Below are 112,426 nucleotides of genomic sequence, written 5' to 3' on the forward strand. Positions count from 1 at the left end.
CCGCCGACGATCGGCTGGAACCGCTCGTGGTGGAGCCGGTCGACGTCGCCGTGGCTCTTCCAGTGCGCCTGCAGGGAATCCAGGAGCTCGCCGGGCCCGCAGCCGTAGGTTTCCCGCTCGCGCCAGTCCGGGCACAGCGTGTCGAGCTCGGCGGGGGAGAACCGGCCGTCCAGGCTGGTGATGCGCAATTCGAGCCGGAAGCCGTCGTGCCGGTTCTCCAGCGCGGCCAGCTCTTCGCCGAAGGTGACCCCGTCGGCGTCCCGCGCCGAGTGCACGTGGACGACGTCCCGCAGGCCAGGGCCCGGGTCGAGGTGCCGCAGCATGCTCATGACCGGCGTGATGCCGCTGCCCGCGGTGACGAACAGCAGCCCGCGGTCGAGGCGCTCCGGCAGGGTGAAGGAGCCTTCGACCTCACCGAGCCGCACGACCTCGCCGGGGTGCGCCCGCTCGACCAGGTACGGCGAGACGACACCGCCGTCGACCTTCTTGGGGGTGACGGAGATGAGCCCGTCCGCGCGGTCCGGGCTCGACGTCAGCGAGTACGCGCGCCAGTGGTGGACGCCGTTGATGACCACGCCGAGCCGCACGTACTGCCCGGGCTCGTGCCCGACCCAGTCGAACCCGGGGCGGATCAGCACGGTCGCCGCGCCGCCGCGTTCGGGCCGGACGTGCTCGATCCGCCCGCGCAGCTCCCGGGTCGACCACAGGGGGTTGATCAGTTCCAGGTAGTCGTCCGGCCGCAACGGCGTGAACAGCCAGCGCAGCGCGCGCAGGGCCCGCCGCCGCAGCGGCGACGCCGGCGGCCGCATCCCCACTTCGGCCATCAGGCGTCACCCCGTCCGGGACGGGTGGTCACGACCTCAGTGTGCACCATGCTTGTTGAGTGTACATGCGTGCACTCAATCCGCAGTGCGAGTCAGCGGGCGGGTGGGCCGGCCGTGCACCTGCTTGCACCAGTGAGCCGCGCGCGACGACCTGCGAAGCTTCCCGCTGGGGGCGTTCGCTGCCACAGGCCGGCGAAGGAGAGAATCGTGCTCGGTCTCGGCATCGTCACCGCTTTGACCCTGGCCGCGGCGCCCGCCGTCGCGGTCCCGGTGCTCCACCTGCCCGAGCCGACCGGTCGCCATGCGGTCGGAAGTGCGTTCCTGTACCTGAAGGACACCACGCGCCCGGACCCGTGGGTGCCCTCGGTGCCCTACCGGGAACTGATGGTCTCGCTCTTCTACCCGGCAGTCCCTTCGAACGGGCCGAAGACGCAGTACGTGACCCCGGCGGAGTCGGCCGCGCTGCTCGCGACCAGCGGTCTCACCGGCCCGCCCGACCTGTTCGCGACCACCCGGACGAACTCCGTGGCCGGCGCGCGGCCCGCCGGTCGCCCGCGCGGCCTGCCGTTGATCGTCCTTTCCCCGGGCTACACCAAACCGCGGGCCACCCTGACCGCGCTGGCCGAAGACCTGGCCAGCCACGGCGACGTCGTCGCGCTGGTCGGTCACACCTACGAAGACGTCGCCACCGGCTTCCCCGACGGCCGCCTCGTCGGGTGCGTCTCCTGCGGCGGCGAGCGGCCCGAAGGGTTCGAAGAGAAGCAGATGCGCAGCCGCGCCGCCGACGTGTCGTTCGTCCTGGACGCGCTGACCGGACCACAGCCGCGGTGGCGTGGCGCCGGCCTCATCGACCCGGCGCGGATCGGCATGGCGGGGCACTCGGTCGGCGGCGCGGCCACGATCGCCGCGATGGCCGCCGACCCGCGGATCAAGGCCGGGATCAACATCGACGGCGCGACGGCGGTTCCGCTGCCCGCACCGGGGTTGTCCCGGCCGTTCCTGTTCGTCAGCCATCAGCTCGACCCCGCGACCCGGTGCGCGCCGCTGCGCGCGGACTGGGAGCGGGACTGGGCCCGGATGACCGGCCCGAAACGCTGGGTCGAGGTCGCGGGCACGGTGCACCCGTCGTTCACCGACGTCGCGCTGTTCGCCGACCAGCTCGGCGTCGGCCTCCCCGCAACCACCACCGCGGAACGCGCCCAGGCCATCACCCGGGCCTACGTCGGGGCGTTCTTCGACCGGCACCTGCGCGGAAAGCCGTCGCCGCTGCCGGACCGGCCGTCGGCGCGGTACCCGGAGGTCGCGATCTGTCACTGAGGCGGCCGGTCGCGGCCTTCGGGAGCCGCCGGTGTTTTGTCCGGTATCGCCGGCCGTTCCCGAGGAAAACCACGCCGATCCACGCCCCGTTCAGCCGGCGGCTCTGTGCGTGTCATCTCGAGTTAGAACGGCGCTGATTGACTTCTCAGCACTCCAGATCTTTCTCGCGACGAGGACAAATTGACACAGTCAGTGCCCCCCGGCGGCGGTGACGGCGACCCGCTGGCCGCGTTCAACGCCGAGCTCGAGCAGATTCAGGCCAAGGCCGCGGCGGCCCAGGAACGACTCCAGTCCGCCGTCGCCACCGTGCAGGCGCCGGACGGGGCGGTCCAGGTGACCGTCGGCCCGAGCGGGGTCCTGCAGGACCTCCGGTTCGGCCCCCGCGCGTACGAGCGGTCCCCGCAAGCCCTGTCCGGCCTGGTGATGCAGCTGATCGGCCGCGCGCAGCAGAAGGTCTCGGCCCAGGTCGCCGACGCGTTCGACGGCATGGTCGGCGAGAGCTCCGCGGCGCGCGAGCTGCTGTCGGAGTTCCTGCCGGCGCCCGAGCCGGACGAGGGAACACCGCCGGACGCCAACGCCAAGTTCATGCCGGAGGGCGGCGACCGCCCGCCCCCGCCCGCGCGCCCGCAGCCGCCGAGCCCACCGCAACCGCAGCGTGGTCAGCCGCGCCGCCGTCCCCGGCCCGAGCCGGAGGACGACGGCGAGAGCAACCCCTGGTAGGAGGAGGAGAACCAGTGGTTTCCGGAGACGGTTTCACGGTCGACCCGAACGAGCTGCAGAAGTTCAGCCAGTTCCTGTCGGGCACCACACAGCCGGCGGTGCAGGAGGCCGCGAACCGGATGCAGGCGGCGAACGGGTTCGACAACGCCGCGTTCGGCATCCTGCTCGCGCAGGTGCTCGCCGTGCCCTCGCGCATCACCATGGGTGTGATCGCCGGGGAGATCGGCAAGCTCGTCGGGGACATCGGCAAGTCCGCCGACGACGTCAAGAAGGCCGCCGACACGTACGCGACCCACGACTCGAACACCGCCAAGGGTTTGAGCACCTTCGAGACGGAGCTGGGCAAGTGACCGTTCCCATCACGGCATCGAACTCGACGACCGGCGCCGGCGTCTTCGACAGCTGGAAGCAGGTCGGCGACTCGATCGGCAAGGTCCAGACCGAACACGGTGGTGACCTCGCGGCCGTCAGCGTCGAGCTCGGCATCAACGTCATCAGCGCCGTGCTCGACACCGTCGCGTTCGCCATGGACCCCCTGGCCAAGCTGATCGCGGCCGGGCTGGGCTGGCTGATCGAGCACGTCTCGTTCCTGAAGTGGCCGCTGGACCAGGTCGCGGGCAACCCGGCCGAGGTCACGAAGGTCGCCAACGAGCTGCACAAGATCGGCGAGTCGCTGCGCCACACCGGCACCGAGCTCGACGAGACCCTCAAGGCGACGATCACGCAGTGGCAGGGCAAGGGCTACGACAGCTTCCTGAAGTCGATCAACGACCGGAAGGGCTGGATCGACGCCAACGCCAAGGCGGCCGACGTCGCCGGCTACATGGTCGAGACCACCGGGGCCCTGATCGGCGCGGTCCGCTCGCTGCTGCGCGACATCATCACGACCATCCTCGGCGACATCATCTCCACGATGCTGATCGCCCTCGCGCTCGCGATCCCGACGTTCGGCGCGTCGATCGCGGTCGGCGTGACCAAGTGCGTCGCGACGGTCTCGGTGCAGGTCGCGGCGATGATGGCGAAGCTCGCCAAGGTCATCTCCTACGCCGGTCGCACGCTGGCCCGGCTCACCGGGCTGTCGAAGCTGGTCAAGGGGAAGCCGGGCTCCTCCGGCGCGGGTCACGAGATGACGCCGATGCCGCCGCCGGGCACCGCGATCACCCACAACGGCCCGCCGACCACCGGCGGCGCGACGCCCAGCACCCGGCCCCCGGGTGACGGCACGACCCCGAACTTCTCGCGGCCGCTGCCGCCGCCGGGCACCGCGGTCACGCACGACGGCCCCCCGGCCACCGGCGGCGGCACGCCGAGCACCCGGCCGCCGGGTGACGGCACCACGCCGAACTTCTCGCGGCCGCTGCCGAAGCCGCCGGAGCCCCCCAAGCCGACGCCGCCGAAGTCGCACCTGAGCGACCACGACGTCTCGACGATCAAGAAGCACGAGGACTGGCTGAAGACGAAGTTCGGCGACAGCTACAAGAAGATGAAGTTCGTCGACGACTGGCTGAAGGCCAAGCACCCGGACTACTACCCGATGCTGAAGTCCCTCTCCGACGCCAAGAGCTCGAAGAACTTCGTCGGCTGGGCGGGCAAGGACATCGTCCAGGTCGACCGCGGGCTCACCGACATCCAGATGCAGGCCGAGGCGGCGTGGGCCGAAGAGGACAAGAAGGAACAGCAGCAACAGCCGCACTAGCACCGCGCGGCCGGTCCGGTGGGCGGCGCCCGCCGGACCGGCGACGCGGGGTCAGCCGCTGGGGTTCTCGGCGTAGTTCACCGTGATGTTCTTGAACCCGAGGGACTGCAGCAGCCCGGTGAGCATCGTCTTCGTGTTCCGCTCGGCGTCGGCCACCAGCGTGCTCTTCGCGGCCGCGCCCTGGATCTGCTTCTGGGCGAGCTCGTACAGCGCCTGCTGGGAGTTCGGGTTCCCGCTGAGGAAGTCGTTGATCTTGGTGAACAGGCCCTGCCGCTCCGCGTACACGTGCGACTGGTGGACGTCCAGGGTGGCCGGCTCCAGCTGCGCGTGGCCCAGGGTGACCGTGGCGGACTGGCGGTCGTCGGAAACCTTGACCGCGTCACCCTTCAGCTTGGAGAAGTCGACAAAGGCGTTGTCCGTGCCGACGCCGATGAACAGCGTGTCGCTGCCCACCAGGAAGCTGGGCAGGACCGAGCTGGTCGAGATGTCGACAACCACCTGGAACGAACCGCTCGCCGCCTCGTAGCGGGAGAGCTCCACGATCGACTGCAGCAGCACCGGTCCTGAGTGCTCCTCGGTCTTCTCGGCGAACGGGTTGCGCAGCTGGGGCAACAGGTGCACGGCCGAGGCGACGAGTGCCGCCGCCGCCAGGACCACCACCGCCACAGCCAGAACGACGAGCCGCTTGCCCCAAGTTCCCATACCGGGAGGAATACCCACGCCGCCGCCGGGCTAAGCGGCTCCGTAGGCGGGCGGCCGGTTGCGCCGGACGGCCTAACGCCGGGAAACCCGTTGGCCTGCGGCGAAAGTCGTCCACAGAGGACGCCCGTGCGGGTGGGCGGGGGAGCGCTCCGGGCTCCGACCGGCCAGAATGGCCGCATGGGAGACTTCGGGATCGGCCGCGTCGGGGTGGTGGCGCACCCGCGGAAGCCGGTGCGGGATTCGGTCGAGGTGCTGGTCTCGTTCGCCGAACGGCACGGGGTCGGGCTGCTGGCGCGGGAAACCGACGCCGCGCAGGTCGGAGCCGGCGTGCCGGTGGTGTCCGACGCCGAGTTCGCGGCCGGGGTGGACGCCGTGGTCAGCCTCGGCGGGGACGGCACGATGCTCGGCGCGATGCGGCTGGCCGTCGAGCGGCCGGTGCCGGTGCTCGGGGTGAACTACGGCAACGTCGGCTTCCTCGTCGAGATCACGCCCCCGGAGCTCGCCGGGGCGCTGGAGCGGGTGCACGCCGGGGACTTCGAAGTCGAGCCGCACAGCTGCATCGTGCTGGCGGAAGGGGACGCGACGGCGGTCGCGTTCAACGACGTGGTCGTCGGCGGGGCCACGCCCGGCGCGACGGTCGAGGTCGACCTGCTCGTCGACGGGGCCCAGTTCGGCTACTACCGCTGCGACGCGCTGATCCTGAGCACCCCGACCGGCTCCACGGCGTACAACTACGCGGCCGGCGGGCCGGTGATCTCCCCGGCGGCCGAGGTGCTCGCGGTGACCCCGGTCGCGTCGATGTCCGGGGTCAGCCGTTCGATCGTGCTGCCCGCCCGCGACGTCGTCACGCTGCGCGGGGTGGCCCGCAGCGCCGCGCCGATGCTGCGCGTCGACGGGAACGCGTGGCGGCCGCTCGAAGCCGCCACCCCGCTGACGGCGACGCTGCGCCCGGACGCGGCCCAGGTGGTGCGCCTGGACCCCGGCCGGCACGCGCAGCGCAGCCGCGTCAAGCTCAGCCTGCTCGACCTGCCGCTGCGGCCCGAGCAGATGGCCGAGCTCCTGCCCACGGACATGCGTGAGGACCTCGCCCGCCTGCGCGAACGCCGTCAGCTACCGGAACGCCGGGGTTAGGGTCACCGGGTGGTCAAGTCACGCAGTGTCCTTTTCGCCGTGCCGGGGCTCCTGCTCGCGGCTTTCGGCGCGGTCCACCCCGGGGTGCTCGACGCGGCCACCGCGCCCTGGTGGATGACGCTGCACGTCATCCTGCTCCCGGTCTTCCCGCTCCTGGCGGTGGCGCAATGGGTCCTGCTGGCTCCGGCGCCCCGGTGGCTCCGGTGGCCCGGCCGCCTGGCGGCGTACGGGTACGCGGCGTTCTACGGCGCGCTCGACGCGGTCGCGGGCATCGCGGCGGGCACGGTGGTCCACGCCCAGCACGGCGCGACCCCGGTCGTCGGCGCCCTGTTCGAGATCGGCGACCTGCTCGGTCTCATCGGGGCGGGGTGTTTTCTCGTCGCCAATGGGTTCGTCGTGGCCGCGGTCGTCGTGCGCGCGGGGTGGTGGGCGGCGGTGCCGGGTGGCGTTGTTCTCCTGGTCGCGAGTGTGTCCTTTCTCGACAGTCACATCTTCTGGCCGCGGGGCGTGCTCACGATGATCGGTGTGGCGCTGGGGATGTCCTTGTCGGCGCTGGCCGGGTCGACCGCAAGGGATCTGTAACTGTGCTGCGCCAACTTCCCGAAGAACCGCGCGACATGCCCGGTGACCAGATGACCGCGAAACGCGTCAACACCGGTGTCGGGGATCTCCGGGGTGAACCGACCCTCACTCACGGGACCGTCACCACGGTTCCGGGCAACACCAGCCGCACCTTGATCTCCGGGGCGAGGCGGGCCACCGCGTCCGCGTAGTGGCGTGGGTCCTGGTCCGCCTTCGTGAGCATCCGGTCGCCCAGCCGTCCACTGTGGAACGCGTAGTGGTGCGGCACCGCCAGCGCCGGCTTCAGCGCGGCCGTCAAACCCGCTGCTTCCTCGGCGTCCATGACCACCTGACGCAGGTCCAGCGGCCGGACGCACAGGCCGTTGGTGGGCAGGATGGCCAGGTCGACCGGCCCGAACCGGTCGGGGATCGTGTCCAGCTCGGGCACCCGCAGCGAGTCGCCGCCGAAGAAGACCGTGCGGTCGTGGGCCTGGATGACGAACGTGACCTCGTGGACGCCGTGCTTGCCCGGCGCCGCCGTCACGGTCAGGTCGCCGACCGTCGTGGCCTCCCACGCTTCGATGGCGCGGACGTCGCGAAAGCCCTTGTCCCGTGCGATGGCCGCGACCGTGCCCGGCCCGACCAGGGGCGTGCCGAGGTCGAAGCCGCCGGCGACGAGCGCGTCGAGGTCGCAGTGGTCGTAGTGCTCGTGGCTGACCACGACCGCGTCGACAGCACCGAGGGATTCGACACTCGAGGCCACCGGCTCGCCCTGGTGGTAGGTGGCGGTCTCGGTGAACCACGGGTCGGTCAGGACGCGGATCCCGCCGACGTCGATCAGCTGGCAGGCGTGCCCGATCCGGGTCACGCTCAAGGGAGTGCTCACGGGGTTCTCCTTCGGGAAAGGATCAGAGGTCGAGCAGCGCGCCGAGCAGCTCTTCGGGTGTCTCCACCTGCGGCAGGTGGCCGGTGCGGGGCAGCAGCGTGAACTTCGCCAGCGGGATGGCGTCGGCGAAGGCCCGGCCGTACCCCGGGCCGGCGATGCCGTCGCTTTCGCCCCACAGCACGTGGACCGGGATGTCGATGTCGCCGAGCCGCTTGGCGAGCGTCGGGTCGGCCATCGCCGGTCCGGTGTAGCCGATCAGCGCGCGCACGTCCGGGCTCGGGCCGGTGCCCCCACCCGGCGGGACCGGCGCCTTGCTCGGGTCGTGGAAGGAGAACGCCCGGAGCTCGGCCGGGGAAAGGCCGCTGACGTCGGTGATCGGCTGGCCCTCGACCTCGATGCCGATGCCGTCGACGAGGACCGCGCCGCTCACCCGCGGGCTCTTCCGCAGGGCGATTTCGGCGGCCAGCCAGCCGCCGAAGGAGTTGCCGAGCACGGTCACGTCGGTGAGGTCGAGCCGCTCCAGCAGGTCGACGTACACCCCGGCCAGGTCGGCGACGCTGTTCAGGCCGTCCGGCTTCGGGGTGCCGCCGAACCCGGGGTGGGTGGGCAGCAGCACGCGGGAGTGGGTGCGCTCGGCGAGCAGGTCGGCGAAGCCGGCCATCGTCGCGACGCCGCCACCGCCGTGCAGGAGCAGGAACGGGCGGGTGCGGTCGCGGTCCTGGACGGTCACCTCGACCGGGCCGAGGGTGTGGGTTTCGGTGCGGGTGGGCCGGAGCGAGCCGGCGGCGGGGAGGGTCGTCATGGTTCCTTCTCGGGATCGGCGGGGACTTACCTAAGGAACCTTATATAAGCTTCTTTAGATAAGCAACCTGTCTTCGATGAGCTAGGCTGGGCCGCATGAAGTACCGCCCTGGTGACGTCGGCCTGGCCGTCAAACGCCTGCAGTACCGCCACCACCGCGCGCTGAGCCGGGCGCTCGCGCCGCTGGGGCTTTCGCTCGTGCAGTGGGACACGCTGCGGCACCTGCACCGCGAGCCCGACGCGTCCCTGCACGAGCTGGCGGTGCTGACCTTCCAGACCGACCAGTCCTTCGGCTCGCTGGCCACCCGGATGGCCGACCGCGGGCTGATCGAGCGGGTCCCGGGGCCGGGCCGGGCCGTGCGGCACCGGCTCACCGGCGAAGGCGCGCGGCTGCGTGCCGAAGGGCAGTCGCTGGTGGACGACGTCATCGAGTCCTCGTTCCGGAACCTGTCCCCGGCCCAGATCGACCAGCTGGGTGAGCTGCTCGACCACGCCCTCGGCGACGACCCCGCCGCGGGGTGGTGATGCGCGTCCTGTCGGAGGCGCAGCTGGGCGCCGTGCTGGCCGGGGTGCCGGCCCGGCGGCCCCGGGTGGTCGTCAGCGGGAACTTCGCCACTCCCCGGCGGGCGCTCGCCGTCCTGGACGCGGCGCTGGCCGAATACCGCCTGTTCGCGCTGAACGCGCAGACCGGGATGCCCGACCGCGACGGCGTCCTGCTGGAAACGCCGTTCGTCGGCCCGGGCATGCGCGGCCGCGCCGGGCTCCGGTACTTCCCGGCCCGGCTGTCGCTCGTCCCGCAGCTGCTCAAGGAGTCACTGCCGCCGGACGTCGTCGTGGTGCACACGTCGCCGCCCGTGGACGGCGTGGTCTCCCTGGGCACGGAGGTGAACATCCTGCCCGCGGCAGTCGAAGCGGCCCGGGCGCGGGGCGGTCTGGTCGTCGCGCAGGTCAACGCGCAGATGCCCTTCACCCACGGCGACGGCCTGCTGCCGGTCGAAGAGATCGACTACGCGCTGGAGGCCGACGAGCCGCTGCCGTCGCCCGAGCCGCGGTTCCTCGGCGACACGGCCCGCACGATCGGCGCGCGGGTGGCCGAGCTGGTCACCGACGGCGCGACGCTGCAGCTGGGGATCGGCGGCATCCCGGACGCGACGCTGGCCGCGGTCACCGGCCGCCGCGGGCTCGCGGTGTGGTCGGAGATGTTCAGCGACGGTGTGCTCACCCTCGACCGGGCCGGCGCGCTCGACCCGGCGGTGCCGGTGACGGCGTCGTTCGTGTTCGGCAGCGCCGAGCTCTACCGGTGGGTGGACCGCAATCCCCGGGTCCGCCTGCTGCGCACGGAGAAGACCAACGACCCGGCCGTGATCGCCCGGCAGCGCGGCCTGGTTTCGGTGAACAGCGCGCTGGAGGTCGACCTGTTCGCCCAGGCCAACGCGAGCCGGGTGCGCGGGGAGATCTACTCGGGTTTCGGCGGGCAGACCGACTTCGTGGTGGGAGCCCTGCACTCACCCGGCGGCCGGGCGGTCATCGCGCTGCCGTCGTGGCACCCGAAGGCGGACGTCTCGACCGTGGTGCCGCGGCTGGCGGGGCCGGTCACGTCGTTCCAGCACAGCTTCATCGTCAGCGAGCACGGCGTCGCGGCGGTGTGGGGGCACGACGCGGGTGAGCAGGCTCAGCAGATCGTCGACCACGTCGCGCATCCCGACGCGCGGGAGGAGCTTCGGGCGCGGGGCGGAGAACTCGGTTTCACGCTCCGGAAGTGACCGCGGACCAGGTCCTCAGTGCCGGCAAGAAGCCGTCCCGTGGCAGGAGATCATGGCCTGCAGGGTGTCGTGCAGCTTCTTCGCGGTGTCCGGGGGCAGCTCGGCCGCGGTGTTGTGCAGCTGCAGCGGGTCCTTCGTGCGGTCGTAGTACTCCTTCGCGCCGTCGGTGTACTCGACGTAGGTGTAGGTCGCGCTGCGGATCGCCTCGTACGTGACGGGGTTGCCGCTGTTCTTCTTCGGTTTGTCCGGGTCGGCCCGGTCGAAGTCCGGGCCGTGGTGCTCGACCAGCCCGACCTCGCGCCACGCCGGCGGAGTCGCGCCGCTCAGCAGCGGCACCAGGTTCTCGCCGTCCACCTCCGGCGGCGTCCGGGCGCCGGCCAGCGCTTCGAACGTCGGGCGCAGGTCGATGTTCTCCACCGGCTGGTTCACGGTCGCGCCGGCCTTGACGCCGGGCCCGGTGACCACCAGCGGCACGTGGACGTCGGTGTCGAAGGCCGTCTGCTTGCCGGGGGTGAGCCGGTATTCGCCCATGTGGAAGCCGTTGTCGGAGGTGAACACGATGTCGGTGTTCCCGCGCACGCCCGCCTTGTCGAGCGCCTCCTGCACGGTGCCGAGCATCTTGTCCACCGACTGCACGGCCTGCGCGCGCTTGCGGAAGTCCCGGTCGATGGTCTTCTTTTCCTTGTCCGTCAACGGGGTGCGGGAGGCGAGCCACGGCGGCGCGGCCGAGGGCAGGGTGTCGAACGCCGGTCCGCGCGGCGCGGTGAGGCCGGGGAACGCGTCGGCGTCGCGGGGCGCAGGGGTGAACGGGCCGTGCGGGGCGAACGTCGCGAGCTCGATCGCGAACGGCGTGTGCGCGGCCGCCGAGCTGGTGACGAACTGCGCGGCCTTGCCGGCCATCACGTCGACCAGGTAGTCCTGGGGCGTCTTCCCGTAGTGCTTCACGGTGCCGTTTTCGTTGAGGTCGTAGTCGAACTCGCCGTAGCCGTTCCCGGCGACGTCCCATTCGCTCCAGCCCGGGGGCACCCCGTCGGCCTTCGGGTCGTAGCCGTTGAGGTACTTGCCCAGCATCGCGGTGCGGTAGCCGGCCTGCTGCAACGACGTCGCGTATGTCGACTTGTCGTCGCCGCGGCCGTGGAACGCGCCGTAGCCGCCGTCCGCGCCGCCGTTGGTGAACACGCCCGTGTTGTGCGGCAGCATGCCGGTGAACAGCGACGAGCGCGACGGGCAGCACAGCGAGTCGGTCACCGTGTAGTTGGCGAACGTGGTGCCGGTCTTGGCCATGTCCTGCACGTGAGGCAGGTACGGCAGCAGGTTCGTCGAGAGGTCGTCGGTGAGGACGAGGACGATGTTCGGCTTGCCGCCCGCGGCCTGCGGGGACGCCGGGGCGTCCGCCGTGCAGGCGACGGCGGTCGAGGCGACGGCCACAGCCAGGGCCGAGGTCAGGAGCAGACGGGCGCGAGAGGACATGCCCCGCACGCTAGGGCCGGCACGACAGAGCCCGATCAGCGTTGTGTTCGGGTTCGGTAATGGACGTCCGGGCCCGGCCGGTGCCAGACGGGATCGGCGCCCTCGAGTCCCTGCGCGGCGAGGGTGCGCTTGAGGACCTTGTACGTCGCGGTGCGCGGCAGGGCCTCGGTGATCCGGACGTAGCGGGGGAGCTGCTTGGGGCCGAGATCGGGCTGCTCGGCGAGGAACGCCGCGAAACCGGCCGGGTCGAGCGTCGCCCCGGCCCGGGGCACCACGGCGGCCATCACCTGGTCGCCCACGGCCGGGTCGGGCACCCCGTACACGGCGACCTCGGCGACGTCCGGGTGGCGGGTGAGGATCCGCTCGATCGGCGCGGTGCCGAGGTTCTCGCCGTCGACGCGCAGCCAGTCGCCGGTGCGGCCGGCGAAGTAGCAGTAGCCGTCCTGGTCGACGTAGCCGAGGTCGCCGCTGTGGTACCAGCCGTTGCGCAGCCGCGACGCGTTCGCTTGCTCGTCGCCGTAGTAACCGGCGAACCAGCCCGCTCCGGCGGTGTTCACCAGCTCGCCGACGGCCTCCCGGGCGTTGCTCAACCGGCCGTCCGGGCCGAACTCGGCCGGGGGACAGGGTTTTCCGGTGTCCGGGTCGAGCACCACGGTGCCGTCGGTGAGCTTGCCGAGCGCGCCCGGCGGGGTGTCCGCGCCCCGGGCGATCGACACGCCGCCTTCGGTCGAGCCGAAGCCGTCGACGACCCGGCAGCCGAACCGTTCGGCGAACCGGGTCAGGTCCGCTTCGGCGCCCTCGTTGCCGTAGACGAAGCGCAGGGGGTTGTCCGCGTCGTCGGCGTGTGGCGGGGTGGCGAGCACGTAGGACAGCGGGCGGCCGACGTAGTTGGCGTAGGTGGCGCCGAACGCGCGCACGTCGGGCAGGAAGCCGGACGCGGAGAACCGGCGGCGCAGGGCGAGCGTCGCGCCGGCGGCGAGGCCGACCGACCAGCCGGCCATGATCGCGTTGGAGTGGAACATCGGCATCGCGAGGTAGACAGTGTCCGATGTGGACAGTCCAAACCGGTCCGCGAGCATCCGGCCGGGGAAGGCGATCTTCCCGTGGGTGCAGCGGACGGCTTTGGGGTCGCCGCTGGTGCCGGAGGTGAAGATCAGCATCAGCAGGTCGTCCGGTGTGGCCGGCACGGGCGCGAGCGGCGCGTCCGCGTGCGCGGCGACGAGGTCGTGCCAGGTGGGGAAGTGCAGGTCGAGGACCCGCTCGGGGCCGAGGCCGAGCTCCAGGCCGGCCAGCAGGCCCGCGTGCCGGGGCTCGGTGAGGACGAGCTGGCAGTCGGCCAGCCGGACGTCCCGGGCCAGTGCCGTCCCGCGCCGGGTCGGGTTCAGCCCGACCAGGACCGCGCCGGTGAGCGCCGCCCCGCCGAGGGCGAAGGAGAACTCCGGCAGGTTGTCGGTCAGAACGCCGATGTGGAACGGGACTCCGGGCCGCCGCAACGCCGTGAAGGCCGCCGCGTAGGTAGCCGAGGTCTGGACGTGGGCGCGCCAGGACCAGGTTTCGTCTTCGAACCGCAGACCGGGGTGATCGTCGGCCGCCCGGGCCAGCAGCAGGTCGGTGACGGTCGACGGGTCGGCTCCGGCCATGGCACGAGAATACGGAGTCGGGACCTCCGGTGCGGGATGGATTCCTGAGGGTGTCGTTTAGATTCCGAACGATCGGTTGCTATATTGGCGGCCGACCCCGAGGAGGGACAGATGCCCGGCTCCCGTTTGACCGCGCTCGGCCACCACCAGCCCGGCCGTGTGCTGACCAACGCCGACCTGGAAGACCTGGTCGACACCTCCGACGAGTGGATCCGCCGCCGCACCGGCATCGTCACGCGGCACATCGCGGACGGCTCGGTGACCGACCTGGCTACCGAGGCTGCGGCGAAGGCGCTGGCCGCGGCCGGTCTGGAGCCGGGCGAGATCGGCATGGTCGTCGTCGCCACGTGCAGCGCGATCGACCGCTGCCCGTCGATCGCCGCCCAGGTCGCGGGTCGGCTGGGCATTCCCGCCCCGGTCTGCTTCGACCTCAACAACGGCTGCGCCGGCTTCTGCACCGCGCTGGCCACGGCCGACCACGCCGTCCAGGCCGGCGCCGCGCGGCACGCGCTGGTCATCGGCGCGGAGAAGATGTCGGACGTCACCGACTGGACCGACCGCGGCACGTGCGTCCTGCTCGGCGACGGAGCGGGCGCGGCGGTCCTGAGTGCGGCCGAGACCGCGACGGTGGGCCCGGTCGTCTGGGGCTCCGACCCGGCGCGCGGACACCTGGTCCGGCTCGTGGACGAGTGGCAGCCGTCCTTCGCTCAGGACGGCCAGTCGGTGTTCCGCTGGGCGACGCAGGAACTGCCCGCCGTCGCGGCGGAAGCCTGCCGCCGCGCGGGCATCGCGACGACGGATCTTGCGGGAGTCGTCACCCATCAGGCCAACCTGCGGATCATCGAGGTGCTGACCAGCCGTCTCGAGCTACGCGACGACGTAGTGATCGGGCGAGACGTCGTCGATTCGGGGAACACCTCGGCGGCGTCCGTTCCGCTCGCACTGTCCAAAATGGTGTCTCGTGGGGAGTTGCCGTCCGGGGAACCGGTGCTGTTGTTCGCTTTCGGCGGTGGGCTGTCCTGGGCAGGTCAGGTGGTGACGTGCCCGTGAAGTTCTACGACTAGGTAGAAGTTCTACACGAAGGTAGATTAAGCTCGTGTCCGCGACCGGCTCGCCGCCGGCGCGGGACCGGGCATTTGTCCGAAACGGGCGAGTGGTGTCACGGTCCATCGTCGTGTCCGCCAGTATGTCCACTGTGGACAATCAAGACCGGCAGTTCACCTGCTGTTCGAGCGGAAGCCTCCTTTTGGCCGGTTCGGTGGCGTGGGATTCCGAACGCCCGTCCGGGCGTCACCGAGGAGGAAACCTTGCCCCCGAAACGAGTTCGCGCCACCGTCGTGCTCGCCGCGATGGCACTGCTGCCGGTCGCGGCGCCCGTCGCTTCAGCCGCGGCCGAGCACGGTAGCTCCCGCCATGTCCTGCTCATCTCCGTGGACGGCCTGCACCAGGCCGACCTCACCGCCTACGCGGCCCAGCACCCGGGCTCCGCGATGGCGGGCCTGCTGGCCCGGGGGACCGCCTACCGCGACGCGCTCACCCCGGTGCCGTCGGACTCGTTCCCGGGGCTGATCGGGCAGCTCACCGGGGGCACCCCGGCGTCCACCGGCATCTACTACGACGCCACCTACAACCACGGCCTGCTGCCGGCGGGCACGACCTTGTGCGCCGGCGTGAAGCCCGGTGCGCAGGTCGACCTCACCGAAAACCTCGACCGCGACCAGACGCGCCTGGACGCCGGGCAAGGGCTCGGCGGGCTGCCGGGCTCGATACTGGGCATGACCGGAACCCCGCAGACACTGCTGAACCCGGCACTGCTGCCGGTCGATCCGCGGACCTGCCGCCCGGTGCAGCCGCACCAGTACCTGAAGGTCAACACCGTTTTCGAGGTCGCCCGCCAGGCCGGTCTGCGGACCGCGTGGTCGGACAAGCACCCGGCCTACGAGATCCTCAACGGCCCGTCCGGCACCGGCGTGCAGGACCTGTTCACCCCGGAGATCAACAGCACCGGTCCGGCCGGCAGCGGGGACTGGACCACCGACAACGCCGCCACCCGGCAGTACGACGGCTACAAGGCGCAGGCCGTCCTCAACGAGATCGACGGCTACGACCACAGCCGCGCGCACCGCGTCGGCACTCCCGCGGTGTTCGGGCTGAACTTCCAGTCCGTGTCGACCGCCCAGAAGCTGCCGGCCTCGGGTGGCGAGCCCGGCGGCTACCTGCCCGGCGGGGTCCGCCCGGGGCCGGTGCTGGCCGCCGCCCTCGACTTCGTCGACGCGCGGATCGGCGCGTTCGTCGCGGAACTGCGCCGCACACACCTCGACCGTTCGACGACGGTCATCCTCTCGGCCAAGCACGGCCAGTCGCCGACCGATCCGAATGCGCTGACCCGCGTCGACGACGCCAAACTGCTGGCCGGACTCGACGCCGCTTGGCAGGCCGCCCATCCCGGCGCGGGCGCCCTGGTCGCCCACTCGACCGACGACGACGCGATGCTCCTCTGGCTGACCGACCGGTCTGCCGCCGCCACCGGCTTCGCGAAGCAGTATCTGCTGGCACAGAACGGAACCGGCACCGACCGCACCGGAGCGGCCAAGACGTTCACCCGGTCCGGGCTCCAGCGGGTGTACGCGGGCGCGGACGCCGCGCACTACTTCGACGTTCGCGCCGGCGACAGCCGGGTGCCGGACCTGTTCGGCGTTGTGCAATACGGCGTCGTCTACACCGGCGGCACCAAGAAGATCGCCGAGCACGGTGGGGTCGCGCCGGACGACCGCGCGGTGCCGCTCGTGGTGAGCGGCCCCGAAACCGAAGCGCGCACGGTCGCCGCGCCCGTCGTCACGACCCAGATCGCGCCGACCATCCTGCGGCTGCTCGGCCTGCGGCCGCAGGCGTTGCAGGCTGTTCGCGAGGAGGGAACGCGGGTGCTGCCCGGCCTCGGCTGAAGGCCGCGCCGCGGCGGTTTTCTTGCTGGACGTTAACCCCGTCCTTGCCGGGGCCGAACGCGGAAGCGGATAGCGTGACGGCACAAGCCCGGCAGCCGACAGGACCACCATGACCGATCCCGAGGGGGCTCCGAACACGATCCGCTGCTCGGACCGCGAGCGCGAAGACACCAGGCAGCACCTGGCCGAAGCGGCGGGTGAGGGCCGCCTCACCGTCGACGAAGCCGAAGAGCGGCTGACGCGGGTCGCCGCGGCCCGCTTCCGGCACGAGCTCGACGAGGTCACCGCCGATCTTCCCGGACGTTCCCACCCGGCTTCCCGGACTGCCGGGTGGTCTCCGGTTCTCGCCTCGGCGAAACGTCAGCTGGGCGCCGACCTCGGCGTGCTGCTCGGCCGAGGCGCCGAGGTCACGGGCGGCCGACGCCGGGTGGCGGTGGCGCTGGCCGTGCTCGCGGCGGTCCTGGTCCTCGCGGCGCTGTTCGTGGCCGCGCTCCACGGCTTCGGCGACGACGGGTTCGAGCACCACGGCATCGACCGCGGCTGAAGATCGCACAACCCACCTCCCGACTTGGCAGGCACCCCCCGGGGCATCCCCCCTCCCCACCCCGGGGTGCCTGCCAACCTTTTGTGAAGGACCAGCTTCTTGAGCATGATCGACCTCGGACAGTCCGTGATCCTCGGTGTGGTGGAAGGGCTGACCGAGTTCCTGCCGGTCTCGTCCACCGGGCACCTGAAGATCGCCGAAGGACTGATGGGCATTCCCGTCGACGACCGGTCCGTCGTCGGGTTCACCGCGGTGATCCAGGTCGGGGCCATCGCCGCCGTCCTGGTCTACTTCTTCAAGGACATCGTTCGGATCGCCGGAGCGTGGGGCCGTGGCCTCGCGCACCGCGAAGCCCGGCAGGCGTTCGACTACAAGTTCGCCTGGTGGGTCATCTTTGCGACCCTGCCGATCGTCGCGGCCGGACTGCTGTTCCAGTCACTGGTCAAGGGACCGCTGGCCTCGCTGTGGGTCGTCGCCGCGTCGTTGATCGCCGGGAGCGCGATCATGGCGGCGGCGGATCGCTTCGGCTCCGGCAAGCGCACCGAGGCCGACAGCACGCTGTCCGACGCGATGCTCGTCGGCTCCTCGCAGATCCTGGCCTTGTTGTTCCCCGGGTTCTCGCGGTCGGGCGCGACCATCTCGACGGGTCTGCTCCGCGGCCTCGACCGGGTCGCGGCCACGCGGCTGTCGTTCTTCCTGTCGATCCCGGCGCTGACCGGCGCGGGACTGTACGAACTGAAGGACGCCCTCGGCGGCGGTCTCGACGTCGTGCCGCTGCTCGTCGGGACCGTGGTGTCCTTCGTCGTGGCGTACGGGGCGATCGCCTGGCTGCTGAAGTTCGTTGCCGCACATACGTTCACGGCCTTTGTCGTGTACCGGCTCGTCGTCGGGGTAGCCCTGCTCGGCCTGCTCGCCGGTGGCGTCCTCAACGCGTGACCTCGGGGTAGGGCGACCGGCCGGTGAGCAGGGGTTCCTCGCGGCCACGGGTCGCACGGTCGGCGAACGCGCGGAGGTAGGCATCGGTGATGTCCAGTCCTCGGGTGCCGTCGATCGGTCCGAGCGCGACCAGCAGCTCGGCGGGTGCGGCGAGGTAGTACGCGCCGTAGTCGGTGAAGTTGAAGTGCTCGCAGCCGGAGACGCGGAACCGCCAGGCCGGTCCGGTCGAGGCCGTCAGCAGTGACGTCGCGGTGTTCTGATCGGCTTGGTCCGCGGCGGTGGCGGGCCGGCACGTGCCCGTCACACAGGAGCTCTCACCGCCGATGATCATCAGCGGCCGGTCGAGTCCGGAGTGGACGACGTCGCCGTACTGGGTTCCGTCCAGGTCCGCGGCGCCGGCGCAGTGCGGGTCGCGGTGGCAGGCCTGCAGGGCCGCGGCGCCGCCGAAGGAATGACCTATGTAGACAGTGCGCGCGGTGTCCGTGTGCCCGGCGAGCTTCGGTTCGGTCGTGACCCGGGTGGCGGCGAAGCGGGCGTCGTCGGCCCACACGTCGACCAGCCGGTCGCCCGCTGCCTGGGCCGCGCCCTCGTGGAGGTTCTCCGCGTTGGCCGCGGCCGGGTTGCCCGCGCCGGTCGCCGTGACGGGCATCCCTTGCAGGACGGTCAGGTTCGCGCTGTCGGTCGGGGTGACGCCGACGACCACGTAGCCGTTCGAGGCCAGGTTCTCGGCGAGCGTGGTGTACTGGGGCGCGGCGAAGCCGAGACCGGGCTCGAGGACGACGACCGGGAACCGCCCGGCCGCGACGGGGGCGTCGGCGATCGCGTGGACGCGCACCCGGTCGAAGCCGGTTTCGGTCCAGGCCGCCGCTCCGCCGAAGTGCAGCCCGGCCCAGGCGCCGGGTGTGTAGGCGGCCGGAGCGCCGCGCGCGTCCGGGGTTGCGGGGTACCAGAGCCAAGCCGACAGCGCCCGCGGTATCCCGGGCCGCGGCGCGAGCGGATCGGTGCGGGCGTGGTCGGTCCACTCGGTGATCGCGCGCCCGACGGGAGCGGGGCCGGTCGGGGCGGGCAAGGAGATCGGCTGGGTCGCCCGCACCGCCGCGTACCCGACGTAGCCGCCGGCGGCCACGAGCAGCGTGAGGACCACGACGAGCGAGATGCGCAGGATCCGGTGCCGGCGCGGGGCAGGTTCGGTCACCGGGCAACAGTACACGGCGCGTACTACGTGATGCGTACTACACGTCGGGTACAGTGACGCTGCCCGAGGGGAAGGTGACCATGCACAGCAAGGACGCTCAGATGCTCGTCTTGACGGCGCTGGCCGCGGAGCCGATGCACGGCTACGCGATCAACACCGCCATCGAAGCGCTGACCGGCGCGCGGCTGGGCCCCGGCAGCCTCTACGGAGCGCTCGCACGGCTGGAAGCGCGCCTGCTGATCGAGCCGTCCGGCGACCAGCCCGAGCCACGGCAGCGCACGCTCCGGATCACCGCGGCCGGGCGCGAGACCCTGCGCTCGGAGCTCGAACAGATGAGCCGGGTCGCGCAGGCGGGCTTGCGTGCTCTCGGGAGCGCGCCGGCGTGAGTGTGCCCGAAGCGCTGGTGAGGCTCTACCCGCCGGAGATGCGCCGGCGGTGGGGACCCGAGATCGTCCACGAGGTCCGGCTGGCCGGACCTCGCGCCTGGTTCGACACGGCGCTCGGAGCCGTGAAGAGCTGGTTGAGGCCCGGCGACTGGCCGGAGCCGGTTCCCGGGCACACGAGCCGCTCGGTGCTCTCGGCGCTGGCCGTGGTGCTCACGGCTTCAGTGCTGGTGGTGCGTGCGTTCGGGCCGATTCAGCCTGGTGTGCAGGCGAATCCGATCGTCACCGGTGGCTGGCTCGCCCCGATCGTCGTCGGGACGATCTTGTCGTCGCCGCTTCCCGGCACGCGCTGGAGTGCGCTGTTCAGGGTGATCGCCCGCACGGGTGCGAGTCCCGCGCTGGCCGTCGTGGCCTTGGTGTGGCTCGCCCACTCCGCCTTCGCCGAGGACGCGCGAGGCGCGGTCCACGTCCTGCTGGCCGGGTACTACTGGGCGACGGTCGTGTTCGTCGGCCATCGTGTGTGCCTGCTCGTGCGGCGGCTGGGCCGGGTCGCCGTCGTGCCGAGCCGGCGGCGGCTGCGGGGCGCAGTGCTCTGCAGCGGGGCCGGACTGGCGGTCGCGGCCGTGGTGGCCGGGTTCGGCAGCGGGGCCCGCCCGGAGCTGCTCGTGGTGTCCGCCGTGCTCGGGATGTTCGCGAGCGCGCTGGTCGTCGCCGGCCGGGACCTGGGGCCTGGTGGCCGGTCGACGCGGTGAGCAGGACAGGTCCGGTATTGCCGCTCACAGGTCCCGAAGCTCCTCTACCGCGGGCCGCGTGGACGCACGGGCACTGGTCAACGCCGCGACGACCAGCGCCGCCGCGACGGCCACCACCGTCACCGCGAGGTACGTCCACGGCACGGCGACCGAGTCCGGCGGTGGGTCGAACACTCCCGTCAGGACCTTGACGAGCATCCGGGACAGCCCCCACGCGATGAGGCCGCCACCCAGCAGGCCGCCGGTGAGCACGACCAGCCCCTCGCCCAGCACGAGGCCGCGCAGCTGACGTCGCCTGGCGCCCAGCACCGCCATGATCGCCAGGCTGCGCCGGCGTTCGGCCAGCCCGACCGCCAGCACGATGCCGCCGGCGCCCGCCGCGATCAGCACGGCGAACGTGAGCTCGAGCCGGGTCAAACCCCGCAGGTTGACCGAGGTCAGGCTCGAGCCGACCTGGGCGCGGGTCTGCGTGAGGTCGGTGACGGTCGCGTCGGTGCCGACCCGCGCGCGCAGCGCCTCGGCGACTCCCGGCTGGCCGCTTCCCCCGGTGTCGACGAGGAACGCGCCGACCGCGTCGGAACCGGTGACCTGGGTGACGTACGCGGCGTTGGCAACGAAGAAGCTGTCCTTGGGCGCGGTCGGGAACTCCTTGACGATTCCGCTGTAGTGGAAGGGCACGGTCCGCAGCTCCTTGGTGCGGGAGTCCTGGATCCGCAGGTTGAGCGGATCACCGGGGGAGAGCTGGAAGTCCTTGACCGTCTCGGCGCTGACGAGGATCGAGTCGGGCCGGCGGGCCAGCGTCGCCAGCAGGTCCGCGGCGGTCCCGCCCTGGAAGTAGCCGTCCTGCAGCGCGGTGACCTGCCGGATGGTGTCGGGCCGGATCCCGTACAGGTCCTGGAGATCCGCACCGACGTAGGCGAACCGGTGCTGGACGGGCTCGACGTGCCGCACGCCGCCGACGTCCGACAGGCTGCGGCCCGCGGCGGGGGAGACCTGGGCGGCGGGTGGTTCGGTGACGGTGACGTCGGCGCCGTTGGTGAGCTGGGCGTCGGCTTCGGCCTGCTGCTGGTAGGTGCTGTTGAACACCGCCGTCGACGCCGCGAACGACAACGCGAGCGCGAGCAGGACGATCGCCCGGGCCAAGGGCCGGCGTTGCCGGGCCAGGCCCGCCGCACCCGGCAGGGCCAGCCGGCCCGACAGCGGTCGCAGGAGCCGGCCGAGCGGGCCCCGTCCGTGCTTGAGCGCGAGCGTGGTCAGCCGCCACAGCAACGCCGCGGCGCCCAGCCACAGGAAGGCCGGACCGAGGAACGCCCAGTAGGACACCGAAATGGTCGCGACTCCTTCCGGCGCCAGCACGAGCGAGTAGTCGTTGCCGCTCGAAGCCCAGAACACGACGAGCGCGGCGGCGATGAGCAGCACGTCGATCCCGGCCTTGGCCCACCACGGCGAGCGATGCGCGCCGATCACCTGCCGCCCCTGGGCGACCGTCCGGCTCCGCAGCCCGACGACGGCGGGCACCAGCACCGTGACGGTGGTGATCACGAGCCCGGCCGCGAACGCGATCGCGTACCAGGCCACACTCCGGCCTTCCGGTGCCGCGCCGAAGGCGAGCCGGCCGGCCAGATCCGCGACGACCAGCCCGGCGACCCCGCCGACGACAGCGACGAACGCCGCCTCGCTGGCCGCGATGGCGAGCACCGTCCGCCGGGTGTGGCCGCGCGTCCGGAGCAGGGCCTGCTCGGCCCGGCGCCGATCACCGCCGGCCTCGACGAGCGCGCTGGTCAGCAGCGCGGCGAGCACCACGCCCGGCAGGCCGAGGAAGAGGAACAACATCTGGGCGTACGCCGCGTCGCTGCGTGCTGCGTCGAGAGCCGCGCCGACGTTGTTGCCGACCAGCGCCGCGCCCGAGACCTGGGCTTCGAAGTTGTGCGCGGCGGCGACCTCGGCCTGGAATGCGGTCGCCGGATCGTGCGCGGCGGGTGCGTCCCGCCGGACGTGGAACTGGGTGACCGGGACGGGCGCGCCGGCCTCGCCCGTGAGGCCGGCGAACGTGGCCTCGGGAAGCAGCAGCACGTTGTCCGGCGGCGCGCTGGGCTGGGACTGCGGTGGTGCCCCGACTTTCTGGAAGAGCGAATCGGCCTGCGGGAGATCGGCGACACCGCCGATGGTGACCGGCCGCGATGCGGTGCTGCCGAGCCCGACCAGGACCTGGTCGCCCGGGCGGACGTGGAGGTTCGACGCCGTCTGCTGGGTGATGAGGACGCCGTCGGGCGAGCCGGCCAGCAGCCGGACCTGGCCGGGGAACGCGTCCGCGTAGCCGGGCGGAATCCCCAGCACCACGCCGGGTCCGGTCGTCTGCGTGGTGCCGTCTGCCGTGGCGCGCAACCCGGTGGTCGGCACGACGTGGACGGTGCGGATCCCGGTTGTTCCCGGCGTTTCCTGCAGCCGTTGCAGCACGACGTGGGCATCGCCGCCGGGCTGGACCTCGACCTGCCAGTCCACCGCGACCGAGCGCAGGGCCCGGGCCGTCATGGTGGCCTGTGCGGACGCGAGGAACGAGCCCAGCGCGGCGGTCAGGGCGACGGCAAGCGCGATTCCGGCCGCCGTGGCCAGCAGGCGTCCGGCCCGCCGCCGCAGCAGCCCGCCCAGCCAGAGCGTGATCATGACGGCACCGCCCGCGGAGTAGTGGTGTGCAGCCGGCCTTCGTGCATGGTCCAGCGCGTTTCGAGCCGGTCGATCACGGCTTCGTCGTGGGTGGTCACGACGAGGGCGGCGGCCAGGCGGTCGGCGACGGTCAGCACCGCGTCCATCAGCCGCCGGCCCGCGGCCCGGTCCAGCTGTCCGGTGGGCTCGTCGGCCAGCAGGAGCCGCGGCCGCTGGGCGAGCACCCGGGCGACCGCCACGCGCTGCGCCTGGCCGCCCGAGATCTCTTCGGGCAGCTTGGCCGCGAGGTCGTCGATGCCGAGCAGGGCAAGCGCTTCGGACACACGCCGGCCCCGTTCGGGTTCGTCGACACCGGCGATGACGAGCGGGAGCGCGGCGTTCTCGTGGACGTCCAGGGCCGGGATCAGGCTGGGGCTCTGGAACACGACTCCGACATGCCGGGGGAGGTCCGCGGCCTCACCGAGCGCGGGCCAGCGGACGGTGCCGCTGGTCGGCGTCTCCAGCCCGGCCAGCAGGTGCAGCAAGGTCGACTTCCCGGAGCCGGACGGCCCGGCGATGGCGACGCGGGCTCCGGCGTCGACGCGGCAGCTGGATCCGTGCACGGCGACGACCGCCGACGGGCCGGCGCCGAACGTCCGGGCGACCTCGTCGCAGACGACGAACGGTTCGGTGCTCACGCGGCCACCACCCCGTCCTGGATGGTGAGCACCCGGTCCGCGATGGCCACGACTTCGGCGCTGTGGGTCACGATCAGCAGCCCGGCGCCCTGGCTGGCGCGAACGCGGAGCAGGTCGAGGATCTCCCGTTCGGTGTGCCCGTCGAGCTCGCCGGTGGGCTCGTCGGCCAGCAGCACGGACGGCTCGTTCGCCAGTGCGACGGCCAGGCCCGCGCGGGCCAGCTCACCGCCGGACAGCTGCGCGGGTGTCGCTCGCGCGCGAGGGCCGAGACCGACCTGGTCCAGCAGTTCGGCGACCGACGGCCGGAAACCGGTGTGCCGCCAGGCCCGGCGAGCCAGCTGCACGTTGCCCCGGACATCGAGGTGGGGAAGCAGGTTGCGGGACTGCGTCAGCACGCCGATCCGGTGGGCGCGGATCTTCGCGCGCACGGCTTCGGGGCGGTGGCTGAGGCGTTCACCGCCGACTTCGACGCTGCCGCCCGCGGGTTCGTCGAGGCCGGCCAGGCAGGCGAGCAGCGTCGACTTCCCGGAGCCGGAAGGGCCGACCACGGCGACGGTTTCGCCGCGTGCGACGGTCAGCGAAACACCGCGCAGGGCCAGGGTTTCGTCGTCGCCGGCGCGGAAGAACCGGTACAGGTCCCGGGCCCGCAGCGCCGGGGTCGACCAGTCGTGGGTGTCCATCACGACCACTGCAGGGAGTCGGTGACGATCTTCCAGGGATCGACGTTGTCGGCGTTCGCCGGCCCCGACAGGGTCAGGTCGACCCGCAGCCCCGCCCGGAAGAAGCTGTAGCGCTCGAACGCGTCGCGCACCACCTTGCCCGTGACCGGGTTCGGCGCGGAGTCACCCTGGTAGGTGAGCAGGATTCCCGGCCCCGCCGCCCGGGTCACGGTCGAGACCTGGCCCATGGCGAAGTTCGGGGTCTTCCCCTTCAGCGCCGCGACGTCGGTGGTGGAGACCGACGCCGTCGTCGGTGCCGCGCCGACGTGGGACGCCGTCACCTGCACCTGGTTGAGCTTGTCGGTGAAGGTGGTCGTGGCGCCCTGGGGCGAGGAGGCCCAGCCTTCCGGGATCTTGACGGTGAAACCGCCGCCGGGTGGGGCGAACGGCACGTAGGCCTGGTTGTCGGGGATGTCCCCGGCGGGTTTGGTCTCGGTTTCCGCCGCCCCGCTCGCCGAGGTGCCGCCGGAGACCGGGCCGGCCGAGGTCGGAGCCGGTCCCGGTGACGCGGTGCTGCCGCACGCGGCGAGCGCCGCCGTGAGGAGCGTTGCCAAGACGAGCCGGACCGGCGTGGCTGTGGACATGGGTTCTCCCTGCGCTGCCATCTCCCGCACGCTAGGACCCGGCGCGGAAGCGGACTGCTGGCGCGAGGTTCGAGAACGGCAAAGTGGTACCGCGGTACCACGCGCCGCGCCGGATTCCCGCCCTCGGTACGACGTTCCGGCGCGGTTCCGTTCCTACCGTGGGGGACGAACGGGCCGGGGTGACCGGACCGCGGATCCAGGGGATGAGCGATGATCGAAGCACACCAGCTGACCAAGCGGTACGGGGAGAAGACGGCGGTCGACCACCTGGACTTCACCGTCCGGCCGGGCACCGTCACCGGGTTCCTCGGGCCCAACGGCGCGGGCAAGTCCACCACCATGCGGATGATCGTCGGGCTGGACGCGCCGACCAGCGGGTCGGTCACGGTCAACGGCCGCCGCTACGCCGAGCACACCTCGCCGCTGCAGGAGGTCGGGGTCCTGCTCGAGGCGAAGTCCGTCCACAGTGGACGCTCGGCGTTCGACCACCTGCTCGCGCAGGCCCAGACCCACGGCATCCCGCGGCGGCGGGTCGACGAGGTGATCGAGCTGACCGGGCTGCAGTCGGTGGCCAAGAAGCGCGCGGGAAGCTTCTCCCTCGGCATGGGCCAGCGGCTGGGGATCGCCGCCGCGCTGCTCGGCGACCCGGCCACGATCATGCTCGACGAGCCGGTCAACGGCCTGGACCCCGAGGGTGTCCTCTGGATCCGCAACCTGCTCAGCGGGCTCGCCGCCGACGGCCGCACGGTGTTCGTCTCCTCGCACCTGATGAGCGAGATGGCGCTGGTCGCGGAACACCTCATCGTCGTCGGCCGCGGCCGCCTGCTCGCCGACACCACCGTGCACGACCTCGTCCGCGACGCAGGCGGCGACACCGTCCACGTCGCCACCGCGGACCCTGCACGCCTGCGTGAGGTCCTCGCCGGTCCCGGCGTCGAGATCGCCGGCCGCACGGGCTCCGAAGAGCTGCAGGTGAAGGGCCTCTCCGCCCGCGCCATCGGCACCACGGCCGCCGAGCACGGCATCGCCCTGTTCGAGCTGTCCGCCCGGACCGTCTCCCTCGAGGAGGCCTTCATGGACCTGACCCGCGACGCCGTCGAGTACCACGGCGTCACCACCGGCATCGACGCGCTCGGGAGGGCGGCATGAGCACCTTGACCCCGGAAGCCCCCGCCCGCGCCGTCCGCCCGGTCTACCGGGTGACCGGTCGGCACGTCCTGCGCTCGGAGTGGACGAAGCTGTGGTCCCTGCGCTCCACCTGGATCACCCTGGGCCTCGGCCTGGTGTTCCTGGTCGCGTTCGGGCTGATCTCGGCCGCGCGGTACCAGTCGAACATCGGCTCCGGCGAGCGGCTGGACCCGGACTTCGCGCACGCGACCGCCCTGAGCCTGTCGCTGTTCGGCACGAACTTCGCGCAGCTCGCGCTGGGTGTGCTCGGCGTGCTCGTGACCGCCGGCGAGTACTCGACCGGCATGATCCGCTCGACGCTGACCGGGGTCCCGCGCCGGCTGCCGGTGCTGTGGTCCAAGTCGGCCGTGTTCGGGCTGGTCGCGCTGCTCGTCGGCACGGTCGGCGCGTTTGTCGCCTTCGTCTTCGGCAACGCCATCGTGGCCGGGACGCCCGCGGCGATGTCGCTGTCGGACGCGGGCGTCGTGCGCAGCCTGCTGGGGACCGGGCTCTACCTGGGCCTGGTCGGCGTGATCGGGGTCGCGCTCGGCGCGCTGCTGCGCTCGGTCGCCGGCGGCATCTCGGTCCTCGTCGGCGCGCTCATGCTGATCCCGGGCCTGATCTCGCTGCTGCCGGCGTCGTGGCAGGGCGACATCAGCCCGTACCTGCCCAGCAACGCGGGGCAGGCGATGTTCGCCCTGACCCACGACGCCACGACGCTCTCGCCGGTGGCCGGGCTGCTGGTCTTCGCCGGCTGGACGGTCCTCGCGCTCGGCGGCGCCGCCTACCGGCTCGCGCGATCCGACGCCTGACCCCCGCCGCCGGCGCGGCCCTGGTGCCGCGCCGGCGGTTTTCCGCGACGATGAGCAGGTGACGCCCGTGCCCGACGACCTCCCCGCCGCGGTGCTGCCGTGGACCGGATCGCCGCTGGTCGCCCGGCTGACCGGGTACGGCCAGCGGCTGCGGCAGGCCGACCGGCGCCACCCGTGGGTGCTGGACCTGGCGGTGATCGCCGGGCTGTTCCTGCTGTTCTGCGTGCCGGACCTGGTCCCGCACGACGAAGGGCGCGGTCCCGAGGAGCTGCGGCTCACCTTCGCCCACCTGCCGGCGGCCGGCACCCTCGCCCTGCAGGCCGGGCTGCTGCTGCCGCTGCTCTGGCGGCGCCGGGCGCCGGTGGTCGCGCTGGGCCTGGTCGCGGCCGCGTTTGTCGTCCAGTGGTCGCTCGGGGTGTTTCTGCGCGCCGACGTCGCCCTGCTCGTCGCGCTCTACAGCGTCACCCTGCACGGCCGGCTGCGGCACCTGCCGTGGGCGTGTGCCGGCGTGGTCACGCTCCTGTTGCCGGTGGCTGCCCGGGTATCGCGCGCGGTGTCGTTCTGGGAGGCCCTGTTCTTCCTGCTCACCGCGGTCACCGCGGCCGTCGCGCTCGGGCTGGCCGTCCGGATCCGCCGGGCCCAGCTGGCGAGCCTGCGCGACCGCGCGCGGCAGCTGGAGATCGAGCGGGACCAGCGCAGCAGGCTGGCCGCCGCCACCGAACGCACCCGCATGGCCCGCGAGATGCACGACATCATCGGCCACAACCTGTCGGTCATCATCACGCTGGCCGACGGCGGCGCGTACGCGGCCGACGTCACCCCCGAACGCAGCAAGCAGGCACTCGAGCTGGTCGGCGACGCGGGCCGCCAGGCACTGGGGGAACTGCGGCGCATGCTGGGCGTCCTGCGGGAGAAGGCGGACGCCCCGGAGCTGAACCCCCAGCCGGGGATCGGCGACCTCGACGCGCTCTGCACGCGGATCCGCGCGGCCGGACCGGAGATCTTTCTCCGGTCCGCCGGCGAGCCGGCCACGCTCGACCGCGGCGTGCAGCTGATGACCTACCGGATCGTCCAGGAGGCGCTCACCAACGCGCTCAAGCACGCCGGGCCGCGCACCCGGATCGACGTCTCGGTCGCCGCCGAGGGGCGCGTCCTGCGCATCGGCGTCCAGGACACCGGCCCGCCCGACGGCCCCAAGCGGGCCGAGCCACCCGAGGAAGGGCACGGGATCGCCGGGATGCGCGAACGCGCGGCCCTTTACGGCGGCAGCGTCACCGTCGGATCCACTCCCGGCGGCGGGTGGGCCGTGCAAGCCGTCCTGGATCTGACCCCGATCGCCGTCTCGCCCGGGGGTGCGCCGTGACGACCGTCCTCATCGTCGACGACCAGCCGTTGCAACGGTTCGGCTTCCGGATGCTGCTCGACGCGACGCCGGACACCGAAGTCGTCGGCGAGGCCGCCCACGGAGCCGAAGCGGTGCGCCGGACGGCGGAACTCCGTCCCGACGTCGTCCTCATGGACATCCGCATGCCGGGCATGGACGGCATCGAAGCCACCCGGCAGATCCTCGCCGCCGGTGGCCGGTCCCGCGTGCTCGTCCTGACGACCTTCGACCTGGACGAGTACGCCTACGCCGCCCTGCGCGCCGGAGCGAGCGGGTTCCTCCTCAAGGACGCCCATCCCGAAGAGCTGCTGGCCGGCATCAGGGCGGTCGCGGGCGGTGACGCCGTGATCGCCCCGGCGCTGACCCGGCGGCTCCTCGACACCTACGCCCAGCGGCTCCCGGCCGACAGCGCCGGCCCGCCCGAGGATCCGCGGTGGCTGTCGCTGACCGAACGCGAACAGGAGATCCTGGTCGCGATCGGCAACGGGTGGACCAACGGGGAGATCGCCGAGCGCTTGGTGCTGTCGGAGTCCACGGTCAAGACCCACGTCGGCCGGGTGCTGGCGAAGCTGGGGGCCCGGGACCGGGTCCAGGCGGTGATCTTCGCCTACGACCTCGGCCTGACCCGGCCGAACCCGCGGAGCTGAGCTACCTCGTGCCGGATTCGACGGTCCGGGCGAGGATGCCGAGCGTGGCCCGGAGCGCGGCTTCGGGGATGACCGGGAAGATGTCCTTCTCGCGGTAGCGCTGGTCGATCTCGCTCCAGTCGTAGTACGACGTGAGCAGGGTGCCCGCGCCGTCGGCTTCGAGCCGGTAGCCGTAGAGGTGCTTGATCGGGGGCTGGATGGTTCCGGAGATCGTCCATTCGATCAGGGCGTCCTGCTCGAAGCGGGTGATGATCACCGTGACGTCGTACTTGCCCATCGGGAAGTCGTTGAGGGCTTCGCGGTCCATGTGGACGACGAACTCGTCGCCGGCCGCCCGGACCGGTTCGCCGTCGGCGGACTGGAGCATGCCCGAGCTGTCGATCGCGACGTGGCCCCGGGGATCACAAAGCACCCCGAAGATCTTCGACGGGGTCGCCGCGATCCGGCGCTGCACTTCGAACCGTTCAGTAACCATGGTCTTCAGCATGCCTCAGCGGACGGTGGGCCTCCCGGCGAACCGGGAGGCCCACGCCGGATCAGTGGGGGAGGTGCACGTCGTTGCCGGAGCCGATGGACAGGTGGCTCAGGTCGGCGCCGATGTTGCCGCTGAGGGCGCCTTCGCCGATGTTGCCGACGACGTCGTGGACGTCGGAGACACCACTGGTGTGCGAGGCGATGTCGCCGACGTGGCTGGTGACGTCGCCGAGGGTGCCGTTGTGCGAGATGTCGCCGAGGTGCGTGGTCACACCGGTCGCGTGGCTCGCGATGTCGCCGACGCCGTGCGCGGTGACGTCGCCGATCGTGTGCTCGAGGCCGGTGCCCACGCCCAGCGAACCGGTGAGGTCGCCGATCGTCGAGCCGACACCCTGGGCGCCGTCGACGCCCGAGGTGACGCCGGAGACGTGCTCCAGGCCGGACGTGAGGTCGAGGGCGCCGGTGGTGTCGCCACCGGTGACGTCGCCGACCGCGCCGGTGACCGCGGTGACCGGGTCGAGCTGGCCGCCACCGACGTGATCGATGCCGCTGGTGAGGTCGCCCGCCGCGCTGAACGGGTCGGTGATGTTCTGGGTGAGGGCGGTCATCCCGCTGACCGCGCCGAGCACGTTGTTCTCGGAGGTGGCGTCGCCGAGCGCGAGGTTCTGGGTGAGGGCCTGGAGCTGCTCGATGGCGCCGGCCTGGCCGGTGGTGATCGAGTCGAGGTTCAGGCCGTTCTCGCCGCCCAGGTTGCCGACGTGGGCGAAGTCGAGCACGAGCGGGAGGATGTCGTGCAGGTCGGCGCCGGAGATGTCGCCGAGGCCCGCGTCGTTCAGCGTCTGCTGCGGGTCGCTGCCGAAGGCGCCGCGGGCGGACGGGTCGTTGAGCAGGTTGAGCGTGAATTCGTACAGCGACTGCGCCGGGTTCATGGATCAGGCTCTCTGGTGGGGGACGTCGGCGATCACCGACCTCCCCGACGTTAGGGCGGTCGCGGCCGGGCGACATCGGGGTTGACGCCTAGCCACGATCTTGGTCATCCCTGAGGGGGAAGCATCACCCGTTAGGGGATCGACCCCGAGTGTGGCGTGGGTCTCTTCCCGAGAACGGGGGCCCGAACTCCCATCTGTGGTGCCGCGTGGGCTCGAACCCGTACGGGTGACCAGAGCGGATCACCGCGTTCGGAGGTGCCGGCCGTCATGAAGGAGCTGCTGCCCGCGCAGCTGCACGACCTGGTGACCGGGGTCGACACCCGTCCCGCCGACCCGGTCCGGGTGATCCTCGCCGGCCCGCCCGGACACGGGAAGTCGACGCTGCTGGGCGCGATCGCCCGGCACTACCGCGCAGCCGGCGTGCCCGTGATCGGCCGTGACGAGCTCGCCGGGGACACCTCCGCGGCCGGTGCGGCGATCCTGCTCGACGACGCCGACACCCTCACCGGCGCCGCCCGGGAAACCCTCGCCGGCCTGGCCGGGCGCACGCCACGGCTGGTGCTCACACACACGCCCGGGGCGAGCGGGTCCCTGGCCGCGGGGCTGGTCGGCCCCGGGGTCCGGCACATCCGGCTCACCTCGTGGACCGTCGCCGACATCACCCGGTTCGCGCAGGGGGTGCTCGGTCGTGCGGTCCCGCCCGAGCAGGCCGCCTCCCTGCACCGGGCGACGGCGGGAGTGCCGCGGCTGGTGACCCGCTGGCTGCGCGCGTCCGGTCCCGGCGAACTGGTCGACGAGCTGCGCGCCCGGCTGGACCTGCTCGGCGAGCCGGGACTGACCTACCTGGTGGCGGCCGGCGCCGGGGGCAGCCGGGATCTCGAGGTCCTCGCGGCGGCCCTGGACCAGGACCGCGACGACGTCTCCGCGGTGGTCGCCCAGGTCCGTGCCGCCGGGCTCCTGGCCGCCGACGACACCGTGCCGCCGGTGACGGCGCGGGCGGTCCGGGACCACGTCGGCGTGGACCGCGCGCTCACCGTGCTGGTCCGGATGCTCGACGTCCTGCTGGCCGCCGGCCGGCCGGTGCTGCCGGTCGCCCGCGAGCTGCTGCGGCTGGGGGCCGCCGGCGAGACCGTCCGCGCCGGGCTCGAGGCGGCGGCCGCGGAAGTGCTCACCGGCGAGCCGGCGCTCGCCGCCGACCTCTACGCGGCCGCGGCGCGGGGCGGCAGCTCCCGGACGCGGCTGGCCGCCGGCTGGGCTGAAGCCGCGGTGCGGTCGGGGCGGCCCGGCACGGCGCTGCGGCTCGCCGACGAGCTCCTGACCTCCGAGATCCCCGAAGAACGGACTCGCGGCGCGGTCGTCGCGGGGACCGTCATCGCCCGCCGCGGCGACCTGGCCCGGGGCGCCGAGCTCCTGCGCTGGTCGGGCGAGCCCGGGGCGAGCCGGCTGGCGGACCTCGCCGGCCTCGCGCTCGGCGAGGACAGGCCCGGCGCGCCAGAGACCGGGACGCCGCTCCCGGCCCACGGCCATCTCGCCGGGCAGCTGCTGGACGGGATCCGGGAGTCCGTGACGGGCCGGGCCGAGGCCGCGCTGGCCACCCTCCTGGCCGCGGCCGACTCCGCGGCGGCCGCCGGCGCCGGGCACCTCCTGCCGGACTCGCCCGCCGCGCTCGCCGCCCTGGTGGCGGTGCACACGGCCGAGTTCGACCTGGCGCACGGCGTCCTCACCCGCGCCACCGGTGGCGAACGGCACACGCTCCTGCTCGGCTGGACGGCGATGCTCCGCGGCGACCTCGCCGCCGCGGAAGCCCACCGGGCGGCCGTGCACGGCCTGGACGTCGAGCTGGCTCCCCGCGACGAGCTCTTCCTGCGCACCCTCGAGCTCGGGCTGGCCCGGCGCGGCGAGACCCCGGACGCCGTCCGTACGGTCTGGCCCGCGGCCTACGACGCGATGATGCGCCAGCCGGTCGACCTGTTCACGCTGCTGCCCCTCGGTGAGCTGCTCGTCGCGGCGGCGCGGGTGGACGAGAGCGCCCGCGTCACGGCGCACCGGGCTCGTGCCGTGGCGCTGCTGGACCGGCTCGGCTCGCCGCCGCTGTGGTCGACGTGGCTGAACTGGTCGATGTTCCACGCCGCGGTCCTGGCCGGTGACCACCAGATCGCCCGCGACGCCCTGCACCCCCTGACCGCGGCGACCGGACGTCCGGCGCCGGCCCTGGCCGCGGCCGGTGCCGAGTGGCTCGCCGTCGTCGAGGGCGCGGTCGACCCCGGCGCCGTGCTGGCCGGCGCCGAGCGCTTGCACCGCGCCGGGCTCCGGTGGGACGCCGCGAGGCTGGCCGGGCAGGCGGCGATCCGCGCGACCGACCGGACCGCGATGGTGACGTTGCTGCGGGCCGCCAAACGCTTCTCCTCCGGGGTCACCAGCCGGCCGGCCACACCGGGCCCGTCCGCCTTGCCTGCGCTGACCCCGCGTGAACGCGACATCGGGCGACTGGTCGTCGAGGGGCACACCTACCGCGAGATCGGGGAACGGCTCCACATCTCGGGCAAGACCGTCGAGCACCACATGGCACGCATCCGCGGCAAGCTCGGCGTCACCGATCGCCGCACGATCGCGACGATGCTGCACGGCCTGCTGGGCGAGGCGGTCTGACCGCGGCCGGATCGGCGCGGCCGGGGTGACGCGGCTACCGTGGCGGACATGGAGTCCTCGGAACCGGACCTGATCCGGGCGCTGGAGCGCGGGCTCGGTGCGTACGTGCAGGCGGTGGCCGCCGCGATCGGCGTCCCCGCGGAAGGCACGACGGTGGAGATCAGCGACACGGCCACGGCCTACCTCGGGCTGTCCCGCCCGTGGCCGGGCCGGCCCCACCACGACGTGATGCTGCTGTGGAGCGAACGCCGCGGCTGGACGGTCGCGATCGAGACCGCGCCCAGCGAAGAGCCCGACGTCGTCGCGAGGTGGACGGGCGACGAGCTCGTGCCGCCGCCGAGCGAAGTGCGGGCGTTCCTCGATGCGGCCGCGGCGGGCGGGCCCGGGGGACAAGCGGGCCTCGAGCCGGCCGCCCTCAGCCGCCGGGTGCTGGCCCGGCGGCTCGACGAGTACGTCCCCGCCCGGACCGGCGAGCCGTAACCGGTCAGCTTTCCGGCGTCGTCGCGGGGCGTGACCACTTTTCCTCGACGTGCCAGAATCGCCAGATCGCGAGCGCCGCCAGCCACGTGCCGACGAAGAGCCCGACGATCACAAAACCGACGTGGTCCAGGTCCACCTCGGCGACGGCCGCGAGCGGGCCGGTCGTGATGCCGAGCTCGGGCACGAGGATGGACAGCAGCTCGATCGTCCCGATGATCAGGGCGATCGCGACGGACAACGCGGTGATGGTGATGTTGTAGAAGATCTTGCGCACCGGCTTCGCGAACGCCCATTCGTAAGCGAAGTTCATGAAGCACCCGTCGGCCGCGTCGAAGAGGGTCATGCCGGCCGCGAACAGGATCGGCAGCACCAGGATCGCGTACCAGGGCAGGGAAAACGCCGCGGCGCCTGCCGCGAGGACGAGCAGGCCGATCTCGGTGGCGGTGTCGAACCCGAGTCCGAAGAGGACACCGACCGGATAGATGTGCCAGGGCTTGCGGACGGCTTTGGTGACACCGCCGAGGATTCGGTTCATGAAGCCGCGCTTGTTCAGCTGAAGCTCCAGTGTGGCCTCGTCGAAATCGCCGCCGCGCATGTCGCGGAAGACCCGCAGGATCCTTACCAGGACGACAAGGTTGACGATCGCGATCAGGTACAGGAAGACGCCGGACGTCGAGGTGCCGATCAGCGTCGTCGCCTGGTGCAACGCCGATCCGTCGTCGGTCACCTGACCCGCGAGCGCCCGGATTCCCAGTGACAGCAACAGGCACAGCAGGAAAACGACGGTCGAATGCCCGAGGGAGAACCAGAAACCGACCGAAAGCGGCCGTTTTCCCTCGGCGAGCAGCTTGCGGGTGGTGTTGTCGATCGCGGCGATGTGGTCGGCGTCGAAGGCGTGCCGCATGCCGAGCGTGAACGCCGTGACCCCCAGACCCACGCCGAAAACGCCGGTGGAGCCCAGTGCGTAGTGCTGTGGTGCGACCACGAGTCCGAGCACACCCCAGCCGACCAGGTTGAGCGCCAGGATGACCGTGGCCATGCCGGCGATGGACCGCCAGTCGCGGCGGGACAGCGTGCGGCCGCCGGTGGGGGAGGCGCTGGGGATGGTGTTCATGGCCGCCTCGCGTCCGGGGAGTTGGTGAGCGGAATATCTGCGACCCTAGACAGATGAACAGGCTGAAAGCAATGCCTTTCCGGTTTCACCTGTTCGGTGGTGAACCGGACCGCGGACGTCTCCGAATGGTTCGTGCTCGCCCGGAAAACGGGAGAGCGAGGGCACTGTTTCCGCATCGGGCGGGAGCGACCCGGAACGGCGCCGGCGACGGTGCCGTCTGCGAAAGGTCTGCTGCATGCCAGTACAGCTCCCGTCCCGCCGGACCCGGCGTGTGGGCCTCTCCCTGCTCGCGGTGGGGAGTGTGGTGCTCACGAGCGCGCTGGTCGGCCTGGGAACCGATCTCGCCGCCGCCTCGAGCCACCGCGAAGCGCCGCTCATCGCCGGCGACCCGCCGGTCGACAACACCGACGTCTACGCCTTCGTCAGCCCGGACAAGCCGGACACCGTCACGCTGGTCGCCAACTGGTACCCGTTCGAGGAGCCCAACGGCGGCCCGAACTTCTACCCCTGGGCCACCGACGCCCACTACGACATCAACATCGACAGCGACGGCGACGCCAAGCCCGACCTGACCTACCGCTGGACGTTCAAGACCGACGACCGCCGCGGCAAGTCGACCTTCCTCTACAACAACGGCCAGGTGACCTCCCTCGACGACGAGAACCTGCTGTTCCGGCAGAGCTACAACCTCGACGTCATCGACAAGTACGGCCGCTCGAAGAGCCTGGTGCGCTCGGGCAAGACCGCGCCGTCGAACACCGGTGCCGCGTCGATGCCGAACTACGGCGCGCTGCGCGACCAGGCCGTGACGAACCTGCCCGGCGGCGGCAAGAGCTTCGCCGGCCAGGCCGACGACTCCTTCTTCCTCGACCTGCGGGTCTTCGACCTGCTCTACGGCGGCAACCTGTCCGAGGTCGGCCAGGACACGCTGCGCGGGTACAACGTCAACACCATCGCGCTGCAGGTCCCGAAGTCCGCGCTGGCGCTGAACGGCAACGCCACCCGCAACCCGGTCATCGGCGTGTGGAGCGACACCGAACGGCAGTCGCTGAGCATCAAGACGCCGGGCAAGGACACCCAGGCCGGCCCGTACGTCCAGGTCTCGCGCCTGGGCAACCCGCTGGTCAACGAGGTCGTCGTGCCTGCCGGGCTCAAGGACAAGTTCAACGCGCTCACCCCGGACCAGGACCACAACGTCCCGGACCTGGTCAGCCGGGTCACCGACCCCGAGGTGCCGAAGCTCATCCAGGCCATCTACGGGATCCCGGCCCCCGCGACCCCGCGCAACGACCTCGCGGAGATCTTCCTGACCGGCGTCACCACCAAGGCCGGTGGCCCGATCAAGGCCGATCTCAACTCGCAGCTGAACAACGCCGACGTCAACGCCAAGAAGTTCACGCCGTCGGAGATGCTGCGGCTCAACACCGCGGTGCCGGTCGCGGCGAACCCGAACCGGCTCGGCGTCCTCGCCGGTGACCTGCAGGGCTTCCCCAACGGGCGCCGGCTCACCGACGACGTCGTCGACATCGAGGTCCAGGCCCTCGAAGGCGCCGCGCAGACCGGCGTCATCGTCCCGGCGCTCGCGACCGGGGACAAGGTCAACGCCAACGACGTGCCGTTCGGGAGCGCCTTCCCGTACGTCGCGCTGCCGCACAACTCCGCGGTGAACGCGGGCGGTGGCGGCGGAGGCGGGGCCGTCGGCGGGAGTGCCACGTCAGGAGGAGCCGCCGGTCCCGCTGCCGGCGCCTCGTTCCCGGTCAAGCCCGCGCTCGGCGGCCTGGCCGCCGCGGTGCTGCTGGGATCGGGCGTGTGGCTGCTGCGCCGCCGTCCCGGGACCGCGGCCGAATAAGTCCACCGACGCCGGTGGCGGGTGTTCGGCACCCGTCACCGGCGTCCGGCCGTGAGGTCTCCGCATGTCCGAACGCTCCACCCGCCCGCGCCGGATCCTGGCGGTCGTCGTCCTGGTCGCCGGTGCGGTGACGCTCGTCGCGAGCGTCTCGGCCGGGCAGTCCGCGCCCGCCACCGGGCCCGCGCCGGTCCCGGTCGCGCAGGACACGCTCACCCACAGCATCAGTGTCGCCCAGGACAAGCTCCGCCGGGCGCCGCAGGACCCGCTCACCTGGGCCCAGCTCGGCACGGCCTACGTCGAACAGGCCCGGATCACCGCCGACCCCGCCTACTACCCGAAGGCGCAGGGCGCGCTCGAGAAGTCCTTGCAGCAGCAGCCCGACGCGAACGGCGCGGCGCTGATCGGAATGGGCGCGCTCGCCAACGCCCGGCACGACTTCGCCACCGCGAAGACCTGGGGCGAACGCGCGGAAGCCGCGTTGCCCGACACCGCCGAGTCCTACGGCGTGCTCGCCGACGCCCTGACCCAGCTCGGCGAGGCCGACGCGGCCACCGACACGATCCAGCGGATGCTCGACCACAAACCCGGCGTCTCCTCCTTCACCCGCGCCTCCTACGACCTCGAGCTGCACGGCCGGATCGACGACGCCCGGGCGGCCCTGCAGCGCGCGGTCGCCGACGCCACCAGCGCGAGCGACGTCGCGTTCTGCCGCTACTACCTCGGCGAGCTCGCCTTCAACTCCGGCAAACTGGACGACGCCGCGAGTGAGTACGACCAGGGGCTGGCGGTCGACGCGCAGAACGTCTCGCTGCTGGAAGGCAAAGCCAAGGTCGCCGCCGCGCGCGGCCGGGTCGACGAGGCGCTCGCGGGCTACCGCGACATCGTCGCCCGGGTGCCGTTGCCGCAGTACCTGCAGGAGTACACCGACCTGCTCGTCGCGGCCGGGCGCAAACCCGAGGCCGAACAGCAGTACGCGGTGCTCGACAGCCAGCAGCGGCTCTTCGCCGCGGCCGGCGTCACCGACGACCTGACCGCGTCCGCCGTCGCCGCGAGCCGCGGGGACAACGCCGGGGCGCTGACCCACGCGCAGGCGGAATGGGGACGGCGGCAGAACGTGCTCGTCGCCGACGCGCTCGGCTGGGCCCTGCACCTCAACGGCCGCGACGCCGAGGCGTTGCCCTACCTCGACCGCGCGGCGTCCCTCGGCGGACGCACCGCCGCCTTCGCCTACCACCGTGGTTTGACCCTCGCGGGTCTGGGCCGCAAAGCCGACGCCGTCGCGGCTCTCGCGGAAGCACTCGACATCAACCCGTACTTCTCTCCGGTCGGCGCGCCCGACGCGCGGCAGGCGCTCGAAAAGCTCAAGGCGGCACGATGAAACGGCTCGTGGCCGTCCTGTTCGGACTGCTGGCGCTCGGGTTGCTCGCCGCGCCCGCCGCGGAGGCCCACCCGCTCGGGAACTTCACGGTCAACCACTACGACGGCCTGACCCTGCGTCCCGGCGGGGTCGACTTGCTGTCCGTTGTGGACAGTGCCGAGATCCCGACCGTGCAGGACAAGCCGTCCATCGACACCGACCACGACGGAATCGTCAGTGCCGCCGAGGCTGGTACTCGCGCGGCCGCTGACTGCGCGGCCCTGCTGTCGGCCACACCCGTCACGGTCGACGGCGGGAACCTGGCTTTGACACTGCGGTCCAGCACCCTCGAGTTCCCGCCGGGGCAGGCGGGGCTCCCCACGAGCAGGCTCACCTGCGCGATGTCGGCGCCCGCCCGGCTGGACCGGGCCGCGACACTGGTGCTCCGCGACGACTTCCGCACCGACCGGATCGGCTGGCGCGAGATGACCGCCGTCGGCGACGGCGTCCGGCTCCCGGCCGACGGACTGCCGACCGCCAGCGTCAGCAACGAGCTGCGCGCCTATCCCGACGACCTGCTGGCCAACCCGCTGAACGTCCGCGAAGCCACCCTGCGCGTCGAACCCGGCATCGGCGGTGGCGCTGCGGCCGACGTCGCCCCGCACCTCGGCCCGCTGGACGCGGTGGTCGGCACGGTCACCCGGACGTTCACCGACCTCGTCGGCGCCGACGACCTGACCCCGGCCGTCGGGCTGCTGGCCGTGCTGCTGTCGCTGGTGCTCGGCGCGTCGCACGCCGCGTTGCCCGGGCACGGCAAGACGTTGATCGCCGCCTACCTCGCGGGCAAGCGGGGTTCTACCCGTGATGCGCTCGTGGTCGGCGCCACGGTGACGGTGACCCACACGGCCGGGGTGCTGGTGCTGGGGTTGCTCATCAGCGGGTCGAGCGCGCTCGCGGGGGAGAGCGTGCTGAGCTGGCTCGGTGTCGCAAGTGGACTGCTGGTGACGGGCATCGGCGTCTGGCTGCTGGTGTCCGCGGTGCGCAACCGCGCGAAGCGGGTCGTCGAGGAGCCGGTGCTGGTCGCCGTCGGAGCCGTGGCGGAAGCACACGGACACGGGCATGGGCACAACCACGGGCACGGACACGGACACAGCCATGGTCATGGGCATGGGCATGGACACGGACACGGCTTCGGGCGTGGCGGGCTGATCGGGATGGGGGTCGCCGGTGGGCTGGTCCCGAGCCCGTCGGCCCTCGTCGTCTTGCTGGGCGCGGTTGCGCTCGGCCGCACCTGGTTCGGTGTCCTGCTGGTGCTCGGGTACGGGTTCGGCATGGCGGCGACGCTGACCGCCGTCGGCCTGCTCCTGGTCCGGCTGCGCGACCGCCTGGAAACGATGCGCCGCATGGACCGCCTGCGGGCCCGGGCGGCCCGGCTGTCGGGCTGGATGCCGGTGCTCACCGCGACACTGGTGCTGGTGGTCGGGCTCGGCCTGGCCGTCCGCGCCGCGACGGGAAACGGATGACGATGCGCACGACCCTCGCCCTGGCCTGCTGTCTCCTGGTCGTCTCCTGCTCGGCCGCCGCGCCGGATCCCGGGCCGGTGTTCGACAACGAGGGCAACCAGGCGGTCGGCTGCATGAAGCACCAGCCGACCGGTCCGGGTGCCCGCTACCGCGACCCGGCGCGGGTCCGGACGGACGAAACCCTTCCGCTGCTTCGGTATTACACCGCCAACGGCCGCAAGGCCTACTGCGACCGCGCCGCGCCGTCGGACGCCGACCGGGCGTGGGCAGGTGTGTACGTCAGCCTCGGCGCGGACCGCGCGAACGTCGCGGGGATCCTGGCCTAGCGCGTGATCAGGCCGCGGAGCTTGGCCGCGGCGAGCCGGACGCGCGACTTCACGGTGTTGACCGAAACTCCCAGTGTGGCGGCGATTTCGCGGTAGGTCACCTGGTCGACGTAGGCCTGGGTCAGCAGAGTCCGCTGCTCCGGCGGCAGCTGGGCCAGCGCCTCCCGGATCCGGCCGGCCTCGACCCCGTCCAGGACATGCTCGCCCGGGTCGGGTTCGGTCGGGATCAGCGCCTGCCGCGCGATCAGGGTGTCCCGCTCGCGTGCGGCCTGGGCCGACCGGACCCGGTCGACCGCCCGGCGCCGCGCGATCATCGTGACCCACCGGGCGCCCGTGCCGTGCGTTCCGTCGAAGCGGGCGGCCGTCGCCCAGAGCTCGAGGAACGTCTCCTGAGTGACCTCTTCGGACTGTGCGTGGTCCTGCACCACCGCGAAGACGGTGTGGAAGACGAGCCCGAAGAACTCGCGGTACAGCAGCTCGAAGGCGGACCGGTCGCCACCGGCCACCCGTTCGAGCAACTCTTCCATGGACCTGTCCCTGCTTCGGCTGTCCTACCGGAAAGGCGAACGACTTTCAGCAGCGAGGTCCGGGCTGCCTCTTCACGGAACGTTCGAGGCACAGCCGGGGGGAGCTTGGTCAGGCGGCGGGGGAGCGGTGCAGGGTGCTGCCGTCGCGGAAGCGGACACCGTCGGCGCAGCGGACTTCGATCTTGCCGCCGGCGAACTGCTCGGTGTAGAGCTGCGCGTACAGGCCGTCCTGGGCGAGGAGCTCCGCGTGGGTGCCGCGTTCGACGATCCGGCCGTCCGCGACGGCGAGGATCAGGTCGGCGCCCAGGATCGTCGAGAGCCGGTGGGCGATCGCGATGGTCGTGCGGCGGTGGGTGGCCGCCTCGAGCGCCTGCTGGACGAGCCGCTCGCTGGTGGTGTCGAGGGCGCTGGTGGCCTCGTCGAGGATGAGGATGCGCGGGTCCTTGAGCAGGACACGGGCGATCGCCAGCCGCTGTTTCTCCCCGCCGGAGAGGCGGTAGCCGCGCTCGCCGACGAGGGTTTCGTACCCGTCGGCGAAGCTCATGATCCGGTCGTGGATGTTGGCGGCGCGGGCCGCCTCCTCGAGTTCGGCGTCCGTGGCCTCGGGTTTGGCGTAACGGAGGTTGGCCGCGACGGTCGCGTGCAGCAGGTAGGTGTCCTGGGTGACCATTCCGATCGCGTCGGCGACCGAGGTCTGGGTGAGGTCACGGACGTCCTGCCCGTCGAGCAGGACCCGGCCGCGGGTGGTGTCGTACAGGCGGGGGACCAGGTAGGACATTGTGGTCTTGCCCGAGCCGCTGGGTCCGACGACGGCGACGAGCTGCCCGGGTTCGACGACGGCCGAGACGTCCTGCAACGCCCAGCGGCGGGTCTCGGTGTCGGTGGTTTCCTCGGTTTCGTCGGAAGCCGGGTAGGCGAACCAGACCTGGTCGAACTCGACTCGTCCCGTCGGGTCGTCCAGGGTGCGGGCGTCCGGCGCGTCGACGATGCGCGGGTTCAGGTCGAGGTAGGCGAAGATCCGCCCGAACAGCGCCAGCGAGGTCTGGACGTCGAGCGCCACCCGCAGCAGGTTGACGGTCGGGAACAGCAGCCGGGTCTGCAGGGTGGTGAACGCGACGATCGTGCCGGCGGTGACCGCGGCGCCGCTCGCGTTGGCGATCAGCAGCCCGGCCACGAGGTAGACCAGGGCCGGCGTGATGCCGAGGAACGTCTGCACCACCGCGAAGAACGACTGGCCGGTCATCGCCTGGCGCACCTGCAGGTCGACCTGCCGGGCGTTTTCGGCGGTGTAGCGGGTGACTTCGTCGGCCTGCCGGTTGAACACCTTGGCCAGCAGCACCCCGGACACCGACAGCGACTCCTCGGTGATCGCGGTCATGTCCGACAGCGACTCCTGGGTGCGCCCGGCCAGCCGGCGGCGGACCCGGCCGACCCGCACCTGCAGCAGCACGAACAGCGGCACCAGCGCGACCGCGACGATCGTCAGCTCCCACGACAGCAGCACCATCGCCACCAGCGCGGCGACGACGGTGACGACGTTGCCGAGGATCGAGGTGGCCGTCTCCGACAGCACGGTCTGCACCCCGCCGACGTCGTTGGCCAGCCGCGACTGGATCGCCCCGGTGCGGGTCGCGGTGAAGAACGCCAGGTCCATGCGCTGGAGGTGGGCGAACAGCCGGGTGCGGAGATCGGCCATGACGCGGTTGCCCAGCAGCGTGGTCTGCCAGGTCTGGAACACGCCGATCAACGCGCTCACGAGGGGGATCGCGATCATCCCGGCGACCAGGAGGACCAGCAGCCGCACGTGGACGCCGCTGCCGTCGGTGGGGAACAGGGCGCGGTCGAACGTGGCCTGGGTCAGGAACGGGGTCAGGATCCCGAGCCCGCTGGACACCAGCACCGCCAGCACCGTCGCGACCAGCGCCGTCCGGTAGGGGGTGAACAACGCCCAGACCCGCCGGCCCAGCCGTGCCGGCGCCGGTTCCTCGTTCGTCATCGGTACCTCCCGCCCAGCGGACGGTACTGGAACTCCCGTTCGACGGCGAACCAGCTGCGGCGCGACGCGTCAGATGCGTTTGGCCGCGCGGAACGCCTTGGCGTAGGTGCCGGACCCGTCGATCAGCGACACGCCGCCCGCGTCGCCGAAGGTCGGTCCGTTGGCGACCTTCCGGCTGGACAGCACCCGGTGGTGACCGTCGCTGTCGATGCCCAGGTAGATGCCGGTGTGGGAGACCTGCGAGCCGAGCTGCGGCTCGAGGTTGAAGAACAGCACGTCGCCCGGCTGGAGCGTGCTGAAGTCCGTGGCCTGCTTCTTCGCGTCGTGGACGACTTCGGTGCCCGGCCCGAGCTCCGAGAGCGCCCACGCCCGGCGCGGCAGGCCCGGGCCCTTGGTGTTCGTCCCGAGCAGCGGGTAGCCCGACCGGTAGCCGTACACCATCCGCACGAAGCCGGAACAGTCCAGCGACCGCGCCCGCGCCGGCTCCGCGGCCTCGTGGACGCCGCCCGGGAAGTCCCAGCCGATGCCCAGGTAGTCGTAGAAGTCCGACTTCTCCAGCCGGCCCTCGGCGCTGTCCGGGCCGAAGTTGGCGTCCCCGCCGATCCGCAGCTTCTTGGCGATCTGGTCGGCCGCGCCGTCGGTGTACTGCAGGGCGATCGCGAGGATGTCCGGGTCGGTGTCGCCGATGGCCTTGGGCAGCCAGTCGGTGAACCACTGCTGCTTTTCCGCACCCGCCTGCCACACTTCGGGCGCGAGCCGGATCCACGCCGTCGAGGTGATGCTGACCTTGGTGAACTTCGGCTCGGTGAAGGTTCGCGAGCGCCCGGTGATCATGACCGTGCGGGAGCCGTCGGTGAAGGACGCCAGCTGTGCGCCCGCCGCGTCGCGGACCACGGTCCGGGCCGGGCCGTCCAGCCGCTCGTAGGTGTACCCGCCGGTGACCGCCGCGCCGGACGGGGCGGCCGACGCCGAGATCGCCGTGATCTCCTGTTCCCGGTCTTGTGCGAAGTACAGCGCGGCCGCGCCGGACACGCCGATGACCGCGGCCAGCACGCCGATGCGGATCGCCCTGCGCAGTGCCATCTCCTCAGTCACCTCATACGGTCGGGACCAGCCCGATCAGCACACCGCTGATCAGGACCGCGTAACTGGCCAGGCTGACGCCGCCGGTGGCGAGCATCGTGGCCACCGGCTTCTGCCGGACGAGCTGGTAGGCGACCAGGCCGGGCACGACGAACCCGAGCGTCTGGTGCACGAACAGCAGCGGGAAGTCGGCCTGCAGGACGAGCAGCAACGTCGTCTGCAGCACGACGCCCAGCAGCACGACCGCGGCGAACAGCCGCTTGCCGTACAGGATCACCATGCGCTGCAACAGCTTCGTGCCGCCGAAGGTCAGCGCGGTCATGGCCGCGATGATCGCCGCGCGGCGGTAGTCTTCGACCATGGTCAGCGCGATCCAGCCGGGCGTGATCATGCCGCCGGGGGACAGGTTCGTGGTCAGGTAGCAGACCAGCGACAGCAACAGGCCGATGGCGAGCCCGACGGTGGCGACCTCGGGGGCCAGGGACGTGGTGAGCATCAGGCGACCGGTTCCAGTTTCGCGAGTTCCTCGATGAGCAGTTCCCCCTGGCCGTGGATGTTGCCGATGGCGATCAGCGACGCGTGCCGCTCGACCCCGCCGACGATCCCGCGCAGCAGCTCACGCGGGGACCGTGAACCGCCGAGGTCGACGACGCGGTCGTGCCACTCGCTCGGGATGGCGGCCCGGGCGCTGCGTGTCGGGTCGCCGATGAGCACCACGCGTTCCGGCGCGATGCGGGGGATCAGCGCGCCCATCTGGCCGTTGCGCTCGACGCGGTCCGGGCGGCAGTTGATGATGACGTGCAGCGGGTCGGTGATCGCGCCCTGCGCGCGGAGCTGGTCGATGTTCATCAACGTCGATTCGGGGTCGTTCGCCGCGAAGACGTTGGCGAAGCGCAGGTGACGGCGGCCGGCGCGGTACTGGTGGACCTGCAGCACCCCCGGGTCCGGCGGCGCGGCCCACATGCCTTCCAGCGCCAGCTGCCGGTTGACGTTCAGCAGGTCCGCGACGGCCAGCGCGATCGCGACGTTCTCCTTGAACGTGATCCAGCCGAAGCCGCGCATCTCCTCGTCGGTGACCGTTTCGGGGTCGACCGCGATCAGCTCGCAGTCCCGCTTGTCGGCCTCCTGCTGGAGGATGTGCAGCCGGTCCCGCTCGGCCGTGAGGCAGATCCCGCCGACCGGCATCGACCGCGACAGCGACCGCGCGACGTCGTCAAGGGTCGGCCCCATCTCGGCGAGGTGGTCCTCGCGGACGTTGCACAGGACGCCGATGGTCGAGCGGATCAGCTTGCTCTGGTTGATCTCCTGCAGGTCCGGCATCACGGCCATGCACTCGATGACCAGTGCGTCGGGCCGGTAGGCGGCGGCGCGGCGGACGATCCCGATCTGCTCGACGACGTTGGCGATGCCGAACTTGCGGTAGACGGGTTCCTCGCTGCCGTCGGGGTGGATGAAGCGGGCCGCGGTGCCGGTGGTCTTGGCGGTGGTGACGAGCCCGCCGCCGCGCAGGGCGCCCGCGCAGAGGCGCGTGATCGAAGACTTGCCGCGGATGCCGTTGACCAGCACCCGGGTGGGGATGCTGTGCAGGTGCCGGTAGTGCTGGCGCTGTTCGGTGATGCCGGCGACCAGCATCGTCGCCGACGCCAGGACCAGCACGACGTAGAGGAACGTCACGTCAGACCCCGGCCCCGTCCAGCCAGCTCAGGTAGTCGCTCTTGGCCTTCTCTTCGGGCGTCCGGGCCGGGATCCGCGGCGGGGTCTGCGGCGGGGTCTGCGGCCGCGGCCGGCCCGCCGGTTTCCGTTGCGCGGCCGGGGGCTTGCGTTCGACCCGGGGTTCGGGCTCGTCGACGATCTTCTGGAGCAGTTCGGTCTCGTCGGTCGCCGCGCCGGTCGGGCGCCGGACCTCGCCGAGCCGGTCGCGGCCGTCGAGCAGGGCCTGGCGGCAGATCTCGACGCAGGAGGCGATGGTGCCGATCTCGTCCTGGCGCTGCGGGTAGACGACGGCGCCGGTGTGGCCGGCCGCGATCCGCCGCGCCTCCTCGCCGACCCGCCGCAGCGGCCGGACGACCACCAGGAAGTGCCAGGCGAACAGCATCACCGCGACGACGGCGGTGAGCAGCGCGGCGACCCGCGCGCCCGACCGCACGGTGTTGTCCGCGACCCCGAGCGAACCGATCGGCTGCTCGGCGACGACGACCCACTTCAGCGACGCCGCGGTGCCCTTGTCGGCCAGGCGCTGGGCCGCGACGAGCGCCGCCGGCGTCGTCTCGCGGGCGTCTTTGCCCGACTGCGCCGCGTCGACGTTCTTGATCAGCGTCGCGTCGGTGAGCGAGGAGAACGCGAGGTACCCCTGGGTGTCGGCGATCGTGCGCTTGCCCTCGTCGACCACGCGGACACGGCCGCCCGCCGCGCCGAGCAGCTCGGCCATGCGCGGCACGTCGTACTCGCCGACCAGGACGTTCTTCGAGTCCGGCAACGGCGTGAAGGCGTAGACGACCGGGACGCGGCCGCTGGTGTTGTGCTGGCGCAGGCCTTCGCCGTCGGGCAGTTTGCCGGGTTCACGCAGGGAGTCGCGCCCGGCCAGCAGCCGGACCGCGCCCTGGGCGTCGGCGACGTAGATGCTGCGGAACCGGCTTTCGGTGCCGGCGAGCCGGTCCAGCATGCCCCGCAGCTGCTCGGGTTCCTTGCCCTTGCCCAGCTGGGCGACCGACTTCAGGTCGGTGAGGCCTTCGGTGAGGCTGCGGCGCAAGGTGTCGGCGGAGCGCGTGACGCGGACCCCGTGCTCGCTGAGCATGGTCGGGGAGACCTCGGCGTGCTGCCGGCCGAGCGTCGCGGCGACCACGCCCGACCAGCCGAGCAGGGTCAGCGCGACCGCCGCGATGATGAGCTGCGCGGAGAGCAAGGCGCGTACTCCGGGTGCGGGCTTGCGGCGCCGCAGCTTCGAACGCGACCGCTCGAGGGCGGCGGTGACCCGGTTGACCTCGCGGATCCGTGACTGCCGGACCGGCTTGCCGAGCACACCGGCGGCGACGGCGAGGGCGTCGGCGCGCAGCCTGCGGATCGGCGCGACGACCGTGCGCCGCAGCAGGAAGAAGCCCGCGGCGGCCAGCACGAGCAGGGCGGCGGCGGGGATCAGGCCGGGCCAGCGGGCCGGCACGGCCTCGACCGGGAAGCGGCTGAACGCCACGACCGACAGGCCGAGGCTGCCGCCGATGCTCGTGGGGGACACCGGGGCGTAGGAGACGACCGGGGCGCGCTGCTTGCCCTTCTCCGTGACCGCCGAGCCGGTGAGCACGCCGGACTGCCCGGCGGCGGCCGCGGTGGCGGCCTGGGCGAGCAGCTGCTGCGCGGGCGTGTCGGTCGCGGCGACGTCGGAGCCGTGGGTGTGCAGCACGGCGCCGTCCGCGGTGACCAGGCGGACCTGCTGCTGGGTGTCCTTGTCGAGGTCGCCGGCGGTGGTGCGCAGCGCCGTCGAGACGACGAGGAGCTTGCCGGCGCGTGCGCCGGAGAGCGGGAGGGCGGTCAGCACGAGCGGGGTGTCACCGGGACGGGCGACCGGGCGGACCGTGAGGTTCGCGACGGCGACCCCGCGCAGCGTCTCGACCGGCACCGGCTCGCCACGGGTGGCCAGGACCTTCTGCGCGGCCGGGTCGTAGACAGCGGCCCCGCGCCAGTCTTCGTAGGTCTCGCCCAGCCGGGCGAGCAGGGCGGTGTCGTCGGCGACGTCGAACACCCCGGAGCCGGCCGCGACCTGGAGGTCGCCCGCGGCGGCCGTCGCCGAGGTCGCGACGCTTTGGGCGAGGCCGGCGGTCGTGCGCTGCTGGCCGGCGGTCACCTCGTCGGGGACACGGCCGGAGGCGTCGTTCGCGCGGATCAGGGACAGCGGGCCCGCGGTGGACAGGTACAGGGCGGTGAAGGCGGCGATGACCAACAGCAGGACCAACGCGGTCGCCGAGGCGACACCGGCGCCGCGGGGGAAGCCCGCCTCCGGAATCTGCGCGCGCAACCGCGCCGTTCGCTCTTCGTGCTGTTTCAAGAGGGTCTCCCCAGGCCCTTCCAGTCACATGTCCCGATGGACCACCGGCCACCGCGGCCGCTAGCAAAGAACCCACCCGTTCGGGTTACATGACGGTATCAATGACGTCGTCGGTGACGTTACAGCTAGCCCCATCGGGGGACAAACGACGGCTAAGTCTAACTATCGGGTGATATCGGTACACTCCGGGTTGTGATCACCCGACCGCGGATGTTGCTCAGCGTGGCCGGCGTGGCCGTCGCTCTGGCGTTGGCGCTGACCTTGGTGCTGACCCTCGGTGACGACGCTCCTCCGACGTCCGCCCCGGAAGCCGGTCCGGAGCCCCTGGACTCCCTGGTGACCGGCTTCACGGCCAAGTTGTCGGCCGACCAGGTGTACCGCTCACCGAAATCCGACGAACGTCGGACCGCGTCCGCGGGGTTCGCTGCGGTCCTGGACCGCCGGGGGACCGCGGATCTCGGGAAGCTCGGTTTTTCGGTGCACGACGGCGTCGACCCGGCGACCGGGCGGCCTTACACGATCGTGGTCAACGAGCCCGGCACCGAGCGGGCGTGGGGCCTGTACGTCATCGACCGGTCGGCGCCGCCGTCGCTGGCGGTGGAGGTGCCGCACCCCGCGTTCGACCTGCGGACGGAGCTGTTCGGCGTCGACCTGTTCCGCCGGACCCCGGGCGCGGTCCTCATGGTGGCCGGCGCGCACCGGAAGGCCGACGACAGCAAGGCCGACGTCGCGCACGAAGAGGATTCGGTGTTCCACGTCGTGGCTTCGGTGCTGGCCGCGCGAAAGCTCACGCAGGTCCAGCTGCACGGCTTCCACGACGAAAACCTGCCGTCGAAGGACATCGTGCTGTCCTCGGGGGCTTCGGCAGCGGGCGACGCGGTTCGCCGCACGGCGACGCGCCTGGAGGCGAACGGGTTCGCGGTGTGCCGGGCCTGGGAGGAGCGCTGCGGAGCGCTCGAAGGGACGAAGAACGTCCAGGGCAAACTGGCAGCGGCGGACGACACGGTGTTTTTGCACGTGGAGATGAGCCGAGCAGTCCGGGAATCGCCCGAACGCCGAGCCGGCGTCGTTCAGGCGCTGAGTGACGCCGATCTCGGCCACTCGTGATTCAGGTGGCGTTTTTGGTGCGCCGCAACGCCTTCGACGGTGGCCACACGGAGAACTCGGTGCCATCCGGATCCGCCAGCACGACGGTGCCGTCGTCGCGCGCGGCGACCCGAGCGGCGCCGAGGGAGATCAGCGCGTCGACTGCATCCTTCTGGTCGCCGTCCGGGAGCAGTTCGAAGCGCTGCCGGGGCGGCGCCTCGGGTGTGCCATCCCAGGTGTCCCAGGCGATTTTCGTGCCGCCGCGCGGGGACTGGATCGCGGTCTGCTCGCCCTGGTCCCACACCAGGGGCCAGCCCAGCGCCCGGCTCCAGAACGAGCCGACCTGCCGGGAGCCGGCACAGGTGAGCTCACCCAGCGGCCCGCACCCGGCGAGGTAGCCGTTGCCGGGCTCGATCACGCAGAACTCGTAGCCCGCCGGGTCGGCCAGGACAACGTGTGTCTCTTCGGGTTGCTGTCCGACGTCGACGTGACGGCCGCCGAGTCTTATGGCCGTGTCCACGGTGTGCCGCTGGTCGTCGAGGTCGGCGCTGGTGAGGTGCAGGTGCATCCGGTTCGCGCCGATGCGGCCGTCGCGGCCCGGTACGAAGCGGAGGCCGAGCTGGGTGTCCTCGCCTGGTAGCAGGACGCCGTCGGCGTCTTCGATGATCTCCCGGTCGAGGATCCCGGCCCAGAAGCGTGCCGGTTCGGCTGGGTTGTTCGCCTCGAAAGTCACTGCCAGGAGTCGCGAAGGCATGACCGGAAGGTAGACACCGCCCTCGTGGCGCGGCAAGGCAATACCTCCGGTCAGCGCGACCAGCGCACGGCCGCGTCGACGCAGTCCTCGGGGTTGCTGTCGAACGCGATGGCAGTAGCGCCGGGTTCGAGCTTCGCGGGGTCGAGACCGACCGTACGTCGAATCGCGTAGTCGGGTGTCGCTTCCGAGCCGACGCGGATCGCGGGGCTGTCCGGAAGGCTCGGGAAATCCCGATTCCGGGTTTTCCAGCCGACAAGGAGTTCTGATGACACCGCTTTCCGCCGGACCCGCCGCCGTGCCCGCCTGGGTCGTGCCACGCCGGGCCGTCGTGGGGTCGATCGTCTTCTTGGTCGCGTTTCTCTCCGTCGGTTTTGTCGATGGGTTGCTCAGCGATCGCCCATTGCCGTTGCCCGATGCGCCCACGGCCGATGTCGTCGCGTACTACACCGCCAATCCGGCTGCGGCTTTGGTGGCCGCCGGCTTGCAGGTGATCTCGGTCCTCGGGTTCGCTTTGTTCGCCCGCACGGTGAGCGGGGCGGCCGGCGATCCTGCCACCGCGCGGCGGCTGAATGTCGTGGGAATGGTTTCGGTGGGGGCCATGCTCGTGTCGTCCGCGCTCTCCTGTGCCGTGGTGATCGCGGCTCCCGCGGCGGCGCCGCAGACGGTCGTGGCGCTCCGGATGGCGAGTTTTTACGCCGGTGGCGTGGTCAACGTCGTCACGCTGGGAGCGTTTGTGCTCCTCGCCGCGCCGGCCACGGCGTGGCTGCGGAAGCCGGCTCGGACGTTCGGCCGTGTGGCGGGTGGGCTGGCAGTCCTGTCCCTGCTGTCACTGTTTTTCTATTACGCCAGCGTGCTTCTGCCGGTGGGCCGGGTCCTTTGCATGGTGTGGACCATTGTGGCGGCGGTGGCCCTGACCCGCGCAGCCGCGCGAACCACGGAGTGATCTGCTTCGCCGGACACCACTGTGGACTGCCGTATAGTGATCGGCAAGGGGTGGAGCACGTTTGTCCAGGTCAGCGGGCTGTTGAGCCGGGCCGACCGGGCGCGGGCGGCGGAGCGCGCGGGCGCGGTCGGGCTGGGTGCGGTGCGGCGGGTCCACCGGCAGCGCCAGTCGTCGGCGGGCTGGGTGGTGGGGGTCGGCGCGTTGGTGTTGGCCGGCGGCCTGGTCGCCGCGTTCATGGCGCTCTCCCAGTCCGTGCTCTGGCAGATTCCGGTGTTCGTCGTGTGCGTGGTGGCGTGCGCGGGCTGGCTGACGACCTTGCTCGGGCCGGTGGCCGGGGGCCGGCAGTTCTTCGTCGCCGCCGAGCGCGGTGTGCTGCGCTGGAGGGCCGGCGCGGCCGGGCAAGACGTTCTTCACTACGACGACATCGCCGTGCGCAGTGGGCCGTGGCGGACGTTCCGGATCACCGGGACCGGCCCGGACGCCGGGAGCGTGCCGGACATCGTGCTGCCGCCGATGTCGGCCCGCTCCGCGCTGGTGGCCGCGATCCGGCACGGCCGCGCCGGATCGGGCGGCGTGGTGGCGCCCGCCGCGGCGGTGCTCGGCGCGGCCGTGCTGGCGGCGGCGACCGTGTTCTCGGGCGTGCCGGTGGTCGCGGACGTGCTGATCGGGCCCCCGGTGACCCGCGAAGATCTCGCCGGCGTGTGCGAGGACGGCGCCGGGCTCGGCCGCGCGGCCGCCTACGAAGGTGCCGGCCCGCACCCGATGGTGGTCACCTCGGAGTTCGCGCCGGGCGAGCCTCCGTCCGAGGGCCACGGGTATTCCGTCCGTCCCGACTTCACGTTGCCGGAGACGATGGACGTCGACAGCGGCTCCGTGCACAACGACGTGCAGCTCGTCGGCTGTCTCCGGCTCGTCAGGCAGGCCGATGAGAAGCTCCTGAAGGAGTGCGCGTACGAGGGCGGCAACCAGGACACCGTGTACCAGGGGCACTACCGGCTGGACGTGCTCGAGGCGCACACCGGGCGCGTCGTGGCCTCTCCTCCGGTCGAGGGGGCCACCGAAACCGGCGGCGACTGCATGCGGATCACCTTCCGCGCCGAGGGCGGCGACGGCACCGAATCCAGGGTTTTCAGCTCGCCGGACGACGCGACCTACCGGCGGCTGCTCGGCCCGCTGCACACCGGCCCGAGCCACTGACCGTGCGGGGCAGGGGCGCCGAGCACGCAGGGTGGCAATCCGGTGTGACGGAGGTCGGCCTTGAGAGGATGGCCTCATCGCGCATAATGGGCCGGGTAAGCGACTGCTTGGTATGTGCCGCGCACCACAGCGAAGGAGACACACTGTCGTGAACTCGTTCAAGGATCGCGTCGCGATCGTCACCGGGGCGAGCCGGGGCATCGGGCTCGGGATCGCGAAGACGCTGGTCGAGCGCGGGGCGAAGGTGTGCATCACCGCGCGCAAGCCTGAAGCCCTCGAGGAGGCCGTCAACTCCCTCGGCGGCCCGGACGTCGCCATGTTCGTGCCCGGCAAGGCCGACGACACCGACCACCAGGACGAGGCCGTCGCGAAGACGGTCGAGACCTTCGGCCGGCTCGACTACCTGGTCAACAACACCGGCATCAACCCGGTCTACGGACCGACACTGGACATCGACCCCGGCGCCGCGGCCAAGATCCTCGGGGTGAACGTGCTCGCACCGCTGGGCTGGACCAAGCGCGCTCGGGACGCGTGGATGGGGGAGCACGGCGGCGCCGTCGTCAACGTCGCGTCCGTCGCCGGCCTCGGCGCTTCGCCCGGGATCGGCATGTACGGCGTCAGCAAGGCCGCCCTGATCCGGCTGACCGTCGAGCTCGGCGCCGAGCTAGGGCCGAAGATCCGCGTCAACGCCGTCGCGCCCGCCGTCGTCAAGACGAAGTTCGCCACCGCGCTCTACGAAGGCCGCGAGGAGGAGGTCGCCTCCGCGTACCCGATGAAGCGGCTCGGCCTGCCCTCCGACATCGCGGGCGCGGTCGCCTTCCTGCTGTCCGACGACGCGGGCTGGATTACCGGCCAGACCATGGTGCTCGACGGCGGCGTGACCCTGGGTGGTGGCCTGTGACCGGCGTGGTCGTCACCGGGGGTGGCGGGGGCATCGGCGCCGCGCTGGCCCGCCGCTTCGCCGCGGACGGCGCGAAGGTGCTCGTTGCCGATCTCGACGGTGACAAGGCCTCGGAGATCGCGAAGGAGGTCGGCGGGACGGCGTTCGTCGGTGACGTCGCGAGCGTCGACGGCGTCGCGAAGCTGGTCGAGAGCGCCCGCGAGACCCTGGGCGAGATCGACGTCTTCTGCGCCAACGCGGGCATCGCGCCCTTCGGCGGCCCGGAAAGCCCCGAAGAGGTCTGGGCGCGCACCTGGGACGTCAACGTCATGGCCCACGTCCGCGCGGCCAACCTGCTGCTGCCCGCGTGGCTCGAGCGCGGGAAGGGCCACTTCATCGCCACGGTCTCCGCCGCCGGCCTGCTGACCAGCCTCGGCTCGGCGCCGTACTCGGTGACCAAGCACGGCGCGCTCGCCTTCGCCGAATACCTGGCCGCCACCTACAAGCACCGCGGGATCACCGTCCAGGCCATCTGCCCGCAGGGCGTGCGCACCGCGATGCTGGAGAGCACCGGCGCCGCGGGCCAGCTGCTGATGGGCGCGTCGGCGATCGAGCCGGAGCAGGTCGCGGACGCGCTGTTCACGGCCATCGAGGAGAAGCGGTTCCTGGTGCTGCCGCACCCCGAGGTCGCGGGGTACTACGCGGCGCGGGCGACCGACACCGACCGCTGGCTCGGCGGGATGAACAAGCTGCAGCGCAAGGTCGAAGCGGCGTTCGAGGCGGAATGACCTGGCAGCCGGAGGTCGACGAGATCGCCCGGCGGCGGGCGCTGGCCGAACGCATGGGCGGCCCGGACAAGGTCGCCCGCCAGCACGCCGCCGGGCGCTCGACGGTCCGCGAGCGGATCGAGGCGCTCGCCGACCCCGGCAGCTTCGACGAGATCGGCGCGCTCGCCGGTACGGCGTCCTATGTGGACGGATCGCTGGAGTCGTTCACCCCGGCCAACTTCATCGTCGGGACAGCGAAGCTCGACGGGCGGCGCGTGGCGATCGGCGGGGACGACTTCACCGTGCGCGGCGGCGCGGCCGACGCCGCGATCATGGAGAAGCAGGTCTACGCCGAGCGGCTCGCGAACGAGCTCGGCCTGCCGATGGTGCGCCTCATCGAGGGCACCGGAGGCGGCGGCAGTGTCAAGATGCTGGAGCAGCACGGGTTCACCTACGTCCCGGTCAACCCGGGCTGGGACCTGGTGGTGGACAACCTCTCCACGGTGCCGGTGGTGGCGCTGTGCCTCGGCCCGGTCGCCGGGCTCGGCGCCGCGCGGGCGGTGATGGCGCACCTCAACGTTCTGGTCGAAGACGTCGGGCAGCTGTTCGTCGCCGGGCCGCCGGTGGTGAAGCACGCGACGGGGGAGGACCTCACCAAGGAGGAGCTCGGCGGCGCGGACGTCCACCGCCGCAGCGGCGCGATCGACCGCATCGTGGCTTCGGAGGCCGAGGCTTTCGCGGTCCTGAAGCAGTTCCTGTCGTATCTTCCGTCCTCTGTGGACTCACTGCCGCCGGTCGGGTCCACTTCGGACCCGGTCGACCGGCGCGAGGAGGCGCTGCTCTCGCTGGTGCCGCGCAACCGGCGGCACCCCTACCGGCTGCAGCCGCTGCTCGACGGCGTCTTCGACGAAGGTTCGGTGTTCGACTACGCCGTGTCGGGCGGCTCGGCCTACGCGGGACTCGCGCGGCTGAACGGCCACCCGGTCGGGGTGCTCGCCACCGACCCGTACCGCGGCGCGACGCTGACGCCCGAAGGCGCCGACGTCATGACCCGCCTGGTCGACCTGTGCGAGACGTTCCACCTGCCGCTGGTGTCGCTGACCGACCAGGCGGGCATGGTGATCGGCGCCGCGGCCGAGCGCGCTGGCGCGATCCGGCACGGCGCCCGCGCGGTCACCGCCGTGTACCAGGCGCGGGTGCCGATGGCCGAGGTGATCGTCCGGCGCGTGTTCGGCGTCGGCGGCGCGGGCCAGGTCAACCGGCACCGGCTGGTCCGCCGCTGGGCGTGGCCCTCGGGCGACTGGGGTTCGCTGCCGGTCGAAGGCGGCATCGAAGCGGCGTACCGCGCGGAGCTCGACGCGGCCGGCGACCGGGCGGCGCGGATCGAGGAGATCCGCGCGCGCCTGGACGCCGTGCGCTCGCCTTTCCGCACCGCGGAACGGTTTTCCGTCGAGGACGTCATCGATCCGCGCGAAACCCGGGCGCGGCTGTGCGACTGGGTCGGCGACGCCTACGCCGTGCTGCCGAAGCTGCTCGGCCGCCCGTCGTTCGGGATGCGGCCTTAAAGCACGCGGTACCAGTTCGGCCGCAGCGGCTCCAGCCCGACCGGTTTGCCGCCGGGGTGGTCGAACATCCGGACGCCGTCGCCGAGTAGCACCGGGACGGGCATCGCGAGGATTTCGTCGAGAACGCCGGCTTCTAGGCACTGCCGAGCGACGTCGGCGCCGAGGACGTTGACGTACTTCGGGCCGGCTGCATCCTTGGCCGCGGCGACCGCGTCGACAAGGTTGTCGACGAACGTGACGCCGGGCGCCGGCGCGGCCGGGCGGTGGGTGAGCACGAACTGCGGCCCCTCCCAGCCGCCGCCGAACGCCTTGCCCTCGCCTTCGGTGCCGCGGTGCGGGTCGTCCCCGCCGTAGGTCCGGCGGCCGACGAGCAGCGAGCCGATCTCCGGGATCAGCTCGTCGACCAGCGGGTCCGGGCCCAGGTACGGGGTCAGCCAGGACATGTCGCCGCCGGGGCCGGCGACGAAGCCGTCGACCGAGCAGCTGAAGCCGTAGAGCAGTTTTGCCATGATGTCTCCTTTGGGGCGGTTCGCGGACTTCAGTACTGACGGCGGGGGCCGGGAAAACTCATCGGCTTCACCCGGTCGTGTCCGGAACGCGACAGGTTCACCACGGACCGTTGACAACGGTGTCAGCCCGCGAGGACCGTTCCGATTCGCATCGGCTGAACTTGTGCTCAACGGCGAAGGACAAGTGACATGGTGTTGCGTTCCCTCACGCGGCTTTCCGCCGCCACCGCCCTGGCCCTGGCCGGGCTGATCCCCGTTCCCGCGTCGGCCGCGCCGCTGGTCACCGACCCGGCGTCGCTGGTCAACCCCTTCATCGGCACCTCCAACGCGGCCGACGACTTCCCCGGTGCGGACGTCCCGTTCGGCATGCTCCAGTGGAGCCCCGACACGCCCAGCCGCCCCGACGGCGGCGGCTACGAGTACAAGGATTCCTCCGTCACCGGGTTCAGCCTGACCCACCTGTCCGGTCCGGGCTGCGGCGCCGACGGCGACGTCCCGATCCTGCCGACGGTCGGCGCGGTGAACACCGGTGCGACCGTGCCCTTCAGTCATAGCAACGAATCCGCGAGTCCGGGCGCGTACTCGGTGAACCTCGGCAACGGCGTGAACACCGAGCTGACCGCCGCGCTGCGGTCCGGGATCGGCCGGTTCACCTTCCCCTCGACGTCCCAGGCGAACCTGCAGTTCAAGCTCAACGGCAGCCAGAACGGCACGTCGAACCAGGCGTGGACGGTGGTCAGCCCGACCGAGGTGTCCGGTTCGGTCACCTCCGGGCACTTCTGCGGCGCGGGCTTCACCTACACGCTTTACTTCGACGTCGTGTTCGACCGGCCGTTCAGCTCCAGCGGCACCGCGGCCGCGGCGGCCGTGACCCCCAAGGCGTCACCCGGGAAACTGCACGGGGAGGCGGCTTCGGCGGCGGCACCGGCCGCGGGACCGGGCAGCGCGTACGTCCGCTTCGACACGACCACCAACCGGACCGTGCAGGCCAAGGTCGGCATCTCCTACGTGTCGGTGTCCAACGCGGTCGCGAACCGAGCCGCGGACATCCCGGCGTTCGACTTCGCCGCGACCAAGCAGGCCGCGCACGACAGCTGGAACTCCCTGCTCGGCCGGATCCAGGTCGCCGGCGGCACCGCGGCGCAGCAGCGCGTCTTCTACACCGCGCTGTACCACTCGCTGTTGCACCCCAACGTCTTCTCCGACCGCAACGGCCAGTACATCGGGTTCGACAACCAGGTGCACACCGTCGCGAGTGGACATTCGGCGCACTACGCCAACTTCTCCGGCTGGGACATCTACCGCACGCAGGCGCAGCTGTCGGCGTTGGTGGCCCCCGCGCAGACGGGCGACATCGCGCAGTCGATGATCGCCGACTACGCGCAGGGCGGCGGGCTGCCCAAGTGGTCGCAGAACAACGGCGAGACGTATGTGATGGTCGGCGACCCCGGCACCGCGATCTTGGCGAGCTACTACGCCTTCGGGGCGCGGAACTTCGACACGTCGGCGGCCTTGCAGGCCATGCTGAAGGAAGCGAGCGTGCTGAACAACGTCCGGCCGGGGCTGAACGCGCTGAACGCGCCGGGGTACCTGCCGGCGAACGGCACTTACCAGTGCTGCAACTTCTACGGCCCGGTCTCGACGCAGCTGGAGTACAACACGGCGGACTTCGCGCTCTCGGCGTTCGCCGGGGCGCTGGGGGACACCGCGAACCAGCAGTTCTACGCCGGCCGCGCGCAGAACTGGAAGAACACGTTCAACCCGGCGAGCGGTTTCATGCAGCCGCGCGACGCGGGCGGCGGCTGGACCGGCGGCTTCAACCCGGCGAGCGGCTCGAACTTCGTCGAAGGCACGTCGTGGCAGTACACCGGCATGGTGCCGTTCAACGTGGCCGGCCTCGCCGCGGCACGCGGCGGCAACGCGTCGCTGGTCAGCTACCTCGACAGTGTGCTGGCCGGGTTCCACGGCGCGGGCGGGTCGCAGGCCGACCTCGGCAACGAGCCGAGCCTGGAGCTGCCGTGGGAGTACGACTACGTCGGGCAGCCGTACAAGACGCAGAAGGTCGTGCGGCAGGTGCAGGACCAGATCTGGACGGACGCGCCGGGCGGGCTGGCGGGCAACGACGACCTCGGCGCGATGAGCGCGTGGTACGTGTTCTCGGCGCTGGGTTTCTACCCGATGACGCCGGGAACGGCGGATCTGGCGCTGGGCAGCCCGTTGTTCACGCAGGCGGTGGTGACGCTCCCGAGCGGCAACACACTGACGCTGAACGCCCCGGCGGCGGCCGACAACGCCCCGTACGTCCAGAGCGCGTCGTGGAGCGGCTCGGCGTGGAACAACGCGTACGCGCCGACGTCGGCCCTCACCTCGGGCGGGACGTTGTCGTTCGTCCTCGGCACCGCCGCGAACACGGGCTGGGCGGCGTCGAACCCGCCGCCGTCGTACGACGGGACGTTGCCGCACCTGGGGCCGTTGACCTCGGGGGTCGCGGGCAAGTGCGCGGACGTGGCCACCAGCGGCACGGCGAACGGGACGCACGTGCAGCTCTACACGTGCAACAGCACCGGAGCGCAGAAGTGGTTCTCCGGCCCCGACGCAACCCTGCAGGCCCAGGGCGGCTGCCTCGACGTGAGCAACAGTGGAACGGCGAACGGCACGAAGGTCCAGCTGTGGCAGTGCAACGGCTCGGGCGCCCAGACATGGCAGCCGGGCACGGCCGGCGCGCTGGTGAACCCGCAGTCGGGGCGGTGCCTGGACGACCCGGGCAGCACGACGACGGACGGGACCCAGCTGCAGATCTACGACTGCAACCAGAGCGCGGCCCAGAAGTGGACCCGAGGCTGAGGTGCGGTGAGCCGGGCTTCGGTCCGGCTCACCGCACTCGCGAGCTTCATCGAACTGAGATCGACTCCGCGTAACCCGCCGCCCCGCAGAGCCGACTCCCGGGGAGTGCACCCCTGGTGGGGTGCGGATCCCGGAGGCCGGTTGTGGCGCTGATCAAGAAGAAGACGCCTGACGAGGTCGCGGCCGACCTCGCCGCGAAGGAACGCCAGCGCCGTGAGCTGGAGGAACGCAAGCGTCAGCAGGAAGCGGAGCGGGTGCGGGCGGCGTTCGAGCGGTCTCCGGCCGGCCAAGCGCGAGCGGCCTTCCATAGCGGCGATCACGTGTTTCAGTACTCGATCGACGTGATGAACCAGAAAGCCATCATCGCCGCGATGGTCGGCAGCACCACGAGACAGCGGGTAAGCGACCCGACCGCGGTTCTCAACTCGGTCTGCCATGAGGGCTGGGAGCTAGTGAACGGCTCGTTCGTCTTCGTCGAGCAGGGACAGCAGAGCCGGGACAAGTTCCTCGCGTCCGGTCAGAACGTCGCCATCAAAGGCGAAGTCGTCGGCTACTACCTGTTCAAGCGCTGTGAGGCGAACCGTCGAGCTCAGCCCGCCGGATAAGGCGGGAACTTCGGCTCCCGGCGCTCGTTCCAGCTGGCCAGCCCCTCGGCCAGCTCGGGCCGCCCGAACGACTCGATCATCAACGCCGTCGCCTCGCGAGCCGCGTCCTCCAACGACAGCGCGGCCTCGCGGGCGAACTGCCCCTTCATCACCGCCATCGACCGCGGGGCGCTGTACGTCGCCAGCTCGGTCGCGTAAGCGTGCGCGCGCAGGGGCAGCTCCTTCGCCGGGACCACCTCCTGGACCAGGCCGTACTCCAGCGCCTGCTCCGCGGTGAACGTCCGCCCGGACAGCAGGAGGTCGCGCGCCCGGCCTTCGCCCACCAGCAGCGGCAGGAGCTTGGCGATGCCGTACTCCGCGATCAGGCCGCGGCGGGAGAACGCCGTGGTGAACTTGGCGCCCGCCGCCGCGAAGCGGACGTCGGCCGAGCACGCGATCACGAATCCCAGGCCGGCGCAGCCGCCGTTGATCGCCGCCACCACCGGGATGCCCACCGAGGACGCCGCCAGGACGTCGCGGAAGTTCTCGTGGCCGCCGCCCGTGGCCGGGGGCGCGGCCACGATCGTGTCGAGCAACCCCAGGTCCGCGCCCGGGCAGAATGCCTTGCCCGCGCCGGTCACGACCACCGCGCGCACCGCCGGGTCCGCGTCGGCCTGCCGCAGCAGCTCGCCGTAGCGGGCCTGCATCGGCACGTCCATCGCGTTGGTCCGCTCGGGCTTGTCGAAGGTCAGCGTGGCGACCGCGCTGTCCGCCGCGTACCGGACTCCGTCCACAGTGGACATGACTGCCTCCTCGGGGTCGGAGACCATACTAAGCGGTCGCTCGGCGATTCGTCACGGGCCGGCGCGGTCAGATGCTGCAGGCGGCCAACGCGTCGAGCCCCTGCGGTTTCTCGCCCTGACGGCCGATGGCGGTGGCGATCCGGTTGATCGTCGCGAACCGCTTGTCCTCGAGCGGGCCGAGGATGGCGTTCCGGACGAAGTTGGCCCCGCCTTCCCCGGCGCTGGTGACGAGCCGGTTGTTCGCTTCGGCGAGCTGCGTGTCCAGCAGGTCGAGGTTGCGCTGGACCTCGGCCTGCGCCGAAGCGGGAACCGCCGGGAGCCGGCTTTCGACGTCGGGGCAGCTGATCCGGCCGGCCGCCGCCGTCGCGGGCGCGGTGGTCGCCGGCGGTTTGGTGCCGGCCTGGCCGCCCAGGCTGCACACGGCCAACCCGCCGAGGCCCTGCGGTTTCTCACCCTGACGGCCGATCGCGATGGCGATGCGGTCGATCGTGGCCGCCCGTTTGTCCGCCAGCGGGCCGAGGATCGCGTTCTGGACGAAGTTCGGGCCGCCCTGCCCGGCGCTGGTGACGAGCCGGTTGTTCGCCTCGGCGACCTGCGTGTCCAGTAGCGCGAGGTTGCGCTGCACCTCGGCCTGCGCCTGGGCGGGCACCGCGGGAAGTCGGCCGGCGACGTCCGGGCAGGTGATCCCGGCGCCCGAAGCGGCGTTGGCGCTGCTCGGGTCGCCCACCGTCGTGGCGATCACCAGTGCGCCGGCCGCGAGGGCCAGGCCGAGGACGGCGGTCGTGATCTTCGTGCGCCGGGAGAGGCGATGACGTCCTGTGGCAGCAGGCATGAATCACTCCAAGTTAGCGTGAACATAGAGAGAGCACACCGGAAGCGCGCGGTTTTCCGAATGAGTGCGACCGAGGCGGTCGCGGAGGTCATCGTGTCCGTGGACCAGCGATTTGTCCAGCAAAATGCGGTGAGCGGAACAAAGGTGAACCGCGGTGAACCGGCGTCCGTGTTCACTGGTGAAACACGACCTCCGCCCATTGTCGCGCGAGCCGGGTCTTGACGCGGACCGCGTGGCCTCCTAGCGTCGGCATACCGACCGGTCGGTGTCCAAAGGAGGTCGCTGGAGTGAGCTGGTACGACACAAAACCCTGGCTCGCGAGCTACGACGAACGGGTGCGGACCGCGGAACCGGCGAAGCCGACCACGCTGCCCGAGACGTTCCGCCGGGCCGCCGACCACGTGCCCGACCGGGACGCGATCGCCTACTTCGACGCGCGGCTCACCTACCGCCGCCTCGACGAGCTCTCCGACGGTGTCGCCCGCCACCTCGCCGCGCACGGCTTCGCCCGCGGCGACCGGCTCGCCCTGGTGCTGCAGAACATCCCGCAGTTCGTCATCGCGCTGCTCGGCGCGTGGAAGGCCGGCGGGATCGTGGTCCCGGTCAACCCGATGTACCGCGAGCGCGAGCTCGCCCACGTCCTCGAAGACGCTCGCGTCACGGCGATCGTCTGCTCGCAGCGCGGCTGGAACACCTACATCGCCAAGACCGCGGTGGGGCTCCCCATCGCCCTCACCACCAGCGAGCTCGAGTTCCAGACCCGCGACGACGAGCGGGTGCTCGGCAAGGTCACCCGCGAGGAAACCCCTGGCGCCATCGAGCTTCTCGACGCCGCCGCCACGCCGGGCCCGAAGCCGCCGGAGCCCGCCTTCGCGCTCGACGACGTCGCCCTCATCAGCTACACCTCCGGCACCAGCGGCACCCCGAAGGGCGCCACCAACACCCACGGCAACCTCGGCACCAACGCCGCCGGGCTCGGCTCGTTCAGCGGCCTCCCCGCGGGTTCGACGCTCTTCGGGCTCGCGCCGCTGTTCCACATCACCGGCATGGTCTGCGAAGTCGGCTCCGCGATCGACATCGAGGGCACGCTCGCCCTCGCCTACCGCTTCGACGCCGGGGTCGTGCTCGACGCCTTCCTCGAACACCGGCCGTCGTACACGGTCGGGCCGTCCACGGCCTACATGGCGCTGATGGCCCACCCGTCCTTCAGCCGCGACCACTTCGCGTCGTTCGCCCTGCTCTACTCGGGCGGGGCCGCGCTGCCGCCCGCCGTCGTCGAGGCCTTCCGCGCGAAGACCGGGCACTACATCCACAACGGGTACGGCCTCACCGAGACCACCGCCGGCTGTGTCGTCGTGCCCGGCCACCTGGAAGCGCCGATCGACCCGGGGTCGGGCACGATCTCGATCGGGCTGCCGGTGCCGGACACGATCGTCCGGATCCTCGGTGAGAACGGGGAAGAGCTGCCGGCCGGGCAGCCCGGCGAGATCGCCGTCGAAGGCCCGATGGTCGTTTCGGGGTACTGGAACCGCCCGGACGCGACGGCCGAGGCGCTGCCCGGCGGGCGGCTGCTCACCGGCGACATCGGGTTCATGGACGAACGCGGCTGGGTCTACGTCGTCGACCGCAAGAAGGACATGATCAACGCGTCCGGCTTCAAGGTCTGGCCGCGCGAGGTCGAAGACGTCCTCTACACGCACCCGGCGGTCCGCGAGGCCGCCGTGGTCGGGATCGCCGACGAATACCGCGGCGAGACGGTCAAGGCCTACGTCAGCCCGGCGCCGGGCTCGACCGCCGACCCGCAGGAGCTGGTGGCCTGGTGCAAGGAGCGGCTCGCCGCCTACAAGTACCCGCGCACCATCGAAGTCCTCGACGAGCTGCCGAAGACGACCAGCGGCAAGATCCTCCGCCGCGAACTGCGGGCCCGGGGGTGACGACGTGGTCGAGACCGTCCGCGGCGCGATCGCGCCGGAAGCGCTGGGCCGGGTGCTGATGCACGAGCACCTCTTCGTGCTGAGCCCCGAATTCGCCGAGAACTACCCGGAGCACGAAGGGTTCCGGGAGGACGAGCACGTCCCCGAGGCGATCCGGCGGCTCAAGGAGCTGAAGGACGCCGGGATCGACACGATCGTCGACCCGACGGTGATCGGCCTGGGCCGCTACATCCCGCGCGTGCAGCGGGTCGCCGCCGAGGTCGAGGTCAACATCGTCGTCGCGACCGGGCTCTACACCTACAACGACGTCCCGCACTACCTGCACTTCCGCGGGCCCGGCACGATGCTGCAGGGGGAGGACCCGCTCGTCGGGATGTTCGTCGGGGACCTCCGCGAGGGCATCGCCGGCACCGGCGTCAAGGCCGGGCTGCTCAAGTGCGCCACCGACGAACCCGGCGTCACCCCGGGCGTCGAACGCGTGCTGCGCGCGGTCGCGAAGGCGCACGTCGAAACGGGCGCGCCGATCATGACCCACACCCACGCCGGCACGAAGCGCGGTCTCGAACAGCAGGCGATCTTCGCCGACGAAGGTGTCGACCTGAGCCGCGTGCTGGTCGGGCACTCCGGCGACTCGACCGACCTCGGGTACCTGACCGAGCTCGCCGACCGCGGGTCGCTGCTGGGCATGGACCGCTTCGGCCTCGACCTGCTGCTGCCGTTCGAAGAGCGCGTGAACACCGTCGCGGCTATGTGCGAGCGCGGGTACGCGGGCAGCATGGTGCTTTCGCACGACGCGTCCTGCTACATCGACTGGCTGCCCGAGGATCAGCTCCCGGTGCTCACGCCGAACTGGCACTACCTGCACATCACCCGCGACGTCCTGCCCGCGCTGCGGGAGCGCGGGGTGTCCGAAACGGACATCTCGACGATGCTCGTCGACAACCCCCGGCGGTTCCTCGACTGGGCCCGCTGAGCCGTTATCCTGTGCGTTCGACTGCGGAGAGGGGTACTGGCCGTGACCCGAGCGAGCACCCGTAAGCCCGGCGAGGCGGGTGGCGACGAGCAGGCCGCCGTGCCCCGGCGGCTGCTGGAGCACGCCACGAAGCTGTTCGCCAAGAAGGGCTTCGACCGCACGTCCGTCCAGGAGATCGTCGAAGCCGCGGGGGTCACCAAGGGCGCGATGTACCACTACTTCGGCTCAAAGGACGACCTGCTCTACGAGATCTACGCCCGCGTCCTGCGCGAGCAGACCCGGCAGCTGGAGAGCGTCGCCTCGTCCGACGCGCCGCTGCGCGAACGGCTCGGCGCCGCCGCGTCCGACGTCGTGGTGTCCAGCATCGACAACCTCGACGACAACACGATCTTCCTGCAGTCGATGCACCAGCTCTCGCCGGACAAGCGGAAGGCGGTGCGCGCCGAGCGCCGCAAGTATCACGAGCGCTTCCGCGGCCTGGTCGAAGAAGGCCAGGCGTCGGGGGAGTTCCGCACGGACAAGCCGGCCGACGTGATCGTCGACTTCTTCTTCGGCTCGGTGCACCACCTGGGCTCCTGGTACCGCCGAGGCGGCACGCTCTCGGCCCGCCAGGTCGGCGACCACTACGCGGACCTGCTGCTGGACGCCCTGCGCCCGCCTGGTTGATTGGGAGCGTGACGCTCCCCGTTCTCGACAAGCTGACCGGGGCGGAGCGCGAGCTGCTCGACGCGGCCCGCCACGGCCTCGCGTACGTGACCGACGCCCCGGTGCGCGCCGCGGTGCTGCGCGAGCTGCTGCTCGGCCTGCGTGGCCCGCTGGACCCGCGCGGGGTGCGCGTCGGCGGCGCCCGGATCGCCGGAACCCTCAACCTCGACCACGTCGAAGCCACGGTGGGTCTCGCGCTCGTCGACTGCGTGGCCGTGAACGAGATCAGCGCGCGGCAGGCCCGGCTGCCGTGGCTCGACCTGTCCGGCAGCCGGATCGCGGGTTTCGACGGCACCGGCGTCCGGATCGGCCACGACCTCGACTTCAGCGGGGTCCGCGCGACCGGCTCCGGCGACTTCGGCGTGATCTGCCTGCGGGACGCCCGCGTCGACGGCCTGGTCGTCTTCGCCCAGGCCGAGATCCGCAGCGGCGATGGCCCTGCGCTGTTCCTCGACGACCTCGAGTGCCGGGGTTTCAAGGGACGCGCGCTGCGGGCCACCGGCGCCGGGGACAGCGGCGCGATCCGCCTGCTCGGCGCCCACGTGGCCGGGGAGGTCGCTTTCGACGACGCGGTCCTCGGCAACGAGTCCGGGCCCGTGGTGCACGCCGACAGTGCGGTCGTCGACGGTGACCTGCGCCTGGCCGGGGCCACGGTGACCGGGGCCGGCGCGGAGGGCGCGCTCCGCCTGCTCGGCGCGCGGGTCGGCGGCCAGCTCGACCTCGGCGACGTCGTGCTCACCAACCACAGCGGCCCGGCCGTCGGGGCCGACCGCCTCCGCGCCGGTGGCCTCTACGCCAAGGGCGTCACCGTGACCGGGGCGAGTGAGACCGCCGCGGTTTCGTTGCTCGGCGCCCGCGTCGAGGGGCAGGTCAACTTCGGCGGCGCGGTGCTCGACAACCCTCGCGGCCGGGCGCTGAGCGCCGACAACGCCCGGATCGAAGGCAGTGTGCACGGTGCCGGGCTGCGGGCGAGCGGGTCGGGGGAGTACGGCCCGGTCTGCCTGCAGAACACGCACGTGGGCGGCGAGCTGTATCTGGAGGACGCCGAACTCGTCAACCAGACCGGACCGGCCTTCAGCGGCGACCGGCTCCAGGTGGGGGCCGGCCTGCGCCTGGCCCGGCTGCGGGCGACCGGCACGCTCGACCTCGACGGCGCGCGGGTCGGCGGCCACGCGGACCTCGGCGGCGTCGAGGTCACAGCGGACAACGGCCCGGCGCTGTCCGCCGACGGCTGCGTGGTCGGCGACACCCTCGACCTCACCGGTGCGCGGCTGACCGCCGCCGGCCCGTGGGGTGTGCTCCGGCTGCGCCGCGCCGACATCGCCGGCCGGGCCCTGCTCGGGGACGCCGAGCTCATCGACGGGTCGGGCCCCGGCCTCGGCGCCCACGACATCCACGTCGGCACGCACCTGGATCTCGCGCGGCTGAAGGTGACCTGCTCGGCCGAGGCCGGCGCGGTGATCCTGCCGGGCGCCCGGATCGACGGCCCGTGCACCCTCGAGGACGCCGTGCTCGTGAACGACGCCGGTCCCGCGGTGGCCGCCGACCGGTGCCGGATCAGGGAGAGCCTGGAGGCGGCCGGGCTGAAGGCGACCGGCGCCGGCCCGGCCGCCACGGTCGGGCTGCTGGGCGCCCAGGTCGGCGGCCGGCTCGACTTCACCGGAGCGGAGATCGTCAGCACCGGGACTGTCGTGAGCCTCGAAGACGCGGCGGTCGACGGACCGGTCTTCTTCCCGGCCGAGCTGGTGGGCTCGAGCGGCCTGGTGGACCTCGACGGCTTCCGGTTCGGCTCACTCGGCGGCGTCACCTGGAGCGAGTGGCTGGAGCTGGTCCGCTCGCACACGGCCGCGTACCGGCCCGGGCCGTACCAACGGCTCGCCGCATCGGAGCGGGCCGCGGGCCACGACGGCAACGCGCGCCGGATCCTCATCGCCCAGCAGCGCGACCTGCAGCGTCGGGCGCCCGAGGCGATCGGCGGCTGGCCCGCGCGACGGTTCCACGGGCTGTGGGGCGCACTGGCCGGGTACGGCTACCGCGCGCGTCGCACGGCCGCGGCGTTGCTGCTCGCGGTGGTCGCCGCCGGCGGACTGGGGCTCTGGGCCGGGCACGTCGGCGACGGGAGCCACCGCGCCGCCGAGCGGACGTCGGACCTCACGGCCGCGCGCGGCACCCCCTGCACGACCGTGGAGCTGGTCGGCGTCGGCCTGGACCGCGGGCTGCCGTTGTCGCCGGGGGTGCGCGGGCGGTGCGACCTCAACACCGGGATCTCCGCCGGGCAGTGGTTCACCGTGGCGATCTGGCTGGTCCAGGCCGCGATCTGGGCGCTGGCGACGCTCGCGCTCGTCGGGTACACCAGGCTGGTGCGCAAGACCGGTTAGTGGCGGTGGAGGTGGTCCAGGAGCAGGGCGCTGACCTCGTCCGGCGTCTCCATCGCCATCCACTGGCTGGCGCCCTCGATGATCTGGAAGCGGTACTCGGCGTCGATGTGGTGCACGGTCAGCTCGGCGGCGCTCTGCCCGAGGTAGGGGTCCTCGCGGCCCCAGAGGTACAGGGTCGGCACGGTGACGCGGCCCGCCGGGATGTCGTAAACGTCGTTCGTGGCGCCGCGGTACCAATTCAGCGTCGCGGTCAGCGCGCCGGGCTCCGAAAGGCGCGCGACGGTGCGTTCGAGGATTTCGACCGGTATTCGCCGGTCGTAAACCGCGCGTAGTTGTGCGGCGTCGTCGCGTAACAGGAATTTCTCCGCTTTTCCGGCCTCGTGCCGGAAGAATCGGACGTAACCGAGGTCGTGGGCCTGCCCGTCATCGATCGCGATCGCCTGCTGCAGCGCCGCCGGGTGCGGCGTCCCGAGCACGGCCAGCGAGCGCAGCCGGTGCGGGTGGGTCGTGGCCAGCGTCCAGGCGACCATGCTGCCCCAGTCCCGCGCGACCAGGTGGAACCGGTCGGCGCCCTGGCTGTCGGCGAAGGCGAGCGCGTCGGCGACGAGCAGTTCGATGCGGTAGTCCTCGACCCGTTCGGGCCGCGCTTCCCTGGCGTACCCCCGCTGGTCGACGGCCACGGCGCGGTAACCGGCCTCGCCGAGCGCGTGGAGTTGCTCGGTCCAGGCGTCGGCGAACTCGGGAAAGCCGTGCAGCAGGAGGACGAGCTCACCCGACTCGGGCCCGGCCGCGAGCGCGCTGTGCCGATGACCCCCGACCACGACGGTCAATTCCTCCAGCGAGCCGGCGACACCGGCATCCGTCGGCGCGACGGCGAATTCCATGGCGCCCAGGCTAGATCCCGGCGGGTGCGGAAAACCATGGGAAGAAGGGCACTTTTGCCACCCGTTTGCCCGAAAGGTGGTCTGGCTCACAGCATTCTCGCTCAGATGAGCGAAAAGTCGGGAGGAAAATGAAGAGTTTTCATGAACCGGAATGGGTGAGGGGTGGGCCGGGGTGGCTGCGCGGGTGGGTTGGCGGCGGGCGGCGCGGTTGCGGACGGCTGCCGCGGGGCGGCGGCGGAAGTGGCCCGCCGGGCGGCAAGGAGCGGGGGTGATGGCGATCGGAGCGGCCTCCGCGCCAGCCGAGGAGTGACTGGGCGCGGCCGCCGGGCTGGCTGAGGAGTGGCTGACCGGCCCGCACGGGGCGGGCGTCGGCGATCGGCGCGGTCGCCGGGCTGGCTGAGGAGCTGCTGGCCAGGAGGCCAGGGTCGCGTGTGGGCTGGGCACGGTCGCCGGGCTGGCTGAGGAGCTGCTGGCCGAGCGGCGAGAGTTGCGTGCTGGCTGGGGTGGGCCCGGCGCGGCGGCCGGGCTGGCTGAGGAGTGGCTGACCGGCCCGCACGGGTCGGGTGTCAGCGATCGGCGCGGTCGCCGGGCTGACTGAGGAGCTGCCCGCCAAGCGGCCAGGGCCACGTGCTGGCCGGAGCAGGCTCAGCGCGGCCACCAAGCCAGCTGAAGAACGATTCGCCGTCGCGCGCGGCCCATCCCGCCCGCCGGGTTTTACCCGGCTTTAGCCGCCACCCGGCAGGATCGACCCCGTCAGACGGTCGGCCGTGCAAGCTGGGGGCCACGGCGCGGGGGTGCGCCCGTGGACGGCGGCCGTCTGGCATCGGGGGGCTTCGGGGGAACCATGTTCCGCGTTGCGGTCGCGACGCGCACTGCCGGGCTGGGAACGCGCAGTGCCGCCCCTCGGGCACACCTGGGGGAAAGGGGAATCCAGTGCACAGCACAGTCAAGCGCGTCCTGGTCGCGGGAGCCATCTCGGCGAGCGCGCTCGCCGTCGTCGCGCCCGCCGCTGCGGCGGCCGAACAAGGGGGCATTTCGCGCACCTGTCCCGACAGCGCCTGCAGCACGCCGCCGATCTGGTTCCCGGGCGGGACCCTGTCGGTCGACGCGGACGTGCACGGGAGCGGACCCGCCGAATGGGTCGTCCGCGGCCCGCGCGGCGTGGTCTGCCGGACCGGTTTCGCCGCCGAAAGCGGCCCGCAGTCGTGGGTCTGCCGCGGCGTTCCGGCCGGCGAACTGGAAGCCGTCGTTTCCGGGCCCGCGGGCCCGTCGAACATCGGCCTCCGCTGGTAGTGAACACCCACTGGGAAAGAGGAGAACAGCCATGACGACGATCCGCTTCTTCACCCGCTCCGTGGTGCGCAGCGTGCGCAACCGCCGGCTCGGCAACACCTGGGTCATCTACTACGAAATCTACTGATCACCCCCGTGCCCGCGGCGGCTCCCGCCGCGGGCACGGCCCGTCCGGGGAGACTTCCGTGCGCACCTCCGCCACCCTCGCCGACCCGTTGCCGACGCTCGCCGGCTGGGCGGCCGACCCGCTGCCGATCCGGCCGTTCGGACCGGGAAAGTACCTGATTTCCGGGGACGAGCTCGTCCGCGCCGCGCTGGCCTCGACCACCCGCCCGTTCGAAGCGAAGGCCGCGACCTTCGGCGCCGTCGCCGACTGGGTGCCCGGGTCCGACCGGAGCCGTCCGGTCAACGCCGCGCTGGGGCGAGAGCTGGACCGGGCCTGGCAGGCGGTGCCCGACGACACGATCCGGGCCGAACTGGCGGCCGCGCGGGACCCGTGGCCCGGCGCGCTCGCCGGCAGCTACCTGCGGTTGTTCGGCGAGCAGCTCTTCCCCGGTCTCAAGCACCAGGCGTTGCACGACGCGCTGGCCGCGTCCGACGGGCTCGACCGGGCCGGCTCGACACTGCGGCGGCTGCGTGGCCGCCTCGCGCACAGCCGGGCCGACGCCGCCCTGCACCGCTGGGCGGCGGGCAACAGCGCCGCGGTCCCCGAGGCGCTCCGGGCGACGCTCGGCGCGTCGGACGACGTCGCGCTCGCCCTGCACGGCCTGGTCGGCGCGGTCTGCCGGGCCGCGTCCCTGGTGGCCGCCTGGACCGTCCTGCTCGACCGCGGCTGGCGCCCCGGCACGCCGGCGGGCACCGTCCTGCGGCCGCGGGAGAGCGCGGCGCCCGCCGACCACCGCGTCCGCGAGGCGCTGCGGCTGTGGCCGGTCGCCTGGCAGCTCGCCCGCACCGTCACCGAGGCGACCGAGCTGGGCGGGGTCGACCTGGTCCCGGGTGACCGGCTCTACCTGTGCACCTACCTGCTGCACCGCGACCCGGGCTTCTGGGCGGAGCCGGGGGAGTACCGCCCGCAGCGGTGGGACTCGCCGCCCGAGGGGTACAAGTCCCGCTACCTGCCCTACGGCTTCGGCAGCGCCGCGTGTGTCGGCTCGCGGTTCGTCAACCGGGTGAGCGCCCGGGTCGTCGCCTGCTCGGACGCGCTCGACGACCGTGGCCTGCTGGTCGTCGACCCCGAGCCCGTGTTCGGCTCGCTGCTCGCCCCGCCGGTGGTGCGGCCCGTTCCGCCCGGCTGATCGTTTCCCGCTACCCTCACGACCGGGAATGACCGGTTTGCCCGGTCAGCGGGGGGTGCGGAGAGGTGCTCGAGTTCGGGGTGCTCGGACCGTTGCGGGTCCGGCGGGACGGCGTGCCCGTGCCGGTCAACGGGCCGAAGGTGCGGGCACTGCTCGCCGTGCTGGCGCTGCGCGCGAACAAGACCGTGTCGTTCGACCGGCTCATCGACCTGCTCTGGGGCGGGGATCCGCCGGAGACCGCCCGCAAGAGCATCCAAGTGCACACCGTCCGGCTCCGGCGGCTGCTCGGCGACGGCGTCGTCGAGACCGGGCCGACCGGGTACCTGCTGCACGCCCGGCCCGAGGGCCACGACCTGCTGCGCTTCCGCCGGCTGCTCGCCGACGCCCGCGCGGAGGCCACGCCCGAGGCCGAGCGCGTGCTGCTCGCCGAGGCTCTCGCCTGCTGGCGCGGCCCGCTGCTCGCCGACCTCCCGGCGGACATCCTGAGCCGCGTCGACGCCGGGCCCGCCGAGGAGCGGCTGTCGGCCCAGGAGCGCTTCTTCGAGGTGAGCCTGGAGCTCGGCCGGCACACCGAGGTCACCGCCGAGCTGGGCCGGCTGACCGGCGAGCACCCGTGGCAGGAGGCGTTCTGGGCGTTGTACCTCGAAGCGCTGCACGGCTCGGGGCGCCGCGCCGACGCGCTCGAGGTGTACCGCCGGGTGCACCGGAGGTTCGCCGACGAGCTGGGGATCGGCCCCGGCGAGCGGCTGCGCAACGCCCACCAGGCGGTGCTGGCCGGTGCGCCGGCCGCCACGCGACCGCGGTTCCGGCCGCGCCAGCTCCCGCCGGACGTCGGGGCGCTCGCCGGGCGGGCCGCGTTGCTGTCCACTTTGGACGCCGTGCTGGGCCCGGACCGCCCGGCTGCCACGCACCCGCCGATCGCGCTGCTCGTCGGACCGGCCGGCGTCGGCAAGACGACGGCCGCCGTGCACTGGGCGCACCGGGCGGCCCGGCACTTCCCGGACGGTCAGCTGTTCGTCGACCTCCAGGGCAGTTCGACGGTCCCGGCGCTGTCCGACGTCGAGGTGCTGACCCGGTTTTCGCACGCGCTCGGCGTCCGGCCGGGCCAGGTCCCCGCCGAGGCCGCGGACGCCGCGGCGCTGTACCGGTCCGTGCTGGCCGACCGGCGGGTGCTGATCGTGCTGGACAACGTGGCCGGGCCGGAGCAGGTCCGCGCGCTGCTGCCCGGCAGTCCCGGCTGCGCGGTGCTGATCACCAGCCGCGACCGGCTCGGCGGCCTCACCGCCACGGTGGACACCCGGCGCGTCGAGCTGGCCGAGCTGCCGCCGGACGACTCGCTGGCGCTGCTGGCCGCGGTCGTCGGCCCGGACCGGGTGCACGCGGAAGAGGACGCGGCGCGCGAGCTCGTGCGGCTGTGCGCCGGGCTGCCCCTGGCGCTGCGGATCGTCGCGGCGAACCTGGCGCTCTGGCCGGACCGGTCGGTGCGCGGGTACCTCGCCGAGCTGGCCGGGCCCGACCTGGTGACCCGGCTGGCGGTGCCCGGCGCCGAGCAGTGGGGCGTGCGCCGGGCCTTCGACCTCTCGTTCGACGCCGCTTCCCCGGCCGCGGCGGGGTTCTTCCGCCTGCTCGGGCTGGTGCCCGGCGCCGACTTCGACGTGCCGAGCGCGGCGGCGCTGGCCGGCGCCGACGAGGTCCGGGCCGGCTCGCTGCTGCGGGAGCTGGCCACGAGCCACCTGGTGCAGTCCCGGGGCGACGACCGGTTCGGGCTGCACGACCTGCTGCGCGGCTACGCCGTCGCCCGCGCCGGCGACGACCTCGCGGAGGCGGACCGGGCGGCGGCCCTCGACCGGCTCCTCGAGCACTACCTGCGCACCGGGGCCCGGGCGGCGGCCGCGCTCTACCCGGACCTGCAGCGGCTGGCCGGCCCGCCCGGCGCCGCCGAAGCCGTCGAACCGGCCGAGGCCCGCCGCTGGCTGCTGGCCGAGCACGCGAACCTGCTGGCGGCGATCCGGCAGGCGACCGGGCCGTTCGCCTGGCGGGCGGCGGACCTGCTGCGCGGGTTCTTCCACTCCCACCGGCTCGACGCGGAGTGGCAGGCGGCCGCGACCGCGGGGCTGACCGCGGCGCGGCGGGCCGGGAACGAGCAGGCGGCGGGCGCGATGCGGCACAGTCTGGGCGCGCTGGCGTGGAGCCGCGGCGACTACCCGGCGGCGCTGGTCGAGCTGGAGGCCGCCCAGGAGTCCTACCGGGTCGCCGACGCCCGCGACGGCGCCGACTCGGTGTTGCACGCCCTCGGCGTGGTGCACCTCGACCTGGGCCGGCTCGACCGCGCGATCGAGCACTTCACGGCGGCGCTGGCCGGCGCCCGGCGGCACGGCACGACGATCCGGGCCGCGAACGGGCTGATCAACCTGGGCGCGGTGCTCATCGAACACGGCAGGCTCGCCGAGGGCATCCGGCACAACGAGCAGGCGCTGGAGCTGTGCCACGAGCTCGGCTCACCCCACGCGGCGGCGATCGCGCGGTGCAACCTCGGGTACGGCTACCGCGTCACCGGCGACCTGTCCCGCGCGCTCGTGGTGCTGACCGAAGCCCTGGAGGCGTTGCGGGAGCTCGGTTCCCGCGACGACGAGGCCGACGCACTGGTCCGGCTGGCGGCGGTCCACCGGGTATCGGGCGACGTCGCGCGGGCGTGGCCGGCGGTGCGGCTCGCGGTGACCGTGGCGCGCGAGGCGGGCAACCAGCGGTTCGAGGTGGACGCACTCTGCGCGCACGGTGACCTCCACCGCCAGGCGGGTGACGCGGCCGCGGCGCGGGCGGACTACGGCCGGGCGCATGCGCTGGCGGAGAAGATCTGCTATCTCCGTGGTGAGCTGACAACGCTGATCGGAATGTCCACTGTGGACGGCACCGCGGCTGACGCGGAGACCGCGCTGCGCGCTGCGGAGCAGGGAGGGTTCCGGCTGCTGGCCGAACAGGCCCGCACGAGCCTGGCCGAAGCGGCCCTGGCGGCTGGGCAGCCGGAGGAGGCGGAGACGTTCGCGGCCGCGGCGGTCGCCGGGTTCCGGGAGGCGGGGCATCGTCTGGGCGAGGCGCAGGCGTTGCTCACGCTGGGCCGGGCTCGAGGCGGGAGTTCGCAGGCGGCGCGGGAGTGTTGGGGTGCGGCGGAGAGGCTTTTGGCGGCGGCCGGGGCGGTTCCCGCGTTGGCCGAAGCCCGGCGGTTGCTGTCTGAGTGACGGCCGGAACGACTACGGCCGCCGACCCCTGCGGCGGGACCGGCGGCCGTGGTGCGCGGCGCGCGGTGCGAACGGGTTCGCGTGAGGTGGCCGGGAGCGGGGGCGCTCCCGGCCGACAAGCTCGAGGACCGGCGCTTGCTGGGGTCGGGCGGGCAGGTTGACCAGGTCGGCCAGCCGGGCCCGGGGCTTGTTGGTGTCAGGCGGGCAGGTTGACCAGGTCGGCCAGGCGGGCCCGGGGCTTGTTGGTGTCAGGCGGGCAGGTTGACCAGGTCGGCCAGGCGGGCCCGGGGCTTGCTGGGTCAGGCGGGCAGGTTGACCAGGTCGGCCAGCCGGACCCGGGGCTTGCTGGGTCAGGCGGGCAGGTTGACCAGGTCGGCCAGCCGGGCCCGGGGCTTGCTGGGGTCTGGCGGGCAGGGTCACCAGGTCCGCCAGCCGCGCCCGGCGCCTGGAGGGTCAGGCGGGCAGGTTCACCAAATCCGCCAGCCGCGCCCGGTGCTTGCCCGGTGTCCCCAACGCCAGCTCGTCCGCCTTCGCCCGCTTCAAATACAGGTGCGCCGGGTGCTCCCACGTCATCCCGATGCCGCCATGAAGCTGGACCGCCTCCTCCGTCGCCTTCACCGCGATCGGGGCGTTCCGGGCCTGCGCCACCGCCACCGCGATCGGGACGTCCGTACCCGAGGCCAGCGCGTCCGCCGCGTTGCGGGCGGCCGCGCGGGCGAGGACCAGGTCCGTGTACAGGTTCGCCAGCCGGTGCTTGAGGGACTGGAACCCGCCGACCGGGCGGCCGAACTGGTACCGGCCCTTCAGATACCGCACCGTCTCCGTGAGCGCCCACTCGGCGACGCCCGTCTGCTCCGACGCCAGGATTCCCGCCCCGAACAGCAGCGCGTCCTCCAGGGCCGCGGCCGCGTCCGGGCCCGAGGCCACGAGCACCGCCGGCGCGTTGTCCAGCACCACGTCGGCCACCCGGCGCGTCAGGTCGAACGACACCAGCTCCGACACCGTCGCGTCGGCCGCCGAGACCACGTACAGCGCCGGGCCGTCCGGGCCCGCGGCCGGGACGACCAGCAGGTCCGCCACCGACGCGTCGGCGACCGTGCCGACCCGGCCGCTCAACGCGCCGGACTCGGACGCCGTCACCGACGACGGGAAACCCGCGCCGGGCGCCGTCGACAGCGGCACGGCCAGCGCGCCGATCGCCGAGCCGGACGCAAGCCTGCGGACGAAGTCACCGGCGGATGCCCGGACCAGCGCCGTCGTCGCCAGGACCACACTGCCGAGGAACGGCACCGGCGCCACGCTGCGGCCCAGCTCCTCGGCCACCACCGCCACTTCGCGGGCCGACGCGCCGTGCCCGCCGAGGTCCTCGGGCACCGCCAGCCCGGCCACGCCGACCTCGTCGGCCAGCGTGCGCCACAGCTTCAGGTCGTAGCCCTCGCCCGTCTCGACGCGGGCCAGCAGCGCCGCAGCGTCGGCTTTGGCGGAAAGCAGGTCGCGGACCGAAGCCCGGAGGTCTTCCTCGACGTCTGAGTAGAGCAGGTCGGTCATCGGGGGAGGTCCTTCCAGGCGACGTCCTTGTCGACGCGCGGCTCCGACGGGAGACCCAGCACGCGCTCGGCGATGATGTTGCGCAGGACCTCCGAGGTGCCGCCCTCGATGGAGTTCCCCTTCGCGCGCAGGTAGCGGTAGCCGGCCTCGCGGCCGAGGAAGTCGACGATCGCCGGGCGCCGGAACGACCAGTCGTCGTAGGCCAGGCCCTCTTCGCCGAGCAGCTCGACCTCCAGGCCGGTCAGCGCCTGGTTCAGCTCCGAGAACGCGACCTTCATGGCCGACCCCTCCGGGCCGGGCGCGCCCGCGGTGAGCTGCTGACGCAGGCGCGTTCCCGCCAGCCGCAGCGTCTCCGCCTCGACCCAGCGCTGCACCAGCCGGTCACGCAGCTCCGGCGTGCGCAGCTCGGGACGCTCGCGCCACGTCTTGGCGACGATCCCGATCAGCCCGCCTTCGCGCGGCAGGACGTGCCCGCCGATCGCGACGCGCTCGTTCATCAACGTCGTCTGCGCGACCTTCCAGCCTTCGCCGACGGCGCCGAGCCGCTGCGTGTCCGGGATCCGGACCTCGGTCAGGAAGACCTCGTTGAACTCGGCCTCGCCGGTGATCTGGCGCAGCGGCCGGACCTCGACGCCGGGTGCGGTCATGTCGCACAGGAAGTACGTCATGCCCTGGTGCTTCGGGACGTCCGGGTCGGTGCGGGTGACCAGGATCGCCCACTGCGACTCGTGCGCGCCCGACGTCCACACCTTCTGGCCGGTGACGATCCAGTCGTCGCCGTCGCGCACCGCGCGGGTGCCCAGCGCGGCGAGGTCGGAGCCGGCGCCCGGCTCGCTGAACAGCTGGCACCACACCTCGTCACCGGTCCACAGTGGACGCAGGAAGCGCTCGCGCTGCTCCGGGGTGCCGAAGGCGAGGATGGTCGGGGCGGCCATACCGAGGCCGATGCCGATCCGGCGCGGGTTGTTGTCCGGCGCGCCGGCTTCGGTGAACACACTGTCCACAGCGGACTGCAGGGCGCGCGGCGCGTCCTGCCCGCCGAGCCCGGCGGGGAAGTGGATCCAGGCGAGCCCGGCGTCGAACCGGGCGCGCAGGAAGTCCATGCGGTCGGTCGTGGCCGGGTCGTGCGCGGCCAGGAACTCGCGCGCCTGGCGCGAAAGGTCTTCGGCGGTGACAGTCACTTCGCGCCCTCCGAGAGGTACTTCTTCAGTTCACGGCGGGCCAGGGACCGCTTGTGGACCTCGTCCGGCCCGTCGGCCAGGCGCAGCGTGCGGTTGCCCGCCCACATCGCGGCGAGCGGGAAGTCCTGGCTGACGCCGCCCGCGCCGTGCACCTGCACGGCCTTGTCGAGGATCCACTCGACCGCGGACGGCGTCGAGATCTTGATCGCCTGGATCTCGGTGTGCGCGCCCTGGTTGCCGACGGTGTCCATCAGCCACGCGGTCTTGAGCACCAGCAGCCGCTGCTGCTCGATGCGCACCCGCGACTCGGCGATCCAGTCCTGCACGACACCCTGCTGCGCGATCGGCTTGCCGAACGCCTCGCGCGAGATCGCGCGGCGGCACATGAGTTCAAGCGCCCGCTCGGCCATGCCGATGGCCCGCATGCAGTGGTGGATCCGGCCCGGGCCCAGCCGCGCCTGGGCGATCGCGAAGCCGTCACCCTCACCGGCGACCAGGTTCTCGACCGGCACGCGGACGTCCTCGAACAGCACCTCGGCGTGGCCACCGTGGTCGCTGTCGTCGTAGCCGAAGACGTGCATGCCGCGCTTGACCGTCAGCCCCGGCGTGTCGCGGGGGACCAGGATCATGCTCTGCTGCTTGTGCGGCGGACCGTCCGGGTCGGTCTTGCCCATCACGATGAAGATCTTGCACGCGGGGTTCATCGCGCCGGAGATGTACCACTTGCGGCCGTTGATCACGTACTCGTCGCCGTCGCGGCGGATGCTCGTCTCGATGTTGCGGGCGTCGGAGGAGGCGACGTCCGGCTCGGTCATCGCGAAGGCGGAGCGGATCTCGCCGTTCAGCAACGGGTCCAGCCACTGCTTCTGCTGCTCGTCGCTGCCGAACATGGAGAGCACTTCCATGTTCCCGGTGTCGGGCGCGGCGCAGTTGACCGCGGTCGGCGCCAGCCGGATGCTGCGGCCGGTGATCTCCGCCAGGGGCGCGTACTGCAGGTTCGTCAGGCCCGCGCCGTGCTCGCCGGGGAGGAAGAAGTTCCACAGGCCGCGTTTGCGCGCCTCGGCCTTGAGCTCGTCCATGACCGGCGGGATCGCCCACGGGTCGTCGCGTTCGGCGAGCTGCTGCTCGAACACCGGCTCGGCGGGGTAGATGTGCGAGTCCATGAACTCGAGGAGCTTCCCGCGCAGCTCCTCGGTCTTCTCGTCGAACGCGAAGTCCATTTACTTCTCCTCTTTGAGAATCTCGTTGCCGTGCGTGATGAGCAGCGGGACGCCGGCCCCGACGCCCTCGAAGCCCGCGCCGACCGTCTTGCCCTGCGTGTAGCGGTAGTAGATGCCTTCCAGGATCACGGCCAGCTTGAAGAACGCGAAGCTGACGTACCAGCCGAGCTGCGAGACGTCGCGCCCCGAGCGCTCGGCGTAGCGCGCGATGACCTGGTCGGTGGTCGGGTAGCCCGGGGCCGAGCTGGCGTTCGATACGAACTGCAGCGACACCTTGTCGCGCTCGGCGTAGGCCACCAGCAGCGCGAGGTCGGTCAGCGGGTCGCCCAGCGTCGACATCTCCCAGTCGAGGACCGCGGAGATCTTGTCGTCGCCGTCGACGAGGACGTTGTCCAGGCGGTAGTCACCGTGGATGATCGACGGCTTCCCCGAGACGGGCACCGCCGCGGCGAGCCGGTCGTGGAGCTCCTCGATGCCGTCCAGGTCGCGGCTGCGGGAGCCGTCGAGCTGCTTCTTCCAGCGCCGCAGCTGCCGCTCCAGGAAGCCCTCGGGCCGGCCGAAGTCGCCCAGCCCGACGGCGGCCGGGTCGACGGCGTGCAGGTCGACGAGCGTGTCGACCAGCGCGTCGGCGATGGCCCGGGTGCGCTGCGCGCCGAGCCGCGCGAGCTGGTCCGCGGTCCGGTACGGCGTGCCGTCGATGAAGCTCATGACGTAGAACTGCGCGCCGACGACGTCGGCGTCTTCACACAGCAGCAGCGCTTCGGGCACCGGGACGGCGGTGTCGCGCAGGCCCGAGATCACCCGGAACTCGCGCGTCATGTCGTGCGCGGTGGGCAGCACGTGCCCGAGCGGCGGGCGGCGCACCACCCAGCGCGACCGGCCGTCGCCCACCACGTAGGTGAGGTTCGACCGGCCGCCCTCCACGACGTCCGCGGTCAGCTCCCCGGCGACCATCCCGGGCCGCTGCGCGTCCAGGTGGGCGCGCAGCCGGCCGAGGTCGAGTCCTGGCGGGTTCATCCAGCCTCCTCAAGCTTCGTCCGGGGAGAATACCGACTAGTCGGTATGTCGTACAGGGGCGGGTGGGACGGAGCTTTCCCGGGAAAGCTCCGTCCCGGCCTCACGCGAAGAATCGGGTGACCCATTCGGCCACGCACGCGGGCTTGGCCTCGCCGTCGATCTCGACCGTCCACTTCGAGACCGCCTGCTTGCCGCCCTCGATGTCGGTGATCTCGACGAGCTCGGCCCCGGCGCGCACCTTCGAGCCGACCTTCACCGGCTGCGGGAAGCGGACCTTGTTGAGGCCGTAGTTGATGCCCATCCGGATCCCGTTGACCTTGTAGATCTTCGGGCCGAACGCCGAGAGCAGCGACAGCGTCAGGAAGCCGTGGGCGATGGTGCCGCCGAACGGGCCCGCGGCCGCCATCGCCTCGTCGACGTGGATCCACTGGTGGTCGTCGGTGGCGTCGGCGAACTTGTTCACCCGGTCCTGGGTGATCGTGTGCCACTCGCTGTACCCGAGGTGCTCGCCGACCGCCGCGGCGAAGGCGTCGAGGTTCTCGAATTCGCGCATCAGCCTCAGTCCTTCGGTCCGCCGGCGACGTAGATGACCTGACCCGAGACGAACCCGGCGCCCTCGCTGACCAGGAACGAGGTCAGGTGGGCGATGTCGTCGGGCGTGCCGACGCGCTGCACCGGGATCTGCGACGCGGCCGCCGCCTTGAAGTCCTCGAACGACATGCCGATCCGCTCGGCCGTCGCCGCCGTCATGTCGGTGGCGATGAAGCCCGGCGCGATGGCGTTGGCCGTGACGTTGAACTTGCCCAGCTCGATCGCGAGGGTCTTGGTGAAGCCCTGCATGCCGGCCTTGGCCGCGGAGTAGTTGACCTGCCCGCGGTTGCCGAGCGCCGAGGTGCTGGACAGGTTGACGATCCGGCCCCACTTCTGCTCGGTCATGTGCTTCTGCACCGCGCGGGTCATCAGGAACGAGCCCTTGAGGTGCACGCCGAGCACGGAGTCCCAGTCCTGCTCGGTCATCTTGAAGATCAGGTTGTCGCGGGTGATGCCGGCGTTGTTGACCAGCACGACCGGCGGGCCGAGCTCGTCGGCGACCCGGGCGACGGCCGACTCGACCTGCTCGGCGTCACTGACGTCCAGCGGGACGCCGACGGCCTTGCCCCCGGCGGCGATGATCGCCTCGGCGCCCTGCTTGACGCCGGCCTCGTCCAGGTCCAGCAGGCCGACGGCGAACCCGTCGGCGGCCAGCCGCGCCGCGACGGCGGCGCCGATGCCGCGGCCGGCACCGGTGACCACGGCGACACGGGAAGGGGAATCGGTCACGGGGGACCTCCTCGTCGTTGAGAAAGCGGGCACGTGCCCGCGAGCCTACTAAGCGGTTGGTCACCCAGCCTACGGCTTCGACCTGGTTTTCCGGTGCCAACGTACGCAGATTTCGGGGCTCCCGCCTGCCCTGACCGGGTTTGCCGAGGAAGTCCGGGGTCCCCGGCGGGCGCGGTGGCCAAGGTCACACCCGGCTCCCGCCGCCGCGGCCCCGCCCGAGGGCGCCGAGCGGCCGGCCGGCCCGACGGGCCTCCGGCGGGGCCGGAGGAATCGACGGAATACCGCGCGCCACACCGATGAATCGTCTGAAAATCGGCCGAAAAGCGCGGCCGCTGTCTCCGCAGAACGGACTTATACTCTCTCGATGCGCGAAAAGTTCCACGGCGAATTGGCCGAGCTGGGTGAAGAGCTGAAGTTCCTGTGCCGCCTGGCGGCGGAATCGATGCGCCGCGCCAGCGCGGCGTTGCTGACGGCCGACTTGCCGTTGGCCGAGCGGGTTCTCGGCGCCGACGACGATCTCGACCGGGCCCGCGTCGAATGCGAGTCGCACGCCCAGTCGCTGCTGGCGCTGCAGGCGCCGGTCGCCGGCGATCTTCGCACCGTTCTGGCGGTGATCTATTGCGCCGAGAAGTTCGAGCGAATGGGTGATCTTGCCGCGCACATCGCCGACACCACCCGTTTCACCCATCCCGAGCGGGCCGTTCCGGCCGAGCTGGAACCCGTGTTTTCGAAAATGAGCGACACCGCGGCGGGGATGGCCGACCGGCTGGCCGAGAAGATCTCCGGCGAGTCGGCGGGCGCGTTCACCGAACTGGACGAGACCGACCAGGTCGTCGACGCGCTGCACGCCGACGTCCTGCACCGGATCACCGAGAACGAGTGGCCGCACGGCGTGCAGACCGCGACCAGCCTGGCCCTGCTGGCGAGGTTCTACGAGCGGTTCGCCGACCAGGCCGTCTCGGTGGCCAAGCGGCTGGAGTTCGCCGAGTCCGGGGACATCCCCTCGCTCCAGGGCTGAGGGGCGCGCACTTCGCGGAAAGCGCCGCACCGGCGGTGGCCGCCGCCTAGGATCGGCACGGCTCGGGCCGGAGGTGCCGGCGGAACGCCGTGGAGGGCAGGCATGACACCCTTTGCCGTGACGACCATCGAGACCGCCCCGCGGGTGCTGCTGCTCGTCGTGGGCCTGCTCGGCCTGGTCTTTTCGATCAAGGGCCGCGCCCGGGGCGGCTCCGGCCTGCTGGTCGGCGCCTTCGTCGTCCTGCTCGTCACGACGGCGGCGGGCATCGTGTGGCGGTTCGTGTCGCTGGACGCGGCGTCCTGGATCAGGTCCGGGAACCTGACGGCCAGTGACCTCAGCTTGATCTTCATGGGGGTGGCCGTCCCGCTCGACGTCGCCACCGTGCTCGCCTGGCTCCTGGTCGCGCTCGCGGTGGTCAAGAGCGGTCGCCTGACCCGGCAAGCCGTCGCGCCGTACCCGGGTCCGGCCGGCTACCCGATGGCCCCGCAGCCCGGCTACGTCCAGCCCGGTTACGCCCAGCCTGGCCAGCCGTACCCGGGCTCGCCGACCCAGCCGCCGGGCTGACACCGGAAAGCGGGCCGCCTCCCTCGGATCGGGGGAGACGACCCGCCCGTGCTCAGCCGCGAGCGGCGGCCACCGCGGCCGCGGCCGGCTGGCCGGTGGCCGACGGCATCAGCTTCGGGTACTCCTTCTGGAACTTCTCGATCATCGTCGCGGTCGGGACGATCCGGTTCGGGTTGCCCTGGCTCGTCGCCTGCTTCTCACCCCAGGCGCCCGCGGCCTTGCGCTGGTCGGGGGTGCCGTGGCTGTGGAAGCAGTCGCCGATGGAGGCGTCCAGGTAGGTGACCTCCTGCTGGGTGCGGGCGTCCCACGCGAAACCCTTGGCGTGCGCGACGAAGTAGCCGCCGTAGGCGTCCGGGCCCATCTCGGCGGACTCGTTGCGCGGGTAGTTCTCGTGGGCGAAGTCGACCTGGTGGCCGTACTCGTGGCCGACCACGGACTCCACCGAGACGTCGTCGAAGCCGAGGAGGTTGACGGTGTCGAGCAGGCCGTCACCCAGCGCCACGCGCTTGCCGCCGAGGCTGTCGGCCGGGGCGGAGAACGCGTTGAGCGTGATCAGCGGGTTGCGGCCGCCCTGCAGCGCCGGCACTTCGTAGAGCACCTTGGTGGCGAGCGCGGCGGCGGCCTTCACCTTCGCCGGCGCGAGGCCGAGGGCGAAGGTCTGCGCCATCTTCGCCTGGCTGCCGAGATCGGTGCCCTTCCAGGCGACGAGCTGGATGTTCCAGCTCTCGATGTCCCAGAAGCCGCGCAGCTTGTCGATCGTGGCGGTGGCGCGCGGGGTGTACTGGCCGTCGGTGCCGAAGACCTGCGGGGTCTTGTCGGACGCGACACCCTGGACGTAGAGCTGGCTGAGCCCCGACAGCGCGTCGAGCGCCTGGCCCTCGAGCGGGGTCAGCTGGGAGGCGAGCTTGTTCGCGTAGGTCAGCAGCGAACCCTCGGTGCAGCCGGGGATCGGGCCCGCCGCGGCGCGGTTCTGGGGGCCGTGCTGCGGGATCGGCGACTCGATGAGCCGGTCGACGCCGCGCAGCGCGTCCGCGGGCAGGCCCCTGTAGAGGTCGATGACGTTCTGGTAGAGCTGCGCGACGTCCTGCTCGACGGTGGCCGGCGCGGCCGCGGCCGGAACGGCGGTCGCGAGCGCGAGCGCCGCCACGGTGCCTGCCGCCGCGAGTGTTTTGCCGAGGAATCTGGTCCGGTTGGGCAAAATGGGTCCCCTCTTCGGTTCCGGTTCAAGATCACGAAGCACCGCCACAGTAGGGCGGTGGTTGGCGGCCGAACCGGCGCCGGGACAAGAACCCCGGAATGGCCCACGCCGTTCGAAGGGTTCTCGCCCTGCGGACATCGGCCGAAAGTACTAGGCGGTCCGGACGGCGTTCCGGCCTACGATGGCGCCATGACCGGTGGGGGCCAGGCGTCCGGCGAGCCCGGGCTGCGGCGGCTGCGCGCCCACGGCCGGCGCTGGACGTTCGCCCTGCTGGTCGCCGCCGGCCTGATCGGCGGCGCCGTCGTGCTGGAGACCGGGCTCGGCCGGGCGGCCGAGGAGTTGCTGCGCACCGGCGTCCGCACCGACGGCGTGGTCCTCTCGATCGAGCGGCCGCGGCGAAGCCCGACGGTGCTCGAGGTCGAGTACGACTTCGGCGGTTTTGCCCGGCGGGGCATGGTGGACCAGTCTTCGGACCGCCGCTACGCGGTCGGCGACCGGGTCGTCGTGGTCACCGATCCCGCCCGGCCGGACCGGTTCCGCACCGTCGACGAACCGAACGTGGACCGGGGCGCGGAGGCCGTCGGCTGGGTCGCGGGCATCGCGGGGGCCGTGCTGGTCCCGTTCGCGGTGCTCCGCCGGGCCCGCTGGGCGCGGCGCCTCGCCGCCGCCCGCCGCACGGGCTGGCGTCCGGCCGTGGTGACCGTCGCCCCCGACCGGCGGCTGGCCGCTCCGCCGGACCTGCTGATCCGCTACCGCGACGGGACCACCGTCAGCGCTAGGGGTGCGCACGCCTACGGTGTCGCCGAGCTCGCCGACCGGCCCCGCCGGGACGCCTGGGTCGCCGGCGCCGGTGCGGATCTGGCCGTGCTGTTTCCCGTTGGGGTCAAGGGAAAGCGGCCTTACCTCGTCCCCGCCGAAGCCGTCGGGGGAAGTCCGGCCGACCGCTGATCACGCGGACGTCAGGTCTTCGGGCGGGACCCACAGCGGCGCGGTGTCCGCGTGGTCGGGGTGCAGCCACCGCCGCTGGTCCGCGGTTTCCCGCGCGCTCCGCAGGTAGGCCTGGACGGCTTCCGGCTGCTCACCCTCCCGCCAGGCCAGCGACCACGCGTAGACGGGCTGGAGCTCCCGCGGCCGGTGGATGGGAATGCCGCGGTCGGCGTAACGGCGGGCGTAGCTGTCGAACTCGAGCAGGTACGCGCTGTCGCGGGCGCGGCCCAGGGCCGCGTGGCAGTTGTCGAACGTGCCGGGGTTGCCCAGCCAGCGCAGGGCGAGGCCGGTGTGCTGCTCCCACGAGCTCAGGTAGCGCCCGTGCACGTTGTACAACGTCGTGCCGGGCGCGTCCGCGAAGACCTCGAGGGGCCGCTCGTGCACCGACGCGGTTTCCCGCCTCGGGTCGCCGGGGCGCCCGACCAGCCAGAACGGCTCGAGCCGGAGCAGCGTGTGCCGCCATCCGGCCGGGTGGTCGGCCTTGAGGGTGGTGGTGACGCGCAGGACCGCGATGTCGAGGTGACCCTCCAGCAGCGCGGCGAGCTGGCGGGCGCTGTCCATCTGGCTTTGGACGAGCCGGACGCCGGGATGAGCGGCGAGGAACGCGTCGGCGACCACCCGGCTCGTGTCGAGCTCGAAGATGTGGGCGATCCGCAGGTGGTCCGGGGCGGGCTCGTTCAGCATGTGGTCGGCCGTGGCCAGCAGCTGCCGGGCGAGGTGCAGGAACCGCTCGCCGCGCGGGGTCAGCGCGACGTGCCGGCTGTCGCGCACCAGCAGCGGCGCGCCGACGTCGGCTTCGAGCTTGCGGATCTGCTTGGACAGCGTCGGCTGGCTGATGAACAGCCGGGTGGCGGCCCGGCCGAAGTGCAGTTCGTCGGCGACGGTGACGAAGTACCGCACCAGCCTGAGATCGAGGTCCATCCGGGCCTTCCCGCGCACGAAGGGTGAAGCAGTGCGTCAACGATGCCACTGCGGCTATCGATGTGGACCCGACAGGTCTTGGACGCCGGGGCCGCGGGTCGTGTTGGCTTCGGGAAAGCCCCCCGAACTGGAGGATCCGATGGCCGACCCGGGCACCCCCGTCGTGTTCATCCACGGTCTGTGGCTGCACGCCACCTCGTGGAACCCCTGGATCGACCACTTCCGGGCGGCGGGGTACGCGCCGGTCGCCCCCGGCTGGCCGCACGAGCCCGCTACGGTCGAGCTGGCCCGGGAAAACCCGGACGCCGTCGCCGACACCTCGATCGACGACGCCACCGCGCACTTCGCCGAGATCATCGCCGGCCTCGACCGGCCCCCGGTGATCGTCGGGCACTCCTTCGGCGGCCTGATCACCGAGAAGCTGCTGGGCCAGGGGATCGGGCTGGCCGGCGTCGCCATCGACCCGGCCCAGATCAAGGGCGTCCTGCCGCTGCCGCTGGCGCAGCTGCGCGCCGGGCTGCCGGCGCTGGGCAACCCCGCGAACCTCCACCGGTCGGTTTCGCTGACGGAGAAGGAGTTCCGGTTCGGCTTCGGCAACACCCTGACCGACGAGGAGTCGGCGCAGCTGTACCAGCGCTGGACGATCCCGTCCCCGGCCCGGCCGCTGTTCCAGGCCGCGGCGGCGAACTTCGTGCTGCATTCGCAGGCCCAGGTCGACACCCACCGCGCGGACCGCGGCCCGCTCCTGCTGATCTCCGGCACCGCGGACCACACCGTGCCGGACGTGGTGACCCGGTCGACGCTCAAGCAGTACCGCGACTCCACCGCCGTCACCGAGCTGAAGCAGTTCGTGGGCCGGGGCCACTCGCTCACGGTCGACAGCGGCTGGCGCGACGTCGCCGACGCCGTGCTCGCCTGGCTGCGCGAGCACGGGCTCTGAGCCGGTGGACCTCGGACTGGACGGCGCGGTCGCCGTGGTCACCGGCGCCGGCCGCGGCATCGGCCTCGCCGTCACCGAAGTCCTCGTCGGCGAGGGTGTGCGCGTCGTGGCCGGGGCCCGCCACCCCGGCCCGGACCTGGACGCCCTCGCCCGGGCGGGGAAGGTGCACACCCTGGCCGTGGACCTCGGCACCGCCGACGGACCGGGCAAGCTGGCGGAGCTGGCCCTGACCGAGTTCGGGCGGATCGACATCCTGGTCAACAACGTCGGCGCGGTCACCCCGCGGCCGAACGGCTTCCTGCTGGTCACCGACGACGAGTGGACGCGGTCGGTGACGCTGAACCTGCTCAGCGCGGTCCGCGCCACGCGCGCGGTGCTGCCGACGATGGTGACAGCCGGCCGCGGCAGCATCGTCACGATCGCCTCGGTGAACGCGATCCTGCCCGACCCGGGTGTGATCGACTACAGCGCGGCGAAAGCGGCTTTGGTCAACTTCACGAAGTCGGTGTCGAAGGAGTTCGGCCCGCGGGGCATCCGCGCCAACGCGATCAACCCGGGCCCGGTCGCGACGGACTTGTGGCTTGGCAGCGGAGGTGTCGCGGAAACGATCGCTGCTACGACGGGCGCGGATCCTGAGGCTGTTGCTGCCGAAGCCGCAACGCATGCGGTCACCGGACGCTTCACCCGGCCCGCGGAAGTCGCGAACCTGGCGGCTTTCCTGGCGAGCGATCTGGTGGCGGGCAACATCACCGGGGCGACGGTGGCCATCGACGGCGGCTACGCGACTGAAACGCACTGAGCCGGCCCGGCAGCGTGACCTTCCGGTTGGCCGATACCAGTCTGCACCCGGTGATCGAACAGCTGGGACAGCTGGAGCGGCACGACTTGTCGCCGTGGGCGGGAGATCTGCCGGGACCTGCCGGTCTGTTCGAGTTCCCGCGACTGTCACGGTTCTTCACCGACGCCAGGTGTCGGCCTGGCAGCCGCCACCGACCTGATGCGGGCACGTCGGGGACACGTCGATGTCGACCACACCCGGGCGTAGCCTTTGCGAGATGCGGATCGGCGAGCTGTCCCAGCGCACGGGCGTGAGCCCGCGCTCACTGCGCTACTACGAAGACCAGGGTCTGCTGACCAGTTCACGTTCCGACGCCGGGCAGCGTCACTATCCCGAAACCGCCGTCCAGCGCGTGGCGCTCATCCGGCAGCTGTTCGACGCGGGGATGTCCAGCCGGGTGATCGCGACCGTGCTGCCGTGCGTGGACGTCCCGGATGACCTGGGCGTCGCCGAAGAGACGTTCGCGGCGATGATGCGCGAGCGCGACCGGATCGACGCCGACATCGCGCACCTGGTCGAGACCCGGGATGCCCTCGACGTCGTGATCAGCGCCAACCGCAGGCACCGGGCCGCCTTGACGCTGTGACCCGCGCCTCAGCCGGTTGCCCCTCACATCGATGTCAGCGGTGAGGATGGCGGCAGCGCCCGGAACCGCCGGGCCGGTCCGGCGAGAGGTGGCAGGAAATGGGGCAGGCGTGGGGTTTCCGCGGGCATGGCGGGCCCGAGGTGCAGGAGTTCTTCGATCGTCCCGATCCCGCACCCGGTCGCGGCGAGGTGTTGATCCGGGTCGACGTCGCCGGCGTGAACCCCCTGGACCACCTCGTGCGTTCGGGCCTGGTCCCCGGGCTCGACGGCGGACGTCCGTTTCCCCGCGTGCTGGGCATGGAGGCGGCGGGAACGGTGCTCGCCCGCGGTGAGGACGTCGACGGGCTCGAGGTGGGTGACGCGGTCTTCGGCTTCGCCCTCACCGGCGGCGGCGCCTACGCCGAGACGACGGTGCTGTCCGCGCCGAACACCGCCCGCATCCCGGCGGGCCTGTCCGCGACCGTGGCCGCGACGCTGCCGGTCGCCGGAACGACCGCGGTGGACGCGCTCGACCAGCTCGGCCTGCCGGCCGGGGCCACGATCCTGGTGAACGGGGTCGGGGGCGGGGTCGGCCTCGCCATCGCCCGGCTGGCCGTCACGCGTGGGCTGCGGGTGATCGGCACCGGGAGCACCGCCAAGCGCGAGCACGCCGAGGCCGTCGGGGTGCGGTTCCTCGACTACACCGCCGGGGACGTCGTCGCCGCGGCCCGCGAGCTGGTTCCGGACGGCTTCGACGGGATCGTCGACCTGGCCGGGGGCGCTTCGCTGCGGACGGTCGCCCCGCTGTCCCGGGACGTCATTTCCGTGGGGGACATGTCCGTGGCCGAGCTGGGTGGGCGGTTCGTCGAGCGCCGCCTCGACCGCGAAAGCCTGGAGCGCGCTGCCCGGCTGGCCCTGGACGGTGTTCTTGCCCCGGTGATCACCGCGGTCCATCCGCTTTCCGACGCTCCGGCCGCCCTCGCCACCGTCGAGAACGGGCATGCCGCGGGCAAGGTGGTCGTCAAGGTGGCCTGAGTGCGCCGGCCACCGGTGGATGCGCGCCGGCGGGATTCGGGGGAGACTGTCGGCATGGCCGAAATCGAGGGAATCGACGTCGCGGCGCCGCCGAGCGGCACCGGGTGCGCGGAATGCCTGGCCGCCGAGGGCTGGTGGTTCCACCTGCGGCGCTGCGCCCAGTGCGGCCACATCGGCTGCTGCGACAGCTCACCGGCGCAGCACGCGACCGCGCACGCCAAGGAGAGCGGGCACAGCCTGATCCGCAGCTTCGAGCCGGGCGAGGACTGGTTCTACAGCTACGAGACGGGCGAGGCCTACGACGGCCCCGCCTTGGCGCCGCCGCAGCACCGCCCGGCCGAGCAGCCGGCCCCGGGCCCGGCGGGGCGCGTGCCTGCCGACTGGCAGACCCACCTGCACTAGGCGGCAAGGCTGCGGGCTCGGCGGGTCGGGCGATCCCGCGAGGTCGGATGCCGGGCACTCGCATGCCTGGGCGTTGGGCGAGCCTGCAGCATCGTGCGGCTGACCAGGCTGGTCGGTGGTGCGGCGCCGCCAGGTCGAGCGCCATTGACCTCGCCGGGGCTGGGGGCGTTGGGTGAATCCCCAGCCTCGCGTCACCGACCAGGCACGCCACCCCCACCCGAACAAACCAGTTTCGAGTTTGACTACTTGCTAAAGTGCCCCGATGGAAGCGGAGCTGGACTTCTGGTCCTTCGTCGAGCTGGCCAACCGCCGGCTCGCTGCCGAGTACGGCTTCCGGCACCAGCTGGCCACCGAGGTGCTGCTGACCCTCAACCGGGCCTCCGACCTGGTCACCTACGACCTCGAGGCCGCGGTGCACCGGCCGCGTGGCCGGTCGTGGTCGGCGTTTCGGCTGCTGTTCGTCGTCTGGCTGGCCGGGCCCCTGGAACCGAAGAGCGCCGCGCGGCTCACCGGGATGAGCCGGGCCGCTGTGTCGAACCTGATGAAGCCACTCGTTGCCGACGGCCTGCTCGACCGCGTTCCGGACGAGCACGACGGCCGCTCGGTGCAGCTCTCGCTCACCGACGCCGGGCGCGAAGAGATGGTTTCGGTCTTCCGGGACCACAACGAGCGCGAGTTCGGCTGGACCGACGCCCTCACCGAGACCGAGCAGCGCATCCTCGTCATGCTGCTGGGCAAGCTGATCACCAGCCGCGCCGAGTTCGATCCCCGCAGCCGCCGGTGACCTCTTCCCGTGCCGGGGGACGGGGACTACGCTGCCCAGAAGATAGTAAAAGGGTGAACTAGTTCGGCCGAGGAGGAGACGACCATGGCGCAGACCGTCCCGAAGACCACCGGGCCGGCGGCATGATCCCCGCCGTCTTCGCCGGGCTGTGCGACGACGCCGCGGTCTTCCCGCCCGGGCTCGCACCGCTGCCGGACGCCGTCGCCGCGCACGACCGGTACCGGACGGCCTGGTACACCGACCTCGTCGGCCCGCTGGTCGTCGCCGCTCCGGCGCTCGCGGCGCTGAAGGACGTGCTCGGGTCGCGGGAGACGCCGCTGCCGCTCGCGGTGACGCTGCCCGGCGGGCCCGCGCAGCTGGCCGGGGTGCTCGACGCCGTCCCGGCGCTGCCGGTCGACCTGCGGGCGCTGGAGATCGCCGTGCCGGACGGGATGGGCCCCGGCGAGGTGCTCACCGCGATCGCGCCCGCCACCGCCCCGGTGTACGTCGAGATCCCGCGGGACGACCGGCGCGTCCCCCTGCTGGAAGCACTGGCCGGGACGCCCCACCGGGCCAAGTTCCGGACCGGCGGTGTCCGCGCCGAGCTCTACCCGGACGAGGCCGAGCTGGCCGCCGCGATCCGGGCCGCCGCCGAGGCCGGCGTCCCGTTCAAGGCCACCGCCGGCCTTCACCACGCGCTGCGCAACACCGACCCCGAGACCGGGTTCGAGCAGCACGGGTTCCTCAACCTGCTGCTGGCCGCCGGCGCTCCCGAAGACGCCGAAGCCCTGCTCGCCGAGCGGGACGGATCCGTTGTCGCCCAACGGGTCCGTGACCTCGACGCGGCCGCCGCCCGGACGCGCTTCACGTCGTTCGGCACCTGCAGCGTCAGCGACCCCCTGACCGAGCTGGCCGAGCTCGGCCTGCTGCCCCGAGGAGAGGCATGACCACGATCGACATCCCCGCCGGCTCGCCGTTCGGGACCGACAACCTGCCCTACGGCGTGTTCTCCGTCGGCGGTGACACCCCGCGGGTCGGCGTCCGCGTCGGCGACTCCGTGGTCGATCTCGCCCTCGCGCTCGAGGACGACGTCTTCGCCGCGCCGGCGCTGAACCCGTTCATGGCGCAGGGACACGACCGCTGGGTCGCCGTCCGCGAGCGGATCACCGCGCTCGTCGCCGGAGACGTCCCGGACGCCGCTGTGCACCCGATCGACGCAGTCGCGATGCACCTGCCGATCGAGGTCGCGGACTACGTCGACTTCTACGCGTCCGAACACCACGCGTCCAACGTCGGACGGCTGTTCCGCCCGGACGCGGAACCGTTGCTGCCCAACTGGAAGCACCTCCCGGTCGGCTACCACGGCCGCGCCGGGACGGTGCTCGTCTCCGGCACGGACATCGTGCGCCCGAGCGGCCAGCGCAAGGGCGACCCGGCGCCGGTGTTCGGCCCGAGCACGCGCCTGGACATCGAGGCGGAGCTGGGTTTTGTCGTCGGCACCGGCACGCCGCTGAACACCCCGATCGCCCCGGACGATTTCGCGCGCCACGTGTTCGGCGCGGTGCTGCTCAACGACTGGTCGGCGCGCGACATCCAGGCGTGGGAGTACGTGCCGCTGGGCCCGAACCTGGGCAAGAGCTTCGCGACGTCGATCTCCGCGTGGGTGGTCCCGGTCCTGGCGCTGGAGGCGGCGCGGGTCCCGCTGCCCGGCCAGGACCCGGAACCGCTGCCGTACCTGCGGGAGAGCTCGCCGTGGGGGCTCGACGTCGAGCTGGTCGTCGAGTGGAACGGCGAGGAGGTCAGCCGCCCGCCGTACCGCGAGATGTACTGGTCGCCGGCGCAGATGCTGGCCCACCTGACGGTCAACGGCGCGTCGTCCCGCACCGGCGACCTGTACGGCTCGGGCACGATCTCCGGCCCGGAGAAGCACCAGCGCGGCGCGTTCCTCGAGCTGAGCTGGGGCGGCAAGGAACCGCTCACGGTGAAGGGGGAGGAGCGCAGTTTCCTCCTGGACGGCGACGAGGTCGTGATCACGGGCACGGCCCCGGGCGCGAACGGCGGCCGCATCGGTTTCGGTGAGGTCCGCGGCCGCGTTTTGCCCGCCGACCGGGGCTGAGCCCGCCGGTCAGCGCGCTTGGGCCGGCACTGAGACCCGCGGCACGAGCTCCTCGTAGACCCGGACGGTGTCGGCGGCGACGCGCTCCCAGGAGTACCGGGCTTGGGCGCGGTCCCGGCCCGCGGTGCCGAAAGCGTGCCGCAGCCCGGGATCCTGGATCAGCCCCCGGAGCCGGGACGCCAGCTCCCGCGGTTCGCGCGGCCGCACCAGCAGGCCCGTGACGCCGTCGACGACGGTGTCGGCGAGCCCGCCGACCGCGGCCGCGACCACCGGGACGCCGCAGGCCATCGCCTCCAGCGGCACGATCCCGAACGGCTCGTACCAGGGGGTGCAGACGACGGCGTCGGCCGAGCGCAGCAGCGCGGGCAAGTCCGCCCGCGAGACCCGGCCGGGCCAGCGGACGCGGTCGGCGACACCGAGCCGCTCGGCAAGCGCTCGCAGGCGGCAGGCCTCGGGTTCCTGGGACAGGCGCTCCCGCTCGGGACCGCCGGCGATGACGAGCTCGGTGCCGGGCAGGTGGGGGAGCGCCGCGATCGCGACGTCGAAACCCTTGCGGGGCACCAGCCTCCCGACGGCGACGAGCCGGTTGTCCGCGCCCCGTTCGGCGATCGGGCCGTCCGGGGTGAACCGGCCGAGGTCGACGCCGCAGGGCACGATCGAGATCCGGGACCGCGGCACGCCGAGGCGCGCCAGCTCGAACACCTCGTCCGGGCAGGTGGCGACCACCCGTCCCGCCTGGCGGCCGACGATCCGCTCCAGGCGGATGCGGTCCGCCGGGCTGGTGTCCTGGTCGGCCTGGAAGCGCTTCTCGACCACGCCGAGCCCGTGGAACGTCTGCGCGAACGGCGTTCCGGTGGCGCCCGCCGCGAGCGCGGTCGCGACGCCGGACATCCAGAAGTGCGCGTGCGCGACGTCGGGCCGTTCGTGAGCCCACCGGTCGCGCAGGAACCCGCCGAACTCGCCCATGTACGGCAGCAACCGGTCCTTCGGCTCCGGGTGCGCCGGGCCCGCGGGGACGTGGACGACGCGGTAGCCCCGCGGGGTCGTCACCTCCGGCGGCTCGTCGCGGCCGGCCCGCCGGGTGTAGACGGTGACGTGGTGGCCGGCCCGGGCCAGCTCGGCCGACAGCTCCGCGACGTGCACGTTCTGCCCGCCGGCGTCGGCTTCCCCCGGCGCGGTCAGCGGGTTGGCGTGCTCCGAAACCATCGCGATCTTCACGTGATCCCTTCCGTCGGCGGGGGTGCCTGGAAGGTTTCCCGAAACGCGCCGGCTAAACCCGGGTGATGATCGTGAACCTTCCGCGTGCTTTCCCGACTGAACGTGGTGCAGGAGGTGTGGCTCGCGGTGTTCCGGGGACTGCCGAAACTGCGGGAGCTCGAGCGGTTCGCGCCGTGGTTGCTCACCATCGCCCGCCGGGTGACGCCCTTCGGACCGGTCACGGCCGGCGGAAGATCGTGATGGAGTGGCGTCGATCCCGTAGGACGACGGCACCCCGCTGCCCTTGTAGACGAGCCAGACCCGCTCGCCCGGGTGGCGCTGCCGCAGGCGGTCGGCCAGCCGGCCCGCCGAACGCCTCGTTGGCGTAGGGCAGGTAGTAGGGGAACGTCCACAGTGAACTGATCGCGGCGGACGCGACCAGGGCCGCCGCCAAGACGTGCACCCGGCGCCGGGGCACGGCGAGCACCCCGGCGGCCACGATCGCCAGGAACATCGGGACGAAGATCGCGTACCGGACGCCGAAGTCGCGGTGCCCGGTCATGGCCGCCGCCAGCAGGACGGCCGGCGGAACGAGGACGTACGGCGCCGCCGGGCGAAGCCGGGGGAGTGCCACCAGCAGGACGGCTCCGGTGAGCCCGAGGGCCAGCAGGGCCAGAGGTGTCTTCACGAGCAGCGCGACGGGCAGGTAGTACCAGAGTGAGCCGAAGTAGTGGCGGCCGAGCAGGAACCCGCCCCACACCTGGTCTTCGAAGCCGAACTGGACGCGCATCCCGTCCCGGTACGGCTGCGGGAACGGCAGCAGGTTCGCGAGCGCGCGCAGGCCGTGGAGGGTGGGCAGCCCCGGCGGTGTCTCCCACCGCAGCGCCGGATCCACGACGAGGTAGGACGCCCACACGACGGCGGTCGCGATCAGCGCCACGCCCACCGCCGCGGCCACGCCGAGCCCGAGCAGCCGCAGCGGCTTGCCAGCGTCACGCGCGCGGCCGGCGTGCCACACGGACAGCACGACCAGGGGCAGCAGCACCGGGACCACCGCCGGCGCGGTCATCTTCGTGGCGACGGCCGCGCCGAGGGCGAGTCCCGCGAGCGGGAGGTAGCGAGCGGGACGCCGCCGGGCGCGCCACACCAGCCAGGCCGACGTCAGCAGGAACCCCGCCACGGGCACGTCGAGCGTGGCCAGCGACCCGTTCGCGATGACGTCGGGGGAGAACGCGTACAGGGTCAGCGCCGCCAGCCCGCCGGCCGGGCCGGCGACGTCACGGGCGAACGCGAGGACGACCAGCCCGAACAGCAGGGTCAGCACGATCACCGGCAGCCGGGCCAGCAACAGCAGCCGGGCCGGGTTGGTGCCGGACTCGTACAGCACGTGCCGGCCGAGCTGCGTCTGGTCGCCGGTGAACGCGGGGTCGAGGTGGACGTCGGCGAAGGCGAGCCCGGTCGCGATGACCAGCTTGCCCAGCGGCGGGTGCTCGGGGTTGTACCGCAGGCTGTGCTGCTGGAGGTAGACCACCGCGGTGCCGACGTAGACCGGCTCGTCGATGGTCGGGCTCTGTTCCACGGCCGTCGTGACCATCGCGACCGCCAGCTCCGCGAGCAGGGCGGTCACGACGAGCGCGAACCGGGACCGGCGGTGGCGCAAGCTTCGGCGAGCCCGAATATCGCTTGCGGCCGGACCCGGCGTGCCGGACAGTGGGCCGCCGATGGCAGGACCTGCGGAAACGGGTGGTTCATGTTCGATGTGATCATTGCCGGGTGCGGGCCGGCCGGCGCCATGCTGGCGGCCGAGCTGCGGCTGCACGACGTGCGGGTGCTGGTGCTGGAGAAGGAACCCGAGCCCGCGTCGTCGTTCGTGCGTGTGGTCAGCCTGCACGTGCGAAGTCTCGAGCTGATGGCGATGCGCGGGCTGCTGGACCGGTTCCTCGAACGCGGCCGGCAGCGCCCGGTCGGCGGGGTTTTCGCCGCCATCGCCAAACCCGCGCCCGCGGACCTGGATTCGGCCTATCTGCTGGGCATTCCGCAACCGGTTGTCGACCGGCTGCTGGAGGAGCACGCGACCGAACTGGGCGCGCAGGTCCGGCGCGGCTGTGCCGTGGCCGGGCTCGAGCAGGACGACGAAGGGGTGACCGTCGAGCTGGCCGGCGGGGAGCGGCTGCGGTCGCGCTACCTCGTCGGCTGCGACGGCGCGCACAGCACGGTGCGCAAGCTGCTCGGCGTCGGCTTTCCCGGCGAGCCCTCGCGGAACGACACGCTGATGGGCGAGCTGGAAGCAGGGGTGCCGCCGGAGGAGATCACCGCGAAGGTGGCCGAAATCCGGGAGCGGCACCGGACGTTCAGCCTCGGGCCCTTCGGCGGCGACGTCTACCGCGTGGTGGTCCCCGCCGTGGGAGTCACGGAGGATCGCGCGGAGCCACCCACTCTCGAAGACTTCAAGGAAGCGCTGCGCGCCATCGCCGGCACCGACTTCGGGGTGCACTCGCCGCGCTGGCTGTCCCGCTTCGGTGACGCAACCCGGCTGGCGGAGCGCTACCGGGTCGGGCGGGTACTCCTCGCCGGCGACGCGGCGCACATCCACCCGCCCGCCGGCGGGCAGGGCCTGAACCTGGGGGTGCAGGACGCGGTCAACCTCGGCTGGAAGCTGGCCGGGCGGATCCACGGCTGGGCGCCGGAAGGCCTGCTGGACACCTACCACGCCGAGCGTCATCCGGTCGCCGAAGCCGTCCTGGACAACACTCGCGCCCAGGTCGAGCTGGCCTCCGCCGGACCGGGCCCGCGGGCCGTGCGCCGGCTGCTCACCGAGCTGATGGACTTCGACGTGGTGAACCGGCACCTGATCGAGAAGATCACTGCGATCGGCGTCCGCTACGACTTCGGCGCGGGCCCGGACCTGCTCGGCCGACGCCTGCCCGACGTCGAGCTGAAGCAAGGACACCTCTACGACCGGCTGCGCCGGGGCCGCGGCCTGGTGCTCGACCGCACCGAACGGCTGACGGTCGAAGGCTGGGCGGACCGCGTCGACCTCATCGCGGATCCCGTTGCGGCACTGGACGTTCCGGCCGTCCTGCTGCGCCCCGACGGGCATGTCGCGTGGATCGGCGAGGACCGGCAGGAGCTGAACGGGCACCTCGCCCGCTGGTTCGGCGAGCCCGTGGGCTGAACTCCGGGCCACCACAGGCATCGGGAGAAGCACCGTGACGATCCCCCAGGTACCGTCACGGTGCTTCCCGGGGCGAACCTAGCCGCCCGCCGCGTTTCGCGGCGAGTCGCAGAGTGCACAGTGAGGGGCCGCCGCGGTTTCCCGGTGACCAGTGACGCGGGTTAGAGCGAGCCGAGCGCCCGCAAAGCCAGCCACAGCTCGTGTTTGGCGCTGGGCAGGTGCAGCAGGGACCGCCCGAGCGCCTGCTCGATCCGGGCCAGCCGCTTGCGCGCGGCCGGCGCGGAGATGGCGAGGGCCGCCGCGGTGGCCGGGAGCCGGGTGTCGGCGCGCAGCCAGGCTCGCACCGTCTCCAGGCCGGCGGGTTCCAGGGGACGGACTTGGGAACGGGCCCAGACGGCCGCCGCCGGGGTCGCCAGCAGTGCGTCGAGGGTGCGCGGCCGGTCCGCCCCGGCCGCGGTGGGCTGCCGGGCGTGCAACCGCAGCGCGAGCCACGCGGCCGACTGGTCGGGAACCCGGGTGAGGTCGACGCCGAGCAAGTCGTCGAGCAGGCGGACGCGGGCCGCGAGGGTGTTGCGGTGGATCTTGAGGTGCCGGCTCGCGCCGCTGCCGAAGGTGAGCCAGGAGGTCAACGTCGCCAGGAGCTCTTCGGCGCCGGGATCGGCGCGCCGCGCGGGGGTGTAGGACAGGCACGGCGTCAGGAACCCCGCCGCCCAAGCGTATCCGGCGCCGCCGAGGAACGGCGTGAGGTCGGTCTGCCGGTCGAACCGGGCGAACCCGCCGGGCACCCCGCGGGCCACCGCCAGGGCGTGGAACGCTTGCTCGTAGCCGATCGCGGTCTCGCGCAGCGGCATTTCCTCACTCGCGCCGATCCGGGCTTCCGGGGCATGCTCGGCGATCAACCGGCCCAGGGACCGGCCCGCGCGGCGGTCGCCTTCGGCTGGCACGAGCGCGATCAGGTGGTGGGGCTGGACCGGGCACGGCACGATCCACGCCCGCCCTCGCGCGAAGCGCTCGATCCGGTCCGCGACGCGGTGGCGGCGCCCGCCCGGGCACTCGACGACGTAGACGCGGGAAAGCTCGGCCAGCCGCGGCCCGAGGGTCCCGGCGATCCGTTGCGCGGCCGCGACACTGCCGACGATGAGCAGGTGCAGCACGGCTTCGCGGCTGTGCGCCATCGCCACGGCGACCCGGCCGCGGGTGTGCTCGGCCTCTTCCAGCCGCAGGCAGAGGTCCAGCACCCGGGCGGCGTCGGTGAGCAGGACACCGTGCGGGCGCGCCGAGGGGCCCGCGACCATCAGGTGCGGCGGATCGTCCGCCGTGCCGACGCGGACGAGGTCGAGGGTGCCCGCTTCGTCGTCGAGGACCGCGGAAAGCGTTCCCCGGAGGCGCATGCCGGCCAACGCGGTGACGGCCGCGGCGGGGACCGCGGGACGCGGGCGGCCGGGCGGCGCGGCCAGCACCCGGCCGCCGGCGCCGAGCAGGGCCACCGAGCCGCCGGTCCGCTCGGCGAGCCGGCCGAGGATCGCGCGCACCGCGTCGGGACCGGTCGACAGCCGGACGAGCGCGGCCAGGTCGTCGGCGCGGCCGGATGCCGGCGTCGTCCGGACTCAGCCCACTCCTCGACCACCCTTCGGCTGTAAGGGCTTTCACGGTAGCCCCCGGGGCGCCGGAGCACCGAAGCCGGTGTGCCGGGGCCCTGTTCCGCTCGATCCCGCGATCCCGGTGGCCGCTTTCCGGGAAATCGTCGGCGGCAGTTCTTTCGACACGCAGATTCGTAAAAAGATCTCGCTCCCGAACGCCCGAATGGAGATCGTGGATCAAGGATTCGCGCTGTCATCTTGGTGAACTCCCGGTTTCGTGGAACATGATCGCATTGTCAGCCGATGTGACGGTGCCTACAGTGGCCAGCTTGATTCGGTCCACCCATCGGCACTTTTCGCCTAAGGAGCAGGCCTTGCCGGGAATCGCCAGTAACAGTGATCGGGTTCTTCCTCGCCGCGCCGCCATCGGGCTCGCCGTCGCCGCCGTCATGGCCGCCACCGGCTGCGGCGCGCTCGGCATGAACGCCTCGAACGCGGCGGCGAGCGGCAGCGGCCTGGAAAAGCCGACGCTGAAGGTCTCGATCCTGCCGACCACGGACCTCGCGCCGTTCTGGCTGGCCCAGGACGAAGGCTACTTCAAAGCCGAAGGTCTCAGCGTCGACTCCGTGGTCGCGGCGAGCGGCCAGGCCTCGCTGACGAAGGCGATCTCGGGGGAGGCCGATATCGCGTTCTCGACCTACCCGCCGTTCTTCATCGCCCGCAGCACCGGCGCCGCCGACATGCAGCTGGTCGCCGACGCGACGTCGGTCAACGCGAAGTCCAATGCGATCGTCACGGTGCCGAATTCGCCGGTGAAAACGATTCAGGACCTGGCCGGGAAGAAGATCGCGATCACGGCCAAGAACACCGCTTCGGATCTGCTGACCCGGTCGGTGATGCAGGACCACGGCGTGGACTTCGGCAAGGTGAAATGGGTCCTGATCCCGCTGCCGAACATCGCCGCGGCCCTGCAGCAGGGTGAGGCCGACGCGGCCTACCTGCCCGAGCCCTACGTCACGCAGGCCGCCAAGACGGCCGGCGCGATCCCGGTGATCGACATCAACACCGGTGCCACGCAGGACTTCCCGCTCACCGGCTACGGCGCGACGAAGACGTGGGTGCGGGAGCACCCGAAGACCCTCGCCGCGTTCCAGCGGGCGATGCAGAAAGCCACCCACGCGGCCACGAACGACCGCGCCAAGGTCGAGCCGCTGCTCGTGCGGTTCGCCAAGATCGACGAGGACACCGCCAAGCTGCTCACCCTGCCGGGCTACGGCTCGAGCCTGGATTCGCGGCGCCTGCAGCGGGTTCCGGACCTGCTGCTGCAGCTCGGCGCCATCCCGCGCCCGATCGACGTGAACGCGATGATCGGACCGCAGGCCGTCGGCTGACCGCGGCCGGTCAGCGGTGCCCGGCCCGATCCCGGGCCGGGACGAGGGCCGCGAGTTCGGCTGCGTGCGTCAAGGGCAGCAGGTGGTTGGCGCCGCCGATCGTCGCCACCCGCGCGTCCGGCGCGGTGGCGGCGAGGGCGGCGACCAGCCGGTGGGTCACCGCCGGGCTTTCCCCGCCCTGCACCAGGAGAACCGGTGCGGTGACCCGGGCCAGGTCGCTCGGCGGCCAGAGACTCATCGCCGGGATTTCGTTGCTGAAGAAGAAATCCGCGTCACGCTCGGCGCGACTGAGCCCGGCCGGACCCAGGACGTCGGTGAGCACCGCGCGGTAACCGGGACCGCAGACGGCAGCCATGAAGGCGTCGAACGCCGCCGGCACGTCACCGCGCCCCGCGGCGGCCATGGCCGCGCCCAGCGCCGGTCCGAGCAGGGCGCCTGCTTCGGGCCGGTCGGCCGGGTCCAGCAGCGCGTCGATCAGCGGCGGTTCCGACAACACCAGCCGCGACACCAGGTCCGGCCGGTCGAGCGCCAGCTGGAGTGCGATCACCGAGCCGGACGAATGGCCGACGACGGTCGCCGACGGGATGTCCAGGAGATCGAGCACGGCGGCGGCGTGGGCCGCGTGGCCGGCCATGCCGATCGGGCCGGGCGGGACGTCTCCTTCGGTGTATCCCGCGCGCAGCAACCGGATCACGCGGCCGGGCAGGCGCTCGGCGAGCGGGTCGAACCACGCGCCGAAGACGCCGGCGTGCACGAGCAGCGTGACCTCCCCGGTTCCGGTGTCCGTCCAGCCGACGGTGGCGCCGTGGATCGTCGTGGTGGGCATCTGGTTCTCCTTCAGTCCGCGTAGAGCCGGATTTCGACACCGTTGGGGTCGTGCAGGCCGACCAGGACGCGGCCGCCGCCGTGGCCGGTCACGACCCCGCCGTGCGGCTCGCCCGCCGCGTCCAGCGCGGCCTTCCACGTCTCGACGTCCGCCCGGGCCGGGACGAGCAGCGCCAGGGCGTCGAAGCCGGACATCGCCTTGGCGCGCGCGGGATCGTGCCGCAGCGCGAGCTGGGGCGAGCACCCTTCGTGCTGCAAAGCCGCTCCGCGGACGACGCCGTCTTCGACGAACTCGATGGCCACTTCGAAGCCGAGAACCCGCTCGTACCAGGCCCGGCTGCGGGCGACGTCGCTCACGGGCAGCTTGACGTGGTGGATGCCGGCGATCTCCACGGCGACCCCATTTCGTTGTAGTCCAACTCTAGAGTTAGAATGCAACCGATGACCGGGAACGTCAAGCCCCGCGCCGCCCGCACCCGGGCGACCCGGCGGCGCATCGTCGAGGCGGCGAGCGAGCTGTTCGTCGCGAACGGCTATGCGGCCACGAAGCTCGAAGACATCGCCGTGCGCGCGGAAGTGGCCGTGCAGACGGTGTACTTCCACTTCGGCAACAAGCGCACGGTGCTCAAGGAAGCCGTCGACCTGGCCGTGGTCGGCGACGACGCGCCGGTCGGCATGCTCGAGCGGCCCTGGCTCGAGGAAGCGCGCGCCGAGCGGGACCCGCGGCGGGTCCTCGAGCTGTGGACGGCTTACGGCCGCGGCATCCTGACGCGGGTCGGCCCGATCATGCGGGTGGTGCAGGCCGCGGCCGTCGTCGACCCCGACATGGCCGCGCAGTGGCAGGCGAACGAGGCCCAGACCGCGACGGCGTTCCGCGTGCTCGCCGGCCAGCTCGACGGCCTGGCCGCGCTGCGCGTGCCGGTCGACGAAGCCGTCGACATCCTGTGCGCGCTGTCGGGCCTGGAGATGTTCCTCGTGCTCAGCGCACGCGGGTGGAGCCCGCAGCGGTGGGAGACGTTCGTCGTCGACGCGTGCGCGCACGCGCTGCTGCGGGTCAAGCCTTGAGGTAGGCCAGGACGGCCAGCACCCGCCGGTGACCGGCGTCGGAGGCCGGCAGGCCCAGCTTCGCGAAGATGTTGCCGACGTGCTTGTGCACCGCGCCGTCGCTGACCACCAGGAGCTTGCCGATGGTGCTGTTCGCGTGGCCCTCGGCCATCAGCTCCAGCACCTCGCGCTCGCGGGGGGTCAACGCCTGCAACGGGTCGTCGGCGCGGCGGCGCACCAGCAGCCGGGCGACGACTTCGGGGTCCATCGCGGTGCCGCCGGCGGCGACCCGCTCGAGGGCGTCGAGGAAGTCGGTGACCTTCCCGACGCGCTCCTTCAGCAGGTAACCGACCCCGCCGGTGCCGTCGGCGAGCAGCTCGGTGGCGAACCCCTCTTCGACGTGCGCGGACAGCACGAGCACGGCCAGGCCGGGCCAGCGCCGCCGGGCCTCGACGGCGGCGCGCAGGCCTTCGTCGCGGAACGTCGGCGGCATCCGGACGTCGACCACGGCGACGTCCGGCAGGTCGCCGGCCAGGGCTTCCAGCAGGTCTTCGGCGTTGTCGACGGCCGCGACGACCTCGATGCCTTCGGCCCGCAGCAGGTGGGTCAGGCCCTCCCGCAGGAGGGCGTCGTCCTCGGCGATCACGATGCGCACCGGGTCATGGTCCCGCAGGGATCTCCACGTGCACCGCGGTGGGTCCGCCGGGCGGGCTGTCCAGCCGGGTCACGCCGTCGAACGCGGCGACGCGGTGGCGGATCCCGGCCAGGCCGCTGCCGCCCGCCTCGTCCGCGCCGCCGTGGCCGTCGTCGGTGATTTCGAGGACGACCCGGTCGTCCTCCGCGCGCAGGCTCACGGTGATCTGTTGTGCCCCGCTGTGCTTGACGGCGTTGGTCAGGGTTTCGGCCACGACGAAGTAGGCGGCCGCTTCGACCGCGGCGGGCAGGCGCGGCAGCGGCCGTTCGTCGAGCTCGCACGGGATGGCGCAGTGCGACACCAGCGAAGCCACCGCGCCGGACAGCCCGCGCGCGGCGAGCACCGGCGGGTAGATGGCGCGGACGACCTCCCGCAGCTCGGCGAGCGCGTCGGTGGCGGCGGTCTGGGCGGTGAGCACCAGCGGCAGGGCCGTCGCCGGGTCGCGGTGCAGCGCCCGTTCGACCATGCCCAGGTGCATCACGACCGCGACGAGCCGGTTCTGCGTGCCGTCGTGGAGGCTGCGCTCGATGCGCCGCAGCTCGGTGCCGTGCGCTTCGAGCGCGGCCGCTCGCGTCGCGGTGACCTCCGCGAGGCGTTCGACGAGGGAAGCCCGGGGCGGCGCGAGCTTGTCCGCGCTGAACCGCGCGTACCACCGGGCCAGCGACGGCACGAGCAGCAGCAGGGCCGCGTACCCGGCCGCGGTGAGCACCGCCCAGCCCGCGCCGCCCCAGGAGTCCACCGCGAGATCGAGCGTGGTCGAGACGCCGGGGAAGAGCGGCCAGACCGCGGCGACGACGAGGTTCTCGAGCGTCCCGGTCACCGCCCCGATCGCCACCATGCCCGCCAGCAGCCCGGCGGTGGCCTGCAGGGCGAGCCACCGCAGGTTCCGGCGCGTCTGCGGGCTCCCGGCCACGGCGACGAACCCGCCCTCGACGGCGGGTGGCGCGGGGACCGGCGTGCGGAGGAACCGGCCGACCCGGCGGCGTTCGGCGTCCGCGAGCCGCCCGGCGCCGTGCACCACGGACGGGAACAGCGGCAGCGTGACGACCAGCGCGACCGTCACGAACAGGCCGAGGAAGAGGAGCAGTGCCAGCAGGCCGGTGCCCGCGGTGACGGCGAGGAACCGCCACGCGCGCAGCTTCGGCCGCGGGGTCGCGGGTTCGGTCACGGTGAGCGCTCTCCTGGTGGACGGGGCCGGGTCGCCGCCCAGGTTAGGGGGCGCCCGTGGGCGCGAACCATCCCACGGAGGGGCCTGCGGGGGTGGAGGCGGCCCCCCCCCCGAGCCGGTCACTGGCGGGATGTCCGCGCCGGCCCGGTTCTCGCAGGATTCGGTCACCGCTCGCCGGAGCACCGGCCGGGCCCGAACCCCAGGAGAGCATCGATGCGCCGTCCGCCCACCACCCAGTCCCCGTCACCCGCCGGCCGGGCCGTGAAGACGGCTGGCACGCTTGTCGCCCTGTGCGCACTGGCGGCCGGAGCGACCACCACCGCCGCGGCGGCCACCGGCGGCGACCGCCCTTCGCACGACGTCGTGCAGAACGACCTCGACAACCTCGTGCGCGCCGACGGTTTCCCCGGCGCGCTCGCCGCCGTGCGGGACCGCGGCGGCCGCACCCGCTCCTACACCGCCGGTCTCGGCGACCTCACCACGAAGACGCCGGTGCCGGTGGACGGCCAGGTGCGGATCGGCAGCAACACCAAGACGTTCACGGCGGTGGCCGTGCTGCAGCTCGTCGGCGAGGGGAAGATCGACCTGGACGCGCCGATCGAGCGGTACCTGCCGAACCTGCTGCGAGGACAGGGGATCGACGGGACGGCCATCACGGTGCGGCAGCTGCTGCAGCACACCAGCGGCCTGCCCGAGTACACCGACCTGCTCGGCTCGGACGTCACGGCGTTCCAGCACGTGTACATGAGTGCGCGCACCCTGCTCGACCTGGCGCTGACCAAGCCCGCGACCTTCGCGCCCGGCACCGGCTGGTCCTACAGCAACACCAACTACATCGTCGCGGGCCTGCTCCTCGAGAAGGTCTCCGGCCGTCCGCTCGCCGAGGTCCTCACCCAGCGCGTCATCCGGCCGGCCGGGCTGCGGCACACCTACTTCCCGGCCGTCGGTGAAGAGAAGATCCGGGAGCGGCACCCGCACGGTTACCACCCGGGGCCGGACGGCCAGCCGCTGGACGTCACCGACCTCGACGGGTCGTGGGCCGGCGCCGCGGGCCAGATGGTGTCGACACCCAGTGACCTCAACGCCTTCTACCGCGCGGTGCTCGGCGGCCGGCTCCTCCCGCCCGCGCAGCTCGCCGAGATGCGCACGACGGTCGAGGCGCCGGGCTTGCCGCCCGGCTCGGGCTACGGCCTCGCTCTGGTCAGCACACCACTGAGCTGTGGGGGAGTGATGTGGGGCCACGGCGGCAACATCTTCGGCTTCGAGGTCCTCGACGGCGTCACCGAAGACGGCCGCGCGGCCACCGTGGCGGTCACCGCCCTGCCCCAGCGGATCGACCAGGCCGAGCACGTCGCGAAGGTCGTCGACGACGCCCTCTGCCGCTGACCGAACCCTTGAAGCGAAAGGAAAACACCGTGTTAATCCCCGACGAGAAGGTCCACTCCGCCGCGCGAGGCGTCATCGCCCGGCACCCGCTGCGCAGCTTCTTCACCCTGGCGTTCGCGCTGAGCTGGCTCGCCTGGATCCCGTACATCCTTTCCGAAAGCGGCCTGGGCCTCGCGCCGTTCGACTTCCCGGTCCTGCTGGGCACCACCCAGGTGCTGGGTGTGCTGCCCGGCGCCTACCTCGGCCCCATCCTGGCGGCGTTCGTCGTCACGGCGGTTGCCGAAGGCCGGCCCGGGCTCCGGCGCTGGGCCGGGCGGCTGCTGAAGTGGCGGGTGAACTGGCGCTGGTACGCGGTGATCATCCTGGGGGTCCCGGCGGCCCTGGTCGTCACCAGCATCCCGTTGTACGGCACCGACATCCACTTCCCCTCCGGGGCGGTGCTGCTGGCCTACCTGCCCGCGCTCGTGTTCCAGCTGATCACCACCGGGCTGGCCGAAGAGCCCGGCTGGCGCGACTTCGCCCTGCCCCACATGCAGCCGCGGTTCGGGCCGCTGCGCGGCACCCTGATCCTCGGGGTGCTGTGGGGCGCCTGGCACCTGCCGCTGTTCCTGACGGACTGGGCGGGCGCGGACGTCGACTGGTACACCCCGATCGAGTTCGTCGCGTCCGCCGTGGCCTTCAGCATCGTGATGACGTGGGTCTTCAACCGCACGGGCCAGAGCCTGCCGCTGGCGATGATCCTGCACACGAGCGTGAACAACTTCTTCTCCGTCGCGTGGACCGAGATCTTCCCGACGGCGCGGGAGGCCAACGCGAGCCACGTGCTGCTGGTCTCCTCCGCCGTCGCCGCGGCGATCCTGCTCGCCGCGACCCGGGGCCGGCTCGGGTACCGGGCCCTAGAAGCTGATCCACTGGGACGTCAGCAGCACCAGGCCGAGTGAGCACGCCGCCACGACGACCAGGCCGAGGGCGGCGACGACGAGGGGCCGGAAGCCGCTGCGGGCCATCTGGCGGAGGTCGAAGTTCAGGCCGACACCGGCGAAGCACAGCAGGAACGCCCATTTCGACAGGTTGCCGAGGCTGGTGACCTCGGCCTTGGTGAACACGTGCGCCGTGGCCAGTGCCGACACGACGACGAACCCGAGCACGAACTTCGGGAACGTGCGCCAGACGAAACCCGCGCGGCCCTTCAGCCCGCTCGCGACGGCTTTGCCGCCCCGGGTGGACCAGTACGCCGCGTACCCCAGGACGACCAGGCCGATCAGGGCGTTGCGGGTGCTCTTCACCGCGACCGCCACGTCCTGGGCGTGCGGGGAGTAGGCGGCGCCGGTCGCCGTCGTCTCGGCGGTGTTGTCCACGGCCAGGCCCGCCCACAGGCCGAACTGTGTGTCGGAGAGGTTCAGCGCGTGCCCGATCAGCGGGAAGGTGAAGAGGGCGACGGCGCCGAGGGCGAGGATCGCGGCGATGGCGTACCCGGAGTCCTCGTCGTCGGCGTCGATCGAGCCGCGGCCGGCGATGATCGCCGAGACCCCGCAGATCGACGTGCCGATGGCGAGCAGCGACGACAGCTTCCCGCCGAGCCCGAAAGCCTTGCCCACCAAGAGGATCACCGTCGTGGCGACGGCCATGTCGACGAGGATCAGCCCGAGGCTCAGGCCGCCGAGCTTGGCCAGGTCGCCCAGCACGAACCGGGCGCCGAGGAGCACGATGCCGATCTTCAGCCAGAACTCGTAGGTGGCCACGCCCGGGCGGAACACGGCCGGGACGCCGATCGTGTTGCGGATGACCAGCCCGAGGACGATCGCCCACAACACGTACTCGATGTCGGGCAGCGCCGTGCCGGTCGCCTTGCCGATGCTGCGCACCCCGTTCTGCGCCAGCGTTCCCACGATGCCGACGCCGACGAGCAGCAGGAGCCCGGGCACGTACCGCAGGACGGGGATCGCGGTCAGCCCGCCGCGGCCGGTGGTGGTCTCCGCGGGCGTCGTCATTTGACCAGGAAGGTGATCGTCGGCAGCAGGCCGAGCGCGGCCAGCAGCACCACCACGGCCGCGACGGCCACGGCGGCCCAGTCCGCGCTGAGGCGGGGCGACGGCTTCGGGTCGGATTCGGGCGTCATGGTTGCAGGACTTTAGGCGTGGCAACGCGTCCTGGCCCGCGCGTCCAGGAAGTGGGAACGTCGAAGCGCTGCGGTTCGAGGACGTGCGGAGGAACTGTGAGAGTACTGGTCACCAACGACGACGGGATCGACTCGCCGGGGCTGCACGCCCTGGCCCGGGGCGCGCTGGCGCACGGCTGGGAGGTCGTCGTCGCGGCGCCGGCCGAGGAGGCGAGCGGCACCAGCGCGGGCCTGACCGCCGCCGGCAGCTTCCGGCGGATCGCGGTGGAGCGGCGGGAGCTGCCGGATCTCGGGGCCGTCCCGGCGCACGCCGTCGCCGCGCACCCCGGGCTCATCGCGCTGCTGGCCGCGCAGGGCGCCTTCGGGGAACCGCCGGCCGTGGTGCTCTCCGGGGTGAACCGCGGCGCGAACGTCGGCCGCGCGGTGCTGCACTCCGGCACGGTCGGGGCGGCGCTCACGGCGTCGATCAACGGGGCCCGCGCGCTGGCGGTCTCCCTCGACGTCGGCCTGGACGACGGCGTCGGCACCCACTGGGACACCGCGGTCGCCGTCGCGTCCGGGCTGTTCGACCGGCTCGCGAAGGCGCCGGCCGGGACGGTGCTGAACCTCAACGTCCCGGACCGCGCCGACGCCGGCGAGCCCGAACGCGCGACCCTCGCGGAGTTCGGCTCGGTCCGAAGCCGCGTCGAGGATCCCGGTGACGGCACGGTCGCCCTGACCGCGGTGCTGGTCGAAGGCGGCTTGCCGCCCGGCAGCGACGCCGCATTGCTGGCCGCGGGCCACTCGACGGTCACCGCCCTGCGTTCGGTGGCCGAGGACCCCGACCTGGTGTTCTGACGAGCGGCGCCCGCTAGGCCCGGTCCGCGCGCAGCCCGGCGAGCACGTGCTCCAGCCCCCGCCGGAACGTCCGTTCGGAGCGGTCCTCGGCGTGCGGTGTCTCGGCTTCGAGCATGATCCGGCTCAGGTGCGGGTAGTCCCCGCTGCCGATGATCGTTTCGCCGTACCGGGCCTGCGCCGCCAGCCAGGCCGGCATGTCCTGGCTGGAGCGCCGGCTCGCCTCCCGTTCGGCCAGTTCGGTGCCGACGTGCCCGCGGACGAACGTCAGCAGCGTGCCGACCTGGGCCAGCACCTCGTCGGGCCCGAGGTCCGGCGCGGCGGCCGCCGCGTACGTCGCCTCCAGCCAGGCCAGGCCGTTCGGGCCCAGCACCGGCCGGGACATCGGGAGGGCGGCCAGCCACGGGTGCGCCAGCACGAGCGCGCGGTGCGCTTCGGCGACGGCCCGCAGGTCGGCCTGCCGGTCGCCGGTGCGGGCCGGGGGTTCGCGCTCGCCCATCGCGCGGTCGGCCATCAGCTCGAACAGCTCGTCCTTGGTGTCCACGTACCGGTACAGCGCGGTCGGGCCGGTGCCCAGCTCGCCGGCGACCCGGCGCAGGGACACCGCTTCGATCCCTTCGGCGTCGGCCAGCCGGATCGCGGCGTCGGCGAGGTCGGCCCGGCTGTGCGCGGGACGCGGCCCGCGCGTGCCGCGTTCGGGACGCAGCCAGATCGGGGGCCGGACGGCGGCTTCGGGCATCGGCGGCTCCTCGACGTTATTGCGATCAGTGTACCCAGTTGGCTAGTCTCGGGAAACTGCGATCGGCGTACACAGATTGGGGGACCCATGCGGGGCTACCGCACGGAGACGGCCGCTTCGGCCGACGGCACGGTCATCGGCTACCGGACTCTGGGCCGCGGGCCCGCGGTGCTGCTGGTGCACGGCGGGATGAAGGCGGCCCAGCACCTGATGGACCTTGCCGCGGCGCTGGCGGACGCGTTCACCGTCCACGTGCTCGACCGGCGCGGCCGCGGGCTGAGCGGTCCGTACGGCGCGGACTTCGGCGTCCGGCGTGAGGTCGAAGACCTCCAGGCCGTGGCCGCGGCGACCGGGGCGACCCGCGTCTTCGGCCTGAGCTCCGGCGGGCTCGTCACCCTGCGGACCGCTCTCGAGACGCCGTCGATCGACCGGATCGCGCTCTACGAGCCGCCGCTGTCGGTGCGCGGGTCGGCGCCGACCGGCTGGATCCCGCGCTACGAAAGGGAGATCGCGGCCGGGCGGACGACGTCGGCGATGGTCACCGCGTTGAAGGGGCTGGGGACCGAACCGTGGTTCGGCCGGGTGCCGCGTCCGGTGCTCGTGCCGTTCCTTTCGGCCGGCGCGCGGTTCCTGGGTGACGCGGCCGCGGACGACGTCCCGATCCCGGAGCTCATCCCCACGATCGGCCACGACATGCGGGTGGTGCGCGAAATGGCCGACACCGCACCGGACTACGCGACACTGGACGCGCAGGTCCTGCTGCTCGGCGGCGGCCGGAGCCCGGCCTACCTGGGGCAGGCGCTCGGCGAGCTGGCCGCCACCCTGCCGCACTCGCGCCGGGTCACGTTCCCGGAGCTGACCCATGAGGGCCCGGAGGAGGACGGTGATCCACGGCGCGTGGGTGCCGTGCTGCGGGAGTTCTTCGCTGAGCCGGTTTCCTGAGCTGGCCCGGCTTCGCGCAGCGTCCCGGGTGGGCCGGCGGGCCCGGGGTGCGGGCCGCCGTCAGCCAGACGTCCTGGACCACGCCGCGGCCCTGGCCGGCGAGCACCGTCGAGGCGGCCGGGCCGTGCTGGTCCGCCGCCGTGATCAGGACGTACGAGCCCGCCTGGGGCGCTTCCAGCGTGAAGGCGCCGTCGGCGGCCGACGTCGCCCGGGCGGCTTGACGGCCGTGGGCGTCGACCAGCGTCAGGGTCGCGCCCGGGAGAGTCGAGCCGGTCGCGCCGTGGACCCGGCCGGAGATCCGCGTGACACACGGCGCGGCGGGCTCGGCGAGCTGGCCCGGTTCGTCGCCGGTGGCGATCTCGTGCAGCAGCCGGCGCAGGTGCAGCAGCTCGAGCAGCACCGGCTCGTCGTGAGAGGAGCAGTGCCGGGATAGGGCGGCTTCGCCCAGGTCGAGCAGCGTCGGCAGGTCCGACTCGCCGGGGTCGGCGACCTCCGCCGCGACAGCCGCCAGCGCCCGGGCGGGCCCGGCCAGCGACCGGTCGGTGACGCGGCCGCGGCGCAGGGCGGTGACCAGCCGCCGGGTGTGCTGGACCAGCGTGGCGGCCAGCGTCAGCCGGTGCCGCGTGGTGCGGGACCCGCCGCCCCAGGGCACCGCGGCCACCAGCGGCGCGGCCACCAGCCGCAGCTGGCGCAGGTCGTTGTCCAGGACGCGGGCGCGGGCGTCCAAGTCCGGGGTGCCCGCGTGCCCTTCGATGCGATCCGCGACGGTCTCCAACAGCTCCGCCAGTGTGCGCGCGAGGGCGCGGTGGGCGGTGCGGACGGTGTCGCGCGTGCTCAGCGGCGTCAGCACCAGGCCGACCGCGACGCCGACGGCCGCGCCGATGGCCGTCTCCTCCAGCCTAAGCACCAGCAGGCCGGGGGAGAACTCGTTGAGCACGCTGTAGAGCTGGCTCACCATGATCGTGACGAAGAAGATCATGTACGCGTACGACAGCCGCTGCAGGTAGAACCCGCAGAACATGCTGCCGACGATCACCGCGAGCACGGCCGCGGTGTGCCCGGCCGTCAGGTGGGCGAGCGCGATCCCGGCGCCGAGCCCGACCAGCGTGCCTGCCACGCGGTTGACCGACTTGAGGAACACCTCCGAGCGCGTCGCCGTGCCGGTGAACGCGACGAACGCGGCGATCACGGCCCAGTAGTACCGCTGCTCCGACAGCAGCCGCCCGAGCACGATCGCCAGCCCGCCCGCGACCGCCACCTGGACGGCCTGCCGCGTCGTGAGATCCAAGCGGCGCAACGGGTTCCACGCGCCGCCGCGCGGTTCGACGTCGCCCGCCGCGGCGGCCGAACCGGGCAGCGCGCCCATCGCGATCGTCACCGCGGGCTCGAAGTCGCCGGTGTCGGTGAGGCCGTCCCGGTCGGCGCGGCGGACCACGGCGAGGTAGTCGGTGACCGCCACGGCGACCAGCCGCACCGGCGCGGTCCCGGCCCGCCCGAGGAGTGCTTCGGCGGCCCGTCCGGCGGCCGGGTAGTCGTTGCGGGCGAACAGGTCCAGCACTCGCGCCGCCTCGGCGGCCAGGTCCGGCCGGGTCTCCGGCTGCGTGCACGCGGTGACGAGCAGGTCGATCGCGAGCTGCGCGTCCATCGTCGTCCGCCGGACCGAAGCCGCGGAGACGTCGCCGGGCAGCACCGGCACCTCGGCCGACCAGGCCTCGATCATCAGCGCCGACTCGGCGAGCCGCGTCTGCGCGGCGTGGACGCGGCGCACGAGCCGCTCGTCCGGCCCGCCGTCCAGGAGGATCGCGCAGAGCCGGGCGACCGCTCGGGCCCGGGCGCCGAACGCGCGGCGGGTGCGGGAGAGCGTGCGGGCGGGGTTGTCGCGCAGCACGGTCAGCGACAGCAGCAGGACCCAAGCGCTCGCGATGACGACGGCGACGAGCATCGCGGGCAGCCCGTCGAGCGTCGCGTGCAGGAACGCCGCGAAGAAGTAGCCCATCCAGACCATGAAGCCGTAGAAGAAGAACGGGATCCCGAACCGCCGGACGAACACGGCGGCGAACATCACCACGACGAAGACCGCGAGCATCAGGTCGGTGTGCGGCGCGACGGCGATGCCGGCCGCCATCCCGAGCCCCATCGCGACGGGGAACAGCGCCGCGGTGCGCACCTTCGGCCACACCGCCGTGCCGCTCAGGGCCATCGAGCCCATCATCGCGGTGATCGCGCCGAGCAGGACGGCGACCAGGGTGGCCTGGGCGCCGGCCCCGGTCAGCTCGGCGAAGACGTACTCGACCCCCAGCCCGGTGGTCATCGCGACGGCCGCGGAGACGGCGCTGCGCAGCCGGGTCAGCCCCGGGTCCGAGCCGAGCACCTTGTCCCTGATCCGGTGAACCGCGTGTCCCATCCGAGTGAGGTCTCCTCCTGCCGAACCGAATGTCGGTATCATGCCGACAATTATCGGTATGGTACCGATAACGTCCGGCGCCGGGCAATCGGCCGGAAGGTAGGTTCTGACCATGGACGCGCTCGACCTCATCGAGGCCCACACCGCGGTCATGGTGCGCAACTTCGAGCTGCTCAGCCGCCGCACCGACATCTACGACGAGCTCGACCGCGCGGGTTACCTGCTGCTGCGCACGCTCGAGGCGACCGGCCCGGCGGACATCACGACCCTCGCCGCGAAGCTCGGTCTCGACCCGTCGACGGTGGGCCGTCAGGTGTCGGTGATGACCACGGCAGGCCTGGTGGACCGCACCCCGGCCGCGGAGGACCGCCGCCGGAGCATCATCACGGCCACCGAGGAGGGGCGCGGGCGGGCCCAGCGGGTCCACGACCGCCGCCGCCAGAACCTGGCGACGATGTTCACCGGTGTCCCGGAGGACGAGCTGCAGGTGATCGGGGAGTCGTTCGCCCGGTACAACCGCGCGGTCGCCCGGTTCCACGACGTGGGCATGCTGCAGGACTGAGCTCCGCGGATGCGGTGATTTTGGGCCGACGGCTCCGCGGATGCGGCGGTTCGATGTAAGCCGCGCTAACACCAGCCGCCAGAAAGGGCCGCTGGTCGCGGCGGCGGCGCGAACCTAGCGTCGGCAGTGCCACCCGGTCCGGTGGCGCTTCCCCCGACAGCGTGGAGATCCGTCATGCCCGACGAACCCTCGATGATCCTCACCGCGGCGCTCATGCACGGCCTCGGCATGCACACCGGCGCGTGGCTGGCCCGCGACGGCGACGTCGGCGACTACCTTTCGCCGGACATGTACCTCGACATCGCGCGCACGGCCGAAGCCGGGAAGCTGCACGCGTTGTTCCTCGCCGAGCAGATGACGAACCAGGAGGTCGGCACCGAACGCCCGTGCGGCGCGCTCGACACCGTGACCGTGCTCTCGCTGATGGCGGCGGTCACCGAGCGGATCGGCCTGGTCGGCACGGCGTCCACGACGTACAACCAGCCCTACGACCTGGCCCGCCGGTTCGCCACGCTCGACCACCTCTCGCGCGGCCGCACCGGCTGGAACTCCATCGCCACGCAGAACCCGACCGTGGGCGAGATGTTCGGCGGCGGGGCGCACCCCGACCACGAGCAGCGCTACAGCCGGGCCGACGAGTTCATCACCGTCGTCCTGAAGCTCTGGGACAGCTGGGAAGAAGGCGCGCTGGTCGGCGACCGGGAGAACGGCGTCTTCGCCCGCGAAGACCTGGTGCACGAGATCAACCACGTCGGCGAGCACTTCGCCGTCCGCGGCCCGCTGCCCTTCGCGCGGACACCGCAGGGCAGGCCGGTCATCTTTCAGGCCGGCTCGTCCGAGCGCGGGCGCGACCAGGCCGCCCGGTACGCCGACGTCGTGTTCACCGCGCAGCACCTGCTGGAAAGCGCGATCGCGTTCCGCGAGGACATGCGCCGGCGCGCCGCCGAGTACGGCCGGGACCCGGACGGCCTCAAGATCCTGCCCGGCATGTCGATCATCCTCGGCGCGACCGAAGCCGAAGCGCGGCAACGGAAGCAGCACCTCGACGAGGTCTTCGGCACCGGCCCGAACCTGGTCAAGCTGAGCCGCCGGGTCGGCCTGCCGGTGGAGGTGCTCGAACTCGACAAGCCGTTCCCGGCCCACCTGCTCGGGCCCGACGAGGAGTTCACCGGCTCGATCGGGTTCCGCCGCACGATCGTGGAGCTCGCGGTGAAGGAGAACCTGACGGTGCGCGAGCTGATCGCCAGTTACGGCGGCGGGCACCACCAGGTCGTCGGCACCGCCGAGCAGATCGCCGACGTGATGCAGGAACGGCTGGCCGCGGGCGGCGCCGACGGGTTCACCCTGATGATCGACATGCTGCCGTCCGGGGTGCACGACGTCGTCGACATGTTGGTGCCTGAACTGCAGCAGCGCGGCCTGTTCCACCACGACTACGAGCACGCGACGCTGCGCGGCAGCCTCGGCCTGGGCACGCCCGCTCTCGTTCCCGTCGCGGGCTGAAGGGAGCGTCCCATGACGTCCATAGTGGAGCGTCCGCGGATCCTCGGTATCGGCGGAACCCTGCGCGCCGGCTCGACCTCGGAGCGGGCCCTGCGGTACGCACTCGACGCGGCCGCGGCGCACGGCGCCGAAACCGACCTGATCGTCGCCGCGGACCTGACGTTCCCGATGTACGACCCCGACCGCCCCGAGCCGGCCGGCGCCACCCGGCTGCTGGCCGCCGTCCGGCACGCGGACGGCCTCATCGTGTCGACGCCGGGTTACCACGGCGGCACATCCGGGCTGCTGAAGAACGCGCTGGACTACCTGCAGGAGCTGGCGGCAGACCCGGCGCCCTACCTGCACGGCAAAGCGGTGGGGTGTGTGGTGGCGACGGCGGGTTGGCAGGCCGGTGTGACGACGCTGACGTCTCTGCGGTCGACGGTGCACGCACTGCGCGGCTGGCCGACCCCGCTCGGCGTGGTGCTCAACTCGGCGGCGAAGCCCTTCGGGGCGGACGGGCCGGACCC

Annotated in this window: 106 protein-coding genes (2 of these 106 only partly in view); 61 read left to right on the forward strand and 45 right to left on the reverse strand. The window is 72.5% G+C overall.

Going from position 1 to position 112,426, the window contains the following annotated elements; translation table 11 throughout:
• On the reverse strand, positions 1-824 hold the 5' portion of the coding sequence (locus ACZ63J_RS01085; RefSeq protein WP_465439281.1) for a ferredoxin reductase. The gene continues 274 nt to the left of window position 1, outside the view; the window shows 824 of its 1,098 coding nt (coding positions 1-824); its start codon is at positions 822-824; its stop codon lies off the left edge, out of view.
• A gap of 207 nt (positions 825-1,031) precedes the next feature.
• Between ACZ63J_RS01085 and ACZ63J_RS01090 the strand changes: the two genes are divergently transcribed.
• The 4 genes from ACZ63J_RS01090 to ACZ63J_RS01105 all read left to right on the forward strand — a co-directional run bounded on the left by ACZ63J_RS01090 (position 1,032) and on the right by ACZ63J_RS01105 (position 4,557).
• Positions 1,032-2,141: an alpha/beta hydrolase family protein gene (locus tag ACZ63J_RS01090; protein ID WP_465400517.1), complete on the forward strand. Its 1,110-nt coding sequence runs from the start codon at positions 1,032-1,034 to the stop codon at positions 2,139-2,141.
• Between the two features lie 180 nt (positions 2,142-2,321).
• Positions 2,322-2,861: a YbaB/EbfC family nucleoid-associated protein gene (locus ACZ63J_RS01095; RefSeq protein ID WP_465400516.1), complete on the forward strand. Its 540-nt coding sequence runs from the start codon at positions 2,322-2,324 to the stop codon at positions 2,859-2,861.
• Positions 2,862-2,875: 14 nt separating this feature from the next.
• On the forward strand, positions 2,876-3,211 hold the full coding sequence (locus ACZ63J_RS01100; RefSeq protein ID WP_465313352.1) for a hypothetical protein: 336 nt from the start codon (positions 2,876-2,878) through the stop codon (positions 3,209-3,211).
• The gene (locus ACZ63J_RS01105) at positions 3,208-4,557 is read left to right on the forward strand and encodes a hypothetical protein (protein ID WP_465400515.1); all 1,350 of its coding nucleotides are present in this window, start codon (positions 3,208-3,210) and stop codon (positions 4,555-4,557) included. The genes ACZ63J_RS01100 and ACZ63J_RS01105 overlap by 4 nt, the downstream gene beginning before the upstream one ends.
• 51 nt (positions 4,558-4,608) lie before the next feature.
• Here ACZ63J_RS01105 and ACZ63J_RS01110 read toward each other — a convergent pair whose 3' ends face one another.
• The gene (locus ACZ63J_RS01110) at positions 4,609-5,259 is read right to left on the reverse strand and encodes a DUF4230 domain-containing protein (RefSeq protein ID WP_465334510.1); all 651 of its coding nucleotides are present in this window, start codon (positions 5,257-5,259) and stop codon (positions 4,609-4,611) included.
• A 177-nt stretch (positions 5,260-5,436) separates the two neighbouring features.
• On the opposite strand from ACZ63J_RS01110, the gene ACZ63J_RS01115 reads away from it, so the two are divergent.
• A complete protein-coding gene (locus ACZ63J_RS01115; RefSeq protein ID WP_465400514.1) occupies positions 5,437-6,390 on the forward strand; it encodes an NAD(+)/NADH kinase in 954 nt (317 codons plus the stop codon).
• A gap of 9 nt (positions 6,391-6,399) precedes the next feature.
• Positions 6,400-6,972 carry a hypothetical protein gene (locus ACZ63J_RS01120; protein ID WP_465400513.1) on the forward strand — a complete coding sequence of 191 codons (573 nt, stop codon included), beginning with the start codon at positions 6,400-6,402 and terminating at the stop codon, positions 6,970-6,972.
• Between the two features lie 109 nt (positions 6,973-7,081).
• On the opposite strand, the gene ACZ63J_RS01125 is transcribed toward ACZ63J_RS01120, so the two are convergent.
• Both ACZ63J_RS01125 and ACZ63J_RS01130 read right to left on the reverse strand, forming a co-directional pair.
• On the reverse strand, positions 7,082-7,837 hold the full coding sequence (locus ACZ63J_RS01125) for an MBL fold metallo-hydrolase (protein ID WP_465400512.1): 756 nt from the start codon (positions 7,835-7,837) through the stop codon (positions 7,082-7,084).
• A gap of 22 nt (positions 7,838-7,859) precedes the next feature.
• Complete coding sequence (locus ACZ63J_RS01130) at positions 7,860-8,639, reverse strand: alpha/beta fold hydrolase (RefSeq protein WP_465400511.1); 780 nt, start codon at positions 8,637-8,639, stop codon at positions 7,860-7,862.
• A gap of 95 nt (positions 8,640-8,734) precedes the next feature.
• Here ACZ63J_RS01130 and ACZ63J_RS01135 point away from each other — a divergent pair, with 95 nt between their 5' ends.
• Positions 8,735-9,163 carry a MarR family winged helix-turn-helix transcriptional regulator gene (locus tag ACZ63J_RS01135; RefSeq protein WP_465400510.1) on the forward strand — a complete coding sequence of 143 codons (429 nt, stop codon included), beginning with the start codon at positions 8,735-8,737 and terminating at the stop codon, positions 9,161-9,163.
• Complete coding sequence (locus ACZ63J_RS01140) at positions 9,163-10,401, forward strand: acetyl-CoA hydrolase/transferase family protein (RefSeq protein WP_465400509.1); 1,239 nt, start codon at positions 9,163-9,165, stop codon at positions 10,399-10,401. Before ACZ63J_RS01135 ends, ACZ63J_RS01140 begins: the two co-directional genes overlap by 1 nt.
• A 15-nt stretch (positions 10,402-10,416) precedes the next feature.
• Here the strand turns inward: ACZ63J_RS01140 and ACZ63J_RS01145 are convergent, their stop codons facing one another.
• Both ACZ63J_RS01145 and ACZ63J_RS01150 read right to left on the reverse strand, forming a co-directional pair.
• Entirely contained in the window at positions 10,417-11,871 is a 1,455-nt protein-coding gene (locus tag ACZ63J_RS01145) for a sulfatase family protein (RefSeq protein WP_465400508.1), read from the reverse strand.
• 35 nt (positions 11,872-11,906) lie between these two features.
• On the reverse strand, positions 11,907-13,511 hold the full coding sequence (locus tag ACZ63J_RS01150) for a long-chain-fatty-acid--CoA ligase (RefSeq protein ID WP_465400507.1): 1,605 nt from the start codon (positions 13,509-13,511) through the stop codon (positions 11,907-11,909).
• Between the two features lie 111 nt (positions 13,512-13,622).
• Here ACZ63J_RS01150 and ACZ63J_RS01155 point away from each other — a divergent pair, with 111 nt between their 5' ends.
• From ACZ63J_RS01155 to ACZ63J_RS01170, 4 genes are all read left to right on the forward strand, one after another.
• The gene (locus tag ACZ63J_RS01155; protein WP_465400506.1) at positions 13,623-14,561 is read left to right on the forward strand and encodes a beta-ketoacyl-ACP synthase III; all 939 of its coding nucleotides are present in this window, start codon (positions 13,623-13,625) and stop codon (positions 14,559-14,561) included.
• Between the two features lie 299 nt (positions 14,562-14,860).
• The gene (locus ACZ63J_RS01160) at positions 14,861-16,453 is read left to right on the forward strand and encodes an alkaline phosphatase family protein (protein WP_465400696.1); all 1,593 of its coding nucleotides are present in this window, start codon (positions 14,861-14,863) and stop codon (positions 16,451-16,453) included.
• A gap of 109 nt (positions 16,454-16,562) precedes the next feature.
• Entirely contained in the window at positions 16,563-16,997 is a 435-nt protein-coding gene (locus tag ACZ63J_RS01165; protein ID WP_465400505.1) for a DUF1707 SHOCT-like domain-containing protein, read from the forward strand.
• A gap of 105 nt (positions 16,998-17,102) precedes the next feature.
• A complete protein-coding gene (locus ACZ63J_RS01170) occupies positions 17,103-17,933 on the forward strand; it encodes an undecaprenyl-diphosphate phosphatase (RefSeq protein ID WP_465400504.1) in 831 nt (276 codons plus the stop codon).
• Here ACZ63J_RS01170 and ACZ63J_RS01175 read toward each other — a convergent pair.
• Positions 17,923-19,128: an alpha/beta hydrolase gene (locus ACZ63J_RS01175; RefSeq protein WP_465400503.1), complete on the reverse strand. Its 1,206-nt coding sequence runs from the start codon at positions 19,126-19,128 to the stop codon at positions 17,923-17,925. The genes ACZ63J_RS01170 and ACZ63J_RS01175 overlap by 11 nt on opposite strands.
• A 101-nt stretch (positions 19,129-19,229) precedes the next feature.
• On the opposite strand from ACZ63J_RS01175, the gene ACZ63J_RS01180 reads away from it, so the two are divergent.
• Positions 19,230-19,514 carry a PadR family transcriptional regulator gene (locus tag ACZ63J_RS01180; protein ID WP_465400502.1) on the forward strand — a complete coding sequence of 95 codons (285 nt, stop codon included), beginning with the start codon at positions 19,230-19,232 and terminating at the stop codon, positions 19,512-19,514.
• Positions 19,511-20,263 (forward strand): hypothetical protein, encoded by a 753-nt coding sequence (locus tag ACZ63J_RS01185; RefSeq protein WP_465400501.1) that lies wholly within the window; start codon positions 19,511-19,513, stop codon positions 20,261-20,263. The genes ACZ63J_RS01180 and ACZ63J_RS01185 overlap by 4 nt, the downstream gene beginning before the upstream one ends.
• 24 nt (positions 20,264-20,287) lie before the next feature.
• Here the strand turns inward: ACZ63J_RS01185 and ACZ63J_RS01190 are convergent, their stop codons facing one another.
• Genes ACZ63J_RS01190 through ACZ63J_RS01205 form a run of 4 tightly spaced genes read right to left on the reverse strand, consistent with a single transcriptional unit; the run spans position 20,288 to position 24,907 of the window.
• The gene (locus ACZ63J_RS01190) at positions 20,288-22,927 is read right to left on the reverse strand and encodes an ABC transporter permease (protein WP_465400500.1); all 2,640 of its coding nucleotides are present in this window, start codon (positions 22,925-22,927) and stop codon (positions 20,288-20,290) included.
• Entirely contained in the window at positions 22,924-23,604 is a 681-nt protein-coding gene (locus ACZ63J_RS01195; RefSeq protein ID WP_465400499.1) for an ABC transporter ATP-binding protein, read from the reverse strand. The genes ACZ63J_RS01190 and ACZ63J_RS01195 overlap by 4 nt, the downstream gene beginning before the upstream one ends.
• Positions 23,601-24,284, reverse strand: a complete 684-nt coding sequence (locus ACZ63J_RS01200) for an ABC transporter ATP-binding protein (protein ID WP_465400498.1) — start codon at positions 24,282-24,284, stop codon at positions 23,601-23,603. The genes ACZ63J_RS01195 and ACZ63J_RS01200 overlap by 4 nt, the downstream gene beginning before the upstream one ends.
• Positions 24,284-24,907: a hypothetical protein gene (locus ACZ63J_RS01205; RefSeq protein WP_465400497.1), complete on the reverse strand. Its 624-nt coding sequence runs from the start codon at positions 24,905-24,907 to the stop codon at positions 24,284-24,286. Before ACZ63J_RS01205 ends, ACZ63J_RS01200 begins: the two co-directional genes overlap by 1 nt.
• 210 nt (positions 24,908-25,117) lie before the next feature.
• Here ACZ63J_RS01205 and ACZ63J_RS01210 point away from each other — a divergent pair, with 210 nt between their 5' ends.
• From ACZ63J_RS01210 to ACZ63J_RS01225, 4 genes are all read left to right on the forward strand, one after another.
• A complete protein-coding gene (locus ACZ63J_RS01210; protein WP_465400496.1) occupies positions 25,118-26,056 on the forward strand; it encodes an ABC transporter ATP-binding protein in 939 nt (312 codons plus the stop codon).
• Positions 26,053-26,886 carry an ABC transporter permease gene (locus ACZ63J_RS01215; protein WP_465400495.1) on the forward strand — a complete coding sequence of 278 codons (834 nt, stop codon included), beginning with the start codon at positions 26,053-26,055 and terminating at the stop codon, positions 26,884-26,886. The genes ACZ63J_RS01210 and ACZ63J_RS01215 overlap by 4 nt, the downstream gene beginning before the upstream one ends.
• Before the next feature lie 67 nt (positions 26,887-26,953).
• Entirely contained in the window at positions 26,954-28,249 is a 1,296-nt protein-coding gene (locus ACZ63J_RS01220) for a sensor histidine kinase (protein WP_465400494.1), read from the forward strand.
• The gene (locus ACZ63J_RS01225; RefSeq protein ID WP_465313330.1) at positions 28,246-28,917 is read left to right on the forward strand and encodes a response regulator; all 672 of its coding nucleotides are present in this window, start codon (positions 28,246-28,248) and stop codon (positions 28,915-28,917) included. Before ACZ63J_RS01220 ends, ACZ63J_RS01225 begins: the two co-directional genes overlap by 4 nt.
• A gap of 1 nt (position 28,918) precedes the next feature.
• Here the strand turns inward: ACZ63J_RS01225 and ACZ63J_RS01230 are convergent, their stop codons facing one another.
• Positions 28,919-29,392, reverse strand: coding sequence for an SRPBCC family protein (locus ACZ63J_RS01230; RefSeq protein WP_465400493.1), 474 nt, complete (start codon positions 29,390-29,392; stop codon positions 28,919-28,921).
• A 61-nt stretch (positions 29,393-29,453) separates the two neighbouring features.
• Positions 29,454-30,320, reverse strand: a complete 867-nt coding sequence (locus ACZ63J_RS01235) for an IniB N-terminal domain-containing protein (protein ID WP_465400492.1) — start codon at positions 30,318-30,320, stop codon at positions 29,454-29,456.
• A 267-nt stretch (positions 30,321-30,587) separates the two neighbouring features.
• On the opposite strand from ACZ63J_RS01235, the gene ACZ63J_RS01240 reads away from it, so the two are divergent.
• Positions 30,588-32,969, forward strand: coding sequence for a helix-turn-helix transcriptional regulator (locus ACZ63J_RS01240; protein ID WP_465400491.1), 2,382 nt, complete (start codon positions 30,588-30,590; stop codon positions 32,967-32,969).
• Between the two features lie 48 nt (positions 32,970-33,017).
• Complete coding sequence (locus ACZ63J_RS01245; protein ID WP_465400490.1) at positions 33,018-33,449, forward strand: DUF6292 family protein; 432 nt, start codon at positions 33,018-33,020, stop codon at positions 33,447-33,449.
• Between the two features lie 4 nt (positions 33,450-33,453).
• Here the strand turns inward: ACZ63J_RS01245 and nicT are convergent, their stop codons facing one another.
• The gene (gene nicT, locus ACZ63J_RS01250; RefSeq protein ID WP_465400489.1) at positions 33,454-34,563 is read right to left on the reverse strand and encodes a Nickel transporter NicT; all 1,110 of its coding nucleotides are present in this window, start codon (positions 34,561-34,563) and stop codon (positions 33,454-33,456) included.
• 235 nt (positions 34,564-34,798) lie between these two features.
• On the opposite strand from nicT, the gene ACZ63J_RS01255 reads away from it, so the two are divergent.
• The 4 genes from ACZ63J_RS01255 to ACZ63J_RS01270 all read left to right on the forward strand — a co-directional run bounded on the left by ACZ63J_RS01255 (position 34,799) and on the right by ACZ63J_RS01270 (position 39,618).
• A complete protein-coding gene (locus tag ACZ63J_RS01255; protein WP_465400488.1) occupies positions 34,799-36,412 on the forward strand; it encodes a DUF4331 domain-containing protein in 1,614 nt (537 codons plus the stop codon).
• Positions 36,413-36,476: 64 nt separating this feature from the next.
• Positions 36,477-37,790: a tetratricopeptide repeat protein gene (locus tag ACZ63J_RS01260; protein WP_465400487.1), complete on the forward strand. Its 1,314-nt coding sequence runs from the start codon at positions 36,477-36,479 to the stop codon at positions 37,788-37,790.
• Positions 37,787-39,292, forward strand: coding sequence for a nickel/cobalt transporter (locus ACZ63J_RS01265; RefSeq protein ID WP_465400486.1), 1,506 nt, complete (start codon positions 37,787-37,789; stop codon positions 39,290-39,292). The genes ACZ63J_RS01260 and ACZ63J_RS01265 overlap by 4 nt, the downstream gene beginning before the upstream one ends.
• Positions 39,293-39,294: 2 nt before the next feature.
• Complete coding sequence (locus ACZ63J_RS01270; protein WP_465400485.1) at positions 39,295-39,618, forward strand: hypothetical protein; 324 nt, start codon at positions 39,295-39,297, stop codon at positions 39,616-39,618.
• Here ACZ63J_RS01270 and ACZ63J_RS01275 read toward each other — a convergent pair.
• The 6 genes from ACZ63J_RS01275 to ACZ63J_RS01300 form a co-directional block, all read right to left on the reverse strand.
• Positions 39,615-40,145 carry a sigma-70 family RNA polymerase sigma factor gene (locus tag ACZ63J_RS01275; RefSeq protein ID WP_465400484.1) on the reverse strand — a complete coding sequence of 177 codons (531 nt, stop codon included), beginning with the start codon at positions 40,143-40,145 and terminating at the stop codon, positions 39,615-39,617. The two genes, ACZ63J_RS01270 and ACZ63J_RS01275, sit on opposite strands and share 4 nt — an antisense overlap.
• Before the next feature lie 109 nt (positions 40,146-40,254).
• Entirely contained in the window at positions 40,255-42,141 is a 1,887-nt protein-coding gene (locus ACZ63J_RS01280) for an ABC transporter ATP-binding protein (protein WP_465400483.1), read from the reverse strand.
• A gap of 69 nt (positions 42,142-42,210) precedes the next feature.
• Complete coding sequence (locus ACZ63J_RS01285; RefSeq protein WP_465400482.1) at positions 42,211-43,224, reverse strand: NlpC/P60 family protein; 1,014 nt, start codon at positions 43,222-43,224, stop codon at positions 42,211-42,213.
• 13 nt (positions 43,225-43,237) lie between these two features.
• Positions 43,238-43,720, reverse strand: a complete 483-nt coding sequence (locus ACZ63J_RS01290) for a poly-gamma-glutamate biosynthesis protein PgsC/CapC (RefSeq protein WP_465313317.1) — start codon at positions 43,718-43,720, stop codon at positions 43,238-43,240.
• The gene (gene pgsB, locus ACZ63J_RS01295) at positions 43,720-44,898 is read right to left on the reverse strand and encodes a poly-gamma-glutamate synthase PgsB (protein ID WP_465400481.1); all 1,179 of its coding nucleotides are present in this window, start codon (positions 44,896-44,898) and stop codon (positions 43,720-43,722) included. Before pgsB ends, ACZ63J_RS01290 begins: the two co-directional genes overlap by 1 nt.
• A gap of 1 nt (position 44,899) precedes the next feature.
• Positions 44,900-47,260, reverse strand: a complete 2,361-nt coding sequence (locus ACZ63J_RS01300; protein WP_465400480.1) for a HAMP domain-containing protein — start codon at positions 47,258-47,260, stop codon at positions 44,900-44,902.
• 192 nt (positions 47,261-47,452) lie between these two features.
• Between ACZ63J_RS01300 and ACZ63J_RS01305 the strand changes: the two genes are divergently transcribed.
• Positions 47,453-48,367: a hypothetical protein gene (locus tag ACZ63J_RS01305; protein WP_465334477.1), complete on the forward strand. Its 915-nt coding sequence runs from the start codon at positions 47,453-47,455 to the stop codon at positions 48,365-48,367.
• Position 48,368: 1 nt separating this feature from the next.
• On the opposite strand, the gene ACZ63J_RS01310 is transcribed toward ACZ63J_RS01305, so the two are convergent.
• Entirely contained in the window at positions 48,369-49,100 is a 732-nt protein-coding gene (locus ACZ63J_RS01310) for a VOC family protein (protein ID WP_465400479.1), read from the reverse strand.
• A gap of 50 nt (positions 49,101-49,150) precedes the next feature.
• Positions 49,151-49,372: a hypothetical protein gene (locus ACZ63J_RS01315; RefSeq protein WP_465400478.1), complete on the reverse strand. Its 222-nt coding sequence runs from the start codon at positions 49,370-49,372 to the stop codon at positions 49,151-49,153.
• Between ACZ63J_RS01315 and ACZ63J_RS01320 the strand changes: the two genes are divergently transcribed.
• The 5 genes from ACZ63J_RS01320 (at position 49,366) to ACZ63J_RS01340 (ending at position 54,452) form a co-directional block, all read left to right on the forward strand.
• The gene (locus ACZ63J_RS01320; protein ID WP_465400477.1) at positions 49,366-50,043 is read left to right on the forward strand and encodes a hypothetical protein; all 678 of its coding nucleotides are present in this window, start codon (positions 49,366-49,368) and stop codon (positions 50,041-50,043) included. The genes ACZ63J_RS01315 and ACZ63J_RS01320 overlap by 7 nt on opposite strands.
• A gap of 36 nt (positions 50,044-50,079) precedes the next feature.
• Complete coding sequence (locus ACZ63J_RS01325; RefSeq protein ID WP_465400476.1) at positions 50,080-51,240, forward strand: hypothetical protein; 1,161 nt, start codon at positions 50,080-50,082, stop codon at positions 51,238-51,240.
• Between the two features lie 148 nt (positions 51,241-51,388).
• The gene (locus ACZ63J_RS01330; protein ID WP_465400475.1) at positions 51,389-52,141 is read left to right on the forward strand and encodes an SDR family oxidoreductase; all 753 of its coding nucleotides are present in this window, start codon (positions 51,389-51,391) and stop codon (positions 52,139-52,141) included.
• Entirely contained in the window at positions 52,138-52,908 is a 771-nt protein-coding gene (locus tag ACZ63J_RS01335) for an SDR family oxidoreductase (RefSeq protein ID WP_465400474.1), read from the forward strand. Before ACZ63J_RS01330 ends, ACZ63J_RS01335 begins: the two co-directional genes overlap by 4 nt.
• Positions 52,905-54,452, forward strand: coding sequence for an acyl-CoA carboxylase subunit beta (locus ACZ63J_RS01340; protein ID WP_465400473.1), 1,548 nt, complete (start codon positions 52,905-52,907; stop codon positions 54,450-54,452). Before ACZ63J_RS01335 ends, ACZ63J_RS01340 begins: the two co-directional genes overlap by 4 nt.
• Here the strand turns inward: ACZ63J_RS01340 and ACZ63J_RS01345 are convergent.
• A complete protein-coding gene (locus tag ACZ63J_RS01345; RefSeq protein ID WP_465400472.1) occupies positions 54,449-54,961 on the reverse strand; it encodes a dihydrofolate reductase family protein in 513 nt (170 codons plus the stop codon). The two genes, ACZ63J_RS01340 and ACZ63J_RS01345, sit on opposite strands and share 4 nt — an antisense overlap.
• 189 nt (positions 54,962-55,150) lie before the next feature.
• On the opposite strand from ACZ63J_RS01345, the gene ACZ63J_RS01350 reads away from it, so the two are divergent.
• Together ACZ63J_RS01350 and ACZ63J_RS01355 are read left to right on the forward strand one after the other, a co-directional pair.
• Positions 55,151-57,805: a lectin gene (locus ACZ63J_RS01350; RefSeq protein WP_465400471.1), complete on the forward strand. Its 2,655-nt coding sequence runs from the start codon at positions 55,151-55,153 to the stop codon at positions 57,803-57,805.
• A gap of 143 nt (positions 57,806-57,948) precedes the next feature.
• On the forward strand, positions 57,949-58,410 hold the full coding sequence (locus tag ACZ63J_RS01355) for a hypothetical protein (RefSeq protein ID WP_465312090.1): 462 nt from the start codon (positions 57,949-57,951) through the stop codon (positions 58,408-58,410).
• On the opposite strand, the gene ACZ63J_RS01360 is transcribed toward ACZ63J_RS01355, so the two are convergent.
• Both ACZ63J_RS01360 and ACZ63J_RS01365 read right to left on the reverse strand, forming a co-directional pair.
• Entirely contained in the window at positions 58,395-59,192 is a 798-nt protein-coding gene (locus ACZ63J_RS01360) for an enoyl-CoA hydratase-related protein (RefSeq protein ID WP_465408579.1), read from the reverse strand. The genes ACZ63J_RS01355 and ACZ63J_RS01360 overlap by 16 nt on opposite strands.
• A 67-nt stretch (positions 59,193-59,259) precedes the next feature.
• Positions 59,260-60,024: a hypothetical protein gene (locus ACZ63J_RS01365; protein WP_465408581.1), complete on the reverse strand. Its 765-nt coding sequence runs from the start codon at positions 60,022-60,024 to the stop codon at positions 59,260-59,262.
• Positions 60,025-60,311: 287 nt separating this feature from the next.
• On the opposite strand from ACZ63J_RS01365, the gene ACZ63J_RS01370 reads away from it, so the two are divergent.
• Genes ACZ63J_RS01370 through ACZ63J_RS01385 form a run of 4 tightly spaced genes read left to right on the forward strand, consistent with a single transcriptional unit; the run spans position 60,312 to position 66,014 of the window.
• Positions 60,312-61,958, forward strand: coding sequence for an AMP-binding protein (locus tag ACZ63J_RS01370; RefSeq protein WP_465408582.1), 1,647 nt, complete (start codon positions 60,312-60,314; stop codon positions 61,956-61,958).
• A 4-nt stretch (positions 61,959-61,962) separates the two neighbouring features.
• The gene (locus tag ACZ63J_RS01375) at positions 61,963-62,931 is read left to right on the forward strand and encodes a phosphotriesterase family protein (RefSeq protein ID WP_465408586.1); all 969 of its coding nucleotides are present in this window, start codon (positions 61,963-61,965) and stop codon (positions 62,929-62,931) included.
• A 42-nt stretch (positions 62,932-62,973) separates the two neighbouring features.
• A complete protein-coding gene (locus tag ACZ63J_RS01380) occupies positions 62,974-63,597 on the forward strand; it encodes a TetR/AcrR family transcriptional regulator (RefSeq protein ID WP_465312085.1) in 624 nt (207 codons plus the stop codon).
• A gap of 8 nt (positions 63,598-63,605) precedes the next feature.
• Positions 63,606-66,014, forward strand: a complete 2,409-nt coding sequence (locus tag ACZ63J_RS01385; RefSeq protein ID WP_465408589.1) for a hypothetical protein — start codon at positions 63,606-63,608, stop codon at positions 66,012-66,014.
• Here ACZ63J_RS01385 and ACZ63J_RS01390 read toward each other — a convergent pair.
• Positions 66,011-66,898, reverse strand: coding sequence for an alpha/beta fold hydrolase (locus ACZ63J_RS01390; protein WP_465408591.1), 888 nt, complete (start codon positions 66,896-66,898; stop codon positions 66,011-66,013). The genes ACZ63J_RS01385 and ACZ63J_RS01390 overlap by 4 nt on opposite strands.
• 933 nt (positions 66,899-67,831) lie before the next feature.
• Between ACZ63J_RS01390 and ACZ63J_RS01395 the strand changes: the two genes are divergently transcribed.
• From ACZ63J_RS01395 to ACZ63J_RS01405, 3 genes are all read left to right on the forward strand, one after another.
• Positions 67,832-68,191 (forward strand): hypothetical protein, encoded by a 360-nt coding sequence (locus ACZ63J_RS01395; protein ID WP_465408592.1) that lies wholly within the window; start codon positions 67,832-67,834, stop codon positions 68,189-68,191.
• Positions 68,192-68,376: 185 nt separating this feature from the next.
• A complete protein-coding gene (locus tag ACZ63J_RS01400; RefSeq protein ID WP_465408594.1) occupies positions 68,377-69,486 on the forward strand; it encodes a cytochrome P450 in 1,110 nt (369 codons plus the stop codon).
• Positions 69,487-69,551: 65 nt separating this feature from the next.
• Entirely contained in the window at positions 69,552-72,722 is a 3,171-nt protein-coding gene (locus ACZ63J_RS01405) for an AfsR/SARP family transcriptional regulator (protein ID WP_465408596.1), read from the forward strand.
• 453 nt (positions 72,723-73,175) lie between these two features.
• On the opposite strand, the gene ACZ63J_RS01410 is transcribed toward ACZ63J_RS01405, so the two are convergent.
• The 6 genes from ACZ63J_RS01410 to fabG all read right to left on the reverse strand — a co-directional run bounded on the left by ACZ63J_RS01410 (position 73,176) and on the right by fabG (position 79,008).
• Positions 73,176-74,270: an acyl-CoA dehydrogenase family protein gene (locus ACZ63J_RS01410; protein WP_465408598.1), complete on the reverse strand. Its 1,095-nt coding sequence runs from the start codon at positions 74,268-74,270 to the stop codon at positions 73,176-73,178.
• Positions 74,267-75,451, reverse strand: a complete 1,185-nt coding sequence (locus ACZ63J_RS01415) for an acyl-CoA dehydrogenase family protein (protein WP_465408600.1) — start codon at positions 75,449-75,451, stop codon at positions 74,267-74,269. Before ACZ63J_RS01415 ends, ACZ63J_RS01410 begins: the two co-directional genes overlap by 4 nt.
• Complete coding sequence (locus ACZ63J_RS01420; RefSeq protein WP_465408602.1) at positions 75,448-76,671, reverse strand: acyl-CoA dehydrogenase family protein; 1,224 nt, start codon at positions 76,669-76,671, stop codon at positions 75,448-75,450. The genes ACZ63J_RS01415 and ACZ63J_RS01420 overlap by 4 nt, the downstream gene beginning before the upstream one ends.
• The gene (locus ACZ63J_RS01425) at positions 76,672-77,688 is read right to left on the reverse strand and encodes a phosphotransferase family protein (protein WP_465408604.1); all 1,017 of its coding nucleotides are present in this window, start codon (positions 77,686-77,688) and stop codon (positions 76,672-76,674) included.
• Positions 77,689-77,788: 100 nt separating this feature from the next.
• Entirely contained in the window at positions 77,789-78,241 is a 453-nt protein-coding gene (locus ACZ63J_RS01430) for a MaoC family dehydratase (protein ID WP_465408606.1), read from the reverse strand.
• Positions 78,242-78,246: 5 nt separating this feature from the next.
• Positions 78,247-79,008 (reverse strand): 3-oxoacyl-ACP reductase FabG, encoded by a 762-nt coding sequence (gene fabG, locus ACZ63J_RS01435; RefSeq protein WP_465312073.1) that lies wholly within the window; start codon positions 79,006-79,008, stop codon positions 78,247-78,249.
• A gap of 364 nt (positions 79,009-79,372) precedes the next feature.
• Between fabG and phoU the strand changes: the two genes are divergently transcribed.
• Positions 79,373-80,026 carry a phosphate signaling complex protein PhoU gene (gene phoU / locus ACZ63J_RS01440; protein ID WP_465408608.1) on the forward strand — a complete coding sequence of 218 codons (654 nt, stop codon included), beginning with the start codon at positions 79,373-79,375 and terminating at the stop codon, positions 80,024-80,026.
• Positions 80,027-80,128: 102 nt separating this feature from the next.
• Positions 80,129-80,590, forward strand: coding sequence for a hypothetical protein (locus ACZ63J_RS01445; protein WP_465408610.1), 462 nt, complete (start codon positions 80,129-80,131; stop codon positions 80,588-80,590).
• A 52-nt stretch (positions 80,591-80,642) separates the two neighbouring features.
• Here the strand turns inward: ACZ63J_RS01445 and ACZ63J_RS01450 are convergent, their stop codons facing one another.
• Entirely contained in the window at positions 80,643-81,737 is a 1,095-nt protein-coding gene (locus tag ACZ63J_RS01450; RefSeq protein WP_465408612.1) for a hypothetical protein, read from the reverse strand.
• A 240-nt stretch (positions 81,738-81,977) separates the two neighbouring features.
• Here ACZ63J_RS01450 and ACZ63J_RS01455 point away from each other — a divergent pair, with 240 nt between their 5' ends.
• Positions 81,978-82,736: a DUF3592 domain-containing protein gene (locus ACZ63J_RS01455; protein ID WP_465408614.1), complete on the forward strand. Its 759-nt coding sequence runs from the start codon at positions 81,978-81,980 to the stop codon at positions 82,734-82,736.
• Here ACZ63J_RS01455 and ACZ63J_RS01460 read toward each other — a convergent pair whose 3' ends face one another.
• Positions 82,737-83,696 carry a LysR family transcriptional regulator gene (locus ACZ63J_RS01460; RefSeq protein WP_465408616.1) on the reverse strand — a complete coding sequence of 320 codons (960 nt, stop codon included), beginning with the start codon at positions 83,694-83,696 and terminating at the stop codon, positions 82,737-82,739.
• A 139-nt stretch (positions 83,697-83,835) separates the two neighbouring features.
• On the opposite strand from ACZ63J_RS01460, the gene ACZ63J_RS01465 reads away from it, so the two are divergent.
• From ACZ63J_RS01465 to fahA, 8 genes are all read left to right on the forward strand, one after another.
• Entirely contained in the window at positions 83,836-84,636 is an 801-nt protein-coding gene (locus tag ACZ63J_RS01465; RefSeq protein WP_465408618.1) for an alpha/beta hydrolase, read from the forward strand.
• Between the two features lie 4 nt (positions 84,637-84,640).
• Positions 84,641-85,435: an SDR family NAD(P)-dependent oxidoreductase gene (locus ACZ63J_RS01470; protein ID WP_465408620.1), complete on the forward strand. Its 795-nt coding sequence runs from the start codon at positions 84,641-84,643 to the stop codon at positions 85,433-85,435.
• Positions 85,436-85,691: 256 nt separating this feature from the next.
• Complete coding sequence (locus tag ACZ63J_RS01475; protein WP_465408622.1) at positions 85,692-86,060, forward strand: MerR family transcriptional regulator; 369 nt, start codon at positions 85,692-85,694, stop codon at positions 86,058-86,060.
• Between the two features lie 98 nt (positions 86,061-86,158).
• Complete coding sequence (locus ACZ63J_RS01480) at positions 86,159-87,073, forward strand: quinone oxidoreductase family protein (protein WP_465408624.1); 915 nt, start codon at positions 86,159-86,161, stop codon at positions 87,071-87,073.
• Positions 87,074-87,127: 54 nt separating this feature from the next.
• On the forward strand, positions 87,128-87,475 hold the full coding sequence (locus ACZ63J_RS01485) for a UBP-type zinc finger domain-containing protein (RefSeq protein ID WP_465311813.1): 348 nt from the start codon (positions 87,128-87,130) through the stop codon (positions 87,473-87,475).
• Between the two features lie 262 nt (positions 87,476-87,737).
• Positions 87,738-88,259: a MarR family winged helix-turn-helix transcriptional regulator gene (locus ACZ63J_RS01490; RefSeq protein WP_465408625.1), complete on the forward strand. Its 522-nt coding sequence runs from the start codon at positions 87,738-87,740 to the stop codon at positions 88,257-88,259.
• Positions 88,260-88,381: 122 nt separating this feature from the next.
• Positions 88,382-89,185: a hypothetical protein gene (locus tag ACZ63J_RS01495; protein ID WP_465408627.1), complete on the forward strand. Its 804-nt coding sequence runs from the start codon at positions 88,382-88,384 to the stop codon at positions 89,183-89,185.
• A complete protein-coding gene (gene fahA, locus ACZ63J_RS01500) occupies positions 89,182-90,354 on the forward strand; it encodes a fumarylacetoacetase (RefSeq protein WP_465408629.1) in 1,173 nt (390 codons plus the stop codon). The genes ACZ63J_RS01495 and fahA overlap by 4 nt, the downstream gene beginning before the upstream one ends.
• A 9-nt stretch (positions 90,355-90,363) precedes the next feature.
• On the opposite strand, the gene ACZ63J_RS01505 is transcribed toward fahA, so the two are convergent.
• The gene (locus tag ACZ63J_RS01505; protein WP_465408631.1) at positions 90,364-91,572 is read right to left on the reverse strand and encodes a glycosyltransferase; all 1,209 of its coding nucleotides are present in this window, start codon (positions 91,570-91,572) and stop codon (positions 90,364-90,366) included.
• An 84-nt stretch (positions 91,573-91,656) separates the two neighbouring features.
• Between ACZ63J_RS01505 and ACZ63J_RS01510 the strand changes: the two genes are divergently transcribed.
• Positions 91,657-91,812 carry an RNA polymerase sigma factor gene (locus ACZ63J_RS01510; RefSeq protein WP_465408633.1) on the forward strand — a complete coding sequence of 52 codons (156 nt, stop codon included), beginning with the start codon at positions 91,657-91,659 and terminating at the stop codon, positions 91,810-91,812.
• Here ACZ63J_RS01510 and ACZ63J_RS01515 read toward each other — a convergent pair.
• On the reverse strand, positions 91,790-93,178 hold the full coding sequence (locus ACZ63J_RS01515; RefSeq protein ID WP_465408635.1) for a phospholipid carrier-dependent glycosyltransferase: 1,389 nt from the start codon (positions 93,176-93,178) through the stop codon (positions 91,790-91,792). The two genes, ACZ63J_RS01510 and ACZ63J_RS01515, sit on opposite strands and share 23 nt — an antisense overlap.
• A 123-nt stretch (positions 93,179-93,301) precedes the next feature.
• On the opposite strand from ACZ63J_RS01515, the gene rox reads away from it, so the two are divergent.
• A complete protein-coding gene (gene rox / locus ACZ63J_RS01520; RefSeq protein ID WP_465408637.1) occupies positions 93,302-94,726 on the forward strand; it encodes a rifampin monooxygenase in 1,425 nt (474 codons plus the stop codon).
• A gap of 161 nt (positions 94,727-94,887) precedes the next feature.
• Here rox and ACZ63J_RS01525 read toward each other — a convergent pair whose 3' ends face one another.
• A complete protein-coding gene (locus ACZ63J_RS01525; RefSeq protein WP_465408639.1) occupies positions 94,888-96,258 on the reverse strand; it encodes a helix-turn-helix domain-containing protein in 1,371 nt (456 codons plus the stop codon).
• A gap of 422 nt (positions 96,259-96,680) precedes the next feature.
• Here ACZ63J_RS01525 and ACZ63J_RS01530 point away from each other — a divergent pair, with 422 nt between their 5' ends.
• Positions 96,681-97,697, forward strand: a complete 1,017-nt coding sequence (locus tag ACZ63J_RS01530) for an ABC transporter substrate-binding protein (protein WP_465339163.1) — start codon at positions 96,681-96,683, stop codon at positions 97,695-97,697.
• Between the two features lie 10 nt (positions 97,698-97,707).
• Here the strand turns inward: ACZ63J_RS01530 and ACZ63J_RS01535 are convergent, their stop codons facing one another.
• Both ACZ63J_RS01535 and ACZ63J_RS01540 read right to left on the reverse strand, forming a co-directional pair.
• The gene (locus ACZ63J_RS01535; RefSeq protein WP_465408641.1) at positions 97,708-98,523 is read right to left on the reverse strand and encodes an alpha/beta fold hydrolase; all 816 of its coding nucleotides are present in this window, start codon (positions 98,521-98,523) and stop codon (positions 97,708-97,710) included.
• An 11-nt stretch (positions 98,524-98,534) separates the two neighbouring features.
• The gene (locus ACZ63J_RS01540) at positions 98,535-98,915 is read right to left on the reverse strand and encodes a VOC family protein (protein ID WP_465408643.1); all 381 of its coding nucleotides are present in this window, start codon (positions 98,913-98,915) and stop codon (positions 98,535-98,537) included.
• A gap of 48 nt (positions 98,916-98,963) precedes the next feature.
• Between ACZ63J_RS01540 and ACZ63J_RS01545 the strand changes: the two genes are divergently transcribed.
• Positions 98,964-99,587 carry a TetR/AcrR family transcriptional regulator gene (locus tag ACZ63J_RS01545; RefSeq protein WP_465408645.1) on the forward strand — a complete coding sequence of 208 codons (624 nt, stop codon included), beginning with the start codon at positions 98,964-98,966 and terminating at the stop codon, positions 99,585-99,587.
• On the opposite strand, the gene ACZ63J_RS01550 is transcribed toward ACZ63J_RS01545, so the two are convergent.
• Together ACZ63J_RS01550 and ACZ63J_RS01555 are read right to left on the reverse strand one after the other, a co-directional pair.
• The gene (locus tag ACZ63J_RS01550) at positions 99,577-100,221 is read right to left on the reverse strand and encodes a response regulator (protein WP_465311806.1); all 645 of its coding nucleotides are present in this window, start codon (positions 100,219-100,221) and stop codon (positions 99,577-99,579) included. The two genes, ACZ63J_RS01545 and ACZ63J_RS01550, sit on opposite strands and share 11 nt — an antisense overlap.
• Before the next feature lie 4 nt (positions 100,222-100,225).
• On the reverse strand, positions 100,226-101,428 hold the full coding sequence (locus ACZ63J_RS01555; protein WP_465339165.1) for a sensor histidine kinase: 1,203 nt from the start codon (positions 101,426-101,428) through the stop codon (positions 100,226-100,228).
• A gap of 213 nt (positions 101,429-101,641) precedes the next feature.
• On the opposite strand from ACZ63J_RS01555, the gene ACZ63J_RS01560 reads away from it, so the two are divergent.
• Complete coding sequence (locus ACZ63J_RS01560; RefSeq protein WP_465408785.1) at positions 101,642-102,814, forward strand: serine hydrolase domain-containing protein; 1,173 nt, start codon at positions 101,642-101,644, stop codon at positions 102,812-102,814.
• A gap of 29 nt (positions 102,815-102,843) precedes the next feature.
• The gene (locus tag ACZ63J_RS01565) at positions 102,844-103,755 is read left to right on the forward strand and encodes a CPBP family intramembrane glutamic endopeptidase (RefSeq protein WP_465408787.1); all 912 of its coding nucleotides are present in this window, start codon (positions 102,844-102,846) and stop codon (positions 103,753-103,755) included.
• Here the strand turns inward: ACZ63J_RS01565 and ACZ63J_RS01570 are convergent.
• Together ACZ63J_RS01570 and ACZ63J_RS01575 are read right to left on the reverse strand one after the other, a co-directional pair.
• Positions 103,711-104,805, reverse strand: a complete 1,095-nt coding sequence (locus ACZ63J_RS01570; RefSeq protein WP_465339168.1) for a YeiH family protein — start codon at positions 104,803-104,805, stop codon at positions 103,711-103,713. The genes ACZ63J_RS01565 and ACZ63J_RS01570 overlap by 45 nt on opposite strands.
• The gene (locus ACZ63J_RS01575) at positions 104,802-104,933 is read right to left on the reverse strand and encodes a hypothetical protein (RefSeq protein ID WP_465408789.1); all 132 of its coding nucleotides are present in this window, start codon (positions 104,931-104,933) and stop codon (positions 104,802-104,804) included. Before ACZ63J_RS01575 ends, ACZ63J_RS01570 begins: the two co-directional genes overlap by 4 nt.
• Before the next feature lie 96 nt (positions 104,934-105,029).
• Between ACZ63J_RS01575 and surE the strand changes: the two genes are divergently transcribed.
• Positions 105,030-105,770, forward strand: a complete 741-nt coding sequence (surE, locus tag ACZ63J_RS01580; protein WP_465408790.1) for a 5'/3'-nucleotidase SurE — start codon at positions 105,030-105,032, stop codon at positions 105,768-105,770.
• 13 nt (positions 105,771-105,783) lie between these two features.
• On the opposite strand, the gene ACZ63J_RS01585 is transcribed toward surE, so the two are convergent.
• Positions 105,784-106,506 carry a TetR/AcrR family transcriptional regulator gene (locus ACZ63J_RS01585; RefSeq protein ID WP_465408791.1) on the reverse strand — a complete coding sequence of 241 codons (723 nt, stop codon included), beginning with the start codon at positions 106,504-106,506 and terminating at the stop codon, positions 105,784-105,786.
• Positions 106,507-106,593: 87 nt separating this feature from the next.
• Here ACZ63J_RS01585 and ACZ63J_RS01590 point away from each other — a divergent pair, with 87 nt between their 5' ends.
• Positions 106,594-107,448: an alpha/beta fold hydrolase gene (locus tag ACZ63J_RS01590; protein WP_465408793.1), complete on the forward strand. Its 855-nt coding sequence runs from the start codon at positions 106,594-106,596 to the stop codon at positions 107,446-107,448.
• Here ACZ63J_RS01590 and ACZ63J_RS01595 read toward each other — a convergent pair.
• Positions 107,348-109,852 (reverse strand): FUSC family protein, encoded by a 2,505-nt coding sequence (locus tag ACZ63J_RS01595; RefSeq protein ID WP_465408795.1) that lies wholly within the window; start codon positions 109,850-109,852, stop codon positions 107,348-107,350. The two genes, ACZ63J_RS01590 and ACZ63J_RS01595, sit on opposite strands and share 101 nt — an antisense overlap.
• Positions 109,853-109,964: 112 nt before the next feature.
• On the opposite strand from ACZ63J_RS01595, the gene ACZ63J_RS01600 reads away from it, so the two are divergent.
• The 3 genes from ACZ63J_RS01600 to ACZ63J_RS01610 form a co-directional block, all read left to right on the forward strand.
• Entirely contained in the window at positions 109,965-110,414 is a 450-nt protein-coding gene (locus ACZ63J_RS01600) for a MarR family winged helix-turn-helix transcriptional regulator (protein WP_465339173.1), read from the forward strand.
• 174 nt (positions 110,415-110,588) lie between these two features.
• Positions 110,589-111,917: an LLM class flavin-dependent oxidoreductase gene (locus tag ACZ63J_RS01605; protein WP_465408796.1), complete on the forward strand. Its 1,329-nt coding sequence runs from the start codon at positions 110,589-110,591 to the stop codon at positions 111,915-111,917.
• A 12-nt stretch (positions 111,918-111,929) separates the two neighbouring features.
• Positions 111,930-112,426, forward strand: partial view of an NADPH-dependent FMN reductase gene (locus tag ACZ63J_RS01610; RefSeq protein ID WP_465408798.1) — the 5' portion only. The gene runs 79 nt beyond the window's last position; the window shows 497 of its 576 coding nt (coding positions 1-497); the start codon lies at positions 111,930-111,932; its stop codon lies beyond the right edge, outside the window.

The organism is Amycolatopsis sp. NPDC104863 (genome assembly GCF_055582965.1).

Bases quoted from the DNA above. Each gene is read 5' to 3' on its own strand.
- ACZ63J_RS01110 (WP_465334510.1), bottom strand. From the start codon at position 5,259: ATGGGAACTTGGGGCAAGCGGCTCGTCGTTCTGGCTGTGGCGGTGGTG.
- phoU (WP_465408608.1), top strand. From the start codon at position 79,373: ATGCGCGAAAAGTTCCACGGCGAATTGGCCGAGCTGGGTGAAGAGCTG.
- ACZ63J_RS01290 (WP_465313317.1), bottom strand. From the start codon at position 43,720: ATGCTCACCACGTCCCTGGCCCCCGAGGTCGCCACCGTCGGGCTCGCC.
- ACZ63J_RS01430 (WP_465408606.1), bottom strand. From the start codon at position 78,241: ATGCGCGAATTCGAGAACCTCGACGCCTTCGCCGCGGCGGTCGGCGAG.
- ACZ63J_RS01160 (WP_465400696.1), top strand. From the start codon at position 14,861: ATGGCACTGCTGCCGGTCGCGGCGCCCGTCGCTTCAGCCGCGGCCGAG.
- ACZ63J_RS01215 (WP_465400495.1), top strand. From the start codon at position 26,053: ATGAGCACCTTGACCCCGGAAGCCCCCGCCCGCGCCGTCCGCCCGGTC.
- ACZ63J_RS01260 (WP_465400487.1), top strand. From the start codon at position 36,477: ATGTCCGAACGCTCCACCCGCCCGCGCCGGATCCTGGCGGTCGTCGTC.
- ACZ63J_RS01230 (WP_465400493.1), bottom strand. From the start codon at position 29,392: ATGGTTACTGAACGGTTCGAAGTGCAGCGCCGGATCGCGGCGACCCCG.
- ACZ63J_RS01585 (WP_465408791.1), bottom strand. From the start codon at position 106,506: ATGCCCGAAGCCGCCGTCCGGCCCCCGATCTGGCTGCGTCCCGAACGC.
- nicT (WP_465400489.1), bottom strand. From the start codon at position 34,563: ATGAACACCATCCCCAGCGCCTCCCCCACCGGCGGCCGCACGCTGTCC.
- ACZ63J_RS01460 (WP_465408616.1), bottom strand. From the start codon at position 83,696: ATGGACCTCGATCTCAGGCTGGTGCGGTACTTCGTCACCGTCGCCGAC.
- ACZ63J_RS01145 (WP_465400508.1), bottom strand. From the start codon at position 11,871: ATGTCCTCTCGCGCCCGTCTGCTCCTGACCTCGGCCCTGGCTGTGGCC.
- ACZ63J_RS01495 (WP_465408627.1), top strand. From the start codon at position 88,382: ATGATCCCCGCCGTCTTCGCCGGGCTGTGCGACGACGCCGCGGTCTTC.
- ACZ63J_RS01115 (WP_465400514.1), top strand. From the start codon at position 5,437: ATGGGAGACTTCGGGATCGGCCGCGTCGGGGTGGTGGCGCACCCGCGG.
- ACZ63J_RS01240 (WP_465400491.1), top strand. From the start codon at position 30,588: ATGAAGGAGCTGCTGCCCGCGCAGCTGCACGACCTGGTGACCGGGGTC.
- ACZ63J_RS01445 (WP_465408610.1), top strand. From the start codon at position 80,129: ATGACACCCTTTGCCGTGACGACCATCGAGACCGCCCCGCGGGTGCTG.
- ACZ63J_RS01170 (WP_465400504.1), top strand. From the start codon at position 17,103: ATGATCGACCTCGGACAGTCCGTGATCCTCGGTGTGGTGGAAGGGCTG.
- ACZ63J_RS01270 (WP_465400485.1), top strand. From the start codon at position 39,295: ATGCGCACGACCCTCGCCCTGGCCTGCTGTCTCCTGGTCGTCTCCTGC.
- ACZ63J_RS01605 (WP_465408796.1), top strand. From the start codon at position 110,589: ATGCCCGACGAACCCTCGATGATCCTCACCGCGGCGCTCATGCACGGC.
- ACZ63J_RS01360 (WP_465408579.1), bottom strand. From the start codon at position 59,192: ATGTCCACTGTGGACGGAGTCCGGTACGCGGCGGACAGCGCGGTCGCC.
- ACZ63J_RS01345 (WP_465400472.1), bottom strand. From the start codon at position 54,961: ATGGCAAAACTGCTCTACGGCTTCAGCTGCTCGGTCGACGGCTTCGTC.
- ACZ63J_RS01205 (WP_465400497.1), bottom strand. From the start codon at position 24,907: ATGTCCACAGCCACGCCGGTCCGGCTCGTCTTGGCAACGCTCCTCACG.
- ACZ63J_RS01140 (WP_465400509.1), top strand. From the start codon at position 9,163: ATGCGCGTCCTGTCGGAGGCGCAGCTGGGCGCCGTGCTGGCCGGGGTG.
- ACZ63J_RS01485 (WP_465311813.1), top strand. From the start codon at position 87,128: ATGGCCGAAATCGAGGGAATCGACGTCGCGGCGCCGCCGAGCGGCACC.
- ACZ63J_RS01155 (WP_465400506.1), top strand. From the start codon at position 13,623: ATGCCCGGCTCCCGTTTGACCGCGCTCGGCCACCACCAGCCCGGCCGT.
- ACZ63J_RS01280 (WP_465400483.1), bottom strand. From the start codon at position 42,141: ATGACGAACGAGGAACCGGCGCCGGCACGGCTGGGCCGGCGGGTCTGG.
- ACZ63J_RS01200 (WP_465400498.1), bottom strand. From the start codon at position 24,284: ATGGACACCCACGACTGGTCGACCCCGGCGCTGCGGGCCCGGGACCTG.
- ACZ63J_RS01245 (WP_465400490.1), top strand. From the start codon at position 33,018: ATGGAGTCCTCGGAACCGGACCTGATCCGGGCGCTGGAGCGCGGGCTC.
- ACZ63J_RS01390 (WP_465408591.1), bottom strand. From the start codon at position 66,898: ATGGAATTCGCCGTCGCGCCGACGGATGCCGGTGTCGCCGGCTCGCTG.
- ACZ63J_RS01365 (WP_465408581.1), bottom strand. From the start codon at position 60,024: ATGCCTGCTGCCACAGGACGTCATCGCCTCTCCCGGCGCACGAAGATC.
- ACZ63J_RS01575 (WP_465408789.1), bottom strand. From the start codon at position 104,933: ATGACGCCCGAATCCGACCCGAAGCCGTCGCCCCGCCTCAGCGCGGAC.
- ACZ63J_RS01590 (WP_465408793.1), top strand. From the start codon at position 106,594: ATGCGGGGCTACCGCACGGAGACGGCCGCTTCGGCCGACGGCACGGTC.
- ACZ63J_RS01150 (WP_465400507.1), bottom strand. From the start codon at position 13,511: ATGGCCGGAGCCGACCCGTCGACCGTCACCGACCTGCTGCTGGCCCGG.
- ACZ63J_RS01340 (WP_465400473.1), top strand. From the start codon at position 52,905: ATGACCTGGCAGCCGGAGGTCGACGAGATCGCCCGGCGGCGGGCGCTG.
- ACZ63J_RS01595 (WP_465408795.1), bottom strand. From the start codon at position 109,852: ATGGGACACGCGGTTCACCGGATCAGGGACAAGGTGCTCGGCTCGGAC.
- ACZ63J_RS01265 (WP_465400486.1), top strand. From the start codon at position 37,787: ATGAAACGGCTCGTGGCCGTCCTGTTCGGACTGCTGGCGCTCGGGTTG.
- ACZ63J_RS01535 (WP_465408641.1), bottom strand. From the start codon at position 98,523: ATGCCCACCACGACGATCCACGGCGCCACCGTCGGCTGGACGGACACC.
- ACZ63J_RS01190 (WP_465400500.1), bottom strand. From the start codon at position 22,927: ATGATCACGCTCTGGCTGGGCGGGCTGCTGCGGCGGCGGGCCGGACGC.
- ACZ63J_RS01570 (WP_465339168.1), bottom strand. From the start codon at position 104,805: ATGACGACGCCCGCGGAGACCACCACCGGCCGCGGCGGGCTGACCGCG.
- ACZ63J_RS01320 (WP_465400477.1), top strand. From the start codon at position 49,366: ATGACACCGCTTTCCGCCGGACCCGCCGCCGTGCCCGCCTGGGTCGTG.
- ACZ63J_RS01475 (WP_465408622.1), top strand. From the start codon at position 85,692: ATGCGGATCGGCGAGCTGTCCCAGCGCACGGGCGTGAGCCCGCGCTCA.
- ACZ63J_RS01425 (WP_465408604.1), bottom strand. From the start codon at position 77,688: ATGAACCCGCCAGGACTCGACCTCGGCCGGCTGCGCGCCCACCTGGAC.
- ACZ63J_RS01545 (WP_465408645.1), top strand. From the start codon at position 98,964: ATGACCGGGAACGTCAAGCCCCGCGCCGCCCGCACCCGGGCGACCCGG.
- ACZ63J_RS01455 (WP_465408614.1), top strand. From the start codon at position 81,978: ATGACCGGTGGGGGCCAGGCGTCCGGCGAGCCCGGGCTGCGGCGGCTG.
- fahA (WP_465408629.1), top strand. From the start codon at position 89,182: ATGACCACGATCGACATCCCCGCCGGCTCGCCGTTCGGGACCGACAAC.
- ACZ63J_RS01165 (WP_465400505.1), top strand. From the start codon at position 16,563: ATGACCGATCCCGAGGGGGCTCCGAACACGATCCGCTGCTCGGACCGC.
- ACZ63J_RS01600 (WP_465339173.1), top strand. From the start codon at position 109,965: ATGGACGCGCTCGACCTCATCGAGGCCCACACCGCGGTCATGGTGCGC.
- ACZ63J_RS01255 (WP_465400488.1), top strand. From the start codon at position 34,799: ATGCCAGTACAGCTCCCGTCCCGCCGGACCCGGCGTGTGGGCCTCTCC.
- ACZ63J_RS01235 (WP_465400492.1), bottom strand. From the start codon at position 30,320: ATGAACCCGGCGCAGTCGCTGTACGAATTCACGCTCAACCTGCTCAAC.
- ACZ63J_RS01490 (WP_465408625.1), top strand. From the start codon at position 87,738: ATGGAAGCGGAGCTGGACTTCTGGTCCTTCGTCGAGCTGGCCAACCGC.
- ACZ63J_RS01465 (WP_465408618.1), top strand. From the start codon at position 83,836: ATGGCCGACCCGGGCACCCCCGTCGTGTTCATCCACGGTCTGTGGCTG.
- ACZ63J_RS01310 (WP_465400479.1), bottom strand. From the start codon at position 49,100: ATGCCTTCGCGACTCCTGGCAGTGACTTTCGAGGCGAACAACCCAGCC.
- ACZ63J_RS01130 (WP_465400511.1), bottom strand. From the start codon at position 8,639: ATGACGACCCTCCCCGCCGCCGGCTCGCTCCGGCCCACCCGCACCGAA.
- ACZ63J_RS01350 (WP_465400471.1), top strand. From the start codon at position 55,151: ATGGTGTTGCGTTCCCTCACGCGGCTTTCCGCCGCCACCGCCCTGGCC.
- ACZ63J_RS01480 (WP_465408624.1), top strand. From the start codon at position 86,159: ATGGGGCAGGCGTGGGGTTTCCGCGGGCATGGCGGGCCCGAGGTGCAG.
- ACZ63J_RS01285 (WP_465400482.1), bottom strand. From the start codon at position 43,224: ATGGCACTGCGCAGGGCGATCCGCATCGGCGTGCTGGCCGCGGTCATC.
- ACZ63J_RS01275 (WP_465400484.1), bottom strand. From the start codon at position 40,145: ATGGAAGAGTTGCTCGAACGGGTGGCCGGTGGCGACCGGTCCGCCTTC.
- rox (WP_465408637.1), top strand. From the start codon at position 93,302: ATGTTCGATGTGATCATTGCCGGGTGCGGGCCGGCCGGCGCCATGCTG.
- ACZ63J_RS01210 (WP_465400496.1), top strand. From the start codon at position 25,118: ATGATCGAAGCACACCAGCTGACCAAGCGGTACGGGGAGAAGACGGCG.
- ACZ63J_RS01135 (WP_465400510.1), top strand. From the start codon at position 8,735: ATGAAGTACCGCCCTGGTGACGTCGGCCTGGCCGTCAAACGCCTGCAG.
- ACZ63J_RS01180 (WP_465400502.1), top strand. From the start codon at position 19,230: ATGCTCGTCTTGACGGCGCTGGCCGCGGAGCCGATGCACGGCTACGCG.
- ACZ63J_RS01420 (WP_465408602.1), bottom strand. From the start codon at position 76,671: ATGGACTTCGCGTTCGACGAGAAGACCGAGGAGCTGCGCGGGAAGCTC.
- ACZ63J_RS01560 (WP_465408785.1), top strand. From the start codon at position 101,642: ATGCGCCGTCCGCCCACCACCCAGTCCCCGTCACCCGCCGGCCGGGCC.
- ACZ63J_RS01410 (WP_465408598.1), bottom strand. From the start codon at position 74,270: ATGACCGACCTGCTCTACTCAGACGTCGAGGAAGACCTCCGGGCTTCG.